This window comes from Williamsia sp. Y844, assembly GCF_056786475.1.
On the sequence record NZ_JBXCJB010000001.1, the window covers coordinates 1,783,815 to 1,897,346 of the forward strand.

The 113,532-nt window shown below is 63.6% G+C and carries 112 protein-coding genes and 2 pseudogenes (2 of these 114 running past the window's edge); 53 read left to right on the top strand and 61 right to left on the bottom strand.

Annotated features, from left to right (window positions below; translation table 11 throughout):
• The 4 genes in view from AC1TQG_RS07950 to AC1TQG_RS07965 are tightly spaced (at most 55 nt apart) and all read right to left on the bottom strand, a layout consistent with a single transcriptional unit that may run on beyond the window.
• Positions 1–375: the 5' portion of a DUF485 domain-containing protein gene (locus AC1TQG_RS07950; protein WP_482136388.1), read on the bottom strand. Its footprint begins 3 nt before the window's first position; only the first 375 of its 378 coding nucleotides appear in the window; its start codon is at positions 373–375; its stop codon lies beyond the left edge, outside the window.
• Entirely contained in the window at positions 372–1,196 is an 825-nt protein-coding gene (locus AC1TQG_RS07955) for a LytR/AlgR family response regulator transcription factor (protein WP_482136389.1), read from the bottom strand. The genes AC1TQG_RS07950 and AC1TQG_RS07955 overlap by 4 nt, the downstream gene beginning before the upstream one ends.
• Before the next feature lie 55 nt (positions 1,197–1,251).
• A complete protein-coding gene (locus AC1TQG_RS07960) occupies positions 1,252–2,073 on the bottom strand; it encodes a mycofactocin-coupled SDR family oxidoreductase (protein WP_482136390.1) in 822 nt (273 codons plus the stop codon).
• A gap of 7 nt (positions 2,074–2,080) precedes the next feature.
• Complete coding sequence (locus AC1TQG_RS07965; RefSeq protein ID WP_482136391.1) at positions 2,081–2,539, bottom strand: nuclear transport factor 2 family protein; 459 nt, start codon at positions 2,537–2,539, stop codon at positions 2,081–2,083.
• A gap of 181 nt (positions 2,540–2,720) precedes the next feature.
• Here AC1TQG_RS07965 and AC1TQG_RS07970 point away from each other — a divergent pair, with 181 nt between their 5' ends.
• Entirely contained in the window at positions 2,721–4,286 is a 1,566-nt protein-coding gene (locus AC1TQG_RS07970; RefSeq protein ID WP_482136392.1) for an AMP-binding protein, read from the top strand.
• A gap of 17 nt (positions 4,287–4,303) precedes the next feature.
• Here the strand turns inward: AC1TQG_RS07970 and AC1TQG_RS07975 are convergent, their stop codons facing one another.
• The 6 genes from AC1TQG_RS07975 to AC1TQG_RS08000 are packed head-to-tail and all read right to left on the bottom strand — an operon-like array spanning position 4,304 to position 8,276.
• The gene (locus tag AC1TQG_RS07975) at positions 4,304–4,708 is read right to left on the bottom strand and encodes a carboxymuconolactone decarboxylase family protein (RefSeq protein WP_482136393.1); all 405 of its coding nucleotides are present in this window, start codon (positions 4,706–4,708) and stop codon (positions 4,304–4,306) included.
• Complete coding sequence (locus tag AC1TQG_RS07980; RefSeq protein ID WP_482136394.1) at positions 4,701–5,144, bottom strand: MerR family transcriptional regulator; 444 nt, start codon at positions 5,142–5,144, stop codon at positions 4,701–4,703. The genes AC1TQG_RS07975 and AC1TQG_RS07980 overlap by 8 nt, the downstream gene beginning before the upstream one ends.
• Positions 5,145–5,202: 58 nt before the next feature.
• Complete coding sequence (locus tag AC1TQG_RS07985) at positions 5,203–6,408, bottom strand: sensor histidine kinase (RefSeq protein WP_482136395.1); 1,206 nt, start codon at positions 6,406–6,408, stop codon at positions 5,203–5,205.
• A 31-nt stretch (positions 6,409–6,439) separates the two neighbouring features.
• Positions 6,440–6,736 (bottom strand): hypothetical protein, encoded by a 297-nt coding sequence (locus AC1TQG_RS07990; protein WP_482136396.1) that lies wholly within the window; start codon positions 6,734–6,736, stop codon positions 6,440–6,442.
• Between the two features lie 48 nt (positions 6,737–6,784).
• The gene (locus tag AC1TQG_RS07995; protein ID WP_482136397.1) at positions 6,785–7,372 is read right to left on the bottom strand and encodes a TIGR03086 family metal-binding protein; all 588 of its coding nucleotides are present in this window, start codon (positions 7,370–7,372) and stop codon (positions 6,785–6,787) included.
• A 58-nt stretch (positions 7,373–7,430) separates the two neighbouring features.
• Positions 7,431–8,276, bottom strand: a complete 846-nt coding sequence (locus tag AC1TQG_RS08000) for a helix-turn-helix transcriptional regulator (RefSeq protein WP_482137286.1) — start codon at positions 8,274–8,276, stop codon at positions 7,431–7,433.
• A gap of 113 nt (positions 8,277–8,389) precedes the next feature.
• Here AC1TQG_RS08000 and AC1TQG_RS08005 point away from each other — a divergent pair, with 113 nt between their 5' ends.
• The gene (locus AC1TQG_RS08005) at positions 8,390–9,391 is read left to right on the top strand and encodes an aldo/keto reductase (RefSeq protein ID WP_482136398.1); all 1,002 of its coding nucleotides are present in this window, start codon (positions 8,390–8,392) and stop codon (positions 9,389–9,391) included.
• Positions 9,392–9,452: 61 nt separating this feature from the next.
• Here AC1TQG_RS08005 and AC1TQG_RS08010 read toward each other — a convergent pair whose 3' ends face one another.
• The gene (locus AC1TQG_RS08010) at positions 9,453–9,677 is read right to left on the bottom strand and encodes a hypothetical protein (protein WP_482136399.1); all 225 of its coding nucleotides are present in this window, start codon (positions 9,675–9,677) and stop codon (positions 9,453–9,455) included.
• Between the two features lie 147 nt (positions 9,678–9,824).
• On the opposite strand from AC1TQG_RS08010, the gene AC1TQG_RS08015 reads away from it, so the two are divergent.
• Positions 9,825–11,318 carry a phospholipase D-like domain-containing protein gene (locus tag AC1TQG_RS08015; protein ID WP_482136400.1) on the top strand — a complete coding sequence of 498 codons (1,494 nt, stop codon included), beginning with the start codon at positions 9,825–9,827 and terminating at the stop codon, positions 11,316–11,318.
• Between the two features lie 3 nt (positions 11,319–11,321).
• Here the strand turns inward: AC1TQG_RS08015 and AC1TQG_RS08020 are convergent, their stop codons facing one another.
• Both AC1TQG_RS08020 and AC1TQG_RS08025 read right to left on the bottom strand, forming a co-directional pair.
• Positions 11,322–12,512: an acyl-CoA dehydrogenase family protein gene (locus AC1TQG_RS08020; protein WP_482136401.1), complete on the bottom strand. Its 1,191-nt coding sequence runs from the start codon at positions 12,510–12,512 to the stop codon at positions 11,322–11,324.
• Positions 12,513–13,751, bottom strand: coding sequence for a CoA transferase (locus tag AC1TQG_RS08025; protein ID WP_482136402.1), 1,239 nt, complete (start codon positions 13,749–13,751; stop codon positions 12,513–12,515).
• Positions 13,752–13,825: 74 nt separating this feature from the next.
• Here AC1TQG_RS08025 and AC1TQG_RS08030 point away from each other — a divergent pair, with 74 nt between their 5' ends.
• The gene (locus AC1TQG_RS08030; RefSeq protein WP_482136403.1) at positions 13,826–15,034 is read left to right on the top strand and encodes an acetyl-CoA C-acetyltransferase; all 1,209 of its coding nucleotides are present in this window, start codon (positions 13,826–13,828) and stop codon (positions 15,032–15,034) included.
• Positions 15,035–15,041: 7 nt separating this feature from the next.
• Here AC1TQG_RS08030 and AC1TQG_RS08035 read toward each other — a convergent pair whose 3' ends face one another.
• On the bottom strand, positions 15,042–15,770 hold the full coding sequence (locus tag AC1TQG_RS08035) for a hypothetical protein (protein WP_482136404.1): 729 nt from the start codon (positions 15,768–15,770) through the stop codon (positions 15,042–15,044).
• Between the two features lie 128 nt (positions 15,771–15,898).
• On the opposite strand from AC1TQG_RS08035, the gene AC1TQG_RS08040 reads away from it, so the two are divergent.
• Positions 15,899–16,543, top strand: a complete 645-nt coding sequence (locus tag AC1TQG_RS08040) for a DUF3558 domain-containing protein (protein ID WP_482136405.1) — start codon at positions 15,899–15,901, stop codon at positions 16,541–16,543.
• 21 nt (positions 16,544–16,564) lie between these two features.
• On the opposite strand, the gene AC1TQG_RS08045 is transcribed toward AC1TQG_RS08040, so the two are convergent.
• Positions 16,565–17,413: an SDR family oxidoreductase gene (locus tag AC1TQG_RS08045; protein WP_482136406.1), complete on the bottom strand. Its 849-nt coding sequence runs from the start codon at positions 17,411–17,413 to the stop codon at positions 16,565–16,567.
• 196 nt (positions 17,414–17,609) lie between these two features.
• Between AC1TQG_RS08045 and AC1TQG_RS08050 the strand changes: the two genes are divergently transcribed.
• Together AC1TQG_RS08050 and gdhA are read left to right on the top strand one after the other, a co-directional pair.
• Positions 17,610–18,257: a LysM peptidoglycan-binding domain-containing protein gene (locus tag AC1TQG_RS08050; RefSeq protein WP_482136407.1), complete on the top strand. Its 648-nt coding sequence runs from the start codon at positions 17,610–17,612 to the stop codon at positions 18,255–18,257.
• Between the two features lie 227 nt (positions 18,258–18,484).
• On the top strand, positions 18,485–19,828 hold the full coding sequence (gene gdhA / locus AC1TQG_RS08055; RefSeq protein WP_482136408.1) for an NADP-specific glutamate dehydrogenase: 1,344 nt from the start codon (positions 18,485–18,487) through the stop codon (positions 19,826–19,828).
• A 16-nt stretch (positions 19,829–19,844) separates the two neighbouring features.
• On the opposite strand, the gene AC1TQG_RS08060 is transcribed toward gdhA, so the two are convergent.
• The 3 genes from AC1TQG_RS08060 to AC1TQG_RS08070 all read right to left on the bottom strand — a co-directional run bounded on the left by AC1TQG_RS08060 (position 19,845) and on the right by AC1TQG_RS08070 (position 22,421).
• The gene (locus AC1TQG_RS08060) at positions 19,845–20,318 is read right to left on the bottom strand and encodes a TspO/MBR family protein (RefSeq protein ID WP_482136409.1); all 474 of its coding nucleotides are present in this window, start codon (positions 20,316–20,318) and stop codon (positions 19,845–19,847) included.
• A 229-nt stretch (positions 20,319–20,547) separates the two neighbouring features.
• On the bottom strand, positions 20,548–21,627 hold the full coding sequence (locus AC1TQG_RS08065; protein WP_482136410.1) for an NAD(P)H-dependent amine dehydrogenase family protein: 1,080 nt from the start codon (positions 21,625–21,627) through the stop codon (positions 20,548–20,550).
• 101 nt (positions 21,628–21,728) lie between these two features.
• The gene (locus AC1TQG_RS08070; RefSeq protein ID WP_482136411.1) at positions 21,729–22,421 is read right to left on the bottom strand and encodes a TetR/AcrR family transcriptional regulator C-terminal domain-containing protein; all 693 of its coding nucleotides are present in this window, start codon (positions 22,419–22,421) and stop codon (positions 21,729–21,731) included.
• A 111-nt stretch (positions 22,422–22,532) separates the two neighbouring features.
• Here AC1TQG_RS08070 and AC1TQG_RS08075 point away from each other — a divergent pair, with 111 nt between their 5' ends.
• Positions 22,533–23,198, top strand: coding sequence for an O-methyltransferase (locus AC1TQG_RS08075; protein WP_482136412.1), 666 nt, complete (start codon positions 22,533–22,535; stop codon positions 23,196–23,198).
• Here the strand turns inward: AC1TQG_RS08075 and AC1TQG_RS08080 are convergent.
• The 3 genes from AC1TQG_RS08080 to AC1TQG_RS08090 form a co-directional block, all read right to left on the bottom strand.
• Complete coding sequence (locus AC1TQG_RS08080; protein ID WP_482136413.1) at positions 23,133–26,876, bottom strand: DUF3376 domain-containing protein; 3,744 nt, start codon at positions 26,874–26,876, stop codon at positions 23,133–23,135. The genes AC1TQG_RS08075 and AC1TQG_RS08080 overlap by 66 nt on opposite strands.
• Positions 26,877–27,020: 144 nt before the next feature.
• Entirely contained in the window at positions 27,021–27,881 is an 861-nt protein-coding gene (locus AC1TQG_RS08085) for an alpha/beta fold hydrolase (RefSeq protein WP_482136414.1), read from the bottom strand.
• Between the two features lie 133 nt (positions 27,882–28,014).
• Positions 28,015–28,503, bottom strand: coding sequence for a nuclear transport factor 2 family protein (locus tag AC1TQG_RS08090; protein WP_482136415.1), 489 nt, complete (start codon positions 28,501–28,503; stop codon positions 28,015–28,017).
• A gap of 243 nt (positions 28,504–28,746) precedes the next feature.
• On the opposite strand from AC1TQG_RS08090, the gene AC1TQG_RS08095 reads away from it, so the two are divergent.
• From AC1TQG_RS08095 to AC1TQG_RS08110, 4 genes are all read left to right on the top strand, one after another.
• On the top strand, positions 28,747–29,919 hold the full coding sequence (locus AC1TQG_RS08095; RefSeq protein WP_482136416.1) for an acyl-CoA dehydrogenase family protein: 1,173 nt from the start codon (positions 28,747–28,749) through the stop codon (positions 29,917–29,919).
• Between the two features lie 28 nt (positions 29,920–29,947).
• Positions 29,948–30,859, top strand: a complete 912-nt coding sequence (bphC, locus tag AC1TQG_RS08100) for a biphenyl-2,3-diol 1,2-dioxygenase (RefSeq protein ID WP_482136417.1) — start codon at positions 29,948–29,950, stop codon at positions 30,857–30,859.
• A 184-nt stretch (positions 30,860–31,043) separates the two neighbouring features.
• Complete coding sequence (locus AC1TQG_RS08105; RefSeq protein WP_482136418.1) at positions 31,044–31,700, top strand: IclR family transcriptional regulator; 657 nt, start codon at positions 31,044–31,046, stop codon at positions 31,698–31,700.
• Between the two features lie 180 nt (positions 31,701–31,880).
• On the top strand, positions 31,881–32,633 hold the full coding sequence (locus AC1TQG_RS08110) for an IclR family transcriptional regulator (protein WP_482136419.1): 753 nt from the start codon (positions 31,881–31,883) through the stop codon (positions 32,631–32,633).
• Positions 32,634–32,652: 19 nt separating this feature from the next.
• Here AC1TQG_RS08110 and AC1TQG_RS08115 read toward each other — a convergent pair whose 3' ends face one another.
• Entirely contained in the window at positions 32,653–33,441 is a 789-nt protein-coding gene (locus tag AC1TQG_RS08115) for an SDR family NAD(P)-dependent oxidoreductase (protein WP_482136420.1), read from the bottom strand.
• Positions 33,442–33,553: 112 nt separating this feature from the next.
• Between AC1TQG_RS08115 and AC1TQG_RS08120 the strand changes: the two genes are divergently transcribed.
• The gene (locus AC1TQG_RS08120; protein WP_482136421.1) at positions 33,554–34,141 is read left to right on the top strand and encodes a TetR/AcrR family transcriptional regulator; all 588 of its coding nucleotides are present in this window, start codon (positions 33,554–33,556) and stop codon (positions 34,139–34,141) included.
• Between the two features lie 46 nt (positions 34,142–34,187).
• On the opposite strand, the gene AC1TQG_RS08125 is transcribed toward AC1TQG_RS08120, so the two are convergent.
• The 3 genes from AC1TQG_RS08125 to AC1TQG_RS08135 all read right to left on the bottom strand — a co-directional run bounded on the left by AC1TQG_RS08125 (position 34,188) and on the right by AC1TQG_RS08135 (position 36,437).
• Positions 34,188–35,324, bottom strand: a complete 1,137-nt coding sequence (locus AC1TQG_RS08125; RefSeq protein WP_482136422.1) for a 3-ketosteroid-9-alpha-monooxygenase, oxygenase component — start codon at positions 35,322–35,324, stop codon at positions 34,188–34,190.
• Between the two features lie 55 nt (positions 35,325–35,379).
• Positions 35,380–35,658 (bottom strand): hypothetical protein, encoded by a 279-nt coding sequence (locus AC1TQG_RS08130; protein WP_482136423.1) that lies wholly within the window; start codon positions 35,656–35,658, stop codon positions 35,380–35,382.
• 131 nt (positions 35,659–35,789) lie between these two features.
• Positions 35,790–36,437: a DedA family protein gene (locus tag AC1TQG_RS08135; RefSeq protein ID WP_482136424.1), complete on the bottom strand. Its 648-nt coding sequence runs from the start codon at positions 36,435–36,437 to the stop codon at positions 35,790–35,792.
• Positions 36,438–36,828: 391 nt separating this feature from the next.
• Between AC1TQG_RS08135 and AC1TQG_RS08140 the strand changes: the two genes are divergently transcribed.
• The gene (locus tag AC1TQG_RS08140) at positions 36,829–37,566 is read left to right on the top strand and encodes an SDR family NAD(P)-dependent oxidoreductase (RefSeq protein WP_482136425.1); all 738 of its coding nucleotides are present in this window, start codon (positions 36,829–36,831) and stop codon (positions 37,564–37,566) included.
• A 97-nt stretch (positions 37,567–37,663) separates the two neighbouring features.
• Here the strand turns inward: AC1TQG_RS08140 and AC1TQG_RS08145 are convergent, their stop codons facing one another.
• Together AC1TQG_RS08145 and AC1TQG_RS08150 are read right to left on the bottom strand one after the other, a co-directional pair.
• Positions 37,664–38,065: a hypothetical protein gene (locus tag AC1TQG_RS08145; RefSeq protein WP_482136426.1), complete on the bottom strand. Its 402-nt coding sequence runs from the start codon at positions 38,063–38,065 to the stop codon at positions 37,664–37,666.
• Positions 38,066–38,326: 261 nt separating this feature from the next.
• Positions 38,327–38,854 (bottom strand): ester cyclase, encoded by a 528-nt coding sequence (locus AC1TQG_RS08150; protein WP_482136427.1) that lies wholly within the window; start codon positions 38,852–38,854, stop codon positions 38,327–38,329.
• A 208-nt stretch (positions 38,855–39,062) separates the two neighbouring features.
• On the opposite strand from AC1TQG_RS08150, the gene AC1TQG_RS08155 reads away from it, so the two are divergent.
• Together AC1TQG_RS08155 and AC1TQG_RS08160 are read left to right on the top strand one after the other, a co-directional pair.
• Positions 39,063–40,382: a hypothetical protein gene (locus AC1TQG_RS08155; protein ID WP_482136428.1), complete on the top strand. Its 1,320-nt coding sequence runs from the start codon at positions 39,063–39,065 to the stop codon at positions 40,380–40,382.
• A gap of 2 nt (positions 40,383–40,384) precedes the next feature.
• A complete protein-coding gene (locus AC1TQG_RS08160; protein WP_482136429.1) occupies positions 40,385–41,773 on the top strand; it encodes an outer membrane protein assembly factor BamB family protein in 1,389 nt (462 codons plus the stop codon).
• A gap of 9 nt (positions 41,774–41,782) precedes the next feature.
• Here AC1TQG_RS08160 and AC1TQG_RS08165 read toward each other — a convergent pair whose 3' ends face one another.
• Genes AC1TQG_RS08165 through AC1TQG_RS08175 form a run of 3 tightly spaced genes read right to left on the bottom strand, consistent with a single transcriptional unit; the run spans position 41,783 to position 43,420 of the window.
• Positions 41,783–42,658: an alpha/beta hydrolase-fold protein gene (locus AC1TQG_RS08165; RefSeq protein ID WP_482136430.1), complete on the bottom strand. Its 876-nt coding sequence runs from the start codon at positions 42,656–42,658 to the stop codon at positions 41,783–41,785.
• Complete coding sequence (locus AC1TQG_RS08170; RefSeq protein WP_482136431.1) at positions 42,624–42,851, bottom strand: hypothetical protein; 228 nt, start codon at positions 42,849–42,851, stop codon at positions 42,624–42,626. The genes AC1TQG_RS08165 and AC1TQG_RS08170 overlap by 35 nt, the downstream gene beginning before the upstream one ends.
• Before the next feature lie 23 nt (positions 42,852–42,874).
• Complete coding sequence (locus AC1TQG_RS08175) at positions 42,875–43,420, bottom strand: TetR/AcrR family transcriptional regulator (RefSeq protein WP_482136432.1); 546 nt, start codon at positions 43,418–43,420, stop codon at positions 42,875–42,877.
• A gap of 68 nt (positions 43,421–43,488) precedes the next feature.
• On the opposite strand from AC1TQG_RS08175, the gene AC1TQG_RS08180 reads away from it, so the two are divergent.
• Positions 43,489–44,535 (top strand): aldo/keto reductase, encoded by a 1,047-nt coding sequence (locus AC1TQG_RS08180; RefSeq protein WP_482136433.1) that lies wholly within the window; start codon positions 43,489–43,491, stop codon positions 44,533–44,535.
• A gap of 32 nt (positions 44,536–44,567) precedes the next feature.
• The gene (locus AC1TQG_RS08185) at positions 44,568–44,957 is read left to right on the top strand and encodes a VOC family protein (RefSeq protein WP_482136434.1); all 390 of its coding nucleotides are present in this window, start codon (positions 44,568–44,570) and stop codon (positions 44,955–44,957) included.
• A gap of 80 nt (positions 44,958–45,037) precedes the next feature.
• Here the strand turns inward: AC1TQG_RS08185 and dnaB are convergent, their stop codons facing one another.
• Positions 45,038–46,423: a replicative DNA helicase gene (dnaB, locus tag AC1TQG_RS08190; protein ID WP_482136435.1), complete on the bottom strand. Its 1,386-nt coding sequence runs from the start codon at positions 46,421–46,423 to the stop codon at positions 45,038–45,040.
• 545 nt (positions 46,424–46,968) lie between these two features.
• Here dnaB and AC1TQG_RS08195 point away from each other — a divergent pair.
• Positions 46,969–47,490: a hypothetical protein gene (locus AC1TQG_RS08195; protein ID WP_482136436.1), complete on the top strand. Its 522-nt coding sequence runs from the start codon at positions 46,969–46,971 to the stop codon at positions 47,488–47,490.
• Between the two features lie 31 nt (positions 47,491–47,521).
• Here the strand turns inward: AC1TQG_RS08195 and AC1TQG_RS08200 are convergent, their stop codons facing one another.
• Positions 47,522–47,965: a MarR family winged helix-turn-helix transcriptional regulator gene (locus AC1TQG_RS08200; RefSeq protein WP_482136437.1), complete on the bottom strand. Its 444-nt coding sequence runs from the start codon at positions 47,963–47,965 to the stop codon at positions 47,522–47,524.
• 132 nt (positions 47,966–48,097) lie between these two features.
• Here AC1TQG_RS08200 and AC1TQG_RS08205 point away from each other — a divergent pair, with 132 nt between their 5' ends.
• Both AC1TQG_RS08205 and AC1TQG_RS08210 read left to right on the top strand, forming a co-directional pair.
• On the top strand, positions 48,098–50,233 hold the full coding sequence (locus tag AC1TQG_RS08205) for an MMPL family transporter (protein ID WP_482136438.1): 2,136 nt from the start codon (positions 48,098–48,100) through the stop codon (positions 50,231–50,233).
• Positions 50,234–50,245: 12 nt separating this feature from the next.
• Complete coding sequence (locus tag AC1TQG_RS08210; protein ID WP_482136439.1) at positions 50,246–50,863, top strand: lipocalin family protein; 618 nt, start codon at positions 50,246–50,248, stop codon at positions 50,861–50,863.
• Between the two features lie 77 nt (positions 50,864–50,940).
• Here the strand turns inward: AC1TQG_RS08210 and rplI are convergent, their stop codons facing one another.
• From rplI to rpsF, 4 genes and pseudogenes are all read right to left on the bottom strand, one after another.
• The gene (rplI, locus tag AC1TQG_RS08215) at positions 50,941–51,396 is read right to left on the bottom strand and encodes a 50S ribosomal protein L9 (RefSeq protein ID WP_482136440.1); all 456 of its coding nucleotides are present in this window, start codon (positions 51,394–51,396) and stop codon (positions 50,941–50,943) included.
• An 18-nt stretch (positions 51,397–51,414) separates the two neighbouring features.
• A complete protein-coding gene (gene rpsR / locus AC1TQG_RS08220; protein ID WP_020106984.1) occupies positions 51,415–51,678 on the bottom strand; it encodes a 30S ribosomal protein S18 in 264 nt (87 codons plus the stop codon).
• A gap of 67 nt (positions 51,679–51,745) precedes the next feature.
• Positions 51,746–52,288 carry a single-stranded DNA-binding protein gene (locus AC1TQG_RS08225; RefSeq protein ID WP_482136441.1) on the bottom strand — a complete coding sequence of 181 codons (543 nt, stop codon included), beginning with the start codon at positions 52,286–52,288 and terminating at the stop codon, positions 51,746–51,748.
• 241 nt (positions 52,289–52,529) lie between these two features.
• A pseudogene (gene rpsF, locus AC1TQG_RS08230) lies at positions 52,530–52,805 on the bottom strand (30S ribosomal protein S6); the annotation flags it as partial.
• A 172-nt stretch (positions 52,806–52,977) separates the two neighbouring features.
• On the opposite strand from rpsF, the gene AC1TQG_RS08235 reads away from it, so the two are divergent.
• The gene (locus AC1TQG_RS08235) at positions 52,978–54,435 is read left to right on the top strand and encodes a hypothetical protein (RefSeq protein WP_482136442.1); all 1,458 of its coding nucleotides are present in this window, start codon (positions 52,978–52,980) and stop codon (positions 54,433–54,435) included.
• Positions 54,432–55,043: a GNAT family N-acetyltransferase gene (locus AC1TQG_RS08240; RefSeq protein WP_482136443.1), complete on the top strand. Its 612-nt coding sequence runs from the start codon at positions 54,432–54,434 to the stop codon at positions 55,041–55,043. Before AC1TQG_RS08235 ends, AC1TQG_RS08240 begins: the two co-directional genes overlap by 4 nt.
• A 12-nt stretch (positions 55,044–55,055) precedes the next feature.
• On the opposite strand, the gene AC1TQG_RS08245 is transcribed toward AC1TQG_RS08240, so the two are convergent.
• The 3 genes and pseudogenes from AC1TQG_RS08245 to AC1TQG_RS08255 form a co-directional block, all read right to left on the bottom strand.
• Positions 55,056–56,651, bottom strand: a complete 1,596-nt coding sequence (locus AC1TQG_RS08245) for a glycosyltransferase family 87 protein (RefSeq protein ID WP_482137287.1) — start codon at positions 56,649–56,651, stop codon at positions 55,056–55,058.
• 123 nt (positions 56,652–56,774) lie between these two features.
• The gene (locus tag AC1TQG_RS08250) at positions 56,775–58,925 is read right to left on the bottom strand and encodes a transglycosylase domain-containing protein (RefSeq protein WP_482137288.1); all 2,151 of its coding nucleotides are present in this window, start codon (positions 58,923–58,925) and stop codon (positions 56,775–56,777) included.
• A gap of 191 nt (positions 58,926–59,116) precedes the next feature.
• Positions 59,117–59,506 (bottom strand): annotated as a pseudogene (locus tag AC1TQG_RS08255) (DUF5318 family protein); the annotation flags it as partial.
• 310 nt (positions 59,507–59,816) lie between these two features.
• Between AC1TQG_RS08255 and AC1TQG_RS08260 the strand changes: the two are divergent.
• The 3 genes from AC1TQG_RS08260 (at position 59,817) to AC1TQG_RS08270 (ending at position 62,848) form a co-directional block, all read left to right on the top strand.
• A complete protein-coding gene (locus AC1TQG_RS08260; RefSeq protein ID WP_482136444.1) occupies positions 59,817–60,458 on the top strand; it encodes a PadR family transcriptional regulator in 642 nt (213 codons plus the stop codon).
• Positions 60,451–61,548 (top strand): inositol-3-phosphate synthase, encoded by a 1,098-nt coding sequence (locus AC1TQG_RS08265; RefSeq protein ID WP_482136445.1) that lies wholly within the window; start codon positions 60,451–60,453, stop codon positions 61,546–61,548. The genes AC1TQG_RS08260 and AC1TQG_RS08265 overlap by 8 nt, the downstream gene beginning before the upstream one ends.
• Positions 61,549–61,816: 268 nt before the next feature.
• The gene (locus tag AC1TQG_RS08270) at positions 61,817–62,848 is read left to right on the top strand and encodes an alcohol dehydrogenase catalytic domain-containing protein (protein WP_482136446.1); all 1,032 of its coding nucleotides are present in this window, start codon (positions 61,817–61,819) and stop codon (positions 62,846–62,848) included.
• Positions 62,849–62,870: 22 nt separating this feature from the next.
• Here AC1TQG_RS08270 and AC1TQG_RS08275 read toward each other — a convergent pair whose 3' ends face one another.
• On the bottom strand, positions 62,871–64,172 hold the full coding sequence (locus tag AC1TQG_RS08275; protein ID WP_482136447.1) for a TrpB-like pyridoxal phosphate-dependent enzyme: 1,302 nt from the start codon (positions 64,170–64,172) through the stop codon (positions 62,871–62,873).
• A 93-nt stretch (positions 64,173–64,265) separates the two neighbouring features.
• On the opposite strand from AC1TQG_RS08275, the gene AC1TQG_RS08280 reads away from it, so the two are divergent.
• The 3 genes from AC1TQG_RS08280 to AC1TQG_RS08290 all read left to right on the top strand — a co-directional run bounded on the left by AC1TQG_RS08280 (position 64,266) and on the right by AC1TQG_RS08290 (position 67,192).
• A complete protein-coding gene (locus AC1TQG_RS08280) occupies positions 64,266–65,186 on the top strand; it encodes an alpha/beta hydrolase (RefSeq protein ID WP_482137289.1) in 921 nt (306 codons plus the stop codon).
• 195 nt (positions 65,187–65,381) lie between these two features.
• Positions 65,382–66,515: an ABC transporter permease gene (locus AC1TQG_RS08285; RefSeq protein ID WP_482136448.1), complete on the top strand. Its 1,134-nt coding sequence runs from the start codon at positions 65,382–65,384 to the stop codon at positions 66,513–66,515.
• The gene (locus AC1TQG_RS08290; RefSeq protein ID WP_482136449.1) at positions 66,512–67,192 is read left to right on the top strand and encodes an ABC transporter ATP-binding protein; all 681 of its coding nucleotides are present in this window, start codon (positions 66,512–66,514) and stop codon (positions 67,190–67,192) included. Before AC1TQG_RS08285 ends, AC1TQG_RS08290 begins: the two co-directional genes overlap by 4 nt.
• 17 nt (positions 67,193–67,209) lie before the next feature.
• Here AC1TQG_RS08290 and AC1TQG_RS08295 read toward each other — a convergent pair whose 3' ends face one another.
• The 3 genes from AC1TQG_RS08295 to AC1TQG_RS08305 form a co-directional block, all read right to left on the bottom strand.
• The gene (locus AC1TQG_RS08295; protein ID WP_482136450.1) at positions 67,210–68,754 is read right to left on the bottom strand and encodes a hypothetical protein; all 1,545 of its coding nucleotides are present in this window, start codon (positions 68,752–68,754) and stop codon (positions 67,210–67,212) included.
• 148 nt (positions 68,755–68,902) lie between these two features.
• On the bottom strand, positions 68,903–69,697 hold the full coding sequence (locus tag AC1TQG_RS08300) for an LLM class F420-dependent oxidoreductase (protein WP_482136451.1): 795 nt from the start codon (positions 69,695–69,697) through the stop codon (positions 68,903–68,905).
• A complete protein-coding gene (locus AC1TQG_RS08305) occupies positions 69,694–71,148 on the bottom strand; it encodes a phytoene desaturase family protein (RefSeq protein WP_482136452.1) in 1,455 nt (484 codons plus the stop codon). Before AC1TQG_RS08305 ends, AC1TQG_RS08300 begins: the two co-directional genes overlap by 4 nt.
• A gap of 128 nt (positions 71,149–71,276) precedes the next feature.
• On the opposite strand from AC1TQG_RS08305, the gene AC1TQG_RS08310 reads away from it, so the two are divergent.
• Positions 71,277–73,361: a PhoX family protein gene (locus tag AC1TQG_RS08310; protein ID WP_482136453.1), complete on the top strand. Its 2,085-nt coding sequence runs from the start codon at positions 71,277–71,279 to the stop codon at positions 73,359–73,361.
• Positions 73,362–73,584: 223 nt separating this feature from the next.
• On the top strand, positions 73,585–73,749 hold the full coding sequence (locus AC1TQG_RS08315; protein ID WP_482136454.1) for a hypothetical protein: 165 nt from the start codon (positions 73,585–73,587) through the stop codon (positions 73,747–73,749).
• Here AC1TQG_RS08315 and AC1TQG_RS08320 read toward each other — a convergent pair.
• The 3 genes from AC1TQG_RS08320 to ggh all read right to left on the bottom strand — a co-directional run bounded on the left by AC1TQG_RS08320 (position 73,746) and on the right by ggh (position 76,781).
• Positions 73,746–74,366: a TetR/AcrR family transcriptional regulator gene (locus tag AC1TQG_RS08320; protein WP_482136455.1), complete on the bottom strand. Its 621-nt coding sequence runs from the start codon at positions 74,364–74,366 to the stop codon at positions 73,746–73,748. The genes AC1TQG_RS08315 and AC1TQG_RS08320 overlap by 4 nt on opposite strands.
• Before the next feature lie 76 nt (positions 74,367–74,442).
• A complete protein-coding gene (locus AC1TQG_RS08325) occupies positions 74,443–75,387 on the bottom strand; it encodes an alpha/beta fold hydrolase (RefSeq protein WP_482136456.1) in 945 nt (314 codons plus the stop codon).
• A gap of 53 nt (positions 75,388–75,440) precedes the next feature.
• Positions 75,441–76,781 carry a glucosylglycerate hydrolase gene (gene ggh, locus AC1TQG_RS08330; protein WP_482137290.1) on the bottom strand — a complete coding sequence of 447 codons (1,341 nt, stop codon included), beginning with the start codon at positions 76,779–76,781 and terminating at the stop codon, positions 75,441–75,443.
• Positions 76,782–76,872: 91 nt separating this feature from the next.
• On the opposite strand from ggh, the gene AC1TQG_RS08335 reads away from it, so the two are divergent.
• Positions 76,873–77,553: an SDR family oxidoreductase gene (locus AC1TQG_RS08335; protein ID WP_482136457.1), complete on the top strand. Its 681-nt coding sequence runs from the start codon at positions 76,873–76,875 to the stop codon at positions 77,551–77,553.
• A gap of 24 nt (positions 77,554–77,577) precedes the next feature.
• Here AC1TQG_RS08335 and AC1TQG_RS08340 read toward each other — a convergent pair whose 3' ends face one another.
• Both AC1TQG_RS08340 and AC1TQG_RS08345 read right to left on the bottom strand, forming a co-directional pair.
• Positions 77,578–79,383, bottom strand: a complete 1,806-nt coding sequence (locus tag AC1TQG_RS08340) for a penicillin-binding transpeptidase domain-containing protein (protein WP_482136458.1) — start codon at positions 79,381–79,383, stop codon at positions 77,578–77,580.
• Between the two features lie 138 nt (positions 79,384–79,521).
• A complete protein-coding gene (locus AC1TQG_RS08345) occupies positions 79,522–79,935 on the bottom strand; it encodes a MerR family transcriptional regulator (protein ID WP_482136459.1) in 414 nt (137 codons plus the stop codon).
• Positions 79,936–80,071: 136 nt separating this feature from the next.
• Between AC1TQG_RS08345 and AC1TQG_RS08350 the strand changes: the two genes are divergently transcribed.
• Positions 80,072–80,797, top strand: a complete 726-nt coding sequence (locus AC1TQG_RS08350; RefSeq protein WP_482136460.1) for an SDR family oxidoreductase — start codon at positions 80,072–80,074, stop codon at positions 80,795–80,797.
• Positions 80,798–80,831: 34 nt separating this feature from the next.
• On the opposite strand, the gene AC1TQG_RS08355 is transcribed toward AC1TQG_RS08350, so the two are convergent.
• From AC1TQG_RS08355 to dps, 5 genes are all read right to left on the bottom strand, one after another.
• Positions 80,832–81,743 (bottom strand): serine hydrolase, encoded by a 912-nt coding sequence (locus AC1TQG_RS08355; RefSeq protein WP_482136461.1) that lies wholly within the window; start codon positions 81,741–81,743, stop codon positions 80,832–80,834.
• A gap of 7 nt (positions 81,744–81,750) precedes the next feature.
• On the bottom strand, positions 81,751–82,629 hold the full coding sequence (locus AC1TQG_RS08360) for a LysR family transcriptional regulator (RefSeq protein ID WP_482136462.1): 879 nt from the start codon (positions 82,627–82,629) through the stop codon (positions 81,751–81,753).
• Positions 82,630–82,711: 82 nt separating this feature from the next.
• Positions 82,712–83,683 carry an alpha/beta fold hydrolase gene (locus tag AC1TQG_RS08365; protein WP_482136463.1) on the bottom strand — a complete coding sequence of 324 codons (972 nt, stop codon included), beginning with the start codon at positions 83,681–83,683 and terminating at the stop codon, positions 82,712–82,714.
• 4 nt (positions 83,684–83,687) lie between these two features.
• A complete protein-coding gene (locus AC1TQG_RS08370) occupies positions 83,688–84,062 on the bottom strand; it encodes a nuclear transport factor 2 family protein (protein WP_482136464.1) in 375 nt (124 codons plus the stop codon).
• A gap of 113 nt (positions 84,063–84,175) precedes the next feature.
• Positions 84,176–84,736: a DNA starvation/stationary phase protection protein Dps gene (gene dps / locus AC1TQG_RS08375; protein WP_482136465.1), complete on the bottom strand. Its 561-nt coding sequence runs from the start codon at positions 84,734–84,736 to the stop codon at positions 84,176–84,178.
• Positions 84,737–84,886: 150 nt separating this feature from the next.
• Here dps and AC1TQG_RS08380 point away from each other — a divergent pair, with 150 nt between their 5' ends.
• Positions 84,887–85,885 carry a DUF2189 domain-containing protein gene (locus AC1TQG_RS08380; RefSeq protein WP_482136466.1) on the top strand — a complete coding sequence of 333 codons (999 nt, stop codon included), beginning with the start codon at positions 84,887–84,889 and terminating at the stop codon, positions 85,883–85,885.
• 111 nt (positions 85,886–85,996) lie between these two features.
• A complete protein-coding gene (locus tag AC1TQG_RS08385; protein ID WP_482136467.1) occupies positions 85,997–86,911 on the top strand; it encodes an ATP-grasp domain-containing protein in 915 nt (304 codons plus the stop codon).
• Here AC1TQG_RS08385 and AC1TQG_RS08390 read toward each other — a convergent pair.
• Entirely contained in the window at positions 86,819–88,162 is a 1,344-nt protein-coding gene (locus AC1TQG_RS08390) for an MFS transporter (RefSeq protein WP_482136468.1), read from the bottom strand. The genes AC1TQG_RS08385 and AC1TQG_RS08390 overlap by 93 nt on opposite strands.
• Positions 88,163–88,259: 97 nt before the next feature.
• Between AC1TQG_RS08390 and AC1TQG_RS08395 the strand changes: the two genes are divergently transcribed.
• The 6 genes from AC1TQG_RS08395 (at position 88,260) to AC1TQG_RS08420 (ending at position 92,589) form a co-directional block, all read left to right on the top strand.
• Positions 88,260–88,649, top strand: coding sequence for a YidH family protein (locus AC1TQG_RS08395; RefSeq protein WP_482136469.1), 390 nt, complete (start codon positions 88,260–88,262; stop codon positions 88,647–88,649).
• A gap of 123 nt (positions 88,650–88,772) precedes the next feature.
• Entirely contained in the window at positions 88,773–89,231 is a 459-nt protein-coding gene (msrB, locus tag AC1TQG_RS08400; RefSeq protein WP_482136470.1) for a peptide-methionine (R)-S-oxide reductase MsrB, read from the top strand.
• The gene (msrA, locus tag AC1TQG_RS08405; protein ID WP_482136471.1) at positions 89,232–89,741 is read left to right on the top strand and encodes a peptide-methionine (S)-S-oxide reductase MsrA; all 510 of its coding nucleotides are present in this window, start codon (positions 89,232–89,234) and stop codon (positions 89,739–89,741) included. It begins immediately after the preceding gene.
• Between the two features lie 107 nt (positions 89,742–89,848).
• Positions 89,849–90,313 carry a hypothetical protein gene (locus AC1TQG_RS08410; protein ID WP_482136472.1) on the top strand — a complete coding sequence of 155 codons (465 nt, stop codon included), beginning with the start codon at positions 89,849–89,851 and terminating at the stop codon, positions 90,311–90,313.
• Positions 90,310–90,615 carry a transcriptional regulator gene (locus tag AC1TQG_RS08415; RefSeq protein ID WP_482136473.1) on the top strand — a complete coding sequence of 102 codons (306 nt, stop codon included), beginning with the start codon at positions 90,310–90,312 and terminating at the stop codon, positions 90,613–90,615. The genes AC1TQG_RS08410 and AC1TQG_RS08415 overlap by 4 nt, the downstream gene beginning before the upstream one ends.
• A 45-nt stretch (positions 90,616–90,660) precedes the next feature.
• The gene (locus tag AC1TQG_RS08420) at positions 90,661–92,589 is read left to right on the top strand and encodes an APC family permease (protein ID WP_482136474.1); all 1,929 of its coding nucleotides are present in this window, start codon (positions 90,661–90,663) and stop codon (positions 92,587–92,589) included.
• On the opposite strand, the gene AC1TQG_RS08425 is transcribed toward AC1TQG_RS08420, so the two are convergent.
• Positions 92,586–92,867: a hypothetical protein gene (locus tag AC1TQG_RS08425; RefSeq protein ID WP_482136475.1), complete on the bottom strand. Its 282-nt coding sequence runs from the start codon at positions 92,865–92,867 to the stop codon at positions 92,586–92,588. The genes AC1TQG_RS08420 and AC1TQG_RS08425 overlap by 4 nt on opposite strands.
• Positions 92,868–92,999: 132 nt before the next feature.
• On the opposite strand from AC1TQG_RS08425, the gene AC1TQG_RS08430 reads away from it, so the two are divergent.
• Complete coding sequence (locus AC1TQG_RS08430; protein WP_482136476.1) at positions 93,000–93,599, top strand: hypothetical protein; 600 nt, start codon at positions 93,000–93,002, stop codon at positions 93,597–93,599.
• Positions 93,600–93,616: 17 nt separating this feature from the next.
• Here the strand turns inward: AC1TQG_RS08430 and AC1TQG_RS08435 are convergent, their stop codons facing one another.
• Positions 93,617–94,465 carry a DUF5995 family protein gene (locus AC1TQG_RS08435; RefSeq protein WP_482136477.1) on the bottom strand — a complete coding sequence of 283 codons (849 nt, stop codon included), beginning with the start codon at positions 94,463–94,465 and terminating at the stop codon, positions 93,617–93,619.
• A 106-nt stretch (positions 94,466–94,571) separates the two neighbouring features.
• On the opposite strand from AC1TQG_RS08435, the gene AC1TQG_RS08440 reads away from it, so the two are divergent.
• The 9 genes from AC1TQG_RS08440 to AC1TQG_RS08480 all read left to right on the top strand — a co-directional run bounded on the left by AC1TQG_RS08440 (position 94,572) and on the right by AC1TQG_RS08480 (position 106,109).
• Entirely contained in the window at positions 94,572–95,435 is an 864-nt protein-coding gene (locus AC1TQG_RS08440; RefSeq protein ID WP_482136478.1) for an LLM class flavin-dependent oxidoreductase, read from the top strand.
• Positions 95,436–95,658: 223 nt separating this feature from the next.
• Positions 95,659–97,914, top strand: coding sequence for a toxin glutamine deamidase domain-containing protein (locus tag AC1TQG_RS08445; protein ID WP_482136479.1), 2,256 nt, complete (start codon positions 95,659–95,661; stop codon positions 97,912–97,914).
• Positions 97,915–98,088: 174 nt separating this feature from the next.
• A complete protein-coding gene (gene lon, locus AC1TQG_RS08450) occupies positions 98,089–100,449 on the top strand; it encodes an endopeptidase La (RefSeq protein WP_482136480.1) in 2,361 nt (786 codons plus the stop codon).
• Between the two features lie 390 nt (positions 100,450–100,839).
• Positions 100,840–102,120: an urea ABC transporter substrate-binding protein gene (urtA, locus tag AC1TQG_RS08455; RefSeq protein WP_482136481.1), complete on the top strand. Its 1,281-nt coding sequence runs from the start codon at positions 100,840–100,842 to the stop codon at positions 102,118–102,120.
• A gap of 58 nt (positions 102,121–102,178) precedes the next feature.
• Positions 102,179–103,066: an urea ABC transporter permease subunit UrtB gene (urtB, locus tag AC1TQG_RS08460; protein ID WP_482136482.1), complete on the top strand. Its 888-nt coding sequence runs from the start codon at positions 102,179–102,181 to the stop codon at positions 103,064–103,066.
• Entirely contained in the window at positions 103,063–104,181 is a 1,119-nt protein-coding gene (urtC, locus tag AC1TQG_RS08465; RefSeq protein WP_482136483.1) for an urea ABC transporter permease subunit UrtC, read from the top strand. The genes urtB and urtC overlap by 4 nt, the downstream gene beginning before the upstream one ends.
• Positions 104,178–105,023: an urea ABC transporter ATP-binding protein UrtD gene (urtD, locus tag AC1TQG_RS08470; protein WP_482136484.1), complete on the top strand. Its 846-nt coding sequence runs from the start codon at positions 104,178–104,180 to the stop codon at positions 105,021–105,023. The genes urtC and urtD overlap by 4 nt, the downstream gene beginning before the upstream one ends.
• Positions 105,023–105,715, top strand: a complete 693-nt coding sequence (urtE, locus tag AC1TQG_RS08475) for an urea ABC transporter ATP-binding subunit UrtE (protein WP_482136485.1) — start codon at positions 105,023–105,025, stop codon at positions 105,713–105,715. The genes urtD and urtE overlap by 1 nt, the downstream gene beginning before the upstream one ends.
• Positions 105,716–105,779: 64 nt before the next feature.
• Entirely contained in the window at positions 105,780–106,109 is a 330-nt protein-coding gene (locus AC1TQG_RS08480; RefSeq protein ID WP_482136486.1) for a TfoX/Sxy family protein, read from the top strand.
• A gap of 27 nt (positions 106,110–106,136) precedes the next feature.
• On the opposite strand, the gene AC1TQG_RS08485 is transcribed toward AC1TQG_RS08480, so the two are convergent.
• Positions 106,137–108,095, bottom strand: coding sequence for an AfsR/SARP family transcriptional regulator (locus tag AC1TQG_RS08485; RefSeq protein WP_482136487.1), 1,959 nt, complete (start codon positions 108,093–108,095; stop codon positions 106,137–106,139).
• 72 nt (positions 108,096–108,167) lie between these two features.
• Here AC1TQG_RS08485 and AC1TQG_RS08490 point away from each other — a divergent pair, with 72 nt between their 5' ends.
• Both AC1TQG_RS08490 and AC1TQG_RS08495 read left to right on the top strand, forming a co-directional pair.
• The gene (locus AC1TQG_RS08490; RefSeq protein ID WP_482136488.1) at positions 108,168–109,049 is read left to right on the top strand and encodes an alpha/beta fold hydrolase; all 882 of its coding nucleotides are present in this window, start codon (positions 108,168–108,170) and stop codon (positions 109,047–109,049) included.
• Positions 109,050–109,125: 76 nt separating this feature from the next.
• Positions 109,126–109,395: a DUF4235 domain-containing protein gene (locus AC1TQG_RS08495; protein WP_482136489.1), complete on the top strand. Its 270-nt coding sequence runs from the start codon at positions 109,126–109,128 to the stop codon at positions 109,393–109,395.
• A 73-nt stretch (positions 109,396–109,468) separates the two neighbouring features.
• On the opposite strand, the gene AC1TQG_RS08500 is transcribed toward AC1TQG_RS08495, so the two are convergent.
• From AC1TQG_RS08500 to AC1TQG_RS08515, 4 genes are all read right to left on the bottom strand, one after another.
• The gene (locus AC1TQG_RS08500; protein WP_482136490.1) at positions 109,469–110,314 is read right to left on the bottom strand and encodes a DUF4436 family protein; all 846 of its coding nucleotides are present in this window, start codon (positions 110,312–110,314) and stop codon (positions 109,469–109,471) included.
• 93 nt (positions 110,315–110,407) lie between these two features.
• Positions 110,408–112,159 carry an ATP-binding cassette domain-containing protein gene (locus AC1TQG_RS08505; protein WP_482136491.1) on the bottom strand — a complete coding sequence of 584 codons (1,752 nt, stop codon included), beginning with the start codon at positions 112,157–112,159 and terminating at the stop codon, positions 110,408–110,410.
• 36 nt (positions 112,160–112,195) lie between these two features.
• Positions 112,196–113,386 (bottom strand): type III polyketide synthase, encoded by a 1,191-nt coding sequence (locus AC1TQG_RS08510; protein ID WP_482136492.1) that lies wholly within the window; start codon positions 113,384–113,386, stop codon positions 112,196–112,198.
• A gap of 71 nt (positions 113,387–113,457) precedes the next feature.
• On the bottom strand, positions 113,458–113,532 hold the final stretch of the coding sequence (locus tag AC1TQG_RS08515) for a cytochrome b5 domain-containing protein (protein WP_482136493.1). Its footprint extends 1,425 nt past the window's final position; the window shows 75 of its 1,500 coding nt (coding positions 1,426–1,500); its start codon lies beyond the right edge, outside the window; its stop codon occupies positions 113,458–113,460.

Consider the following 113,532-nt stretch of genomic DNA (forward strand, 5'->3'; position numbering starts at 1 on the left):
GTCGTCGACCAGGTCGCCGAACTCTTCTTCATTTCGGTCGGCGAGACGGTTGTAGATCCAGCAGACGCCGAGCAGCAGCGGATACACGGCAAATCCAAGGATCCACCAGGGCAACAGGATCCCGAAGATCGACACCTCGGTCAGTCCCGGAAAAATCTTCATCAACACCGGAATCGAACACAGCAGTAGCAGGGTGGGCGCGGCCAGTCGCAACGCCAGCCCCAGCTGTGCGCGCATCAGCCCACGGATGAGTGCGTCGCCGACCTCGGTCTGCTCTTGGACCTCCACCCGGGTACGGACGGTGCGCGCCCCTCGCCGCGTTGCGAGAACGACCCGCTCCCGCGCCCGCGGCGGGCCTTCTCCGGCGGTTGTCATCGGGTGAGCCGATCCTGTCTGGGGCTACGGACAAGGCGGTCTTTGAGTTCCCGGGTGTGCCGCCGGCTCACCGGCAACTCCACCACCGCCGCATTCGGGCCCGGCCGGAGGAGGACAACCATGCCGGATCCAACCGTGCGGATACCGGTGACCAGCGACGACGACACCAGGTATGAACGATGAACACGCAGGAATCCGGCGCGTGCCCAACGGCTTTCGAGCGCCGAGATGGGGATACGAACCAGATGGGATCCGGTTACGGTGTGCAGCCGGGTGTAGTCACCCTCGGCTTCCACCCAGGCCACGTCCGAGCGATTGACCAGTGTGGTCGAACCACCCATCTCGACCGGGATCACCTCGTCCGGATCTTCGATGACACCGGGTTGCGAGCCTGGGTCCGAATCGGATGTCTCCCGTTGCTCGACCACCCGCCGGACCGCCTCTGCAAGACGCTGCGCTCGTAGCGGTTTGAGGAGATAGTCGAGCGCCCCGAGGTCGAACGCGGCCACCGCCCGATCGTCGTGCGCGGTCACGAACACCACGGCAGGCGGGTTGGCAAAAGCTGCCAGCACCCCGGCCAGTTCGAGTCCGTCGAGGCCCGGCATGTTGATGTCGAGGAACACCGCGTCGATACTGTCGGGACGATCCTTGATCAACCGCAATGCGGTGGTCGCGTCACCGGCCGTCAGCACCTCGGCCACCGCGTCTTCGGCCCGCAGCAGATACGCGAGCTCGTCGAGCGCCGGCCATTCGTCGTCGACGGCCAGCACTGTCAGTGCCGGCCGTTTCGTGGGCGCGGAATCCTTGTTCGTCTGTGACACAACAGGGTCTATCGTGCCACGTACGCTCCTCCTCGAGCCCACCAACGCGGCGGAACTACATGGCCGAGCATCCGGCATCCACCGGCAACGCGACGCCGGTGACGTATCGGGCCTTCTGACTCACCAGCCACATCACAGCGTTGGTGATGTCTTCGGCTTCGACCATCGGTACCGGCAGCATGTTCCCGCCCATGGACGACGGACTGCCCTGCTCCGCGTGCATCTTTGCCATGTACTCGTTCATGACCATCGGTGTCGCAACCCCGGTCGGATGGACCGTGTTGACGCGGATGTTGTGCGCTGCGTACGCGTTTGCCGCCGAATGCATCAAGCCAACGATCCCGTGTTTGGACGCGGCGTATCCGAACACGGCCGCACTCCCGTCACCGCCGCGTCCGATCAGACCCTGGACCGAACTGGTCAGGACGATCGATCCGCCCCGGCCTTTACGGATGATCGACGGCACGGTCGCCGCGATCGTGTTCCAGGCCCCGAACAGATTTGTCTCGACGATGTCGCGGTAGAGCTGCTCGTTTTTCGGATCGGCGATCCCAAGCGCGACCACACCGGCATTGGCGACGACGATGTCGATCTCGCCGAGTTGCGCGACACCGCCCGCGACAGCAGCTTCGAGGTCGGCCAGCTGTCGCACGTCAGCGGTATACGTCGAAATCCGGCGACCCTTTTCGGCGACCAGGCGGGCGGTCTCGTCGAGATCCTCTTTCGTGGCCAACGGATACGGAATGGAGTCGATGTCGGCGCAGATGTCGATTGCGATGATGTCGGCGCCTTCTTCGGCCAACGCCACACAGTGGCTACGGCCCTGCCCTCGTGCCGCACCCGTGACCAGGGCGACCGTGTTGTCGAGTTCACCCATCGCTATCTCAGCCCTTCGCCGACGCAGCGCGATGCGCTTCGGCCCCCGCCCTCATCGTGGCACTGAACCAGACATCCTCTTCCTGGAAGTCGTACGTGCGCCATCCTTCTGACGTCCGCACAAGCTTGTGGCGATACCAGCCGCCGCAGTCACTCTTTTCGGTTTGACCAGGCAGGAGCATCGGGTTGTAGAACATCGCCCGCACCTCGGCGGTATCACCGGTGATCGTGTAGTCGATGTTGGTGATGAAATGCTGCTTCATCGGCAGCATTTTCATCGAGGCTTCCAGCCATGCGGAGATCTCCGCCGGATTTCCCGTCGGGCCACTGACAGCGGAGTAGTCGACGCGCGCATCCTCGGTATAGAGCGAGCGCCACAAATCCCAATCCTCGGAGTCGACCGCCTTCGCGTAATTCGTCAAATGCTGCTCGATTTCCAGCCTGTCGACAACCTCTTGGATATCCACCTGACAACTCCTCGCTACGAAAAATACTGATCCCAGAACAGCATTCGCACCATCAGCACAGCACGGAAACGCTATTCTCTAATTTGAAAACCTAGCTTGCTTCGTATGATCTACGTCATAATCGCCCGCTGTCAAGATGCGGGTCGCACTTGAGTATCGACACGTCAGGAAGTAGCACTCGATGAGACATATCCCCGACGAGCTGGCAAAACGGTACCGAGACGACGGTTGGTGGACCGACGAAACCATCGGCGAGCTGGTCGGTCGCGGATTGGCCGACCGCGGCCACCTCGCATTCGAAGTGCACTCCGCGACCCACCCGTACGTGGGGACCTTTGCCGATGTCGAGCTGATCGCCCGCCGGCTGGCCGCCGGACTCCGTGATCGCGGCGTCGGCGAGGGCGACGTGGTCGTCGCGCAGCTGCCGAACTGGATGGAGGCCGGCGCCACCTTCTGGGCGACGTCGTTCCTCGGAGCGGTCATCGTGCCCGTGGTCCATTTCTACGGCCCCAAGGAGATGGCGCACATCATCGCCACCACCAAGCCCAAGGTGGTGATCACCGCCGAGGGCTTCGGGAAGATGACCTACGAGCCGGACCTCTATCGTGATGTCCCGGTCGTCGGTGTTGTCGGAGCGGACTTCGACGAACTCCTCGCGGATGAGCCGATGGCCGGGATCGTCAAGGCCGACCCGGCCGCGCCTGCGCTGATCGCGTTCACGTCCGGAACCACCAGTAAGGCCAAGGGTGTGATCCACAGTCACCAGACCCTGGTCTGTGAAACCCGGCAGCTGGCCGCTCGCTGGCCACGCGACGGGCAACCGCAGATCACCGGCGCACCCATCGGTCACTTCATCGGAATGGTCAGTGCGTTTCTGATCCCGATTCTGGAGGGATATCCGATTCACCTGATCGACGTCTGGGATCCGGCCGTGGTGCTCCGGCTGATGACCGAGCGGAAGCTGAAAGTCGGTGGTGGTGCACCATATTTCGTGACCAGTGTGCTCGATCATCCCGACTTCACCCCCGCGCATCTGGAGTTCATGCCCTACGCCGGCCTGGGTGGCGCCACCGTCCCGTTGACCTTCACCCGCCGACTGACCGAACTCGGCGTCACCGCCTACCGCTCCTATGGCAGCACCGAACACCCCTCCATCACCGGGTCGAAGACGACCGACTCGGTCGCCAAACGTACGGAGACCGACGGCAGCGCGCTCGAAGGCGTGGAGCTGAAGATCGCACCCGACGGCGAGATCCTCTCCCGCGGCCCCGATCTCTGCATCGGTTACACCGACGACGTGTTGACGGCCAACGCTTTTGACTCCGACGGCTGGTATCACACCGGCGATATCGGGATCCTCGACGAGAACGGCAGTCTGACGATCACCGACCGTAAGAACGACGTCATCATCCGCGGTGGCGAGAACATCAGCGCGCAAGAGGTCGAAGAGGAGCTTCTCGGATTACCCGGTGTCGCCGAAGCAGCGGCGGTCTCCGCGCCCGACGCCCGACTCGGTGAACACACCGCCGCGGTACTGCGACTCAAGCCGGGCGCAGCGATGCCCACGCTGGACGAGCTACGGGCGCATTTCACCACATCCGGTCTGGCAAAACAGAAGTGGCCCGAGGAGCTTCACCAACTCGACGAATTCCCCCGCACACCCAGCGGCAAGGTCCAGAAGGCTGCGATCAGGAAGATCGTGGCCGAGCGCAACCAAACGAGGGAAACATCCAGTGTCCAAAGCTGACATCGGATCCGACACGATCAGGAGATCGGCAGTAGCCCACGTTCGGCAAAGACCTTCTTCGCGGTGAGGGTGGCGTTCAGCGCGCGCGGAAATCCGCAGTAGACAGCCGAATGCAGCAGCGCCTCGATGATCTGGTGCGGCGACAGACCGACGTTGAGTGATGCATTGATGTGGACGTCGAGTTGCGGCTCGCATCCGCCGAGCGCTGTGAGCATCCCGAGGGTGACGAGCTGGCGGTCGCGCGGTTCGAGACCGGGTCGCGAGTAGATGTCGCCGAACCCCCATGCCACGACCTGGTGTGCGAGTTCTGGCGCAACATCTTTCAGCGAATCGATCACGTTCACGCCGGCTTCTCCGTCGATCGCGTCGAGCACCGATCGTCCATGGTCGTACCGTTGTTCGCGCGTGGTGGCGTCATTCATGGGTGTCTCCTGCATCATTGTCGTTGCGGTCGCCGGACGCGGCGGCCAGGTCGTTGCGGTAGATCGCGATTTTTGATTCGAGTGCCTTCTCGTGCTGCCGCAGGGTCGCAATCTGTTCTCGCAGCCCCGCTTGGTGGACTTCGAGTAGCTCGAGCCGGGCGGCGACAGTCCCATCGCCTTGCGCACGGAGTTCGGCGTACAGACGCATCCGCGAGATCGTCATCCCGGTTTCGCGGAGTCGGAGCAGGAACTTCACCCACTCCACATCCGCCTCCGAATACCGGCGCTGATTCCCAGGATTTCGGCTGACGGATTCGATCAGCCCGGCACGTTCGTAATAACGAAGGGTATGCGCCGATACGCCGGTCACCAGCGCCATCTGCGCGACCGTCAGACCATGGGGATCGACTTCAGTCGGCGCATCGTCTTTCTTCATAGAATGCAGCGTAAGAGTTAGAGCGCACTCGAAGTCAACCCCAAGGTGGCGGCGCGATTCAGACCGAGATACCCGGCCGGAACTTCGGTACCCGCATGCTCACCTTGGTTCCGGCGCCGGGCGCCGTTTCGACCACCAGTCCGTAGTCGTTACCGAACGCCGCGCGCAACCGGTCGTCGACGTTGGCCAGACCCACGTGGGCGCTCTCCGTGGCGCTGGGCCCGCCGGTTCCGGTGACGATCGCGTCGAGATCACCGGACCGCAGGATTTCCGGATCCATCCCGATGCCGTCGTCCTCGACGCTGATCACGCAATCCGTACCCTCGTCGGCCGCGATGATGGTGACCGTCCCACCCTCTGGCTTACTCGAAATACCGTGCCGTACCGCGTTTTCCACCAGCGGTTGCAACGCCAAGAAAGGCAATACCACGTTGAGGACCTCGGGAGAGACCTGCAGTTTGACCGACAGTGACCCCCCGAACCTGGCCCGTTCCAGCGTCAGATAGCGGTCGATGTTGCGTAGTTCGTCGGCGAGCAACGTGTACTCGCCTGCCGCGCGAAACGAGTACCGGGTGAAGTCGGCGAACTCCAGGATGAGCTCGCGGGCCTGATCGGGGTCGGTCCGCACAAACGACGCCACGGTGCCCAACGCGTTGTAGATGAAATGCGGACTGATCTGAGCCCGCAGTGCGCGGACCTCGGCCCGGTCCAGGCGGGCACGAGAGGCATCGAGGTCAGCCAACTCGATCTGGTTGCCCGCGTAGTGGGCCACCTCGGTGATCGCCGACAGCATGCCCGGTCCCGGCTGGTTTCGGGTGACCACACCGATCACGCCCACCGATCCGGCGCCGTCGGCAGGCATCGGTTGCACGATCAGCGCCCGGACACCGGGTTCATCGAGTTCGGAGGCCTTGATGAGGATCCGGCGCCCTTCGGCGGCGGCTCGAACCGAGGCGTTCGCGAACTCGGTTGCGAGCCGCTCGTGAGATCCGGTCCAGGCCAGGACCACACCGTCGGCGTCGGCGATGCCCAGTGCGTCGGCAGCGGTCAGACTCTGCAGATGCGGTGCGGCCTGCGCGGCCGAGTCGGCATTCAAACCACGCCGCAAGGGCCTGGCTGCCAGTGACGCGGTGTGCAGGGTCGCGTGTACCGCCCGCTCGGCGGGTGTCGTCAGGGTCGGGCGTGTCCGAACCCGCAGCGCCACAACGGCAATCGCCACCACCAGTACCGCGATGACAACAACGGTGATCGTGATGCCCGACATCAGCGGCTCATCACGTTGTCGGTGGGTCTGCTCAGCGATCGGCGACAGCGTAGGCCGCGCCTGCGGCCGCTGTGGTCACGGCGAACACCGACGGCCAGGCACCGATCTTCTTGGCCAGCGGATGCGACGCACCAAAGGCGACCAGGTAGCCGGCCAGCAGCGATCCGGCCACGACCGGGCCTTTCTCCTGGTACCACCGGGTGGCGCACCAGCCACCTGCCGCGGCAAGCACGACGCCGCCGAGTTCACGACGCCCGCTGTATCGAGCGGTGGCGTATCCGCCGACGAGTCCGGCGGCAACAACAGGGGCAGTCAATGGGGTACTCACCCCAACGACTCTACCGCCGCCCGGTCAGCAGCCCGGGTGTCCACACGCTTAGCGCGGTGGCTGCCAGGAGGGGTCGCGGCCGGAGAGTCCCAGTAGTCGCTCGAGGTCCGAAGCACCTTCGGCCGTCGGGACCCGCGGGCCGAAAGTCTTACCGGGACCCTGATAGTCCGGGGTGAGCATGTTGGGCGCAAACGCCGCCGACACTGCCGCAGCCTCGGGTGCGGGGTCCCATACCTGGCCCGTTGCCACCGCGAGGTCCCAGCCATGAACCACGTACTCCCACAGGATCATCGACATCGCCATGTCCCCAGGCATCGGGTGCTCGCCGAGGTAGAGCGGGCGTTGGTCGGCGCCTGCTCGCACGGCTGCGTCGAGTTGCGCTGCCGCCGAACCGATCACCTCGGCGGCAGGCCCCGCCACCTGCGGTACCTGGGCCCCGCCAGCTTGTGCCCGGCCATCGGCATCGGCGAATCCGGATGCGAACGTGGTCAGCCAGCCCGCAACGTGGTTGCGCAACTGTGCGACATCGAGTTCGGTACACGGCGTGGGCGCGGTGTCGTGGCCGTCGGTGTTCGCGACGACGACCGCGAGGTCGGCCAGGACCGGCCGGAGTAGGTCAACAGTTGAGGTGGTCATGCCATCGAGTCTTCTCCACGATCACCGGCTGTGTCTTGAAGAAATGCGACAACCGGCGTCAGCGGCCTCCGGTCATGGCCTGGGTGCCGATCACCGACAACAGTTCGAGACGTTCACGGGCAGGCGTGCCCGGCTGCGGGAAATAGACAAGCAGATGTTGGTCCGCGTTCTGGGTGACCAGCGTTTCGCATTGCACGGCGATCTCACCGATCTCGGGGTGGATGAACCGTTTCACGGCACTGGTCCGGATTTCCACCCGATGTTCTGACCAAAATTCGACGAACTCTTCACTAGCGGCCTGCAGAGCTCCCACCAGTCCCGCCACCACCGCGTCGTCGCCTCGCTTGGCGGCGACGGCGCGCAGGTCACTGACGTGCTTGCGACCCATCATCTCCCAGTCCTCCGGGTTGAAAAGCCTGCGGGCCTGAGGATCTGTGAACCAACGCCAGGTGAAGAAGCGGTCCAGTCCGGTCACTGCCGATCGATCACCGCCAAGCAGCACGTTCATCCGGTTCTGTGCCAGCGTCTCGCCGAGTTCTGAGATCACGCAGGCCGGGATGTCGTCGAGCTTGTCGAGTAGGTACAACAGACCGGGACCGACATGGGAATCGCCACCGACGCGCGGCGGTGGCGCATGTCCGCACAGCAGATAGAGGTGATCGCGTTCGTCGTCGGTGAGCCGCAGAGCGCGCGCCATCGACGCGACGATCTGCGTCGACGGGTGCGGGCCTCGGGCCTGCTCCAACCGGGTGTAGTAGTCGGTCGACATGCCGGCCAGGACGGCCACCTCGTCACGACGAAGTCCCGGTGTGCGACGGCGAACGCCTTCGGGCAGTCCCACGTCACGGGGGACGAGCGCCGCGCGGCGGCGGCGCAGGAAGTCGGCCAGCTCGTCGCGGTCCATACGTGTGCTCACTAGGACAACTCTGCCCGTTCGCGGCCTCGCGAGCCAGGGACCGGCGGTCCCCCGATAACCGGTCTCTGCCACCGGCCGCGCAAACTGTCCAGGCTGGGTGCATGAACATTCAACAGGTAACCCTCGGCAAAACAGGACCATCGGTCTCCCGCATCGGCCTCGGTGCGATGGGTATGTCCAGTATGTACGGCCCCAGCGACGACGCGTCGTCCAGCGCCACCATTCACGCCGCGATCGATGCAGGCGTGAACCTCATCGACACCGGTGACTTCTACGGAAATGGCCACAACGAGATGTTGATCGGCCGAGCGCTGCGCGAACGTGATCGCGACGACGTGCAGCTCAGTGTGAAGTTCGGCGGACTCCGTTCTCCTGACGGCGAATTCATCGGGTTCGATACCCGACCGGCTGCGATGAAGAACTTCCTCACGTATTCGCTGACCCGACTCGGGGTCGATCACATCGACATCTACCGCCCGGCCCGCCTCGACCCGGCAGTCCCGATCGAAGAGACAATCGGCGCCATCGCCGAGATGGTCGACGCCGGCTATATCCGCCACATCGGCCTGTCCGAGATGGGCAGCGACACGATTCGACGCGCTGCAGCAGTGCATCCCATTGTCGACCTGCAGATCGAGTACTCGCTGATGTCCCGCGGCATCGAATCCGAAATACTGTCGACCACCCGTGAACTCGGTATCGGGATCACCGCCTACGGCGTGTTGTCGCGCGGCCTGCTGAGCAACTCGGTCGGGGCCGGAGCCACATTCGCCCCCAACGACTATCGAGCGCACACCCCACGTTTTCAGGGCGACAACCTGACCAAGAACCTCGAACTCGTCGATGCACTCGCGACGATCGCCGACCAACGCGGCGTCAGCGTCGCACAGCTCGCGATCGCCTGGGTACTCGCCCAGGGTGATGACATCGTCCCGATCATCGGCACCCAGAAGGTGACACGGTTGCACGATTCCCTTGCCGCCCTTGATTTCCACCTCACCAAGGCGGAACTCGACAACATCGAGGCCGCCGTCCCGGCTGACGCCGCTGCCGGCGGGCGCTACGACGAAGCCCATATGGCGATGCTCGACAGCGAGCGCTGAGCGCCGGCCTCATCGGCGCCCATACGCGACCACTGATCTCCAAACACATTCACCTGCACTACTATTCGATGGAATGGGGATCGTCGGTGCCAGGATCATGTGGGATATCAGATTCGTCGCCGGTCAGTTCCGCCAACTTTTCGGCCAACACCGCATCGGACACATCCGCCGATGAGCAATCGTTGATATCGGCAAGTATCAACTCCAACTCGAGGTACTTGTGCACCAACACCGGAATCGAAGAGGAATCAACCGGAATCTCATCAGAAGAACCGTCAGTCATCATGCCCCCCAGCACATCTGACCGAAATCTTGCCAGTGAGTCTATCCGCGATGCCGCCGCATGTCGAATGTTTGTTCGAACATTCAGCGCACACTGTTCAACGTGCTACTTTCTAGAACGCTAATCCGTCGAAGAAGCCGAGGGTCCCCCGTGAGCAGTGACAAGCCTGTGCTTGTGCCCGATGAGACCTGCTGGAAGATCGCCGAGGCTGATCGACTCGCTGTGATCATCGACGCGGCCGACTACTTCAGGCATGCAAAGGCCGCGATGTTGCAGGCACGCAGCCGAATCATTCTGATCGGGTGGGATTTTGACACCCGGATCCAGTTCGAGCCCGAAGGCCAGACCCTCGATGGACCCAATACTCTCGGCGATTTTCTGAAGTGGTTGCCGCAGAACCGACCCGGGCTCAATATCAACCTCCTCAAGTGGAGCTTGGGGTTGGGTGCGATCAACAGGGGGATGGCGCCGGTTTTCATTCAGAACTGGCTCACCGACCCCGCTCTGCAGTTCGAGAACGATCTGGTGCACCCGGTTGGCGCGGCACATCATCAAAAGATCCTGGTGATCGACGATCAGATCGCGTTCTGTGGCGGCATCGACATGACCGTCGACCGGTGGGACACCTCCGACCACCTCGATCAGAACGATCGCCGCACCAAGCCCAACGGCAAGACCTATGGGCCCTGGCACGACGCGACCACCGCCGTTGACGGAGATGCGGCCCGGGTGGTCGGCGAGATGGCACGGGCCCGATGGCTGGCAGCAACCGGGCGCACCCTCGAGCAGGTGACCGACGTCGGGGACACCTATTGGCCCGACACACTGGTCCCGACCATGGAATCGGTCGACGTGGCCGTGGCGCGGACACTGCCGGAGATCCCGGGCCGGGACGAGGTGCGCGAGATCGAATCTCTCTATCTCGCAGCCATAGCCGCCGCCCGGGACTACCTCTACATCGAGAGTCAGTACCTCGCGTCGCGGACCATCGCCGAGGCCCTGGAGAAGCGCCTGCGCGAAAGCGGAGGACCCGAGATCGTGATAGTCCTGCCCCGACATGCCGACAGCTGGCTCGAACAGCAGGCGATGGACGGTGCCCGCCACCGCCTCCTCCAGTTCCTGTGGCAGGCCGACACCGAAAAGCGTTTCCGCGCATACCATCCGGTCACCGCGGACGGGGAGCCGATCTACGTGCACGCCAAGGTCCTGGTGATGGATGACCGTCTGCTGCGCGTGGGGTCATCCAATCTCAACAATCGGTCGATGGGCTTCGACAGTGAATGTGACCTCGCCGTCGAGATCGATCCCGACCTTCCCGAATCGAATGAGAACCGCATTGCGATCCGCGGAGTCCGGAATCGGCTGCTGAGTGAACATCTCGACGTCGACGTCGACGCACTTCAAGCTGCCATCAACAACCACTTCGGACTCGTCGCCGCCATCGACGCAATGCGCGGTGACGGCAGGACCCTTGTCGAGTTCGATCACGACATCGTCGACGGCGAGGACAGCCCCTTCGCCGAGAACGAACTGATGGACCCCGAGCAGACCCGATCATCGTTGTTGGAGAAGACGTATCGGCTGGTTGTGGGCCGACGACGGCTCCGGGCGGCAGCACACCGAGAGCTCGCTGACGCGCACTGACCCCTATAACGAGTAGCTGCGCATCACGCCCTTGCTGATGATCGTCTTCTGGATCTCGCTGGTGCCTTCGCCGATCAGCAGGAACGGAGCCTCTCTCATGAGGCGTTCGATCTCGTACTCTTTCGAGTATCCGTAGCCGCCATGGATACGGAAGCTGGCCTGCGTCACCTCGGAGCAGTACTCGCTCGTCAGGTATTTCGCCATCCCCGCGGCCACGTCGTTACGTTCACCGGAGTCTTTCAGCCGGGCCGCGTTGACCATCATCAGATGTGCCGCTTCGACTTTGGTCGCCATCTCCGCCAGAGAGAACGAGATCGCCTGGTGCTGGACGATGGGCTTGCCGAAGGTGCTGCGCTGCTGGGCATACTTCGCAGCAAGCTCGAACGCCCTGATCGCCACGCCGCAGGCGCGGGCCGAGACATTGACGCGACCGACCTCGACACCGTCCATCATCTGATAAAAGCCCCCGCCCGGCTTGTCCCCGAGGACCATGTCGGAGGAGATCCGATAGTTGTCGAACAACAACTCCGTGGTGTCTATCCCCTTGTACCCCATCTTGTCGATCTTGCCGGGGATCGTGAGACCTGGTGCCACCTCACCGAATCCGGCGGGTTTCTCGATGAGGAAAGTGGTGAGGTTGTCGTGCGGTTTGGCCGCGCCCTCGTCGGTGCGGACCAGGGCGGCAACCAGGGTGGAACTGCCACCATTGGTGAGCCACATCTTCTGGCCGTTGATGACGTAGCCGTCCCCGGAGCGCTGGGCCCGCGTACGGATCGCGGCGACATCTGACCCAAGTTCGGGTTCGGACATCGAAAAGGCTCCGCGCACTTCACCTGTCGCCATCCGAGGAAGGAAATGCGCCTTCTGCTCTGGCGTCCCGTGTTGGCGGATCATGTAGGCCACGATGAAGTGTGTGTTGATCACACCGGACACACTCATCCAGCCGCGCGCCAACTCCTCGACGCACAACGCATAGGTCAGCAGCGACTCCCCCAGTCCGCCATACTCTTCCGGGATCATGAGCCCGAAGAGACCCATCTCGCGCATCGTGTCGACAATCGCCTGCGGATAGGTGTCGGACTGTTCGAGCGCCTGCGCATTGGGGATGATGTCGCGCTCCACGAAATCGCGGACGGTGGACAAGATGTCGGCCTGCACCTCGGTGAGGTCGTGGGTCTGCGCCAGGCGCGTCATCTACGTTTCCTTCGTGGCGATGGGGGTCGACACCCGGATGGCCCCGCGCGCCTCGAGGTCGGCAATTGTGTTCTCGCTCAGACCCAGGCACTCGATGAGCACGGAAGCCGTGTCATCGCCGTTGGCAGGCGCAGGCCGGGCCGCCGGGTACTGTCCGTCGATCGACATCGGGGTGGTCGGCGCGAGATAAGAGCCGATGCGCGGCTGATCGACCTGCTGGAACATCGGATTGTCGGTGACGCGGGGATCGGCCGCGATCTGCGCGAAGGTCAGGTAGCGCTCGTAGAGCACAGCGGTTGTGCTCAGCTCCTTCTCCACCTGATCGATGGTCCGATCCAGGAACCAGATCGAGAACAGACCACTCAAGACGTCGCGGTGGCGGAATCGATCACTGTCTTTGCGAAAGTCCACGCCCAGTGCCGTTTCCAATGCGGCTACGGCGTCGGCGGTGCCGGTGACCTCGGCGAGGTCGCGGAAGTGTCGCGGGGTGACCGCGACAACCATGATCGTTTCGCCGTCGGCGGTGCGGAAATCACTGCCGTAGGTGCCGTACACAGAATTGCCGACCCGGGGCCGGTCCGGTCCACCGAGTTGCACCTCGGCCAGGTAGCCGAGGTGTCCGATCGTCGCCAGCGCAACGTCCTCGAGGGGCAACACAATTTGTGCCCCTTCCCCGGTGCTCGCACGGCGATGCACCGCAGCTGTCACCGACAGGGCCGCATACAAACCGCAGGCCACATCCCATGCCGGCAGCACATGGTTGACCGGTGTGCCGAGGGCAGTCGGGCCGGTGACGAGCGGAAAGCCCATCGCCGCGTTGACCGTGTAGTCGACTGCCCCGCGCCCGTCCGCGCGACCGAGCACCTGTACGTGGATCAGGTCGGGCCGGGCCTGCGCCAACTCGTCGTAGTCGAGCCAGTCCCGGCCCGCCGCGTTGGTGACCACAATTCCCGCTTCGAGAATGAGATCTCGGATCAGTGCGGTCGCCTCGGGATCACGAAAGTTCGCGGCCAGCGACCGTTTTCCCTGATTCAGGTTCGCCCAGTAGATCGACTCGCCGTCCTCGGTGACGGGCCAGCGCCGATAGTCCGCGGCACCGCCGATCGGGTCGACGCGGATCACCTCGGCGCCAAGCGATCCCAAGGTCATTCCGGCAAGAGGTGCTGCGACGAAGCTGGATACCTCTATGATTCGTAAACCCGCCAACGGTAACGCCTGGGGTTTGCTCTCCGGGCTCATCGGGCGGTAGGCACAGTGCAGAAGGTCATGGGTCCACCTTGCATTATGGGTCTGAAAAGGGGAAGGGAAGGCACATGCGCGAGGTTGTTGTCTGCGAGCCGATTCGCACCCCGATCGGCCGTTACGGCGGAATGTTCAAGTCGCTCACCGCTGTCGATCTCGGTGTCGCCGCGATGAAGGGTCTGCTGGAGCGGACCGGAATCGCACCGGGCGAGATCAATGACGTCATTCTCGGTCACTGCAACGGCAACAGTGAGGCGCCGGCGATCGGTCGGGTGGTGGCCCTGGATGCGGGCCTACCGGTGACCGTTCCCGGCATGCACATCGACCGCCGTTGCGGATCGGGCCTGCAGGCGGTCATCCAGGCCGCGTTCCAGGTCGGAAACGGCGACAACGAACTCGTCGTGGCCGGCGGCACCGAATCGATGAGCAACGCCTCGTTCTACTCCGTCGACATGCGTTGGGGCGGCGCACGGTCCGGCATTTCGATGCACGACAGCCTGGTCCGGGCCCGGTCGACCGCCGGTGGCCGCTTCTACCCGGTGCCAGGCGGCATGATCGAGACCGCCGAGAACCTGCGGCGCGAATATGGCATCAGCCGACTCGAACAGGACGAACTCGCGGTCGCTTCCCACACCCGAGCCGTCGCCGCACAGCAGGCAGGCATCTTGGCCGAAGAGATCGTGCCGGTGTCGGTGCCGTCCCGATCCGGCGACCAGCTGATCGACACCGACGAGCATCCGCGCGCCGACACCACTGTTGAGTCGCTGTCCAAACTGCGCCCCATCATGGGCAAACAGGATCCCGATGCCACCGTCACCGCGGGTAATGCCAGCGGTCAGAACGACGCCGCATCACTGAGCATCGTGACCACCGCCGAGAAGGCCGCAGAACTGGGTCTGACCCCCTTGGTCAAGCTGGTGTCGTGGGGCGTGGCCGGCGTAGAACCGAAGCTGATGGGCATCGGGCCGGTCCCGGCAACCGAGAAAGCGCTCGCCAAAGCGGGACTCACGCTGTCCGACATCGACCTCATCGAACTGAACGAGGCATTCGCCGCACAGGCTCTCGCTGTGATGCGGGAATGGAAGTTCAGCGCAGACGATCACCAACGCACCAATGTGCACGGTTCGGGTATCTCGCTCGGCCATCCCGTCGGCGCAACCGGCGGCCGGATGCTGGCAACACTGGCCCGCGAGATGCAGCGTCGCGACGCCCGGTACGGCCTGGAGACCATGTGCATCGGCGGTGGCCAGGGTCTGGCAGCGATCTTCGAAAGGGTCTGACCGAGACCTATTGGCTCGACGTCTCGGTGGGCTTGCCTGCGACCAGATCTTCCAGACCCAAACCCCAATGACCGAAACGACGATCGAACCTCTCGGCCCGCTGCCGAGCGCGTTCGATTTTCTCCGGTCCATAGTGCTTACGCGCCCAGCGTGATTCCGGGCGCCCGATACGCAGCGCCGCAAACCAGGCGAGCGGCGGAATGAAAGCCCCGACGGCTGCGGTGGAGTACTTGCCCTTTTCGACACACATCAGCAGCGCGACAATGTGGACCGCTGCCATCACCAGCAGGACCACATGGCCTGCCCCGAAACCACTGTCTTCGGTGAGCGGATTGAGCCCGAGCAGAAACAGGCCGAGGACCGCGCAGGTCATCGTCACCACCTGAACCGAAAGCTGGCCCTGCTTGGACCAATAGACGTCTTGCAGGCGAAGGATCATCGCGAACTCGTCGAGTACCAGAGAGGCTCCGACCCCGATCATCACCGCGCTGATCTCTGCTCCCGGCGACGCTCCGTCGACGCCAACCGACGTGAACGCGCCGGCGATGGTCAGGACGATGCCGGGCACTGCGTGATGGATGTGAACGCCACCGGACACGTTGTCGCGGAACGGTCCCCGGCCCGCGCGGATCATCCTCGTGATGATTCGGGTGATGATGAACGTCATCAGAAATCCGACAAACGCCAACGTCAGCGGCAGCTTTCCCGCGGACACCAGGCTATCGAGCAGCGACATAGGGCAAAGTTACCCGCACGTCGTGCGTATGCCGGACATCGTGCGATTTACGTTCCCACTGCCGCCCGCGCTCGCTTAGTGTCGCAACGCATAAGGCCGATGAAGGAACCGGACGTGAGGAGCGCAACATGCGACGAAGTCTGGCAGCGATATTCGCGGCCGGGGTCACGGTATCCCTGCTGGCCGGTTGTTCCGACGACTCCGATGAATCAGCTGACCGAAGTACGACCGCATCATCAACCCAGTCGGCGACGACCGAATCGGCGTCGCCGATTCCGGATTCCGCCGACGCGACCGCGGCACCCGTCGGCGAGGGCAACCTTCGCGCCGACTGCGCGGGTCTGACCTCCGACGATCTGACGCAGATCTTCGGCACCGAGTTCGACACGCCGATACCGTCGAGCGGCGCCAACAGCACCATCGACGACATCAACTACCAAACCGTCGGGTGCAGCTTCGAATCCGTCGAATCAGAAACCGATGCCAATACGATCGAAGTCGATCTGGACCTGTCCTTTGCAGAACAGTTCAGCGACAACGCAGTGCAATGTATCGAGCCGTCCGACCACGTCCACCCGGTGACTCCCGTCGCCGGCCTCGGCAATCAAGCGTGGTGGCAGCCCGGCGATTTCGGGAACTCGACCGATGCCGAAGGTGAGCTCACCGTGTGTGTGGACGATGCCCTGATCGCTGTCGAGATCGAAGGCCCGCAAGAACTCCGGGAGACCCTGCAGGAGCAGGCAATCGAGATCGCCCGGATTGTTGTTGGCTGAGCCGGCTCAGACGTCCGCCATTCAGGCGTCGATGTAGAAGTCCAGATCGAGGGGTTCGGTGCCGCCGTACGTCGAGAGGTCGGTGACCCCCGCGCCCTTGAGGACATCCGCATCGATCAGGACTTCACCGGTGACCGAGGACGGCCGCGCCAAGATCAGCGTGGCGGCATCGGCCATGACCTCCGGCTCACGCGCATGCAGCGCGGCCTCGGGATCGGCCTGAAGGTTCTTCACCGCGGCGGTGGCGATGGTCGTCTCGGGCCACAAGCAGTTGCTGGCGATCTTCTGATCTGCGAACTCGGCCGCGAAGCCGAGAGCCAACACTGTCATGCCGTACTTCGAGAGTGTGTACGCGGGGAACTTGCCCAGCCAGTGCGGCGACATGTTGAGCGGGGGCGCGATGGACAGAATCTGCGCATTCGGCGACTTGGCCAGATGCGGCAGGGCCGCCTGCGTCAGCGAGAACATTCCGCGGACATTGACGCCCTGCATCAGGTCGTAGCGCTTGAGCGGCAGGTCAGCGGTCCCGGCCTCGTTGATGACGCTGGCGTTGTGGATGAGGATGTCGATGCCACCGAAGGTCTCGACGGCAGTTGCGACTGCGCGCTGCACGTCGTCGTCGACGCGCACATCACCGACCACTCCGACAGCTTTTCCGCCCGCGGCCGTGATCTCGTCGACTGCGGTATGAATCGTGCCCGGCAGCTTGGGATGTGGCACATCGGTCTTGGCCAGCAGCACGATGTTGGCGCCCCGCGCGGCCAGCGCGAGCAGGATCGACAAACCGATACCGCGGCTGCCACCGGACATGAGCACGGTGCGGTTCTCGAAGGCATTGGAAGCCAACGACTCCAGCTGATTGTCCGACATGGTTCGCAAAGCCCTTCGACGTAGTGATGCGCAACTTGCTGCAGGTTATCAGAACGTCATTCTCGTTTGCGAGAGGAACCCTCTACCAGGCGCGACCGAATCGGAAAGTCGAGTACGCATGACACACCGAGCCCCTGGGACGAGAGTTGTCACCAGGCCCATCCGGACCCACAACACGCCGACGAGCGAGGAAACGATGAAGACCTACAACGTCCAACCCGGCGATACCCTCTTCGCCATTACGCAGCGCGAGTACGGCGACGGGACCCTCTACCCGGTGATCGCCCGCCAGAATCATCTGGCCGACCCGAATGTCATCAGCATCGGGCAACAACTAGAGGTTCCCTACGTGACGTTTCGCCACAGGTTCTCGACCCCCGACAGCTCCGCGGCCCGGCAGGCGATCACGCAGAATTACTACGGCACCACCGACACCGCGACGCAATTGATCTGGGAGATGATCAACGGGGTCGCGCAACGGCCGATTCAACCGGGGTCATGGTTACTCATTCCCGACCTCGCCAATCCCGGCCACCACACCGTCGTCACCGGCGACAATCTGCACGAGCTTGCCTTCCGCTGGTACGGCGACGACCACTTGCGGATCATGCTCGCACACGCAAATCAACTGCCGCACAACGCGATACTCGCTCTCGGGCAGGTCCTGATCAGACCCGGCCTGAATCGGCGCGCCCATGTTGCCGGCGACACGCTTCACACGCTGTGCGAGACCGAATACGGCAGCGCGAATCTGGATACCTGGATCGGGGTTGTCGCCGCCGCGAACCACATCACCGCACCCGATTCCTTGTTCGCCAACCAGGTCGTCTACTTCCCGCGATAGCCACGAATACCGTGACCGGCCGGCCACCTTTACCGCCCCGGTCAGCCCTCACTTCCCGGCGTCGGAGGGTTCGTCGCACCCTGACCTCGGGATCCGGGCGGTAACCCCGAAACAACACGTACCTGTCGATCGATAGGCTGTCTCCCGGCGCTACCGCACGACTACAGCCCGCCGCACCGCGGGAAACCGTCTCGCGATGCTCCGCGCATGAAGGAGCACGATTTCTGATGATCGACACGAAACTGCAGGATCTCTACGACGAAGTGATCGCCCGCAACCCGGGCGAGGACGAGTTCCACCAAGCCGTCAAAGAGGTGCTCGACAGTCTCGGCCCCGTGGTCGCCAGGCACCCGCAGTACACCGACTCCGCCATCATCAAGCGGCTCTGCGAGCCTGAACGCCAGATCATCTTTCGCGTGCCCTGGACCGACGATGCCGGGCAGGTCCAGATCAACCGCGGCTTCCGGGTCGAGTTCAACTCCGCACTCGGACCGTACAAGGGTGGTCTGCGGTTTCATCCCAGTGTCTACCTGGGCATCGTCAAGTTCCTCGGGTTCGAACAGATCTTCAAGAACGCCCTCACAGGTCTACCGATCGGTGGCGGTAAGGGCGGCTCCGACTTCGATCCGAAGGGCCGTTCGGACGCCGAGGTCATGCGGTTCTGCCAGTCGTTCATGACCGAGCTCTATCGGCACATCGGCGAACACACCGACGTCCCCGCCGGTGACATCGGCGTGGGCGGCCGCGAGATCGGATACCTCTTCGGTCAGTACAAGCGCATCACCAACCGATACGAATCCGGTGTGCTGACCGGCAAGGGCTTGTCGTGGGGCGGTTCGCAGGTACGAACCGAGGCCACCGGGTATGGCACGGTGTTCTTCGTCGGCGAGATGCTGAAGGCGGCGGGTGAGTCGTTCGACGGTAAGCGTGTTGCAGTATCCGGGTCGGGCAACGTTGCCATCTACGCCATCGAAAAGATCCATCAGCTCGGCGGCACCGTCATCGCGTGCTCGGATTCGAGCGGATACGTCGTCGACGACAAGGGCATCGACCTCGACCTACTCAAAGACATCAAGCAGACCCGGCGCGGTCGTATCGCCGAGTACGCCGAAATCCGCGGCGGTGGAAGCACATTCAGCACCAACGGCACCATCTGGAATGTTCCGGTCGACATTGCGCTGCCCTGCGCGACCCAGAATGAGCTCCAGGCCGACGATGCGAAGGCCCTCATCGCAGGCGGTTGCACCATCGTCGCAGAGGGCGCAAACATGCCAACCACACCCGAGGCGACCCGCCTGTTTGCCGACTCCGGCGTACGGTTCGCCCCGGGCAAGGCCGCCAATGCCGGCGGTGTGTCGACCAGTGCGCTCGAGATGCAACAGAATGCGTCACGGGACTCGTGGTCGTTCGCGCACACCGAGGCGCGTCTCGCCGAGATCATGCGCAACATTCACGACACCTGCCTGCACACCGCCGACGACTACGGTGTCCCCGGCAACTACGCAACCGGGGCCAACATCGCCGGATTCACCCATGTTGCCGACGCGATGATCGCGCAAGGCCTCATCTGAGATCCGACCCGGAGATTCAGCGGTTACGGCGCCAGATCGCGGCGGACAGCACCGTCGCAAAGCCACACCAACCGGCATAAGGCACCAGTGCCGCCGCCGCGCTCGACGATGCCGGCGCGGCACGGCGGACCAGATCGACGCTGCTGGCGGCGAGCGCCGCGGCCGTCAAGGTCGCAGCGCCGGTACGGTGCGCTTTGAAGAACACCCAGGTCCAGGCGCCGTTCAGGATCAGATTCGCGATCAACGCACGTTCGAAGGCAGCCGCGTCGATGTGGCGCATGTCGTCGTTCAATGCGTCGATCGTTGCCGCCGAACTGATTGCGACATCGGTATACAGAGCCGTCCACGCGATCGGGAACACTATTGCCGGTGGCTGAAATGGGGGCTTCGACAATCGGCGATACCAACTCGAATTGGTGTCTTTCGATGCAATCGAGCCGACCACGGCCGTGATGGTGACCGCGCTGGCGGTTCTGACAATCGAACGCATTACCGGCACTCCCGTCGACATCGAACAGTCCTACCCGCCAACGTACCCCCGGCGACCGGACCGTCCGACGTCATCGGAGGATGAACCTCTCTGCCCTACACCAGCAGGCGTCCGAATCGGCACCGCAGATGCGCATTCCAGAGAGGTAGACGAAAGCCCAACTGGGACACCCACAATGACCCCTGTCGACGTCCATTTCGCTGCCGTCCACGGAACCCGGCGAATCAGTTCACGCCGTGACGTTGCTCGGTACAACACCGCGGGCAAGAGTCAGCGGGAGATCGTTGTAGGTGGCGATCCCCGGGGCAGCGGCGACAACGGCGGAGATTGCGTGGATGGGCGGCAACGCGGTCATGATGTTCCCGAGCTTGAGGAAGTCGGCCATGGTTTCGGCTTCGTAGTACGGCGGCGGAAGGAAACCGATACTCATGTTGACCGTCGGACGGCCGTCGATGGTGATCTTCCAGCTCTCGGCGCCCATTTGCCAGTCAGGTTCGAGGGTCTGGCCCTTGCGCCATCGCACGTTCACGTCGATCAGCGTCGTATCACCCACGCGCCCTTGCCAACTCACATACACGCCGGCAACACACCCCGCCGGGATCGTCCACGAACCCAGATCCACGTCGGCCGTGGTGTGCGCATACTCTGCCTCACAGACGATTTCGTCGAGTTCGACGCCGAGCGAATCGGCGACCAGGCGGACCGCCTCGGCAAAGATCGCGGTTCCGTTGGCGGCCATCGGAGCCAGATCCGGATCGTCGATGGGAGTGCCGAATCCCACCGGCCGCTCCGTGTCGGGTGAGTCGTAGAAAGTCGTGTCCGCGGCTTCGGCAATGGTGACCTTGTCGACCCGGTCGCAGGCATTCGTCGCCACAATTGCGAGGAGTTCGGCGAAGCCCGGACTCACACCGGAGCCGAAGATCGTCGATCCGCCAACGTCGCAAGCCTCCAGGATCCGGTCCCGGCCCTCCCCGAGATTGTGGCCGGTGATGAACGACGCCGAGGTGACGACGTTGGCGCCGGACGACAGGATCGTGACCAGTTCGTCGACGTTGATCCACATGGGGTTGTAGACCACCACGTCAGGTTTCAGCGCCAACAGTGCGTCGACGTCGCTTGTTGCCGTGACACCCAGCGGCGCCATCCCGCAGAGTTCGCCGACATCGCGTCCCACTTTGTCCGGAGACCAGGCGAAACAGCCGATGAGTTCGAGTGTGGGGTTTGCGGCGATCGCCTTTGCGGCTTCGATTCCGATGTTGCCGGTGGTCCACTGGACCACGCGGTGAGGTGTGAGGTTCTTCGGTGGCATAGCTGCCTCGATTCAAGTCCGGCGTTTCCACCATGACTACACGGGACGACGCACACCGCGGCGCATTTTCGGAATCTTTTTCCCGATCGGGGAAAACTAGGTCAGGCAGAGGAACCGATCACCGCCAGGCGGTGCTCCAGACCGGCGATGATCACGGCCAGATCGAACTCGAGTTGGCCGTCGCCGGACCCTGCACTCTGTCTGGCCGCCACCAGCCTGCGAAGCACGGGAAAATCCGTGTCCGGGGCGCTCGTCAAAGTGCGGGCCACATCGGGTACGTCAGGGTGGATCTTGCTGTCGTTGGCCTGCAACGTGTCCCGCCCGGTCGAGTAGGCCACCTCGGTCAGCAACGCGAGGATCCGGCCCGCCTCATCGACGCCGAAACCGGCATCGACCAGGGTTTGCAACACCCGCTCGATCGGAGCCAGCGTGCGCACACCGCCTGCGCCCGGTAGGCGGATGTACATCGCCAGCGCACCCACCGTGACAACCGCATCGCGCATGGCACTGGCATACCGCCGGATCACCTCGCGCCAGTCGGCGCCGGTCGGTAATTCCACCCGGCTCAACTCGGACTCGAACACATCGAAGGCGACCAGCTCACGTAAGCCGTTGAGATCATTCACGTGGTAGCTGAGAGCTTTACGGTCGACGCCCAACACATCGGCAACCGCCTGCATCGTCATGGTGTCCTGCGGCAGGGTGCGTGCGGCCCGGATGATGCCCTCACGACTGATGCGTGGGGGGCGCCCCCGGCGCGCAGCAGCGGGATTCTCATTCGCCGAGTCCGGCAATGCGCACCTCCCTCGGGCTTGTGGCCAACCCTAGTTCAGTGATCGGTAGACCTACGCGCAGTCTGGCCAGAAGTATGGGCAAACCCTTTCTTGAAGCGGCACACTGAAAACATGACCGAGAACTGGGCCCTCGCCGACCTGTACCTGAGTAACGTCCTGATCGGAGATGATCCGGCCCTCGACGCCGTCATCGAAGCCAATGCCGAGGCGCAGCTACCGGCGATTGATGTCGCACCCGTCCAGGGCAAGTTCCTGCACCTGCTCGCACGAGCGATCGGTGCCCGGCGGATCCTCGAGATCGGAACACTCGGCGGATACAGCACCGTCTGGCTGGCGCGGGCAGTTGGCGGCAGCGGACGTGTCATCACACTCGAATACGAGCCACACCACGCCGAAGTGGCCCGGGCAAACGTCGACCGCGCCCTGGTCGGCGAACGCGTCGAGATCAAGGTCGGCGCGGCATTGGACATCTTGCCCACCCTCCCCGCGGACGCCCCGTTCGATCTCGTGTTCATCGACGCCGACAAGCCGAACAACAGCAACTACGTGCGCGCCGCGCTGCGGGTGTCGCGGCCGGGCACCGTCATCGTCGTCGACAACGTCGTCCGTGCCGGCGCCATCGCCGACCCGACCGAGGACGACGAACGGGTGGTCGCCAGTCGTGAGGTACTGGATCTCTTTGCCGCCGACCCTCGGCTCGATGCCACCGCACTACAAACGGTGGGCGTCAAGGGCTGGGACGGATTCGCAATTGCGCTTGTTCAGGACGTCGCCTAGATCTGACCCCGGCGCTGCAGCGGTTTGCGGTGCCGATTCCTCTGGAACCGAGTGCGGCGAAGGCGTTTCCCCGAAGTTCGTCCCACGGGCGGGCAGGCATCCGACGATGAGACCGAGGAACACAATCCACACCGCGGCAGGCAAGAGATCCCAGACCGCCCACTCATCTACCAACTTCCACCTGTTGTCCAGCAGGTGTTGGGCGCCCAGTGAGAGAAGGCCGCAGATTGCGATGACCAACGTCGCCCACCGGCCGGCCACCCATCCCCACACCGACAGAGCCGCGAGTATTGCACCAGCGGCCGCCGCGACAAAGAGGTTGTTGTCGACTCCGTCAAATCCCCAACTATCCGGAAAGTGCTCATCACCGTCGGCCAGATAATGAGCTGCGACAGCAACTCCGATCGCAGCCACGATCGCCAGGTAGCTCGCGCGACGGCGATACCCGAACTTGCCAAACCGTCGAGTGCGCGATGGTGGCCGCAGTCGGTATGCCCGCTGATTCAGCCAATGCTGCCCGGCTCCGATCGCGACCAGCGCGACAATGAATGTCTCAAGACTGGTCCGGATTCCGAAGTCGCGTATCCAGCTCACATACGAGCCGACCAGCAAATAGGTGGCGATACAAGCAAGTACGATCCCGATCCCCATCGACCATCGCCGGTACGACGGCTGGTCGGCCGCTTCTGCCAACTTGATCCAGTCGCCGGATTCGGGTTTGCCGACATGGGGTTCGTCTATCCCGCCAAGGCGCGACCGGAGACTTTTCCACCTACTGCTCGCCAATCCGGCACGGATACACATGAATACGCCGGCAACGATGATGATCCCGTAGAAGACCGTCTGGACTCCCCGCGACGTGGTACCTGCCCCCATGAGGGTGGCGGCGGCGAGAATCGTGACGATCGCCCACACCAGGCGTAGCGGGTCTGCCACCAGTACAGCCACGATGCCCACGAGCTTGGCGATGATCAATGCAATCCGGGTGGCGATTCCGCCGAACGACCACCGCGATTCCGTTCCGGGAAGGCAGGCGCGTATCGCGAGCGGCAATACCCTGGACGCCAGTGCAAACCGGTAGCGGTGACTGATCGCAGCAAGCGTGTCACTCCCCACTGTTTGCACGAGGGGTTCTTCGCCGGTTGGCGGTGGCGCATCGAGCTTCGAGTCAACCAAGATCGACGATTGCAGGTGGGAGATCCTGTCGGAGAGAGGGTCATCCGCAACCCCTTCCGGCCCGTCATCAGTCAATCGGTCACTTCTGGCGTTCTCCAGAATCTTGACGATGCCGGAGGCGGCGTCCAAACGTCCCCACTGCCAATCATTTTCACGCCACGTCCATTTGAAGAATCCGCCGAACCGCGAAAGGGCGTTGCCTGCCAATTTGGTGTCGGCGTTCATGAGGCCGGCCTTGTCGCCGATGATGCTCTTCATCACCGATTCGTCCGGGAGTTTTCTCAGCCACTGGCCGAGATGCTTCGCGCGCGCGGCGGCGTACAGCGTGGGTACGTCAATCGTTGGTGTCTCGTCGCTCGTGATCTCGTCGTATTCGATTATCGACACCGTCGACGGAATACCCGTCACCGCGAAGATCTTTCCGACTTCGACAATGTTGGTGTCGAGTGGGCAGTCCGCGTAGAGGTACGGGAACACCGACTCCTTCCAAGCCGTCCGCGCTCGTCCGCTCACCGTTGGACTGTGAAGGATCGCGTCGATGGGTCCTTCTGTCTCGCTTTGGATCGCCACTCGTGCACTTTCGAGCCAGTGCCAGCCCTGGTCCAGGAATGGAATCTGTGGGCCGGACGATTGTCCGGTGGATTCACCCATCCTCGGCCAGGAACCGAGACCCACATAGAAGTCGTCGGAAGTACCCGAGCCGACCCTCTCCAGAAGGGACTTCGGCACAGTGAGTTCCTTCTGCTTCTGCCAACTACTCTCCAGCCGTCCACTCAGGCAATAGGCCTCAGAGTTTTGAGTAGGCTCCCATCCGACCTCGGGAGTGCTCGCACCAGACCTCAGCGTCACAGCCACCTCTTCATCGACCGTTCGCAGTCGCGCCTCGAAAGCCAACGCGATACAGCGGTATAGGCCCTTCTTCCGCTGGGAGAGACCCGGCAACAGCGCATGTGTCGCCGGCGCGCTTGAATCAGTCGCCGCCAATGCTTCAATCCCATGTACCCATGCCAAAAGGACGCGGGCCGCATCGAGGATCGCATAGACGTCTCGCTCCAAATCGGCTGCAACCGCCCTTGTTTTGTACTCCCTGGCCAACTTGGACTTCAGCTGCAGCAGGTCTGAGGACGTGAGGACTCCATAGTCCGCGGATACTCGCGGCGGCCGGCAGAGCTCAGACCATGGATCCGACAGCACCCGCGCAAACCTGCCGGCATCCACTCCGATTCGACATTGCCGGTAGCGGTCGGAACTCACGGAAGGGCAGGCGCCCTCAGCCGTGCCCAACAGCGCCGCGAAAGCGGCAAGTCGACTTCGCAGCTCCAGTACCGAATCATTGTGGGCACGAAGCAATGCCAGCTCATCACCGGCGCGCTCGGAGCGTTGTTTGAGCGCCATCGACTTACGGATGACAGGTATCCACGACGCGGCGGATCCACGGTCCGTTCTCGCGGTCGACGGGGCGAGGTGTGCCTGCCTATTCGACGGCGGCTCAGGGTCGAGATAGACGAGCCGGCGTTCGGTGGGTTGCGATGCCGGCGCGCGCTGTATCGCGCGGATTGCACGGTCGATCGGAATGTTGTCGAAAATGCCACCGTCCACCACATCGAACGGCAGATACTTCGTGTCGCCATCCAGATCTTTCGCGGCGTCAGGGCTGTCCGGGACGGGACGGGCAAACGGAAAGCACCGCGCCATATCTGGTTTCGGACTCTGTTGTTCATCCTCGCATGAATAGACCGTTGCCGGTTCGAACGCACCAGGGAAGGATGAGGTGGACCGGGCAGCCAGGGCCATTCGACTGAGCGCAATGTCTACATCCGCGCCCGTGTCCCCGAGACTCGGAATCGTCGAGTATGACGTCCCCAATCCGCCGGGACGACGAGTGAACGAGAATCCGGTCGCATTGCTGCGGTGCGGTTGGGATCGATCCTCGAGCATTGTCGCCGCCAATTCCACTGACAAGTGCTGAGCAACAACAGGATTGGTACCAGCTGTCGTGTCATCGTGGTTATTCGAGGCTTGGGCACCGGACCGGCCGATCTTCGCGAGCGCCTCCTCGATAACGGCGAGCAGGCGTTCGTCTCCTCGGAGAATCGACTGGACGCCCCCTCGACCTCGCCCGCGAAGAAGTTCCCAGATCCCACCTTTCTCGATCCAGGTGTCGTGAACCACGCGGTCCATGACCACACCGCGACTTTGGGCCAGCCCCAGAAGAATTGCGTTGAGTCCACCGGCACTTGCACCCGCGAGAATGTCGATCTCGACATTCTCGAATTGCGTCCTGCGCAACAGATCTGCGTAGATCTTCGCCCGTTCGCGCTGCCCTTCGCTTTCCGTCGCGCAGTTGGGGTAACCATCCTCCTGCAACGCGCCGTTGCACGCGCGGCGGAACAGATCAAGTTCTGCGACCGCGCCCCCGATCCAGACGGCCAGACTCACACCGCCGCGCATCGCCAACGCCAGCCGGAGCGTCTTGTACTGGCCTGGGGTTGATTCAGCCATCGTTACCCCTCGATCACAGGCCACAGACAACCCTGGACGTCGCGACCAATTGCTTTGCAATTGAACAGCACCAGAGGCAATTTCGATAGCGAATTTGGCACGAAATCACAAAGTCTGCCCTTTCAGGCAATCTCGGACAAATGCCTACGCCCGTGTCAGGAAGGCCAGCACCGCAGAGAGCCAGGCCTCGCGGGCCTCGATCATCGTCCAGTGCCCGCAGTTCGGGAACACGTGGAGTTCGGCGTTCGGGATGTCACGCATCGGTAGGACGGCCATGTCCACCGGGCTGACCCGGTCGTCGCGGCCCCAGGTCAGCAGAGTCGGCGCTTTCACCTTCTGCAGCTGCGCCCAATACGGCACCGCGTCTGCGGAGTTGTTCGCCGCAATTGTCGCGGCAAATGCCTTGCTGCTGTACATGCGTCGTGCGATCTCCAGCGTGGTGGGCTCGGTCGCAAGCTCCCAGCGCTCGTCGATCAGTTCCGGCGTCACCAGTCCACGATCATGGACCATCGACAGGAGCCAGCGGATCATGCCTTCCCGCGTGGGGTTGTCGGTGAACTCCATCAACAGTTTGATGCCCTCGCTGGGCCCCGACGAGAAGATGTTCTTGCCCATGCCGCCGATGGTGATGAGCTTGCCGACCCGCTCGGGTTCGGAGATCGCGACCTTCGTCGCGACGATGCCACCCATCGAGTTGCCGATGATGTCGACGGCACCGAGACCGAGTCCGTCGAGGAAGACGCCGACGGCGGACTCGGCCATCACCATCGGATGTCCGTCGACGGGGTCACTCACACCGAAGCCGGGGAATTCGAGTACCAGGCAACGAAAATGCTCCGCCAGTTCGGCGAGCACTCCGCGGTAGTTGCGCCATCCGGTAACCCCGGGGCCCGATCCGTGGAGCAACAACAGCGGCGGTCCGTCACCGGCCTCGTGGTAGCGAAGCACTCCGAGGCTCGTCTCGAGTTCCCGTCGGCTCTGTTCATAGCTCACGTCTCCAGTCATGGACGACGACGTTGCCAGGGCACTACCAACGTCCACAGTAGCGATTCCGCTGAACGAGATGCCAGATCAGCAACAATCGCTGTGTACCAACAGCTTCCGCTGTGTGGAGGTCGGATGGCCTTCTTCCGCGAGCTCAGCCCCGCGAAGCGCGGGCAAGCAACTCGCGGGCCCCGGCACTGCCGTCGAGCAATCGCGCAGTGCGGCGGCGGATCAGCCACCGACCATCGATTCGCCCGAGGTCGAAGCGGTTCGCGGTGACGCGCCAGACCCGAAACGAATCCTCGCCAACATTGCGACGCAGGAGCAGCGAGTGGCACGTCGCCACCGCAGTGTCGCCGTCGACACGGATATGGACGGGGTCGAGCAGATGCCCGCAGCCCTCGTTGATGTAGTCCTGATGGGGCCTGGTGCGCACCATCTCGGTGATCGCGTCGCGTCCTTCCATCACCCGGATGTCGATGTCGTAGACGGCATCGTCCGCCCACAGGCGACCGACCGCATCGGCGTCACCGGCGTCGACGGCCGGACCGTAGGCGGTGAGCACCTCGTGGATGGCCGCCTTGTCTTCGAGGGTCTGCACGCGCTCGAGCAGGGAAGCCACCAGGTCTGCGGTGTCGGTCATGTCAGTCCTTCCGAAGTTGCAGGCATCCACAGGTGATGCCGGTACATCTCGTTCTACCGCTATCGACCCGACCGCACCCCAGACGTCCCGCTCAACGGAAACGTAGGTGCACCATCACTGTCTCGCTGGGAATGTTGGTCACACCACACCTGCACAGTGCGTGCAGGTCTTGTCAGTTCCGTGGAGAAGTCCCCACGCAGTCCCCGGCTCGTCATGGGCCGAATTTCCAGGAAGAGTCACGCCATGGGCCAGGTATTGGACAGAATCATGCAGCACGCGGACGAGATCCGCGCGGGCGCCGCCGAAGGCGAGTCGCTGATGCGGCTCACCGACACGACCGCGAAGCACCTGCGTGATTCCGGCATCATCCGCATGTTCCAGCCGAAGGAATACGGCGGATTTGAGGGGCACCCCCGTGAAGCCGCCGAAACCACCATGGCACTCGGTGCTCTCGACGGTGCGACGGGCTGGGTCGCCGGCATCGTTGGCGTCCATCCGTGGGAACTCGCATTCTTCGATCCCAAAGCCCAGGAAGAGATCTGGGGCGAGGACAACGACATGTGGATGGCGTCGCCGTACGCGCCCATGGGTGTCGCGGTCCCGGTTGACGGTGGGTACATCCTCAACGGCCGCTGGTCGTTCTCGTCGGGCACCGACCACTGCGGCTGGGTGATGATCGGTGCTGCCGTCGGCGACAAGGACGGCAACCGCACCGACAAAGTTCTGCACGTCGTGCTGCCCCGTTCGGACTACGAGATCGACCAGGACAGCTGGAACGTCATCGGTCTGCGGGGCACCGGCTCAAAGGATCTGATCGTCAAGGATGCATTCCTACCGGAGTACCGAACGCTCGACGCCGACATCGTGCTCAGCGGCAACGGGTGGCGCCACGCGGGACGCGACGAGACCCTGTACCGCTTCCCGTTCTCCTGCATCTTCCCCCTGGGCATCACGTCATCGCTGATCGGCATGACCGAGGGCGCGCTGGCCTGCTACATCGCAGCGCAGAAGGAACGTGTCCAGGTCACCGGCGTGCCCATCAAAGAGGACCCGTACGTCCTGTTCGCGATCAGCGAGGCGGCGTCCGAGATCTCCGCTGCCCGACTGTCGCTGCTCGAGACGGTCGACCGTTTCTGGGACAAGACGGATCGCGGCGAAGAAATCGGTTTCGAGGAACGTGCAATCGGCCGACGTACCCAGATCGCGGCCGCATGGCGGGCGGTGCGTGCGATGGACGAGGTGTTCGCACGTGCCGGTGGCGCTGCGGTGCATACGAAGACCCCCATGCAGCGGTTCTGGCGTGATGCCCATGTCGGTCTGACCCATGCCATCCACGTGCCCGGCATGACCTACCACGCTGCCGCACTCGCTCAGCTCGGCGGCGACCCGCAGGGCGCATACCGCGCAATGATCTGACCCTCTTCATATTTCAAGGACGGAAGCCATGACAGAACTTCGGGGTCTCGGTTACCTCAGAATCCAGACGCAGGACGTGGCGCGCTGGCGCGAACTGCTCATCGACGGCCTCGGCATGGCCGTCGGCAGCGGCCCCGAGCCGGACGCGCTGTATGCCCGAGTCGACGAACGGCGTTCGCGCATCTCGGTGCTCCCCGGCGATTCCGACAAGGCACTCGCCGTCGGCTGGGAGGTGCGCGACGAGTTCGCCCTGCAGCGAGTGCGGGAAGCCGTCGAGAAGGCGGGTGTCGAGGTGGAGGTCCTGTCCCGGAAGCAGGCAAGCTACCTCGACGCCGAAGAGGTCATCGCGTTCGACGACCCGGCCGGAACCCGCCTCGAGGTGTTCTACGGTCCCGTTCTCGACCACAGCCCGGTTGTGACGCCGTTTGCCGGCCGCTGGGTGACGGGCGGACACGGCCTCGGCCACGTGGTGCTGCCTACCGCGAAGTTCGCCGAGTCATACGAGTTCTACACGCAGGTACTCGGATTCCTGCCCCGCGGCTCGATCCGGCTCGACGAGGAGGGATTGGCCCGGGTGCGGTTCCTCGGCATCAACCAGCGCCACCACAGCCTCGCGCTGTGCCCGGCCCCGCCGACCGAAGAGCCCGGCCTGGTACACCTGATGACCGAGGTCGACACCCTTGACGCGGTCGGTCAGGCGCTCGATCGGGTCAACCAGCAAAAGTTCTCGATCTCGTCGACACTGGGTCGCCACACCAACGACAAGATGATCTCGTTCTACGTCCGGGCTCCGGGCGGCTGGGATCTCGAGTTCGGAACCGAAGGCATGCTCGTCGACGAACGGTTCTACACGTCCGAGGAGATCACCGCCGACGCCTACTGGGGCCATGATCAGTCGGGCTCCGAGCCGCTGAAAGCTTTCATCCCGACAGCCGGCTGACCCCCTCTCACCGCCGGTCAGAACACATTCAACAGAGAAGCACCGTGACCCTCGTCGCGGTGCTTCTCTGCGTTCACCCGCCACCCGAGAGCGAAGAACCCCTTCGCCACTCAGACAGCGTTGCAGTACCATCCGATCATTGATTGTCCGATCAATCAATGATTCCTTTTGCTTCGGAGTTCCCTTGCCCCCCACAGACCACGAACGACCCCAGACCGTGATGGGACGAGTACTTCTGTTGCTCGAGCCGTTTCGAGAATCCGGCAGTCTGACGCTCACCGAACTGGCCGAACGCACCGGGTTTCCACGATCGTCGACCCATCGAATGCTCTTGCAACTCGTAGAGGTCGGCTGGATAAGTCGCCATGGAACCAGCTACCAGCTGGGCCCGAAGCTGACCGAACTCGGATCCCTGGCGCAGAGCCATGACCGGATCCACCAGGCCGCCCGCGCGAGTATGTACCAACTGCACAAGCACACCCGAATGGCGGTTCACCTGGCAGTTCTCGAGGGCGACGATCTGCTCTACCTCGAAAAGATCGGCGGCAGATGGGCGGCGAGCGCCCTTCCCACCCATGTCGGGCAACGCCGGCCCGCACACGAAACCGCCGAGGGCGTCGCTCTTTTGGCCCACCGCGACGGCCATGAGCCCGCCGCCGAAGAACGCATTTTCGACGGCGACAGAGGCGAGCAAGTGCACTGTGTCGCCATCGCTTTCGATGCGCACCACGGCGAGATCGCCGCGCTGTCGCTGACCGGGCCGGCCGGACGAACACCGGAAGGTGCCGACCGCGACCTGGCCCGGGCCGCCGACCTGGTGGCCTCGACGCTCTCCATCTGAGCCCGGCGCGTCACAAATCCGCACCCGAAAGCGCATGGCCGGAGACGCACATCACCAATTCACTTTGACCCACGTCACAGTCCTGCTATCGTCATATCCACATTGATTGAGCGCTTGATCAATAGAATTGCCACGCGCTTGTAGGCCACAGTCCCTGCCTGCTGACCGATGGAGGTTTACGTGAGAAACGGCGACGACTTTTCCCCGGCTGTCATCGACCGCGTGGCAGGTCTGCTCGATGAGTTCCGTGACGGTAACGAGCTCACCTTGTCCCAGTTGTCCTGCCGCACAGGCCTACCACGTTCGTCGGCTCACAGGCTGCTGTCCCAATTGGTCGAATTCGGCTGGGTGAGCAGGCATGGGCAGTCATACGGTCTGAGCCGCACGATGTTCGAGTGGGGCGCGCTCGCCCAACAGCAAGACAGCCTGCACCGGGCCGCGCACCCGGTTCTGCATGAACTTCACGCCACCACCGGACTCGTCGTTCACCTCGCGGTCCTCGACGGCAATGACGTCCGCTACCTCGACAAAGTCGGTTGTGGCCCGGTTGCACTCCCGTCCCGGATCGGTGGGCGGCAACCCGCCCTGCGCACCGCACTGGGCAAAGCGCTCATCGCACACTCCGGCGTTGATCCGATGCGCAATCGATCGGCAGTGGCGTCCTTGAAGGCGGGGGGCACCAGTGTCGGACTACGCCACGAGATCGCCCACATTCGGCAGCGCAACGTGGCACACGAACGCGAAGATTCGGTGCCCGGCGTTGCGTGCGTGGCCGCCCCGATCGGCAACACCCGGTCCTGCGTGGGCGCCCTGTCGGTCACCGGGCCCGTCAACAGAGTCGACACCGTCACCCTGGCCACCCCCGTTCGGGCAGCAGCGCGGGCAATCTGGCAGGCCTTGGGCGAGAACGGATCTGTACGTCAAGCCGGATGAGCGGCCCGGCCTCACGACGTCAGCGGACGAGTGCTTGCCCGCCGTCGACGGCCAGGGTATGACCGGTGATGTATCGGGCGGCGGCGCTGCACAGGAATACCGCTGCGGGACCGATGTCGGCCTCTGGATCCCCCAGCCGCCCGAGCGGGACCGTGCGGAGATATTCCGCGGCAGCTTCGGGTTCGTGCTGCGCCCACTGTTCCATCGACCGGGAATTGGCCAGCGGCAGAAGCGCATTGACACGAATTCCGTCGGACGCCCATTCGCACGCCGCGGTCCGGGTCAACACTCGTACCGCCTCTTTCGCCGCCGCGTAGGCGCCGGTACCAGAAGGATTCCACCGAATGCCGGCCGCTGATCCAAGGTTGACGATCGAACCGCCACCCTTCAGATATCGATGGCAGGCCCGCATCATGAGCCACGTCGCGGTCGGACCAGATTCCATGCCCTCTCGATACGTCGCCTCGTCGATGTCCAGCAGCAATCCCGGTGCCGGACTCTGAGCGTTGTTGACCAGCAACGTGATTCCACCGAACTCACCGGCGACCGCAGGCACCAGTGCTTCGATTGCGCCACCGTCGGTCACATCGCAGACAAACGCCGCCGCTCGACCGCCGCGGGTGATGATCTCCTCCGCCACGGCACCGAGGGTGGCTTCCGTGCGGCCGACCACCGCCACCTGCGCTCCGGCCGCTGCCAACGCAAGGGCGATGCCACGCCCGATCCCCTGCCCGGCGCCGGTGACGATGGCGGTGTGGCCGTCCAATACGGCCGGTTGAACAGGACGACCATCAGACGAAGTAGTCATGCATACTCCTTCAGAACATTTGAACAACCGGAGCCATTGATCGATTGATCAATGGCTATGGCACAATCAGCGCCATGGGCACCCGACGCCCGAATCCGACAGGGGTACCACCGTGGATCCGCAAGAACGCAGGAAGCTGATACTTGACCGCTCGGCCAAGATCTTCGCTCGAAAAGGTGTGTCCGCGACCACCATTCGCGAGATCGCCGAAGCGGTAGGTGTCTATTCGGGCGCGCTGTACCACTACTTCCCCTCCAAGGAAGCAATCGTCACCGAGCTCATCCGCGAGTACATCGAAGATCTGTCGGCACGATGCAATGACCTACTGGCGCGCGAGCTACCGCCTGTCGAGCGCCTGGTGGCGCTCGGCGTGATCGCGCTTGAGACCAGCGAGCAATACCACGGCGCCACGTCGATCTGGCGACGTGAAGGCGAGTACATGCGTGAACGTGTGGTCGAGGCCGATATGGCGGCGACCGCCGACACCATGGAGGTTGCCTGGCGCGATGCCATCACCGAAGGCGTTGCCGCCGGTGACCTGCGCACCGACATCGACCCCAAAGTCTTTCAAGAACTTCTCTACGACTCGTTCTGGCACGCCTCACGCTGGTTTCAGCCAAGCGCTGAGCAGACCTTGGCCGATCTCGCCCGCACCGTGATCACCGTGTTCGTCGACGGGATGCGCCACCGCGACACCTGACCTTTCGGCCCTGCCACCATCCGCAGCAGAGCCGAAAGGCATGGCATCACTCCTGGGGAGCTGCGAGGTTTTCCTCGACTTCTTTGTGCCAGTTCTCCAGGGCACGGGTCGTGTCGACCTCGAACTCGAAGCGCTCGGTCATATCTGGGGTCACATCTTCGATGTCGACGTAGAACTGGCTGTACCACCTACGGAGCTGGTACACGGGACCGTCCTCCTCGGTGAGGAGCGGGTTCTCGATACGCGTCTTGTGCTTCCAGATCTCGATGTCCTGCCCGAACTGCTCTTCGAGACCGTCGGTGAACAGCGTTGCCATGTCGGCCATCTGCTGGTCGGTCATCCCGTCGATCTTCTTGACGATGGTGCCGAACTGAAGGACAAACGAGTTCGAGGTGACCGGGTAATGGCAGTTGATCAGCTTGGACTCGATGGTGGAGCCATCGGCGACGGTGTAGATCGTGTCGAGCATGAATGATGGGCCGTAGTAGAAGGCGTCCGAGATTGTCTGCGCCTCAGGAAGATCCATCTGCACACCGGTCTTGATGTCGTCACGGCCATATGAGCGCATGTGCTGCCCGGCCACGTGTCCGTCGAAGACGTTCTTGAAGTATTCCGGCATCTGGTAGTGCACGTAAAAGAAGTGGGCCATGTCGACGACGTTGTCGACGATCTCACGACAGTGTGATCCCTCGACGTGGATCGTCGTCCACGTCCAGTCGCTCCACTGTCCGTCCTCGTAACCCTCGATCTCCGGAATCGCAAGCTCTGCAGGCGGTTCGGAACCCTGCGGGCAGTTCCAGACCATCAAAACGCCGTTGCGTTCCATCGTGGTCCAGGTCTTCGTCCGAGCAACCTTGGGGGTGCGACGAGCGTAAGGAACCGACTCGCAACGGCCCTTGCCGTTCCAGCGCCAGTCGTGGAACGGGCAGGCGATCGCGTCACCCTTGATCTCACCCCGGGCGAGGTTGCCACCCATGTGTCGGCAGAAGGCATCGAGCACGTTGATCGTGCCGGTGGAGTCGGCGAATACGACCAGATCGGTACCGAAGACCTTGACCTGGTGTGGCTTTCCGTCACGAAAGTCTTTCGCCAATCCGATGCAATGCCAGCCACGCGCGAAACGTGTCGGATTGGTGCCGGTGTCGATGTTTCGGATCTCGATACGTTCTTGCTCGACGGTCATGGGTTCTCCAAATGGGGTGTGTAGGAAGGTCAAACAGGCTGAACGGGAACGGTGGTCACCGGAGGGGGGTGAAGACTTCTTCTGCGGCAAGGGGCAAGACCGGCGGCTCAGATCGCGTGGTCATCGGAATCTTGCCGTCCTTCACCGCTTCATCGACCGTGCGGTCGAGGGCTTCGCAGCGCAGCAGATAGCCACCGGAATCGACAGCAGCGGCTGCGGCCATCTCCCGGCACGCCTGGGAGGCCTCGGTGGTCCATTGAAGGCTCGTGTGAGCGGGGCTGTACTTCGCGATGAACACGCGAGCGTCACAGGTGTGGCAGGTGAGAGACTGCAATTTTCCGGATCCCTTCCTCGGATAGACCGAGACTACGAACCAGGATGTGGTGGGGACCACAGGAATTCAGTCCAGCGGAACACCGCGTTCGCGCAAGTCAACGCCGGAACCGGCGATCGCTCGCATTCGGCTCAGGTGGTGTCCTTTTGGGGATTGCCAAAATCGGGATCAGCGGGAACAACTTTCCGCGATTTCCTGAACTTCTTGACCACGCGATCGACGAGGAAACCCAATACCAACGCGAGACAGATCGACACGACCGAACCGAGCAGCGGCTGTTTGTCAAAAAGGTCACCGACGAACCGCCCGATCAGACCCGAATACAACGCCCACGTGGTACCCGCGATGATGCTCAGGGGCACAAACTTCTTCCGGGGGTAGTGCGTCGCACCTGCGGTCATGTTGGCAGCAACGCGACCAACCGGAACATATCGGGCCGTCAGTATGATCACCGCGCCGCGCTTGTCGAGCCCGTGACGCGCCCTGCCGAGGGCCTCACGCACCTTGGGTTTGCGCATCCACGAGAAGCGTTCCACGCCGACCCGTCGGCCGATCGTGTAGGCGATGTTGTCGCCGATGATCGCGCCCAAGGCAGCAAGGAGGATGATCAGCCATAGATATGGTCGGCCCGTCGATCCGGACAACGACGCCAGGGTCGTCAGGACCGATTCGCTCGGTAGCGGCGGAAAGAACCCGTCGATGACGCACAACGCGAACAGCACCGGATACACCCATAGCGCGCTGGCCTGAGCGCTGATGAATTCGTTGATCACGTCCATATGCGCAGCCGTGCTTCCTGTCTCTGCCGGTTCCGGGTGTGCACCGGAACAGGCGTCGGACATACTTCGCAAACCGGGTGGCCGGAGCACGGCCGGTTTGCCACACCACCGATCCTGACACGGCGCCGACAGTAAAACCGCCCGATCAACGGGAAAGATCAGCGAACACCCGCAGTGCTTCACCCTTACCGCCGACCCCAAAATCGGACTTTTCGCACCACCCGTGCCGGCATGGTCGGGGGTCGTGGAGAACCGATCACCAATCCCTCCTCGACTCTGTCGTCCAATGCCAGGTCTGATTCCCGCCAGTCTTCAGTGTTCATTGCAGTGAAGATCAAGTGGCACAGACCAGATCGCCAAAATCGTTGGCGGGTAACACATGGAGCAGACGATGTCGAGAATTGCGTTGATCACCGGATCCAACCGTGGGCTGGGTTTCGCCGTTGCGGAAGCGCTTGGACGGGCCGGCTACACGGTGATAGTCAGTGGCAGGACACACGAGAAGGTGACGTCGGCCGTCAAAGAGCTACAGGCACAAGGGTTTGACGCGCAGGGCCAGATCCTCGACGTCAGTTCATTCGAGAGTGCACGTTGTGCCGCGGACGATCTGCGCGACCGGCACGGACATCTGGATCTGTTGGTGAACAATGCCGGAATTCTGCCGGAGGCCACTCAACCCGGTGACGTCAATTTCGTCCATCCCGCAAGTGCGTCGCAAACCTTCACCGTCAATACCGTGGGCGTCCTCAACGTCATCGAGGCGATGTTGCCACTGATTCGGCGGAGCGATGCCGGACGGATTGTGAACGTCTCCAGCACAGTTGGCTCGTTGGCAGAGCAGGACGATCCACAGTCGCAGTACTTTTCGATGATCGTGCCGGCCTATCAGGCCTCGAAAGCTGCACTGAACTCGATCACCATCGGCTTGTCGAAGCTGCTTGTCGACACCCCGATCAAGGTGACGTCGGTGTGTCCGGGGTATGTCCAGACCGACCTCTCCCCCGATAGCAGGGCGCAGGCGCCGCTCACCGCGGACGAAGCGGCCGAGGTGGTTGTCCGCGCCGCCATGCTCCCCGACGACGCCATGTCGGGAACATTTGTGGACGCAGCTGGTTCCGTGCGCTGGTGACCAGGGATGAAGGACGTCGCGGCGGCGGCGGACCACATTGTCCGCAGCCGCCGTCCGCCGCCTTCTGCTCTGCGGGACCTGTCGTATGGAATCGAATTCAGTAGCAACTGGCGTAGCTGTAGTAGCTCGAATCGTCGTTGGACTTCGACACGACGCGTCCGTTGACCCAGATGGTGCACGACACGGGGCCGCCGTCCTCATCAACGATGCTGACGCTGGCGTAACCTCCGTACTCGTCGGTCACGGTGTAGTCGTAGAAGCCACACGGGGCGCCGTTCTTCTGTTTGGGCAAGCGGATCCGATTCTCGGCCGAGTGATTGCCGTACGCGTTGGTGTAGTCGATGTCGACCACACCGGGCGAGCACAGCATGTAACGCACCCGGTCGTACTGATCGGTACCGAGTGCGTGTGCCGGGGTCGCCGCAAGGCCAAGTGCCCCGGCCAACGCCGAGCCGGCAACAACAGCAACCACTGCGCGACGCATGATTCTTGACATCATTCTTTGCCTCTGTTCTCCAGGAAATCTGTTGGAGAACGAATATCAGACGGCTCAGACAAAACAGGGGGTGACAACAACGGGCCGAATGGGTTTCGCCGCTTGTCCCATAGACGACCCCAATCCATTCCTGGATCAGTTCTACTGCAGCACAGACACATTCGCCGACCCGGCGATTATCTTCGGCTCAAGATGTTCAATCGATCGGACTACAGAGGGACTAACGTTGCGCCACAGACACTCTGGACGATGATTCCGCTCGCGCTAGCGACGGCGAACCATCCCTGCCACACGAGTTTTGGCGTTGAAGGCGGCTTTCATCGCGCGATCCGCAATCGATCCGTCGGGCGGCAGCATCTTGATCTGGCGAGCAAACTCCATCTGGTCGTAGCGAACAGTGTTTGTGACGACCTTCCCATCTGCGATGACAAAGTGGTCGAAACCCTCGAAGTCGATTGACCGCCCGGTTCCGGCCACTCCGACGAAAGTTCCGGCGTGACGACCGGTCAAATGCCAATGGACGAGGACGTCTTTGCCGGCCTCGGCGATCGACAGGACCTCCATGTCGAAGTCGTGCACGGCCGCGAAGACCTGCTCGAAGTAGGCGGCGACCACGTCGGCTCCACGACACGTGCCGGTTGGGAAGTCCACGAGGGTTTCGGCGGTCCAGAAACCACGCAGGCTGTCGATGTCCTTGGCATTGAGGCGGCCCAATGACCACCGGACGAGTTCAGCGTTGGAGACGTCCCTCGGCGGGGCGGTGGTGGTCGAGGTGTGGCTGGGATCGGGCATCTGTCCTCCATGCACTTCTATTTGCGGCAAGTTCACTGGCGCCGCCTGGCGGGCTTCCATCCCAGACTGACATCGCACGCCGCCCAAAGCGCGTGTAGTCGACTACTCGACTGACGCCCCTTCAACCCCGCCGATCTGGAGTTCGCGTAACGAACTTGCTGGTCTGGACGACATGGCTTCTGTAGCGGCCACGATCGGGGGGAGACCGATGGACGACGAGAGTTCTTCGCGTAAGAAGGAAGCGTGGACCTTCGCGCTGGTCATCGTGTCCGTCCTTGCGCTCGGGATCGTGCTGGCAGGATTTCTGCAACCTGAGCGGGAACCGGAATTGACGACGGCTCCGCCCACGTCGACCACAGAGGCCGAACCCACTGCGCCCGTCGAATACGAAAGGGTGGAAGAACCTGTCGACCTGACGGCTGACATCCCTGGTTGCGATGTCGTCGAACAGCCCGACGAGTCCGGGGCCTACAGCGCGATCTCGGTCTTCACAGGCGATGAGCAGACCTACGACAACCCCAAATTTCCCTGGTTCAGCGGGCCGAAGGCGACCGCGATGTCGAATGCAGTTGCCGAGATATTGCCGGACAGCGCAGAGATCGAGTTCGCGAGCCCAGAGCGGTCGCTCGTCTTTCAACCAATGATGGACTTCGGTGACTCCGACTCGGCGCCGGACGGGTATACGTCGGCGTCGGGTTCAGTGGTCAACGGGGACGCGAAGGGAAGCGTGTACGTCGGAGTACAGCAGAGGACTGCGCCGATTCCCCCATGTGTGGCAGGCTATCTCGACGAACGTCGCACCTTGCCTGACGGCGTTGTGGTCGATGTCCACGACACCTGGCGGGAAGTGGATGGCGTTCGGACCCTCAGTCGGTCGGCACAGGCATACGTGGCCGACGGATCATGGATCAACGCAAGTGCCACCGACAGCTTCGGGGGCGCACAGCAGGAGAACAGCGGCGAAATCCCTTTGACCACAGATGATCTGGTGCGCATCGTCAGCGATCCGCGGCTCCGCATCAGCACTGTCGTCCCGCCGGGCACACCCGCGCCGTCGGAAGAATGTTATGGCTACTCCGAGACCAACGGCCCGGCCGTTACTCGTGAGCAGGCACGCAAACTCGACGCCATCCTCGCGACAATCGATCTCGGCGGGCCGAAGCTGAGACCCTTGCAACCCGGCGGGAACGACACCCTGTGCACTGCGGATCCCGATGCGGGACTCGAGATTTCAATCGCCGGAGGTCAGCCTCTTCCCGTCGAAGAGCGCCCGCTTCCGGGTTCCGATACCCAGAAGACACTGCGAACCCTCGCTGACGGGACCGTTGTACAGACCGAGCGGTCCTTCCAGTCGTCCTCCCCGATGAACAAGCCAGAGGAATCCACGATGCAGATGTCGAGTTCGGTCATCGTGACGCGACCTGCCGGGACGAGGATCTCAGTCAGTTCCAGTGCGGCAACATCCGATCAGGTGCTCTCGTTCAATGAGCTCGAATCCATCGCACTCACACCAGGATTGGAACTGTAGACGTGCCCGACAAGAGCACCTGGCAACTCGTTGCGGCCGCGGCAGCTGCCGTCGTCACCCTCACCGCAGCGGGGTTTGTGCTGGTGGACCACCACACGCAGGCATCGGTCAAGAAGATCACCGGGACGACCGCGCAAACGCCCGGACTCGCCTGGTCCCTTGATGCCGCCGAGTACCTCGGCCGGCCGTTTGCCGACTTCTCCGACCCGCGCGGGGGATCCTCGTACAACTCCGGTCTCCCTGGATTCATCCTTGCGGGAGGCACCCTGGTGACCATTGCCGGCATCCCCAACGACGGATACACCCTCGACGAAGCCGTCATGATCGGCGTCGACCCCAACGATGGGACCGTCCGCTGGGAGGCTCCCGCCGCCGATCTCCAGCAATGCAGCGAGGAACCGCTCGGCGGCAAGATCTATTGCTATGCAATGGATGACGAGTACGAGCTCGTCACCTATGACATCGAATCCGGCGAGACGGCCAGGCGGTCGATTGAGGAATCGATTTTTGGTCTCACCACCACCTCGGACACCCTTTTCATCGTCGAAGGCAGTCCCGAGGAGAACGATGTGCGGGTCCATTCAGGTACGTTCGATGACGTTTCCGCCAGCTGGTCGCAAAGCTTCGACATCGGAGGCGGATGGGAGGACGTGTTCGGTCCCGACACGCTGATTGTGACGGACGGCGTCGGCCTCGTGCGGATCAGCAACACGATGGCGCAATTCGATGCCGAGTCGGGTAGCGAGCTGTGGAGCAGCGGCGACAACTGCGTGTACGCCGCGAGTCTCGAATCCGGTGGTGTTGTGGCGCAGGCGAACACCGATTGCGAGTCCTACGACACCATTTCCGAGCAGCTACTCAGAGGCCCCGACGGAGAGGTACTCGCCACCGCGACGACCTCCGCCCTGCAGAGCCCAATCCTCGAACACACGTCAGGCTCCGATGCCCCGATCCTGCTGGGCGATTCCGCGTACGACCGTTCCACCGGCGATCGACTCTGGACCAACGTTGATCTCGTAGCCAACGGCCAGGGCGCGTACGGAACCGTGAAAGCCGTCGTCGGCGACATCGCCTACCTCCGTGACACGTCAGGCGAAGTCGAGACGGAAACGGGTATCGACCTGGGAACAGGAAAACAATTGTGGCACAACGATACCGCCGAGACATTCATGCCGACCGCGGCCAGTGACAGCTACATCGTCGGTACCGATGGGGTCGCGTTGACGGCTTTCGACGTCAGCACCGGCAAGGTGGTGTGGACCGCGCCGTTCACAGCCATCGACCCCGATCCCGAAACATTCCTCTCGGGTAGTGCGACCGAACGGTACGACGACGGGTGGATCTTCTCGTCGGACCGCCGGATGATCGGTCTCACACCGCTGCCGCGGTGACCGGTGCGGTCATGGGCACAGACGGTCGATCGCGTCGATGATTGCGTGGCGATACCACGCGTAATCGTTTCCGCCGGAGTAGGTTTCGAAGTGCACATCACCTCCGGCGTCCTTCGCCGCGTCCGCGAACCACCGTGACTGATCGACCATCGCGCCCTCGATGTTTCCGACCTGCACCACAACGCGATTGGTGAAAGTGCGGGTACCGGCCATCCGTTTGAGCGACCGAGTGAGCGTCCCGGGTCGCTCGTAGTCGCGTGTTTCGCTCTCTTCGTCGAACCAGAAAGACCCCGACTGTACGATCGCAGCGTCGACGAGGTCGGGGAGGTCGATGAGAAGACCAGCCGCAGCCAGGCCACCGTAGCTTTGGCCGGCGACGATGATCCCTTTCCATCTGATTCCGGCTCGTTCGAGTGCCGGAAGTACTTCCCGCGTCAACAATTGCGTCATCAACGCACGCTTGTCGAGAATGCGCCGGTCGGGTGTGCTGACGAGGATGGCGGTCGGCGATGGTCCGGTTGCATCCCTGTTGCGCTGGGTCATTGCGCTGCGATAGCCGAATTCGGAGTCGGCCCACAGGTCTCCGTCGAACATCACCAAGAGTGGTCCATCCACGTCACCGGGAAGAATCGTCAGCGTGCGACCCGATTCCACTACGGAATAGGCCGATTCACCCTCTGATCTCGCATCCTGGTCAGGGTCCGGCCACGCCGGGTGTGTCCGCGCGCCCGGCAATTCCAGCACCGACGACGAGCCGCGCATACCGAACGGACGGCGAATCACATCAGGATTGGCTGGGTCGGAGACGAGATTGTCGAGGACCTGGTAGATCGAGAATTTTTGTTGCGCTTCAACGGATTCGAAGACCAAGAAGCCGTAACTCACGCATGCGTCGTCCGGAAGTCGGACCGTCGTCGCATATATGCCCCGGCTCGGTGAGCGTCAGCCCGATACCGCCGTGGATGGTCGTACCGGGATAGCCGGTCAGATGAAGCGAGACGACCACGGGAACATCGCTGTACCAACGAAATGTGACATCGGTGTACCCGGCGACCGGGTTGGGTTCAGTGACCGCCATCAGTTCGACTGCCTCCTCCCGGTTCAAGACGTACCGTGCTCGAGAATCGCCATCAATGCGGCACTGAAAGGCTCAGAGCCGACATCGCCTCGGACAGCTAGTTGTTCGCTGTAACCGACGAGAACTGCGACAAAGGCTTCGGCGATCTGAGCCGGGTCACCCGGGTGATTGTCAGGGATGAGTTCAGCGATCGCCGTCCGCAGCTCTTCGAGTTGGGCACGAACTACCTCCGCCAATGCCGGCGACAGCGCGGCTTCGGCGTAAATCTGGGCGACCAGTCGGGCATGGCCGGTCTCTTGCGACATGGTCCGCATGTGCTCGAGTAGATCCCGAACCGCCTCGGCGTTGAGTGCGTCAGGAAGTGCGCCACTCGCCTGTTCACAGACTGCAATGACGATCTCGTCTTTGCTTCGGAAGTAACGATAGATCGCCCCGTTGGACAGGCCGGTCTCAGCGACGATGTCCGCCATCGACGTTCGCGCGAACCCATGGCTGGCGAACCGAACGCGGGCGGCGTCCACTATCTGTTGACGTCGCGCGTCGAGGTGCGCTTGGGTGACCTTCGGCATAAAAGAGTGACCCCTCGTTTTATTTGGTACGTTGAGCAGATCGTACCGAACACCATCTGGAGCCCACCATGCGCTACAAGACCTTTTCTCGCCACAGCGGCCTTCGGGTGTCTGAATATGCCCTCGGCACCTCGACCTTCGGTGCAGTCGAGACCCTTGACCGACCCGATGCCTCCCGCACGATCTTCGACGCCTTCGTCGCTGCGGGCGGCACCACGTTCGACTCCTCCGACGTCTACCAGGGCGGGCGGGCCGAATCCGTCCTCGGCGAACTGCTTGGTACCGATAGAGACGATTTCGTGGTGATCACCAAATACACAGGTCTCCGACAAGACCATTCCGGCCCCGGCACAACTGGAAACAGCCGGAAAACCATGATCCGCTCCCTGGAGGCCAGTCTTCGCCGACTCCAGACGGACTACGTGGACGTGTTCATGCCGCACTTCCCGGACGGTGTCACGCCGGTCGCCGAGATCCTCGATACCTTTGACGACTTGATCCGATCCGGAAAGATCCTGCACGGTGGGCTTTCCAACTTCCCTGCCTGGCGGATAGCCGGGGCCGCAATACGATCCGAGCTGGCGGGCCATGCACCTTTGATCGGCATCGAGACCGAATACAGCCTCGCCGAACGTTCCGCCGAGCGGGAACTACTGCCGATGACCCAGGCCCACGGCCTTGGCGCGCTGCTCTATTCACCGTTGGCGGGTGGACTACTCACCGGCAAATACCGCCGCGGCGAGACAGGTCGGCTCAATGCTCACGGCGGCGGAGTCGAGGACGAAGGGCACAATGCGGCCGTACTCGACGCCGTGCTGGCCATCGCCGACGCGATTGGCAGCACCGCCCTTCAGGTGTCCATGTCGTGGCTACGCCGTCGGTCCACACTGGCGAACACCGCACTGATTCCGATCATCGGCCCACGCTCCCTCTCACAGCTGCAGGCATACCTCGATTCGCTCGAGTTGGAGTTGAGCGAAGAGCACTATCAGCGCCTCGACGACGTCAGCGCTGTCCGGCTCGGGACACCACACGAAGATGTGACGGCCGCACTCGCGGGCGGCTACGACGGTGACCGCACCTCGCTCGACACACCCCTGATCCCAGCGCTCTGACCGACAGAACTCGCGATAGGAAGCCAACTATTATGTCCAGCAACGTACTCGGTGTCAGCTTCGACGCCCACGACGCCTACGCTATCGCCACCTTCTGGGGCGAAGTCCTGCAATGTGCCGTCGCCGATGGAGCCAGCGCAGACCACGCCTCACTCGCGACCGAGCCAGACGCGTATCGCCCGCGGATGAGCTTCCACCGGGTCCCCGAAGGCAAATCCGTGAAGAACCGGATGCACCTCGACCTCACCACCACCGACTTCGACACCGAGATCACCCGACTCATCTCCCTCGGCGCAACGAAACTCAACGATGTCGACCTGGGTATCCGGTGGGCGACGCTCGCCGATCCTGAAGGCAACGAATTCGACGTCATCGACGGATCACACACCGGAGGCCGGGCGGCTGCCGCCGACAGTGGGTAACCGGGCCGAACAAGTTGCCGCGCAGGCAATTTACGACCGAAGCCGCACTGCAGCTCGACATTTCCCGATGGCGGCAGAAATCAGCCGCGCGCCATATCCACGAACTTGCTCAAATGTAGTTGGTGCGCAACGGTAATCGTTGCCGTCGGACCGTTACGGTGTTTGCCCACAATGATGTCCGCTTCGCCGGCGCGTGGATCGTCGCGTTCGAAGGCGTCGGGCCGGTGCAGCAGGATGACCATGTCGGCGTCCTGCTCCAGCGAACCCGATTCACGAAGGTCGGAAACCTGGGGACGCTTGTCGGTACGTTGCTCGGGTCCACGGTTCAGCTGGCTGATCGCGACCACGGGAACTTCGATCTCCTTCGCCAAAAGCTTGATGCTTCGCGAGAATTCGGAGACTTCCTGCTGGCGGGATTCGACTTTCTTACCCGATGACATCAGCTGCATGTAGTCGATGACCACAAGCTTGAGGTCATGCTTCTGCTTCATACGCCTTGCCTTGGCACGGATTTCCATCATCGTGAGGTTTGGCGAGTCGTCGATGAACAGTGGCGCCTCGGAGATTTCACCCATCCGCCGGGCCAACCGTGTCCAGTCGTCATCACTCATCCGGCCGGCGCGCATATCGCCGAGCTTGATCTTGGCCTCGGCGGAGAGCAACCGCATCACGATCTCGGTTTTGCTCATTTCCAGGGAGAACATGGCACTGGCCATGCCGTGCTTGATCGAGCAGTTTCGCAAAAAGTCCATGGCGAGCGTTGATTTACCGACACCTGGTCGCGCGGCGACGATGATCATCTGGCCGGGATGAAGCCCATTGGTCAGCTCGTCGAGATCGTGGAACCCGGTCGGCACGCCCTTGGACATTCCGCCGGCCGACGCGATGGAGTCGATCTCGTCCATCGTCGGCTGCAGCAACTCTTCCAACGGAACATAGTCTTCGGTGGTGCGACGCTCGGTCACCTCGTAGATCTCGGCCTGCGCACGGTCGACCACTTCGGCCACATCCTGGCCATCGGCGCCGGCGTAGCCGAACTGCACGATGCGCGTGCCCGCCTCGACGAGTCGGCGCAGGATCGACTTCTCGGCGACGATCTCGGCGTAATAGCCGGCATTGGCGGCCGTCGGAACCGTGGAGATCAACGTGTGCAGGTACGGCGCACCGCCTACTCGACGAAGTTCGCCCATGCGGTCCAGCTGGCCTGCCACGGTCACCGCGTCGGCCGGCTCACCCTTGCCGTACAGGTCGAGGATCGCGTCGTACACAGCCTGATGAGCGGGCTTGTAGAAGTCACCCGGGCGCAGCTTCTCGAGGACATCGGCAATGGCGTCCTTCGAGAGCATCATGCCGCCCAGAACGGACTGTTCCGCAGCCATGTCCTGAGGGGGTTGACGACCAAAATCTTCGCTCGGTGGCGCCTGATCCTGGGGTTGAGCATATCCGCGGTCATCAACGACGGCCAAGATGCCACCCCTTCGCTAGTTTGTTCGGTTCAAGTCTCGCAGGCCGCTCCGACATCTCGGAACCGCCATGCCGAAGCCGACTCGATTCGACACACTCCGGCAGACACTAAGGGCTGGTGCGGATCCGGCCAAATGCACCTGTGGATCAGCCTGTTAGCCAGCTGTGCACCATCCGCCACATCTTGTTAGCGCCCTGTGTGGAACTTGTGGATAACTCAAGTCACATTTGTGATCATCCCAGCTCAGGGGCTGTTCAAGACTTTTAGTTACTGTGGATAGCGTTCTCGCGGCGTGTCCCCGGATGTCCGGTTTCGGGCGTGTTCGGTTTAGCTCACGATGAATCACGGGTGACGCGCAGACCACTGAGGTGCAAACATCCGACTGGTTTTGCGACCTATCAAAAGTGATCTTCGCGATCGTTTTTGCTTGACGCCGAACCTGACCACGTGATCGGCCCAATAGTGGTGGAATGAAGTGTCGGGGACCATTCGGGGGAGGCGTTCGTGCGAAAAATACTCGGAGCAGTCATTGCAGGTGCCGCGACAGTGGCACTTCTGACAACGGGCTCGATGGCATCGGCCGCACCATCGCCCGACTATCACCAAGTGCCGGACCTATCCGGCTATGCAGCGATTGATCCATCGCCCTACCGCTCCCCCGATTACGCCGACAACGGGCGCACATTCTTTGTCACCCCGAGCGGTCGCGCCTGTGCGCTGGGCCCCGGCTACGCATTCAACGGCTGCAGCGGACATCCGCGAACCGCACCCCCAGGGAAAGTCGGAGTGGCCATCTCCGGCGGACAAGAAGGCCCCTACTGGGTCCCGGCCAACACCAGCTACCGAACCACGCCGACAGGCGGGTTCCCCGCGCCACTCCTCGACGTCGGCCAGTCGATCACCGTCGAGGGATCAACCTGCGCCGTGAGCCCCGTCGGTGTCACCTGCGTCGCAGGTCCCCGCGCGTTCACGGTCACGCAGACCTGGTTCAAGTTCGTCTACCCGGCAGGTGACACTCGCCATGACAAGAACTCTGATCCGCGCTTCCTGCCGGCAGACCAACGCTGACAACATTTTCTCAGATAACGAGCGCACCAGCCTATTTCGGATCTTCGAGGGCCTCTTGGTAGGCCTCCATGGCAGCAACCATCGCCGCGAAGACCCGATGTGCAGCCTCGAGATCGGAGTCGGGCAACTCCGCGAACGCGTCCCGCATGTGTCGGCCGAGTGGCGCAAAGAACTCCCGTGCGACGGACATGCCGTGATCGTCGTAGTGCAGCATCACTTTCCGTCGATCGCGTTCATGTGGTGCCCGCCGGATGTGTTGGGTCGCGATCATTCTCTCGACGAGGTGCGTCACCGCGCCCCCGGACACCTGCATCCGCTTGCCAAGCGCCCCGGCGGTCAGCGGCTCACCATCGGCGTCGGCGACCATCACGTGCAGCAATGCCCGGAAGTCGTTGGCGCTGAGATCGTTCTGCCCGGCGAAAACCCTGGTGATCCGATCCGATTCGGCGTTGAGCAGCCGCAGGTCAGAGGACATCTGAGTTTCCAGCGCAGCACGCGGATCCTCAGATGGCGGTTGCTCGGACACAAGTTCCTTCTTCCGGTCAAAGCATCTCGACACCGAGATACTTTAGTTGCTCAATAGTTGAACATATGAGACGGTTTTGCAATGGCGATTATCGACAAGTCCATCCATTCTGGCACCCGCTGGGACCGCTTCGCTGCCCTCGTGACCGGTCGCCGGTCGTGGTTGGTCGCGCTGGTCGTGTTGATTCTCGCCGGTGGCGCGATGGGTTTGATCGGCGGTAACGATTCGGCCGAAGAGGCACCCACCTCGCTGCCGACCTCAGCCGATTCGGCGCAGGTCAAAGATCTCCTGGAAGAGTTCCCCGATTCCAACGTGGCGCCAGCGGTCCTGGTGACCGTGCGCACGGACGGCGGCGTGCTCACCGCCGCCGATCAGCAAGCTGTGGCGGCCGCACACCAGCGCATGCTCGCGATCGACCGTTCCGTACCTGCCGATACCCCGGCCGGACCGCCCGTGATCACCTCACCGGACGGGATGGCCGCGATCTCGATCGTCCCGGTCAACACCGACTTGAGCGGCTTCAAACTCACCGACCTCGTCGATGAGCTCCGCAGCGCCGCCGACAATGGTCTGCCTGCCGACCTCAAGACCTATGTCACCGGTGGCCCGGCCTTCGGCGCTGACACCGCCAACGCCTTCTCCGGCGCCAACATCACCCTGCTGGCAGTGACCGCGCTGGTTGTCGCAATCTTGCTCATCGCCACCTATCGCTCACCGATCCTGTGGCTGATTCCGCTGATCGTCGTCGCCTTCGCCGACCGCGTGGCCAACTCGATCGGCACCGGACTGGCCGAACTCACCGGCCTGTCGTTCGACGGATCCACCGCCGGGATCACCAGCGTGCTCGTCTTCGGCGCCGGTACCAACTACGCCCTGCTGTTGATTTCGCGGTACCGCGAAGAACTCCGCACCGAACCCGATCACCGGGTGGCCCTGCACTACGCCGTGCGCCACGCCGGCCCGGCGATCCTGGCATCCAACGCCACCGTTGTGTTGGCGTTGTTGACCCTGCTGCTCGCCACCCTGCCGAGCACCCGCAGCCTCGGCGCCCTGGCCGCCGCCGGCCTGGTGGTCGCTGTCCTCTTCGCGCTCCTGGTACTCCCACCGCTGTTGGCGCTCTGCGGAACTCGGCTGTTCTGGCCATTCATCCCCAAGGTCGGTGACCCGATTCCGACCGAGGGTGGTCTGTGGTTCCGGATCGCCGGCGGCGTCTCCCGCCATCCGATCAAGGTGTTGGCGGTCGCCCTGACCGTGCTCATCGCATGTTCACTCGGTCTGGCCGGCGCCCAGATCGGCCTGTCGCAGACCGAGCAGTTCCGGGTGAGTGCCGACTCTGTCGAAGGATTCGACGCACTCGCGCAACACTTTCCGGCCGGCGAGGCCGACCCGACGACTGTCGTCGCGAAAACCGATACCGCACAACAGATCCAGGGTGTTCTCGATGCCACCGACGGTGTGGTGTCGGCAACCGAGGACGGACGGTCCGAGACCGGATGGACCAAGTGGTCGGTGGTGATCGATGCCGCACCGGCATCACAGCAGGCCTTCGACGTCATCGACGATCTACGTTCGGCCACCGCCGATGTCCCGGACTCCGATGCGCTGGTCGGCGGTTCGGACGCTCAAGCACTCGACACCCGCAATGCCGCGGAAAGCGACCGCTTCCTGATCATTCCGCTCATCCTGGCCGTGGTGTTCGTCATCCTCATCGTGTTCCTGCGAGCCCTGGTGGCGCCGGTGGTCCTGGTGGCCACCACGGTCTTGAGCACCGTCGCCGCAATCGGTCTGGGCAGCCTCATCAGTGAGCACGTCTTCGGTTTTCCCGCCCTCGACGACAACGTGCCGCTCTACTCGTTCCTCTTCCTGGTCGCGCTCGGCATCGACTACACGATGTTCCTGGTGATCCGAGCCCGGGAGGAAACCCCGGGGCACGGGACCCGCGATGCCATCATCCGCGCGGTGGCCTCCACCGGTGCCGTGATCACCAGTGCCGGAATCGTTTTGGCAGCCGTGTTCTGCGTGCTGGGCATCTTGCCGCTGATCACACTCACCCAGCTCGGCATCATCGTCGGCATCGGCATCCTGCTCGATACCTTCCTCGTGCGCACGGTGGTCATCCCGGCGCTCTTCAGTCTGATCGGGCCACGAATCTGGTGGCCCGGCAATGTGGATACACAAGCGCGTCCACAACCTGTATCAGAACCGCAACCGAAGTAGGAGACGACAACCATGACGTTCTCGACTCGTCGCATCACCCAACTCGTGGCAGGCGCCCTGGCAATGGGATTCGCCCTCGCCTTCGCCGCGCCGGCCTCCGCAGACATCAGCTCTGCCCCGCCGCCGTTGAGGCCGGTGGCCAAACTCGACACCCAGCGCTACCTCGGTGAGTGGAACCAGATCGCCGCACTCCCACAGCCGTTCAACCTGATCTGTGCCCGCGACACCAAGGCCAACTACCAACTGATCGACGCATCGAACATCCGGGTCGAGAACACCTGCATCACCTGGACAGGCGGAGACAACCGGATCGTCGGTAACGCCCGCGTCAACGACACCGTCACCGGCGCGCAGCTGCATGTCAGCTTCCCCGGTGTGCCGACGCAGGAGTCCAAGAGCGGACCCACCAATTACGTTGTCTCCCATATCGCCGACGACTACTCGTGGGCGTTTGTCGGCAACCCGTCGCGCACGTCGGCCTTCATCCTGTCCCGCGAACCGGCGGTCAGTGCCGAGGGATGGAAGGAAATCCGTAAGGTCGCCGAGGACAGCGGCTACAACGCCTGCCTGATCCTGACCTCACCGACCACCGGTGGCTCGAACGAGATCCGGCCGCTCTGCACCGTCTGATCCCGTCGTCGCAATACCCGGAGATACAACAAACCCCCGACCCAAAGGGCCGGGGGTTTGTCGTAGACAGAAGCTGACTACTCGGCAGCAGCCACGGTCAGGTCGAACTTCGCAACGATGTCGTTGTGAAGGCTGACCACAACCGGGTACTTGCCGGTGGCCTTGATGTGCCCCTTGGGCAGTGCGATGCTCCGCTTGTCGAGCGACGGTCCACCGGCGGTCTTGATGGCACCGACAACATCGTTGGCGGTCACCGAACCGAACAGCTTGCCGGAGTCGTGGGTTTTGACACCCAGCTTGACCTCGGAGAGCCCTTCGATGGCCTGCTTGATCTCGTTGGCGTGCTCGACGCCACGAACTTCGCGGGCAGCCCGTGAACGACGGATGCCTTCGACCTGCTTCTCTGCACCCTTGGTGGCAGCGATCGCCAGTCCACGTGGGAGCAGGAAGTTACGGCCGTAGCCATCCTTGACCTCGACGGTGTCGCCGGGGACGCCCAGGTTCTCAACCTCTGCGGTGAGGATCAGTTTCATATTCTTGGTCCTTTCCGCTTATCGAGAGGTCGAAGTGAAGGGCAGCAAGGCAACTTCACGCGAGTTCTTCACCGCGATGGCCACGTCACGCTGATGCTGGACGCAGTTACCGGTGACCCGACGCGAGCGGATCTTGCCACGGTCCGACAGGAAACGACGCAGCAGCGCGGTGTCCTTGTAGTCGATCAGTAGGTTCTTCTCTTTGCAGAAGGTGCAGGCCTTGGCCTTGACAACCTTTTCTGCGCCACGGACCTTCCGTCCGCCTTTAGCTTTTCCAGCCATGTGTACTTACTCCAAAAAATGTTCAGACGGCTCGGGTTTCATCCCGATGGGTGTCTGGAAATGTTCGTCAGAACGGTGGTTCGTCGTCCCCGCCACCAAACGATCCGCTCGCGGGAGCACTGCCCCACGGATCGTCGTTCGATGCAGCTGCACTCGAGTTACCTCCGCCGCCACCGCCACGGTTTCCACCGCTGCCGCTGCCGCCGGACCCGAAGTTGCCGCCACCTCCGCCTGTTCCGCCGCCGCGCGAGGCCCGATTGACCTTTGCGGTGGCGTAGCGAAGTGAGGGACCGATCTCGTCGACCTCTAGTTCCACTATCGTTCGCTTCTCACCCTCACGGGTTTCGTACGACCGCTGCTTGAGCCGGCCGGACACGATCACCCGCGAACCCTTGGTAAGAGACTCGGCAACATTTTCCGCGGCATCGCGCCAAATGTTGCACCGCATGAACAGCGCTTCGCCGTCTTTCCAGTCATTGGTCTGCCGGTCAAACGTCCGCGGCGTGGAAGCCACGGTGAAGTTCGCGACAGCGGCACCGGACGGTGTGAACCGTAGTTCCGGATCGGCTGTCAGGTTTCCAACGACGGTGATGACGGTATCGCCAGCCATGTGTATCTCCCGAGATCAGTTGCGGTTGCGCAGTGGTTTGGGGTCGATGTGCACCGAGCGAGCCCCCTGTTGAGAGGAAGCCTAGAACTCGGCACCGACACGCACTAGGACGTTCGCGGAGAACTTTTGGTTCTCTTGGAACACCGGGTAGCTACTTGGCTACCTTCGGCGGCTTGGCCGCAGCCTTGGCAGCGAACTTGGCAGCAATCTTCGCCCGTCGCACCTTGGCCTTCTCGTCCACGCGCATCACCTTGGTGCGGAGCACCGATTCGTTCAGCTTGAGCTGGCGATCGAGCTCGGTAACCGTGGCCGGTTCCGCGTTCAGATCGACGACTGCGTAGATACCCTCGGTGTGCTTGAGGATTTCGTAAGCAAGACGGCGCTTGCCCCAGACATCGACGCCTGCAACATTTCCGCCATCCTGGCGAATCACGTTGAGGAAAGTATCCAACGAAGGAGCAACAGTTCGCTCATCCAGGTTGGGGTCAAGGATGACCATCAATTCGTAATGACGCATAAGACCTCATCACCTCCTATGGACTAGGTAGGCCACGGACGTTCCGTGGCAGGAGGGTCGCCTGCGTCGGCAACCGAGCCAGGGTACCCCAGATGACCCTGACCAGCGAAATCCTCCCTACCCCCATGGGTGGCAACGCCCACGCGACAACCCATCTCCTACCCTGTAGCCCATGCCTTCGCCGCCGGTCCCTTCGACATGGGAGCTGACGACCCCCGACAAACCATCCTGGCGAATGCGCCTGAGTTCGGGTCGCGGCGAACTGGTTTTGATCCTGCTCATCTCGCTGGTGATCAGCTCGCTGTTCATGTGGCTCGGCTATCTGGGTAAGGCCACCTGCGGCGGAGCACCGTTCGACGCGTCCGGTCGCAGCGCCCACTGGCCCGTGGGAACCGGCGAAATCGTCATGCCGTGTTACTCCGACCTGCAGTTCCTCTGGGTCGGCCGCGACATCAACAACCACATCTTCCCGTTCATCCACGGCGGCATCACCGATAACGGCGTGCTGTACGGCGGCGTTGTCGAATACCCGGTTCTGTCGGGACTGCTGATGTACATCGGTGCCAGCGGCGCGCACACCGATACCGACTTCCTCTTCCAGTCGGCTCTGGTCATCGCGCCGTTCGGTGTCCTGATCGTCATCCTCCTCGCGCTACTGGCGCGCTGGTGGGTGCTGCTGTGGGCTGCAACACCGGCACTGATTCTCTATGCGTTCCACAACTGGGAGCTGCCGGTCGTCGCCACCACCGTGGTCGCGGTCGCGATCATGATCTTCGGCGCGCGGATCAATCCCCGCACCGGACTGCCGTGGCTGTCGCTGCGGACCAGCGCCTTGTGGACGTCGTTTGTCCTGTCGATCGGGTTCTGTCTCAAGATCTATCCGGGGCTATTCGTCTTACCGCTGGCCATCTTTGTGCTGACCCGGGCGATCGGTGCCAAACAGTCATCCAAGTCCGATCTCGATTGGAAGGGCGCAGGCGGCGTGGTCGGGGTGGCGATCGCGACGGTCGTCGCCGTCCAGTTGCCGTTCATGGTCGCGGGCTTCGAAGGCTGGAAGGCTTCTCTGTCGTTCCAGGGCAAGCGCAAGGCCGACGTGGACACCAACTCCATTTGGTACTGGGGCCTTCGACATCTGACCGGCGACGGACCAAACGATCCGGGCAGTCTCTACAACTCGCTCGTCGGCGTGGCCTCACCACTGATGATCATCGTCGGGATGGCCGCAGCCGTCTGGTTCGGTGTCCGGCACTGGCAGCGGGGCAACGTCTTCCCGTGGATAGGGACCAGCGCGGCGATGTTGGCCGCGTTCATGCTCTTCCACAAGGTGCACTCGCCGCAGTACACACTGTGGATACTGCCCTTCTTCGTGTTGCTCGCCGTCGACTGGCGGATCATCGTGCTCTATCTGATCGGCGATGTGGCACTCGATCTCACCATCTTCCGGATGTTCGGCATCCTCACCCGCGGCGACGACATGACCTGGTGGGTGATGGGTGGCGTGCAGCTCGGTGTTTGGTCTCATGCGCTGTGTCTGCTGATCCTGATCTACCACTTCGTCGGTGCGCCCCTGCGGGTGCCGCCGAAAATCGCTTCACCTGAGAAGGTCCCGGAGACTACCGTTCCGGCATGAGCTGGTTCACCGCGCCTGTCCTGACCGGAGTTCGAGTCACCCTGCGCCCGTTGACATTGTCCGACGCTTCCGCGCTGTATGCGGCGGTCGATCACCAGGACGCCTACAAATGGACGACGGTCCCGACCGATGCCGACAGCGCCACCCGATACATCCAGACCGCCCTCGACACTCCCGATCGGGTGGCGTTCGCCGTGCTCGACCAAGACTCTGGCCGGATCGTCGGGTCCACCAGTTTCTACGCCATCGAACCCGCAAATTGGACGCTCGCCATCGGTCACACCTGGTATTCGACGACAGCCCAGGGCACCACGGTCAACCCGGAGGCCAAACTCCTGCTGCTGCAACGGGCTTTCGAGGAACTCGGTGCGGTCCGGGTGGTCTGGCACACCGACGAACGCAATGCCCAGTCCCGGGCCGGGATCGCGAAACTGGGTACCACCTTTGAGGGGCTCCTACGCAAACACCGGCCACTGCCCGGACCCGCCGAGGAGACCCGCTCGAACGGACCGCGGCCGTCGTTGTGGCGCACCACGGCCCAATACGCGATGACCGACGAGGACTGGCCCGCGGCCAAGAAGGTTCTGGAGCAACGCTTGCGCCGATGAGGTCGCGGCGGGTCAGGCCCGCGAACCGACCTCGAACGCTTCGGTGGGCGGTTCGCTGTCGACCGAGGTTCGGGTTGCCTTGCGCGGCCACGGCATACGATCCGGCGCGTTGTCCAGAACGCCGCCGCCGGGATCGTCGACCACGATGCTGCGCCAGCCACGGCCACGGCGAACCAGGTCTGCGGTGGGGTGATAGATCTGCCAGATCACCATCGCGCAGAGGCCGATCACGGCAACGTCGCGGATCACCACCGCCGACAGGAACCACTGTTCGGGCAGCCCGTCGTCGGTTTCCTTGTACAGATACCACATCATTCGGGGCACCCACACCAGAGCGTCGATCAGCATCCAGCCCAACAGGATTCGGGTGTGCGGTAGAGCCAGCACCGCCAGCGGGACGAGCCACAGCGAGTACTGCGGACTCCACACCTTGTTCACCAGCAAGAACCCGGCCACGGTCAGGAAAATCAACTGCGCCAGGCGCGGACGCATCGGGGCCTGGAATCCGATGAACACCACCACGAGACAGACCAGGATGAACAGGCCCATGCTGATGGCATTGAGCAACGTCGGCGACTGACCGGGCTGATTGCCCCACTGGTAACCGGTGATCGCGGAGATGACATTGAACAGGGTGTCGGGGTCGGTACCGCGGTCTGAGTTGTACCGGAAGAACTCGGTCCAGCCGCGAAAGTGGGTGACCATGATCGGCAGATTGATCAGCAGCCACGTCGCCGCGGTCAACGCCGCGGTCACCAAGAAGTCGCGCACCTTGCCCACGCGCAGACACAGCACGAGCAACGGGATCAGCAACAACGCCGGATACAGTTTCGCCGACATGCCGATACCCAGGAAAATGCCTGTGAGCCACGGGTTTCGCCGCGACCACGCCAGCATCGCGACCGAGAGCGCCGCGATGGCGACGGCGTCGAAATTGGTGAAGATGTGCACGATCACCAGCGGCGACGCCGCGGCCAGCGCCGCAGCCCACACCCGCCGCTGCGCAGTCAGTGCCGTCGCCCAGATGGTCACCAACCAGCACAGGGCCAAGCCCAACGCCACCAGGTTGAAGAACAGGACAACGTCCAGAGCCCCCGGAACGCCCCAGTTGTCGTGCGCCCAATCCCAACCGTGTGCGGTCTGCGCCGCCGCGTACATGAACATGCCGGTGAGGACCGGGTACTCCATGAATCGCTGCTGCTGACCGCCGGCCCCGTCGTCCTCATACCAAGATGTCTTGTAGGGGAACGCGCCCTGGTCGAGCCGCTCGGCGCTGTACAGCGGAATGGTGTCGGCATAACACATTGCGGTGTATTGCCGGTGGTTGTCCCAGTCCAGGCCCATGACCCCGGTCTCGGAGTCCGGGGCCTGCTGCAGACAGCCGGCTTTGGCGTACCAACCGAGCGCCAGGAACACCAGTGCGATCAACATCAACACCCGAACCGGGGTCCAGGTTCGGCTCCGGCCGACAACCGCGTGCAGGCCGATCGGGCCACCGATCACCATGCTGCCCGGCGCGACGATGGGATCGGTGCGGCTGGGCAGCTCGCGGGTGGTCACCTCACGGCGATCCGTCGCCGACTCCGCAGGCGCATCGAACAGGTTCAACGCATTGGTGGTGTTCGCGTCGGTGGTATTCGCGTCTCGGGCATGTGTGTCCCGCTCCGGCCCTTGATGTTCCGTCGGCACCGCAGAGCCCCCCGGATCTCCGTCGGTGGCCACGGACCCCGCCTACGGATTCCTGGTGGGCGGCCCGGCCTCTTCAGACGGCAACTCAGGTTCCGCCTCGGGTTCGGGTTCGGTCTCGGTTTCCTCACTGGCCTCACCACCGCCGGGCAGCGGGATCACGATGCCCGGCGCCAACGTCACACCCGGTCGAGAGGTCGTCGTCTCCGGCTCCGTGGTCGTCGGAGCCGTACTGCGGGTGGAAGTGGTCGAGGACGTCGGCGGGGCCTCATATGGAATGCCCGAAACACCGCCAACCGCAGCCGGCTTCGGGAAGTCCTCGATCGGCTGGCCTTCGAGCGCGGCGTTCATCGCCGTGCGCCAGATCTGCGCGGGCAGCCCCGAACCGTAGATCGTGGAGCCGTTGTAGTTCACCAACTCGGTGCCGTTGTCGGTGCCGACCCAGACCGCGGTGGACAGCTGCGGCGTGTAGCCAACCATCCAGGCGTCTTTGTTCATGCCGGTGTCGCCGAGCTGTGTGGTGCCGGTCTTGGCGGCCGATGGTCGCGAACCACCATCGAGCGCATTGCCGTTGGAGTACGCGGCGACAGGTTGGAGTGCGGCCGTGGTGTTGTCGGCGACCTCGGCCGGAAGTCGGCGTTCACCCTGGTCGTCGTTGCGCTCGAAAAGCACGTCGCCCTGCGAGTTCTCGACCTTCTGCACGAAGTGGGGTGTGTGGTACATCCCCGATGCCGCCAGGGTCGCATACGCCGATGCCATGTCGATGACACGTGAGTCGTACTGTCCCAGCACCACACCGCCTTCGACGCCGGTACCGTCCTGGTTCTCCAAAGTCGGGGTGCCGTCGGGCCGGGTCTCCGGGATGCCGGCGCGGTGCGCGGCATCGGCGACGGCACTGGGTCCGCCGTTGAGGTCCATCATCAGCCGGTAGAACACCGTGTTCAGCGACATCTTCATCGCGGTGGCCAGGTTGCAGGTACCGCACGACGTGCCATCGGAGTTGTTGATGGTGACGCCGCCGGACTCGAACGGCGCCGAACTGTATGTCTTGGACAGTGGAATGCCCTGCTCGAGAGCGGCCACCATCGCGAAGACCTTGAACGACGAACCGGTTTGCAGATCAGCCTGCGCGTAGTCGAATCCGTTGCCGTCGTTGCCACCGAAGTAGCCCCGCACAGCGCCGGTTTGAGGATCGACCGACACCACCGCGGTCCGCAAATCCTTCGGTTCACCGTCCAGCGAACCATTGGCCGCGTCGACGTTTGCGGCCTGCACCTGCGGGTCGATGGTCGTGCTGATCTTCAGTCCGCCGGTACGGATCTCGTCTTCGGAGATGTCGAGGCCACCCAGTTCGGCGAGTACCTGCCTTTTGATGAGCCCGTTGGGTCCATCGCTGGCCGGATCACCGGTCTGCGCCTGCTGATCGACCACGTTCGGGTACTGCTGGGCGGCAGCCTCGTCCTTGGTGATCGCCTTGGTGGTGACCATGCCGTCGAGCACGTACTGCCAACGAATCTGCGCTGCTTCGAGATTGGTGGCCGGATCGTAGTAAGAAGGGGACCGGATCGAGCTGGCCAGCACTGCCGACTCGGACAATGTGATGTCGCGGATGTCCTTGTTGAAGTATGCCTTTGACGCCGCCGCGACACCGTAGGCGCCACGACCGAAGTAGATGGTGTTGAGGTAGGCGGCCATGATCTCGGGCTTGGACCACTCGTTGGCCATCTTGGTGGAGATCGCCAACTCGCGGAACTTGCGCTGGTAGCTGGCTTCGTCACCGGTGAGCACGTTCTTCACGTACTGCTGGGTGATCGTCGACCCACCGCCGGCACTTTCGTTGCCGGTGATCTTGCCGAGCGCGGCACGGCCGTATCCACTGATCGAGAAGCCCGCGTTCTCTTCGAACTCGCGATCCTCGGCGGCGATGACGGCCTGCTGGAGCACCAGCGGGATGTCCTCGATGGGGACGTCGGTGCGGTTGCCCTCCGCTGGGACGATCCTGGCGATCTCGCCCCCGTTGGTGTCGACCACCGTCGCGACCTGGCTCTGCTTGATGTCACCCGGGGCGGGCACTGCCACATCGGCGTAGGTGAAAAGGAACACAGCTGCCATCACCACCACGAATCCGGGTACCAGCGCACCACCGAGTCCGAGGACCCACGCGGCAGCCTTTTGCCAGGCCCGCTTCTTTTGCACCGGTGTCCGACCGGGGGACGCAGATTGCCTGGCGTCACCGTTGCCGGTGGTCCAACCAGATCGATTCGGTCCGTCAGGGCCGTTGCTCACAGATACTTCTCCATACCTTCAGTGCCCATTCCTGCTGGGCCTTTATCGGCGTCCGCCTTCGCGGATCCACCGGTAGTCGTGTCGTTCGATGCCCGTGCGCCGGCAACCCGGCGGGTCCGCCTTACCGGCGGTCGCGGAGGCAATCCCGACACGTACGACTGGACCAGATGGTTCCAGCTGCACGTGCGGCACACCTCCACCACATGTACCGAAAATTCTTCCTGGCTCGCTGCCAGGCGCTGAATCTCTTCATTTGTACGGGCCGAACCCGAAACCTGTCCAAGTTTCTCGCCGAACACCCAGGAAACGATCGTGACCTGCTCTTTTCGGCAGATCGGGCATCGTTCCGAGCTGGTCAGGCCGTGAAACTTGGCCGCCCGCAGCAGATAGGGGCTGGCATCGCAGACCTCGGCCACACCGGTACGCCCGGCGTAGACCTCGGCCAGCCGGGACTTCCGCTGTAACGCGTAGTCCACCACCTGTCGCTGCATCGGCACTCGTCAAGAGTACGTGGCTCCGACCAGCACGCGGTTGCGGTTGTCCGGCGATGTCACTTTCAGTGCAGTCCATTCTTACTCCATCGAGCGGACCGAATTGGCCGTCGACCGTGCCGAGCTTGTCCGTTTCTGCGATGGTCTCGGCCCACACGACGGTGGTCTCAGCCCGCTCGGCGGCTGGGTTTACAGGTGATCGATGCAGGTCAGCGCGCTTTGAGGTACCGGTTATATCGGCGCGATACATACGTGTGTAACATCAGGCATACAGGTTTCTGAAACACGTCGGATGGAGGTGTGACCGAATATGCTCGAACTCGCAGTACTCGGCTTGCTCCTCGAGTCTCCGATGCACGGCTACGAGCTGCGCAAGCGGCTCACCGGCCTGCTCGGCGCATTCCGCGCGTTTTCGTATGGATCGCTGTACCCGTCGCTGCGCCGAATGCAGGCAGACGGTTTGATCGCTGAGGATTCGGGCGCACCGGGGACTCTGAAGCGACGCGCTCGTCGCGTCTACGCATTGACCCCGAAGGGACGGGAGCGGTTCGCCGAACTGCTCGCAGACACCGGCCCGCAGAACTACACCGACGATGGCTTCGGAGTGCACCTCGCATTCTTCAGCCGGACTCCCGCCGAGGCTCGCATGCGCATCCTCGAGGGTCGGCGCCGGCAAGTGGAAGAACGCCGCGAAGGTCTCCGAGAGGCTGTCGGTCGTTCGAACCGCACAGTCGATCGCTACACCAAGCAGCTCCATCAGTTGAGTCTCGAGTCGAGCGAACGAGAAGTCCGCTGGCTCAACGAGCTCATCGCCGCCGAGGGCTCGGAACGGACCGAGGATTCGACAAATACGTCGAGGAATCCCGGACCGTTGCCCTCGGAAACGGTCTTTGCAGAACCCGAAACAACCTCAGTAACACCACACAAAGAAGGGGAACCCGACCATGGGTGACAACAATTCAATTCGCGTGGCGATTGTTGGCGTGGGAAACTGCGCCTCATCCCTGGTCCAGGGCGTGCAGTACTACAAGGATGCCGACGAGAACGCCAACGTTCCCGGCCTCATGCACGTGAAGTTCGGCAAGTACCACGTCCGCGACGTCAACTTTGTCGCCGCGTTCGACGTGGACGCCAAGAAGGTCGGCTTCGACCTCTCGGACGCCATCTTCTCCAGCGAGAACAACACCATCAAGATCGCTGACGTGCCGCCGACCGGCGTCAACGTCCTGCGCGGGCACACCCTGGACGGACTCGGCAAGTACTACCGCGAGACCATCACCGAGGCCGACGGCGACGGCGTCGACGTGGTCCAGGTCCTCAAGGACAACAAGGTCGACGTACTCGTCTCGTACCTGCCCGTCGGATCCGAACAGGCCGACAAGTTCTACGCACAGTGCTGCATCGACGCCAACGTCGCGTTCGTCAACGCCCTGCCTGTCTTCATCGCCAGCGACCCGGTCTGGGCCAAGAAGTTCACCGACGCCGGTGTTCCGATCGTCGGCGACGACATCAAGAGCCAGGTCGGTGCCACCATCACCCACCGCGTCATGGCGAAGCTGTTCGAAGATCGTGGCGTCACGCTCGATCGCACGTACCAGCTCAATGTCGGCGGCAACATGGACTTCAAGAACATGCTCGAGCGTGAGCGCCTGGAGTCCAAGAAGGTCTCGAAGACGCAGGCTGTGACCTCCAACCTGACCGGCGCCCTGGCCAACAAGATCGAGGACAAGAACGTCCACATCGGACCTTCGGACCACGTCGCGTGGCTCGATGACCGCAAGTGGGCCTACGTCCGCCTCGAAGGCCGCGCCTTCGGTGACGTGCCGCTGAGCCTCGAGTACAAGCTCGAGGTCTGGGACTCCCCCAACTCGGCAGGCATCATCATCGACGCCGTGCGCGCCGCCAAGATCGCCAAGGACCGTGGCATCGGTGGACCCATCCTGCCGGCTTCGGCCTACCTGATGAAGAGCCCGCCGGAGCAGCTCGCCGACGACGTCGCGCGCCAGCAGCTCGAAGCGTTCATCATTGGTGCAGACGCCTGATCCAGGTCACCAGACCCGGTCAGTAACTGACACAAACCAAGAGCCGCACACCTTCTCCGGTGTGCGGCTCTTGGCGTATGCCCGATGTCAGAAGGCAATCGAATGGTGCGGCGAAGACGCCTACAATATGGCGAAGGTGCATCAAGGCCCTGAAGTCGCGCAGTCCGAGCAACTTCCGTTGGCCCGGTACCAGGAAGTCAATTCCGGCATTTCCAACACTTGCTCGTCAAGTGGATCGGCGAGGGAGTCGACTGAGAGGTCTACGACCATGCAAGCCTTGCAATACCGTAAAATCGGAGCCCGGCCCGAAGTGGTCGAGATCGACAAGCCCTTACCGGGCGCAGGCGAGGTGCTCCTGCGAATGACCGCCGCCGGAGCCTGTCACTCCGATGAGTTCATAATGTCGACTCCTGCGGATCAGTATGCGTTCCAACCACTTCCACTGACTCTCGGACATGAGGGCGCCGGAATCGTCGAAGCACTCGGTCCGGGGGCCACCGGGTTCGAAGTGGGGCAATCCGTACTCGTATACGGACCCTGGGGCTGCGGACTGTGCTATCCGTGTGCGCAGGGCAGCGAGAACAACTGCATTCACGGCATCAAGGCACCCGGCATCTACCGGCCCGGCGCAATGGCCGAATACATGATCGTCGACGACAGCCGTCATCTGGTGCCGCTGGGCGACCTCGATCCCATCACCAGCGTCTCGCTCACCGATGCCGGATTGACGCCGTATCACGCTGTGAAACCGACGATCCCGAAGCTGGTACCCGGTACTACAGCGCTCGTCATCGGTGTCGGTGGACTCGGCCACGTGGGTGTACAACTCCTCAAAGCGCTCACACAGGCGAGCATCATCGCGGTCGATATCGCCCCCGAGAGCATCGAGCACGCACTGCAACTCGGCGCCGACCACGCCTTCGCATCGGACGCGGCGGCCGCCGACCGCATCCGCGACATCACCGGCGGACGTGGGGTCGACGCCGCCTTCGATTTCGTCGGCGCGCAGGTCACCGCCGACCTCGCGCAGTCATCGATCGCCGTTGACGGAGAAATCTCGATGGTCGGCGTGAGCACCGGCGCAGTGCCGGTCGGCTACCTCACCGTCCCCTTCGATGTCTCGGTGCGCGTGGTCAATTGGGGCACGAGGCCCGAGCTGATCGAGGTCGTCGAACTGGCCCGTCGGGGCGCGATCGAGATCGCAGTGGAAGAGTTCGCCATGGCCGACGCACCCGTCGCGTACGAACGACTCCACGCAGGCAAGATCCGCGGGCGGGCGGTGGTCGTTCCGACCCGGTAGCCCGCCCGCGGTTCACCGATTGCTACATCGTCCCGTTCAGGAACGCCGAGTAGGCGGGCAGGTCGAGCTGGCCGTGTCCGCTCAGGCCGATGACGATGACCTCTTCTTTGTCCGAATCACGGACGTGGTCAACAGCTGCGGCGATCGCATGGGTTGATTCCGGCGCCGGGACGATGCCCTGCGTCCTGGCGAACAGAACGCCGGCGGCGAACGCGTCCTGCTGCTCGATCGCAATGCCATCGACGAATCCGAGCTCAACGGTGTGGCTCAGAGCCGGCGACATCCCGTGATAACGCAGGCCACCGGCATGGATGGGATCGGGCACGAAGTCCATACCCAGCGTGTGCATCTTCAGCAGCGGTGTCAGACCCGCGACATCACCGTGGTCGTAACGGTATTCACCCTTGGTGATCGACGGGCAGGCGGACGGCTCCGCGGCGATGATCTTCGGATTCGACCGGCCGTGGATCTGCTCACGAATGAACGGGAACGCCAGACCGGCCAGGTTGGAACCGCCGCCTGCACAACCGAAGACGTAGTCGGCGCCGCCGGACTCCACCAGGGCGAGCTGATCAACGGCTTCGATCCCGATCACACTCTGATGCAGCACAACATGATTGAGGACGCTGCCGAGCGCATACCGCGCACCGGGATCCTTCACCGCCGCCTCGACGGCCTCACTGACCGCCATCCCGAGACTGCCGGTGGTATCGGGCGTCGCCTTCAGGATTGCGCGGCCGGCCTCGGTCAGCTCCGACGGGCTCGAATGCAGTGTCCCGCCATACGTCTCGATGAGGTAGCCACGGTAAGGCTTCGATTCATAGGAGGCCCGGACCTGCCACACCTCGACATCTATGCCGAACAGCGCGCCCGCGAAGGCCAACGCGCTGCCCCACTGACCGGCACCGGTCTCCGTGGTCAGGCGGGTGACGCCGTCCACCGAGTTGTAATAGGCCTGTGCCACTGCGGAGTTGGTCTTGTGACTACCGACCGGGCTCACGCCCTCGTACTTCACGTAGATCCGCGCCTTGGTGTTCAGCGCCTCCTCGAAACGCCGGGCCCGGATCAGCGGGGAGGGCCGCCACATCTTGTAGATCTCGCGGACCGGTTCCGGGATCTCGATGTAGGTCTCCGTCGACACCTCCTGCGCGATGAGCCCCGACGGGAACAACGGCGCGAGATCGTCGGGGCCTACCGGCTCCTTCGTGCCGGGATGCAGATGCGGCGGAATCGGCTCGGGCAACTCCGCTGCCAGGTTGTACCAGTGTGTCGGGACATCCACGCTGATCAGGTCGCGATTGGCTTCGGGGGTCTCAATGGTCATGCACACGACTTTAGGCGTAGCCGCGTCGACGGTCACGGGGGTTACGGCGAAACCGAGACGATCGGAGGCCGAGCCCGGATAGCATCCGACATGATGATCAACCGGATCCGAAATCGCGAGGCATTCGACCCTGACCTGCGCCTGCACTCGTTGCTGGTACCGCAGCACCTGGTCGGGCCCCGCACGGTTCCGGCGATCCGATGGTTGTCCAAACTGATCCGCGGCAGTTCCGCCGCCACCGTCCACGAGATCGCACCCGGTGTGAGCGTGCGGTTGTTCCGGCCGACCAAACCGGCCGCGGTCCCGGGACCGGGGATCCTGTGGATCCACGGCGGCGGCATGGTGATCGGCACCGCGGCGCAAGACGATGCCACCTGCAGACATTTCGCCGACGCCGTTGGTGCGACGGTGGCATCTGTCGAGTACCGGCTCGCCCCGGAGCACCCCTATCCCGTCCCCGCGGAGGACTGTTACGCCGCGCTCCGGTGGCTTGCCGAACGACCCGAGGTCGACCCGGACCGAATCGTGGTCGCCGGTGCCAGCGCCGGTGGCGGATTGGCCACCACCGTCGCGGCCTTCGCCCACGACCGCGGCGAGATCACCCCGATGCTGCAGTTGCTGGTCTATCCGATGCTCGACAACCGCTCGGTCACGCCCGATGAGAACCACCGGCTCTGGGACGCGAAGAGCAACCGATACGGCTGGGACAGTTATCTCGGCGACGCCTCACCCGAGATTGCGGTCCCCGCCCGCCGCACTGACCTGACCGGCCTGGCCCCGGCGTGGATCGGCGTCGGATCACTCGATCTCTTCCTCGAGGAAGACCAAACCTATGCCGAGCGGCTGCGAGATGCCGGTGTGCCGTGCACGTTCATCGTGATCCCGGGCGCATTCCACGGCTTCGACATGGTCGCCACCCGCGCACGCATCGTCCGAGACTTCTTGGCCGCCCAGACCGACGCCATCCGCGAGGCGCTACGTACCCACGACCGGTCGAGACTGTCCGACGAGTGACCCGGTAGAACCGGCCCGGACGAGTACTACGGCCCGTAGTAAGGTGGCTCGACGGAACAATTCGGACGCCGCGTTCTCGGATCGACAGTGCGGGAAGGGCCCCGGACGGACTGCTCCGACTGCCCCACGTCACCCGACTGGTCGACGGCAATATGAGCCGTCGTTTGTCGGTGCTCACCCGCAAGGAGTTTTCCGATGTTCCTCGCAATTCGCGAACTGATCTACGCCCGGACCCGGTTCTTGTTGATGGGAGCGGTCGTTGCGTTGATCTCGGTCCTCATGGTGATTCTCTCCGGATTGTCCACGGGCCTGGTCGACGATGGTGTCTCCGGCCTTCAGCGCAGTCCGGTACAGGCATTTGCATTCGCCGAGGGCACGAAAGCCGACTCGGCGTTCTCCCGGTCGGTTGTCACCCGGACGCAGGCCGAGACGTGGGCGCAGCAGCCCGACGTCGAGCACGCCGAACTGATGGGCAACTCGATTGTCAATGCGCACAACAGTGATGGCACGCCCGTCGACCTGACACTGTTCGGCGTGACTCCCGGTTCATTTCTCGAACCCGACGCCGCCGAAGGCACGGCCATCGCCGGACCGAACGACATCATCGTCAGCTCAACTGCCCGCGACGAGGGTGTCGAGATCGGCGACCGCATCGCGATCGATCGCATCGGCACCGAGCTCAATGTTGTCGGATTCACCTCGGACAAGCGCACATTCGGCCACGTCGACATCGCCTATGTCCCCCTGACCACCTGGCAGGAGATCAACAGCGGCGGCGCCGACACCGACGGCTCTTTCGACCCTCGAATCTACGACGAGGCCAGTGTGGTCGCGATCGAAGGAACCTCGAACCAGCTGCCCGACTTGACTTCCGGTGATACCGCGGCCGGCACGTCGTCAAAGGACCTCGAGGACTCGTTCGATTCTTCACCCGGATACGCGGCGGAGACGATGACCATGTCGATGATCACCGTGTTCCTGTACGCGATCTCCGCGCTGGTGGTCGGCGCCTTCTTCACGATCTGGACCGTGCAACGTACGCGAGAACTTGCGCTCCTACGCGCACTCGGAGCCTCGACGCCGTACCTGCTCAGAGACAGCATCCTGCAGGCAACATTTGTCCTTCTCGGCTCCGTCGCCGTGGGCGTCGGTATCGGGGTCGGGTTCGGATCCGGACTCAGCGGAACCGGGATGCCCTTCTCCATGCAAGCCGGGCCCATTCTCCAGGGCGCTGTCCTGCTGATCGTCCTGGGACTACTCGGCGCGGCCGTCGCGGTGATCCGAGTCGCCCGCATCAATCCACTCACCGCCCTGGGGGAAAACCGATGACCACCACTCGCACCACAGGCCTCGAACTCCGCGACGTCACACTGACATTCGGCGACGGCGACAGTTCCATCACCGCCCTGAACAACGTGAACCTACAGGTCACACCCGGCGAGCTGGTCGCCATTGTCGGGCCTTCCGGGTCCGGCAAGTCGACCCTGCTCGCGGTTGCCGGCGGGCTGACGGTACCCACCACGGGTTCGGTTCACCTGGCCGGCACCGACCTGAGCACGGTTCCGGCGAAGAAGCTGACGAAGATCCGCCGCGACCACATCGGGTTCGTATTCCAGACCGCCAACCTGGTGCCGTCGCTGACCACGCTCGATCAACTGCGACTGATGCCCACGATCACCGGGCGCCGGGGGCGCGATCCCCTCCCGCTGCTGGAGGCCGTCGGTATGAGTCACCGCCTCGACAAGCGGCCCGGTCAGTTGTCCGGTGGAGAACGACAGCGGGTGGGTATCGCCCGGGCACTCGTCACCGAGCCGTCGTTGCTACTCGTCGACGAACCGACCGCCGCGCTCGACCGTAAGCGCAGCCACGAGGTGGTGCAGGTGCTCGCCGAAGAGACGCACCGCGCAAACGTTGCCACCATCATGGTGACCCACGATCACGACGTCCTCTCCCACTGCGATCGGGTGGTCGAGATGATCGACGGGCGCCTCACACCAGTGGGTTGACGTCCGGGGGTGCGCGCCTAATAGATCGCGACGCGGTCCGGGTCGAAATAGTGCCCGACCCGACGGGCATTGAGTTGCCGGAAGATCTCACCCGCCGCCGACGGCCAGGCCGACGTGGTCACCGATTCGCTGGCGCGCAGGACCGTCACCGTGATCAGTGCAACGCGTCCGAGCGGGGTGTCGAAACCGCTTGGTGCACCCCAGCCCTTGTTGCCAAGGAGGACGCCTGCGGTGCCGTTCACCAGCCATTCCCGTGGACCGGTGATGCCTGCCAGTTCGACGTACACGGCCTCGGGCGCGGCCGTGATCGAGCCGACAAAATCGGAACCATCGGTGGCCGCCCGTTCGGCAACCGCCGACAGCACCCCGAAAAGCCAATGCTCACGGGCACTCTCGTCGGCCCGCAGCCCCGGTTCGATCGACTCCAGGAAGAACTCCGCTCCCACACCGAGCATCGAGCCACCCGCCACCGGACCATATGCGGTGCTGGTTCCGCCGCCGGTCAGACTCGGTGCCGACAGTCCGTCGGTGGCGAGCAGCGTGGTTCGATCGCGCCGCACCGCCCGAAAGGCCCGGGTCCCGCCCGGCCAGAGCACGCCGCCGGCGTCAAGTGGCGCGAGCAGCGGTTCGTACATGTCTCCGACGCTGCGCCACAGGTTGTCCCTAGCTGTTTGGGCCTCGCGTGCACCCGGTACATCCGCGGTGGACTCGGGTTCGCCTCGATTCGCGACCGCAATACCGCCGTACTGCACCGGGGTCGGGGCGGAGGGCACCTGGTTGGCCTGATGTGCGCGCTGGAAAGCGCGTTGGGTGAAGGCCAACTCGTTCGCGTCGGGAGTCATTGCCGGCGTGGGTATCTCGACAACACCGTCGTCGGCAACGAGGAAGATCAACCGCATCTGGCCACCGGCCCGAGCCGGGTCGGAGGGAGCCCGGGTGAAGACCCGCCAGCCGGCCTGAATACGTTGCGCGGTCAGGGAATACAGATTGTGCCCGACAAAGTTCACCCGCCGCACGCGAATGAAGTCGAGTGCGATGGCCACCGCCGAAGCCGGGTCGGTCGCATGCGTGGGCACCGAACCCGGGCCCGGGAACGGGAAGTACGTCCCTGACAGCAACTGCGCCAACGGTATTCCACCGACGTAGTCGATCAGCCATTGCGGCGCGGTCCTCGGGTATCGGAGCAGGTCATCCCGATAGGAGTCCGGGTCGAAGATCAGGCCCGCATCGATCGGTCCCATCTCCCCGTGATCGTAGTGAACCACCGGTGGTGCGGCGCTCAGCGTGATCTCCACGGTGAGCGCGGCGTCGTGCCCGGCCTGGTAGCGGCCCACCCGCAGATCTCGGGCCAGTTCCAGCGCAACCGGCGGCGCCGGAACCGGGGTGGGCGGCACCTGGCCGAAGTAGGTGAGCGTGTACCGCGTCGCGGTTCCGGCGAAGCTGAAACAGATCTTCGCGCCGACGGCGCCGGGAGGCGCCGAAGCCTGGACGGACTGCCCGATGGCGGCGATGAACTCGGCTTCGGGCAACAGGCGTGCGTGCGATGTCGACCAGTAGGTCACCGCATCTCACCTCGCTACCTGACTCGCCGGATCCGTCTCCAGATGCCGCGGCGACACGCTCATCTGACGTCTGGCGACCATTATCGCCGAAGAATGCCCACCCGCGGTATGACCGGGGTGGGCGTTCGACCTTGCGCGGTTGCCGACGCTACGCGCCGTTGCGCCGATCTCGCCACGCACACATCTCGGTGACCAGCGACAGATCGTAATCCGGGCCGTTCACTCCGACGGTGAACAGTGTGACGCCCTCATCGGCGAGGCTCTCGGCCAGCGCGATGGCGGCCTCGGGGTTTTCGGCCGCGGACAACTCGCTCGACCGGACGATCTCGTTCGGATCGCGTCCGATCGCGGCGCAGTGCCCGGCCAGGACCTGCGCCTTGTGGCGGTAGATCTCCACATCGACGAACGAATGCCAGATGTGGGCGTGCTCGGCCACGTACTTGAGCGTCTTCTTCTCGCCGCCCCCGCCGATCAGGATCGGGATCTCGCGGGTCGGTGCGGGGTTGAGTTTGCCGAACCGGTCCTTGATCCGCGGCAGGGCCTCGCCGAGCGCATCGAGCCGGCCACCCGCGGTGCCGAACTCGTATCCGTACTCGGTGTAGTCGCGCTCGAACCAGCCCGATCCGATTCCCAGGATCAGTCGTCCACCCGAGATGTGGTCGACCGTTCGGGCCATATCCGCGAGCAGCTCCGGATTCCGGTAACTGTTACAGGTGACCAGCGCACCGATCTGGATGTTCGAGGTCTGCTCCGCCCACGCGCCGAGCATCGTCCAGCACTCGAAGTGCTCACCGTCGCGCTCACCGTAGAGCGGGAAGAAGTGATCCCAGTTGAATGCCATGTCGACCCCGGCATCCTCCGCCCGAAGAACTGCGTCGCGGATGTCTGAGTACTGGGCATGTTGTGGTTGCAGCTGAACAGCGATCTGGATAGGTGCGGTCATGAATTCAGTCTGCCTGAGTTTCGGCCCGAATTCTCCTGGGTGATCGCGGCTTCGGCGGCGTACTTCCCACACATTCCGTGCACACCGCCGCCTGGAGGGGTGGATGACGAACACAGGAACACGCCCTTCACCGGCGTTGCGTAGGGCACCCGAGCAGCGACCGGCCTGGTGAACTGCTGCCGAAGATCCGAAATGCCCGAATTCATGTCGCCACCTACATAATTCGGGTTGTAGACGGAATACTGTTTGGCGGTCATGGTGTGCCGGGCCAGTACGACGTCTCGAAAACCCGGTGCGCACCGCTCGATCTCCGCCTCAACGGCCGCCGTCATGTCGACGTCGCTGCCGTGCGGCACGTGGCAATACGCCCAGGCCACGTGCTTGCCTGCGGGGGCCCTCGTCGGATCCAGCACGGTCGGCGTGCCACCGATCAGGTTCGGACGCTTCGGGATCCGGCCGGCCTGCACGTCTTTCTCGTTGTCGCGGATCTGCTGTTCGTTTTCGGCGATGTGGAAGGTGACCGTGGACCCGGTGTGGGGGTCGGTCCACGGGATCGGCTCTGACAGGGCGTAGTCGATCTTGAAAGTGCCCGGCCCGAACCGGAACTTCGCGAGCCGACGACGATAGCGGGTCGGCAACCGGTCACCCATGATGCCGGCGAACTGCCGAGGATCGATGTCGAAGAGCTTCAGCGGTGCATCCGGCAGGTCGTCGAACTTGTGGACGGGATGGTCGGTCTCGATATGCCCGCCGTGCTCGCGGAGTGCACCGGCAAGCGCATCGGCGATCGACTGACTACCACCCCGGGCCAACGGCCAACCGCCGGAATGCACCAGCATCCCGAGCAGCAATCCCACCGCCGCTGTCGCGACCTCACCAGGCGGTCTGACCACATGCGTGGCGATCGCCGAGAATGCCGTGCGCGTCCGGGGATCCCGAAACATGATCCGGTTGAACACATCTGCGCTGAGCAGCGCCAGCGGACCAAAATGTGCGGCAGCCAGAAGGTGCCGGGGTATCCGGAACGGGCCGAAGAAATCGGAGATCAGATCCTCCGAGTGGGCGGCAGCGTATCCCAGGGTCGCCGACCAGGCACGAGCGTCGCGGCCCAGGAACTCCCTACTCCGGGCGAGGTCGGTGTACAGCGGCAGAGCGGTCCCGTCACCGAACACATGCGACAGGCCGATTTCGGGCACCAGCCACTGCAGGCCGTGCCGCGACAGATCCATCGAATTGAACGCCGGAGAAGCCATCCCGGTCGGATGCACCACCGAACACACGTCGTGGTGAAAGCCGGGCTCGGTCAGTTCGGCCGTCCGCGTCCCGCCACCGATCGTGGGGTGCGACTCGAGTACCAGCACTTTGCGGCCGGTCTTGGCCAGGGTCAGCGCCGCGGACAAACCGTTCGGACCCGATCCGACAACCACCGCGTCGTACCCATCTGCTCCCATGTCCATCAACGGTAGACCTCAGATGCCAAGACTTAACCACTGATTCATCCCGGGTTCGGACACCGGTTGTTTACGCCGCCTAACGTTCGACCGGTTGCTCGACGTCTGTCTATCTGGGGGAGCCCGCAGTGCGTATTCCGCTCACAATCACCACCAAGCACGAAGGGGCGTCTGCGCGTTCCCTGGTGACCTGCCACTACAAGTGTGGTGACGCCTGCTGGCATGAACCCCCGAACACCAGCAACAACACGTACTTCCGTGACATCGCCCGCGGAGCCCTCTCGCGGCGTTCGATCCTGCGTGGCTCAGCGGCCGCAGTGGTGGCGGTCGGCGCCACCTCGGCACTGGCAGCCTGCGGCGACGATGGTAAGTCGACGGCAACGAGCAGCAGCACTGCCGCCGGAACCGGTGTCGGTAACGCGGCGGAAACCGGCAGCACCGGAATGAACTTCGCATCGGTCGCACCGAATGTCGAAGACGCCCTGGTGATCCCGGAGGGCTATGAACAGGCGGTGGTGATCCGGTGGGGTGACCCGGTGCTGCCCGGCGCCCCTGAGTTCGACTTCGACAACCAGAGCGCCGAAGCCCAGGAGAAGCAGTTCGGATTCAACAACGACTTTGCCGGGCTGATCCCCATCGACGGCCAAGCCGGTCACTTCTACCTGGTGGTCAACCAGGAGTACACGACCGAACAGTTCATGTTCAAGGGCTACAAGCCGAAAGAACCCACCGACCAGCAGGCCCGCATCTCGATGGCAGCCCACGGGATCACGGTTGTCGAGGTCCAGAGTGAAAGCGGTTCGGGCAAACTCACACCCGTGGTCGGCGACCGCAACCGACGGCTTACGGCGATGAGCCCGTTCACCCTCACCGGTCCGGCGGCAGGCAGCGAGTTCGTGAAGACTGCCGCAGATCCCACCGGGACAACGATTCTCGGCACCATCGGCAACTGCTCCGGCGGCCTGACCCCATGGGGCACGATGGTCTCCGGCGAAGAGAATTTCAACAACTACTTCACCGGTGCGGCATCGGTCACCGAACCGGTCGCCAAAGAGCGTCTGGACCGCTACGGATTCGACGACGAGGACGACTATCACCAGTGGGGCCGGTACGAAACCCGATTCGACCTGGCCCAAGAACCCAACGAGGGCAACCGATTCGGTTACATCGTGGAGGTCAACCCGCACGATCCGGAGTCCACCCCGGTCAAGCATTCCTCGATGGGACGGCTCAAGCACGAAGGTGCCAACATCTTTGTCACCGACGACGGCACCGTGGTGGCCTACACCGGTGACGATCAGAAGTTCGAGTACATCTACAAGTTCGTCTCCGACAAGAAGGTTCAGCCCGGACTCGGTGCCGCGGCAATGCGCCACAACATGAGCATCCTGTCGACCGGCACCCTGTACGTCGCCCAGTTGAGCGGCAACGAACCCAAGTCGATCGACGGTAGCGGCGCACTACCGTCGTCCGGTTCTTTCGCCGGAACGGGCAAATGGTTCCCGCTGCTGACGGTGACCGACGACGGCGCCCAGTCGCGCGTCGACGGCATGACCGCCGAAGAGGTCGCGGTGTTCACACGAGCGGCCGCCGACAAGGTCAACCCGACCAAGATGGATCGCCCCGAGGACATCGAGGCACATCCGGTCACCGGCAAGGTGTACTGCGCGCTGACCAACAACAGCGATCGCGGAACCGATGGCAAGGCCGCAGCGGATACACCAAACCCCCGCAACAAGAACAAGAACGGCCAGATAATCGAGATCACCGACGACCACGGGGGTACCGACTTCACCTGGGACCTGCTGCTGGTTTGCGGCGATCCGGCAGCCGCCGACACCTACTACGGTGGCTTCGACAAAACCAAGGTCAGCCCGATCTCCTGCCCCGACAACGTCGCCTTCGATCCGCACGGCAACCTGTGGGTGTCCACCGACGGCAATGCCCTCGGCAACAACGACGGCCTGTTCGCCGTCGCCCTCTCCGGTGAGAACCGGGGTGAGACAAAGCAATTCCTCACGGTCCCGCGCAGCTCCGAGACCTGTGGCCCGATCATCGGAACCGACCGGGTCATCGTGTGCGTCCAGCATCCGGGAGAAGAGGACGACTACTCGGCCGACAAACCGTATTCGCATTGGCCCGACGGTGGCGACAGCCAGCCCCGTCCGGCAGTGGTGTCGGTCTGGAAGACCGGCGGTCAGATCGGCATCTGACGCCGTACACCAGGCCCGCGCTCGGGGACCCATTTCAGAAGAACTGGACGCGAAAGCCTATCCACGGCGCCGTGAATGGGTTACCTTTCCATGGATCCGACGGGGAGGGATCTACGGGGTGGGGGCGTGTACCTGGTGTGTCGACCGGGGCAGGGTTCGACGCGTGAATCATCACCCTGCACCGGATCACGCCATTGCCGAACTATCCACGGAGCGAATCAACGTGTCAGAACAACCGCAAGAACCCACCCGCATTCAGAAGATCCTCGGGGCGATCTTCATCAAGGCCTACCAGCTGAAGCAGAAGATCAAGCCCGCACCCGCGGCGCCCCCTGCCACACCTGCGCCCACACCCCAGCCCGACACCGAACCCACGACAAACCCCTAGGTGAAGAGTTTCTCCATCACGTCGCTCACCTGGGCGGCCAGGTAGTCCCCGGCGGTGTCGTCACCGCCCAGCCACCGAATCAGAGCCTGCTGAAACAGTCCGTCGATCAGCGCGTAGGCCTGCGGTGACTGCAACGCCGGGATTGCCTGATCGAGCTCGCAGTAGCGGGTGACAACCCGCCACGTCATGTCTTCCAGACCCTGCTCGATCTCGCCGACCGCCGGCCGGAACCTCTCGTCGAAGAGGCTCTGTGCCCGCATGTCGTACCAAAGCCGATGCATCGACGCATCTTCGACGACAGAGTCTTTCATCGCCGCGGCAAACCGGATACACAGATCGGGGGCGCTGGTGGCTCCCTCGGTGGCTGCGTCATATCGGGTCACGCATTCAACCTTGTATTCATGGACAACAAAGATCATGAGCTCGTTTTTGTCCGCGAAATAGTAGTGCAGGACGCCGTGGGTGAAATCCGAATCATTTGCAATGTCACGCAAACTCGTGTTGGCATAACCGCGTTGGGCAAGTGTCAGTAAGGCCGACTTCGCCAGTTGTCGGCGGCGATCGCCGAACTTGTCCGGACGCCGATCACCGCGCGGATTTTTCGTAGGCGTACTCATCACAAGGGATTCTATGGCCGCGCGACCTCGGCAATCAATTGTCTGCCCACCTGTCAAACAATTCCTCACAAATCTTTCAAGAGATCCTGCGGAGATGGTCGACAATCAACTCGCCCACAACTTCGGGCTTTTCGAGATGCAGAAAGTGACCGGCATCCGGCACGATGCGGGCTTCACTGCCCGGTGGCAGGATCTTTTCGACGCGCTCGGCAAACCCGGCCTGCATGCAACCGTCGTCGGCGCCGTGTAGATACAGCAGCGGTGTCAGCGGCTCACCGAAGGCGGCCGCCTGCATGCGGTGATATCGACCAGCGCTGCGACCCGGTCGTAACGTCGCCCGGTAGTAGCCGAGCACTGCGCTGCGGTGCTGCCGATTCGGTAAGGCGGCAAAGACCGCCGGAAGATCCTTGCCTGCGTCATGGCCTGGTGACCAGCGACGCCACAGCAGCGGGATCAGCCGGTCCAGGCTGCGCTCCGACAGACGCGGCAGCTGGACGAACATCATGTACCAGCTCATGAACAGCTGGCGGCCGAGCAGTTTCATCAGCTGTGTCGTGTTGTCCGACAGGGACGTGAAGGCCCCGACCAGTGGCACCGACATCGACACCACCGCGGCAAATGGGGAATCCCCGTATGCGGCAAGCCCGCTGGAGGTCAGGGCACCCCAGTCGTGACCGATGACCACCGCCCGGTTGTCGGCCTCGAGAAGCCGATGGATTTCGACCGCGTCGTACATCAGCGCACCCAGGTGATAGTCGCCGTCCGCCGCGACCGTCGACGGCGCATAGCCCCTGGTGAACGGTGCGACGACCCGGTATCCCTCCGCCGCCAACCGTGGACCCAGATGCCGCCAGCTGTGGGCGGTGTCCGGAAAACCATGCAGACACAGCGCAAGTGGGCCGTCGGACGGCCCCCACGCGAAGGCGTTGAGCGTGACCGTCGGCAATTCCAGGATGATCACCTCGGCGCCGGCGGGTGCGGCTACCGGTGACGCCGGAGGCGGGTCGACTTCAGAGGTCATCTGAACCACTCAATCGGACAGCGGCCGTGGTGTCCAGACCCCAGAGGGATGTTTCAGTCGAGCCAGTCCAGGACCGCTGCCGCGGTCCATGATTGCTGCATGCTGCCCAGCGGCGCACCGGTGAACGGTTCGTAGTACTCGGCAAAGGACCCGTCTTGCGTCTGCCGCAGACCTTCTTCTCGAAGACGTGCCGACCGCTCGGGCCAGCCGCGCTGGGCAAAAGCCCACGAGAACAGCCACGTGATCACCGGCCAGACCGGCCCGCGCCAGTACTCCCGCGGTTTGAAGTCCGCGGAAATGGGTGACGTGGAAGGCGGCACCGCATATTTCAGATCGGGGTGTCCGCAGAAGCGTGGGCCCTCGAACAGGCGCAACAGAGCGCGTTCGCGATCGCGGGGCAGACCACCGCAGAGCAGCGGCGCAAACATCGCGATGGTCTCGGTGTTGATCCAGCGATCTGCGCGAAGATCGAAATCCCTTGCCGCCCCGTTACGTTCCGACGTCGAGGCCGCAACCCCGGCGCGAAAGCGTTCGGACCAGGCCCGCAGGTCGCGGACATCGGCGAGCGGTTTGGAATACTCCTCGCCGATCGTGGCCAGGACGTCACAGGCGACCGCGAAGATCGCGCTGACGAACACGTCTTCGATCGCGAAACTCATCACGTCGGGAAGAATCGCGTCGTCGTAATTGGCGCGCTTCATCTGCTCGACCAGCCACAGATATCGGTCGTATTCGATGTCGGTGGGACGCATCGACGCATCGGCGCCGTGCGACAGATCCGCTCGGGTGTACGGCGGGAGATCGAGACCCGGGATCACGTTGTTGTAGGCCGCATCCCAGCGCGGGGAATTGTCCATCCCCGACTCCCAGCCGTGGTAGAGCGTGATCCGGCCGCGCCCCTTCGGATCCCGCGCATGCGCCAGCCACCGGTGCCAGCGCACCAGATCACCCCAGCGCCGATCGAGGAACCCCTCGGCCATCGACCGGGTGGTACGACCTTGCCGCCGGGAATGATCGAGGATCCGCTGCACCGCGATCGCGTGCACGGGCGGCTGCGTGATGCCCGAGGTGTGTGGTGCCCGCGGCGCATTGAACGCGAGTTCGGCGCATTCCCAGCGGGCCGGGCCGGGGAAGTAGCCGTCGCGACCATTGGCGAACACGATGTGCGGGATCATCCCGTTGCCCCACTGCGCCGAGAGCAAGGTGTCCATCTCGACCACGGCCCGCTCAACACTCAGCGGTGCCAGACCCACCGTGACAAAGGCGGCATCCCAGCTCCACATATGCGGATAAAGACGCGGCGCCGCGCTGGTCATCGTCCCCAGATCGTTGCCGCGCAGAAGATACGCAGCGCGGGCGGACAGCTGTGTGTTCGTGAAGCCGGAGTATCCCACGCTCCACATTCTGACCCCCGACTTCCATTCGCGCCCGGCCTGGTCGCCCGACCCGCCCGGCGTCTGGTCCATCGGCACTAAGGTTGAGGTCATGCCAACCGCGTTGATCACCGGCGCCAGCCGCGGGCTGGGAGCGGCCATCGCCCGCCAACTCGCCCCCACCCACGACCTGCTGCTCGGCGGCAGGCCCTCCACCGACCTGGACAACATGGCGTTGTCTCTGGACGGTGCGAGCACATGGCCGGTCGAACTGACCGATCCCGACGAGATCGAGGCCGCCACCGAAGCGATCAGCTCACTCGACGTGCTGGTGCACAGCGCCGGGGTGATCAGCTGGGGCACCGTCGAGGACTCCCCCGCCGACGAGTGGCGCCGGGTCCTCGAGGTCAATCTCATCGCCGCCGCCGAACTCACCCGGCAGCTGCTGCCTGCCCTGCGCAACGCCGGTGGCCATGTGGTGTTCATCAATTCCGGTGCCGGCCAACGGGTCAACGCCGGTTGGGGGGTCTACGCGGCCAGTAAGTTCGGACTGCGGGCACTGGCCGACGCGGTCCGTCTCGAGGAACCCGCCCTGCGGGTCACGTCGATCTTCCCGGGCCGGATCGACACCGAGATGCAGGAAGAACTCAATGCCATGGAAAGCGGGGGCGACTACGACGGGACCCGCTACCTGCGGCCCGAGACCGTGGCCGCGGCCGTCGTCGCCGCCATCAACACCCCGGTCGACGCCCATCCGCAAGAGATCGTCCTCAAGCCCACCGGTCGTCACTGACAGGGCTGACAGGGCTGACAGGGCTCAGCCCTCGGCGGCCGGCCGCAGGAAGTCGCCTGCCACCGCCACCGCAGGCCCCGAACTGTCACCGCCCACCACCAGCGACGCGAAGGCGATGTCGCCGCTGATCCCCGCGAACCAGCCGTGCGCGTGGGTGTTGTCGCCGTACTCCGCGGTGCCGGTCTTACCGCCGAGACCGTCGATGTCGGCCAGCGACGCGGCGGTTCCCGACGTCACCGTCTGACGCATCATCGTCCGCAAGGCCGCCACCACATCGGGATCCAGCGGCGATGGCGTCTTGTCGGCGGTGGTGCTCTCCCCGATCACCAGGCCCGGCAGCACCATCGAGCCGTTGCCCAGGCTTGCCTCCGCCACCGCCAGACCGAACGGCGACACGGTGACACTTCCCTGGCCGATCCCGTTCTCCACCCGCAACGCGGGAGTATCCGCGGAGCCGACCTGACCGGTGACCGTGGTGATGCCGGGAACAACGAAGTCCACACCGATTCCGAACTGTTCGGCAGCGGCAGGCAACGCATCGGCTCCCAATCGGTCCGACAGTGTCGCCATCGTCGTGTTGCACGAGCGTGAGAATGCGGTGGTCAGCGGTACCGAGCCCAGATCGAAGTCGTCTTCGTTCGGGATGGTCCGGCCCTCGATGGTCGTGCGGCCCGGGCAGGGCAGCTGCGACTGCGGCGTCACCGTTCCCGACGACAACGCCGCCGCGGTTGTCACGGTCTTGAACGTCGATCCGGGCGGGTACAGCCCGGTAAGCGCTATCGGACCCTCCTTGTTCGCGGCCTCGTTCTGCGCGACCGCGAGTATCCCGCCGGTCGACGGCGAGATGGCAACCAGCACTGCCGGTTTGGTCTGCGCCGACACGGCCCGCTGCGCCAACATCTGTAAACGTAGGTCCAGCGTCAGTCCGATCGGCTCCACCTGTTGCGGGCGAACGGTCTTGAGCTGATCGACGTTGTTGCCGCCTTCATCGACGATCCGCACCGACCACCCGGCCCCGGCCGAGATCCGTTTATTCCATAGGTCTTCCATACCGGCCAGCACCGGCGACTTCAACCCACGCTCGGCGGTGAGCAGTTTCCCCTGCTCAGCGACCTCGACCCCGTCGACCGAAACAAGCTGTTCCCGAACTCTTTCCAGATCATCGGCGCGCAGTGTTGCGACGTTGACGGTGGGACCGCCCTGGTCTTCGGCCGCGGCCCGGATCGACGCGTCGGTGATCGAGGGGTCGATCCCGGCGAGTATCCGGGCCAGCGCAGCCGAGCCCTCACCGATTGCCGCCTGATCCAGCGTGATCACACCGACCGTCTGCCATGTCATCAGTTCGGCGCCGGATCGGTCGACAACCGGGGTGAGAAGTTCCTTGTCGTCGGAGTACTGAAAGTGCGTGGCCGGACGTAAGTTGCTGTGCAACAGGGTTGGTGACCACTCCAGTCGCCAGCCGTCGTCGGTGTCCACGGATCGGCCGGTCGTCTCGTACGTCAGGTCTTTGCCCGGCCCGAATGTCCACGCCATGGTCAATCGGCCATCACCACCGGCGGCTTCCACGTCGCCGACCGCAACATCGACCTCGGCCTCTTCCCCGAGTTGATCGAACATGTCCGCTATCGCCGCCCCGGCCACAGCTGGATCGGTGGTCTGATCAGCCGCCTTGGCCACGTCTTTGTCGTGCAGCGCCGACGCGAAAGCCTCGAAGTTGCTTTCCGGATCGTCCCCCGACGAGCTGCAGGCCGCCGCAACCAGCGCCACGACCACCAGCACCGCTGCGGTCACACGTCGAAGGCCGGGCCGGGTGCGCTCATCAATACTCATTGCTCGCGAACTCAACCACCCCGGCCCCACCGCCCACAAGGTCGCAACACTCCGCCGGGCGATAGCGTTCTGCTATCACCGCAGTTCGGCCCCACCCCCGGCGTCGCCAAGGACCACTGGCCGCGCCCGATCCGGGAGCTAGACAACGGTGGTGGCGCCGGCGGCGTATGGCAACCAAGGGGTCTCGCGGAGGGCGGGGCAATGTTCAGGGGTTGGGTTGTGCGCGATGTCGATCATCCGGTCGAGGGCATCGCGTGCGGCAGCCAGATCTGCCATCGCGGCGCTGATGCGGTCGCGTTCTGCGGCGAGGAGCTCGAAGCCCTCGGGGGAGGCCAGGCCGGTGTCGACACAGGGCAGCAGCTGCAGGATCGTTCGACTCGACAGACCGGCGGTAAAGAACTGCTGGATCAACTTCACCCGCTCGACGGCTGACTCCGGATATGTGCGCTGGCCACTGGAAGTACGTTCAGAAGCAAGAAGACCCTGCTCCTCGTAGTAACGGAGAGCTCTCGTGCTGACTCCTGCGCGGTGTGCGACATCGCCTATCCGCATCCTGTTCGCCTCTCTGAAAGGGTGATCCCCGTTCGCCGACTTGCCCTTGACGTCAACGTGAGGTTTTAGAGTAGCCGAAGTCGGGCCGGATACGACCCGACGACCACACAGAACTCTTTCAGAAAGCAAGGCCCCCATGGACATCACTGATCAGATCGCCCTCGTTACCGGAGCCAACCGTGGCATCGGCCGTCAATTCGTGCTCGAGCTGCTCGAGCGTGGGGCAAGCAAGGTGTACGCGACGGCCCGCCGCATCGAGACCCTCGATTTCGACGACAACCGGGTGGTGCCGTTGCGGCTCGACCTGACCGACCATCAGTCCGTCGTCACGGCGGCGACCGCCGCACCGGATGTAACCCTCCTGGTCAACAACGCCGGCATCTCGACCGGCGCGCCGCTGGTCACGGGCGACCTGTCCGAGATTCGCCGGGAGATGGACACACATTTTTGGGGAACACTGGGCGTGATCCGGGAATTCGCCCCGGTCCTCGCCGCACACGGTGGTGGTGCAATCGTGAACGTACTGTCTGCCCTGTCCTGGTTCGCCGCCCCCGGCTCCGGTTCGTATTCCGCTGCCAAAGCAGCTGAATGGAACATGACTAACGGCGTGCGCCTCGAGCTCGCCGCTCAGGGCACCCTCGTACAGGGTGTCCTCCTCGGTGCTGCCGACACGGACATCTCGGCCGGCTACGACGGGCCCAAGATCGATCCCCGCGACGTGCCCCGTCGCTCACTCGAAGGCCTGGTCGACGGCTCGATCGAGGTGATCGTCGACGACTGGACCGCGATGGTGAAGGCGTCACTGGCCACAGACCCTGCCGCATTCTACGAGCAGATGGCCGAACTCCTCGCCGTGAGCTGACCAGCGCAGCAGGCACTTTGCCTCGCAGCGACAGTCAGACAAGTGGGCTCCGGACCTCCGTCACCGCAATTCTGGCGGCGCGTCCGATCGCGGCCTCCACCGTCGGGAGTGACATCTCCGATCGGGCGGCATGGGTGAACACGGCGACCGCGATCGGATGCTCGCCGGGGTATTCGACCACCGCAACCTCATTGCGGATGGCGCCGAGTGTTCCGGTCTTGCCCGCAATGGTTGCCACCCCCAGCGGGAAACCCGACGAGATACGTTGCTGCCACGCCTGTTTACGCATGGTCTTGCGGATCAGGTCGCACATCACCGGTGAGGCCACCCTGTCGTCCCAGATCAGTTCGAGTAATCGGGTGGCCTCGCGAGGTGTGGTGGCGCTGGCCAATGCCGGGTCGTACGCGCTGATGGTGTCGTCGCGGTCGATGTTCGCCAACGCCGAAAACGCCTCGGAGACCGAGTCCGCCCCGGTCTCGGCCACCAGTTGTTGCTGCAGTTGCGCCATTCCACCGACCACTCGCGTCCCGTCCAGACCCGCCGTCTCGAGTAACTCCCGAACCGCGGGCAGACCGACCTCGGCGAGAATCACATCGGCAGCGGCGTTGTCGGAGATCACCATCATCTGTACCGCCAGATCACGCCAACTCAACGTGATCGGATCATGCAGTGCGGCAATGCCCGTCGGCCCGGCCGCACATGTACGCGGATCGACGGTGACCGTCCCGCCCAGATCCAGCTCCTCGCGATCCGACTTCCGGCACAGCGCCACCATGAGTGGGAGCTTGTAGACCGATGCCATCACCACCGGATCGTCTGCCTGCCAAGCGAACTCGCGCGCCGGTGCCCGGCCGATGGTGCGGGCGTGGACCCACCCCGCGCAACCGGCATCGGCGAAGGTCTCCCCGATCCGGGATCGGGCGCTCGCGGCATCCCGGGAGATCACCGGGAGATCACCGGGAGAGCTTCCACAACGCGGATTCGACCGCGTCGATCGCCTCGTGATCGGCTCCCGCACGCCGCACCACCAGCAGTCGTAGCGGCACGTCCTCGCGGATCATCGGAACCGGCGCGATGCCGGCGATGTGCCCGAGGTGATCAACACCCACCGCCAACGCAAATGCCTGACCGCCTGCCACCGCGGCGATCAGCTCACTCGAGGTCCGGACTGCCATGACCTCGACGTCCAGCCCGCGTACGTGGAGTGTGTCCAGGAGCAGGTCGACGGCAGACGGGTTCGCGGTCCGCGGCACATGCGCCAGCGCCAACCCGTCGAGCATCCGCACAGATGGCCGCGCCGCCGACGCCACCGGATGGCCCTGCGGAACCACGAACGTCCGCTCGATGCGAACGGCCTGTCCCGCTTCCAGATCGTCTCGGACACAGGGGTGCTCGACCACGGCGAAATCGATCAGTCCCTTCCGGACATCCGCTATCAACTCGACTACCGTGCCCGTGACCATCCGATGCCCACGATCAGTGCCCAGCGCGGCGAGTGCCGTCGAACACCGGGCAGCAATCGCCGGATCAAGATCCGACGGCAACCCCCATCGCAGGACATCCCGGTGTTCCCGCAATCGCCGGGCCTCCCCGGCGAACCGCTCCGCGTCGTCGACCAACACCCGGGCACGGGGCAGGAGTTCGCGCCCCGCACCGGTCAGTACCGCTCCCTGCGGTCCACGGCGGATCAGTTCGACACCGAGTTCCTTTTCCAGTCGTCGCAGCCCCTGGGATACCGGGGGTTGTGTCATCTCCAGACGCGCGGCGGCGTGACCAAAATGTCCCTCTTCGGCCACCGCGACAAAAAACCTCAGGTGTCGGACAAGATCCATGACCCCCACTGTGGCATCTTCACCGATCCTCGTCGTAGCCGAGTTGGACCCGACCCCACGATCTGATCGGTGGCCTGGCTTTTCAGAAGTCGAGAGTCGTCGCGAAGTGCACCAATGCCGCGCCGACCTCCCCGGCACGTTCCATCTGGATGAAATGACCGGCACCCTCGTATGTTTCGACCGTCCGCAGCCGAGGCATCATCTGACGCATCCGGGTGATGGCTCCCGTTCCCGCCATCGTCAGAACCGGGTCGTTGCCGCCGCAGAGAAACATCGCGGGTACATCGAGCATCCGGGGAGCGATGTCCTGCTGTTCCCAGTTGAGGTCGGCGGCGCGGTACCAGTTCAGTCCGCCGGTGAAACCTGCTTGGCGATAAGCACATTCATAGACGTCCATCTCGGCCGCCGTCAGCCACGACCACGGGAGGGGCGGAGCCTGCGGCAGGACGTCGAGGTATCCGAGCCTGGTGTCGTCGTGATGAGCCGGGTGCTGCCAGATGTCGAGGTAGCGGTACGACCCCGAGAGCGCGTGATGGATGCGGTGCAGAAACTCCCGGGGCGCGCCGTCGAGTTCGGCATCCGCGAGTCCGGGCTGCAGGAAGTATTCGAAGTGGAAGAAGTGTTTCTGCGCCATGGCGGTGAACGCATCGGACGGCCTGATCGGAATCCGGTCCGGCGTGTACGGCATCGCCATCAGAACCAGTCCCGCAACACGAGTCGGGTGCTCGAGCGCCAAAGTCCATGTCGTGGGTGCACCGAAGTCGTGGCCGACCACCAGCACGCGTTCGGCGTCCAGGGCGTCGAGCAAGTCGATCAGACGGGTACCGACGGACGTGTATGTGTACTCGCCGATGGCTGCCGGGGCGGTGGTGCCGCCGTATCCCGGCATATCCGGGGCGATCACCCGGAACCCGGCGGACACCAGCGGCTCGACCTGATGACGCCAGCTGTACGCAAGGCCAGGGAAGCCGTGGCAGAGCAGTATCGCCGGCCCGGAACCCTCGTCGATGAGGTTCCAGTCGAATCCGGCGACAGACATCTGCCGATAACGCATGAAACTACAGTTGCTGCAGGTCCTCGGGCCGCCAGACCGCGCGCATCGTCTTGATCTTGCCGTTGTCGTCGAACACCATGATGTCGACCGGGGTGATCTTGAACGACATCCCGGCGGTTTCGGTGATCAACGTGAACTCGAACACCGCGGTGTCACCGGCGATCTTGGTCCAATGGATTTCTGCGGTGGCCTTGTCCATCGCAGCGATCACGCCGTAGAACTCGATCAGCGACTCGCGGGTGTTCCGGATGTCGGCCCCGATGGGGTCTTCGACGGTCGCCCCGTCGGCGTAGAGGTCGGCGACCTGTTCGGGCGTTCCGTTCGCAACCAGGTCGACATACGACTCGACAACCTTCTGCAATTCCTCAACACTCGCCATTCTGGCGTCTCCCCTCGAGTATGTAGAACGTGTTCTAGTTCGAGGCAGGACAATACCCCGCCGGCACACTGTGCCGACGGGGATTTGAGGAGTTCGGAGTCCGGGCTACGCGGTCAGCGACTCTTCTTCGCTGCCCCGGCGGCGGTCTTCGCGCCTGCGTTGGACAACTCGCCTGACGCGTTCTCCAGATGCGCCCGGACGAACCACTGGAACTTCTCGAGTTCGGCGGTCTGGCCGATGAAGATGTCCTCGGTGACCGGATCGATCTCACCGGCGATGGAGATCGCCTCGCGCTGCGAGGTGATGAAACCGACGTACACCAGATCAAGCGCACCGAGGTGGGCTTGGACGGTGTCGCGGCCGACCGAGTAGTCCTTCCACGAGCGATCCTCCTCGATCGCCTTGGCGGTGCCGTTGGGCGATCCACCCAGCGTCGCAATTCTCTCGGCGAGAGTGTCTGCGTATCCGCGAGCCAACTCGACCTGCGGATCGATCATCTCGTGGACACCGATGAAGTTTGGACCGACAACATTCCAATGAATGTGCTTGAGGGTCAGATGCAAATCGTTGAACGCACTGAGTCGTTCCTGCATTACTGCGATCAGTTTCTTTGTAGCGTCATCAGAGAGGCCAGGTGCGGTGAATGTCATGCGAGCAGGGTTCCCATCGACCACCGGCGCCAAACGTCCCCAATCGTCGCCGTGTGACGTTCAGACACACGTTGGACAAACGGGCCCCGATGTCCTTGACACCCCATACCCGGTGGGATTGGGTCAGTTGAACACTAGTGCCGAAGTCTCAACGGATTGTCGAAGGATTGCGAAATGACGCAGAACCCACCCCCACCCGGGAACGAACCAGACGTTCCCCTCGGAAAGGATCCGGGGCAGGCCGAACCTCCGCAGGGTGGCCAATACCCGCCACCGGGCGGATACCAGCCCCCACAAGGTGGGCAGTACCCACCACCCGGTAGTTACCAACCCCCACAGGGCGGCCAGTATCCGCCGCAAGGTGGCTACCAGCCCCCACAGGGCGGTCAATACCCTCCCCAGGGTGGCTACCAGCCCCCACAAGGTGGGCAGTACCCACAGCAGGGTGGCTATCAGCCCCCGCAAGGTGGCTTCCCGCCACCACCTCCGCCCGGGCAGTACGCCCCGCAGGGTGGCGGCTACCCCGTCGGCGGCTTCGGACCTCCGCAACTGTCGGTCGGCGCAGCGATCAGCTACGGCTGGGAAAAGTACAAGGCGAATGTCGGTCCCTGGATCGCGATCTGCCTGCTGGCGTTCGTCGTGAGCCTGTTCGTGTCGTTCGCATTCTCGGGTTTCAGCTTCAACGACGAATCAGTGGTGATGAGCCTGCTCGGCAGCTTGGCGTCGTTCATCGTCAGCACACTTTTCAAGGCCGCCCTCACCAATGGCGCCCTGGCTGAACTCGACGGTCGGCGTCCGAACGTCGCCGCGTTCTTCAACTTCAGGAACCTCGGCGCGGTGTTCCTCGTCGCCATCGTCGTTGGTATTGCCACCTCGATCGGCTTCATCCTGCTGGTCATCCCGGGCCTGATCATCATGTTCCTGACCTGGTTTGCGCTCACATTCGCAATCGATCGCGATCAGGACGCGGTGACCGCGATCAAGGCGAGCTTCGAGCTGACATCCAAGAACGTCGGCCCACTGTTCCTGCTGGCGCTCGCCAACACCGGACTGATCGTCCTGGGAGTCATCACCTGTGGCCTCGGATTGCTGGTGGCCGCACCGATTGTTGTCATCTCCAGCACCTACGCCTACCGCGTCCTCACCGGCGGTACGGTCTCACCGACCGCCTAGGTCAGTAGCGACCTGCGGGTCCGGCTTCACCAGAGCCCGATACCAGCGCCGATCATGGCGCCGGTATCGGGTTTTTGTCGTCCCTGGCAGGGGCGCGGCTAGCCTGAACCGGTGAGCGGACACCATCAGTCGGGCGACCTGCGGCTCAGCGTGGTTCTCGCTTCCTGCCAACAACTTCCGAACAGCGACGGTGACGACGACGGGCTCGCCGAAGCGTTCGGGCGGGCCGGTGTCCATGCGAGGTGGCTGCCGTGGGACGACGCGGGAATCCACGACGACGACGCCGTGATCCTGCGGGCCACGTGGGACTACCCCGAGAGGTTGGACGAATTCCTCGACTGGACCAAAAGCGTTCGCAGACTGATGAATCCGGCAGATGTGGTCAGATGGAACTGCGACAAGGCCTACCTGCTCGACCTCGAGCGCGCCGGGATCCCGATCGTTCCCACCGAGGTGTTCGCACCGGGCGCCCCGGTGACAATCCCCGACGGCGAGGTGGTCGTCAAACCGGCGGTGGCCGGTGGTAGTCGCGGCGCCGCCAGGTTCACCGAATCTGCCGGCGCGCTGGCTCATTCCGCGGCACTGCACCGCGACGGCCATCGGGTGCTGGTGCAACCTTTCGATCCACTGATCACCGCGGGAGAGACCGCACTCGTGTACCTGGCTGCGCAGCGTTCGCATGCGTTCACCAAGGGCCCGATGCTCCCGGAGCCCGGCGAAACCGGGGAGCTCGACGAATCCGGGCTCTACCTCGTCGAGAAGCTCACCCCGGCCACGCCACCAGAAACGTTCTGGGCCTTGGGTGATGCCGTCATGGAAGCCGCGGCGCAGACCGTCGGAATCGCGCCGTCGGAGCTGCTCTACGCGCGGGTCGATCTGGTGGGTACCGCCGAGTCGGGTCCGAAACTGCTGGAGTTCGAGGCCATCGAACCGTCACTCGGGTGGCGGCAGATCGATGGCGTCGACCGCGCCGCGGCCATGGACCGCTTTGCCGTCGCCACCGCCGCTGCCCTCGCCCGGGGATGACACCGTCGCGGGCACCGGCACTTCGGTGAGCCGCACGCCCGCTTCCCGGCGCGCCCGGCCGCGATAGACCAGGACACCGGTGATGGCGCAGATCCAGACGACGAACTGCACGGTCCACGCGACCCGGAACGAGTCGAAGGAGTAGCCGCCCATCGCGCCGATGATGCTGCCCATCATCTGCATCACCACCATGGACACCAGGAACCCACCCATGTTGACCAGGCCCTGCGCGGTCCCCAGGACCGCACCCGGGTTCGAGGTCCGGGCAAAGTCGAATCCGATCACCGATCCGGGGCCCCCGACCGAGATGACCACCACCAGCAGCATCAACAACCACATCGGCGCCGCAGTGGGAAGCAGCAACACAATCGCCCAGATCACCGCGTTGCTGCCCATGATCACGAGCACCAGATCCGACCGTCGCTTCGGGTGGCGTCCGGTGAACATACCGATCAGGATCCCGGCGATGACGATCACACCGACCGACACCGTCAGGATTCCACCTGCCGTCTCCTTGGAAAGTCCCTGTGCGGCAGTCAGATACGGGATGCCCCACATCAGCGAGAACACTGTGATCGAGAACTGGGTGCCCATGTGGGTGAAGAAACCCAATTTGGTCCCGGACCGCGACCACACCGTCTTGACGCCCGCCAACGTCACCCGCAGCGAGGTCCGTGGCACGGCCGTTTCGGTTCCGGGCGGAGCGTTGCGCACCACCGCCACTGTCAAAACCACCGACAGCAATCCGAGGGCGGCGGCCGACATGTACGCCGGGGTCCAACCGTGGACATCGAGCACCTTGAGGAACGGCACCGCCGACAGCACCTGACCGAACTGTCCACAGATCCCGGTCAACTGCGTGACCAGGGGCACCCGTCGCGGCGCAAACCATCGGGGAACCAACCGCAGTACCGAGATGAAAGTGAATGCGTCGCCGATCCCGACCAGGATCCGTGCCGCGATCGCGACCGCCAGGTCGTCGGTCAGCGCCATCGTCATCTGTCCGGTGACCAGGATCAACCCGCCGATCACGAGCATCGACCGCGACCCGAACCGGTCGAGTAGCAGTCCCGCAGGAACCTGCGAGAGCGCGTAAACGGTGAGTTGCAGGACCACGAACGTCGAGAGCACACCGGGCGAAGCGGAGAATCGGTCAGCGGCATCGAGCCCGGATACACCGAGTGTGGTTCGGGCGAGAATCGCCACCACGTAAGCGAATACACCTGTCGCCCAGATCACCCACGAGCGCACAGACATCCCTTTCACGCGTTCGGCCCCAGCTTTCAAGCATGGTCCCCATCGATTCGACCCCGACATCCGGCCCAAGGGGCAGTGCGCACGATGGGTCATGAGCGATGATGGAGCCGTGCCGAATCCCGATGAGCCACCGGCGGATCAACAGCTTCCTATCGGTGCGGTCGACGCCCGGTTCACCCTCGCCGCCGAGCGGACGGTGCTGTCATGGTTCCGGACCGCGCTCGGGCTCGTCGCGGCCGGGTTGGCTGTGATGCACGTGCTGCCCGACTACTCCACCCAGATGTCTCGTGACATCCTCGGCATCGGCATGGTGGCGTTCGGCGCGTTCACCGCGATCGCAGGCGGCATGCGCTGGAAACAGACCAGTGCCGCGCTGCGGGACGGTGGCGAACTGCCCGGCCCTTTTCCCATCTGGATGCTGATCGCGCTGCTCATCGGATTCTCGGTGTTCGCGGTTGTCCTCGGATTGCAAACACGCTGAGCCGTCCCCGTGGCGCCTGGAACACCAGGACGTCACCCGTCGTTGTAGTGACAGAACTCCACGACTCCCGCCGAATGCCCGACACCGGTAGTCGGCGGTGACCAATATCAAAGGAGAGTCCCCGTGTCGCATGAGTACCGCAAAGATCCAGAGACCGTCGCCAACCTGAAGCCGGCGCAGTTTGCCGTCACGCAGGAATCCGCGACCGAACCGGCCTTCCGGAACGAATTCTGGGACAACCACGAAGCCGGTCTCTACGTCGACATCGTGTCCGGCGAACCGCTGTTCACCTCGACCCAGAAGTTCGACAGCGGCTGTGGCTGGCCCAGTTTCACCACTCCGATCGAACCGGCGAACGTTGTCGAAACGAGTGACACCACACATGGGATGGTCCGCACCGAGGTGCGTTCGGCCCACGCCGACAGCCACCTCGGCCACGTCTTCAACGACGGCCCCATCGCCGAGGGCGGCCTGCGTTACTGCATCAACTCGGCAGCACTTCGCTTCATCCAGGTCGCGGACCTGGAGAAGGAAGGTTACGGCGAGTATCTCAAACTGTTCACCACCGAGGAGGCGAAGTAGATGAGCGAGAAGGCGATATTGGCAGGCGGGTGCTTCTGGGGCGTGCAGGACCTGGTCCGCAAACTCCCCGGCGTTCTCTCGACCCGGGTCGGATACACCGGCGGCGATGTCCCCAATGCCACGTACCGAAACCACGGCACGCATGCCGAGGCGCTAGAGATCGAGTTCGATCCGAACCAGATCACCTACCGCGACCTGCTGGAGTTCTTCTTCCAGATCCATGACCCGTCGACCAAGAACCGGCAGGGCAACGACGTCGGTGCCAGCTACCGTTCGGCGATCTTCTACACCGACGACGAGCAGAAGCAGGTGGCACTGGACACGATCGCCGATGTCGACGCGTCGGGACTGTGGCCGGGCAAGGTTGTCACCGAGGTGACCCCTGCCGGCGACTTCTGGGAGGCCGAGCCCGAGCATCAGGACTACCTCGAGCGCATCCCGAACGGGTACACGTGCCACTACGTCCGGCCGGGCTGGAAATTGCCACACCGGGCGCAGACCACCAGCTAGACCCGCATTTCTCAGAACCCCCCGCTCGACTCCGGTCGCGGGGGGTTTTGACTTTCCTGCCAGGAAAGTAGATACTACTTTCCCAATAGGAAAGTGAGTTCCTCATCATGGCTGATATTGATCCGGAAGAAGCCCGCAGCGCCCTCGAGTCCGCCGAACGCGCCCGTCGCCAGGTGAGCGACGAAGTGGGTTTGCCCAACCGGTACTGGTGGGGCATGGCTGCAGGCTGGCTGGTGTTGGGAGTTCTTTCCACATTCACTCCGTGGTGGATAGCGCTGGCGGCAACAATCCTGTTCGGAGTGGGGCATTCCGTTCTCGCATCGCAACTGTTGAGCGGCCGTCGACGCACCTCCCGCCTCCAGGTCAGCCGAGAGGTGACCGGTGCGAAGAACGCGATCATGGTCGTCGGGATCCTGCTGATCCTGGTGGCGCTGACCATCTCGTTCGCACTGATTCTCGACGCCCAGGACGTCGGGATGCCCGCACTGTGGTCAGCATTGATCGTCGCCGTGATCACCGGGGTCGGCGGACCGGAGATCCTGAAGACGGTGCGCAGATGGGCGCGCGCGTGAGCGCAACCGATGGTTTCGACGAACTCATCCACCCGAGTACACGGCTGTCGTTGGTTGCGACCTTGGCGGCCGCCGACTGGGCCGAGTTCGCATTCCTGAAAGAACGACTCAACCTTTCCGATTCAGCGCTGTCCAAGCAATTGTCGACGCTCGAAGGTGCCGGCTACCTGATCACCGAACGGGCATCCACCGGTCGCAGACGAACGGTGCGGGTCAGACTCACCGACGTCGGACGGCATGCCTTCAACGGCCATACTGCTGCGTTGCGGGCCATCGTCGGCATGAACGACCCGCGAACGTAAACCACGTATCCAACCGTGGCGGTCGCACAGGCATAGATTGACTCGATGCGCCGCCGATTGAGTGCTTGGCTACTGAGCGACATCACCGAGGAACCCGCCGGGCACCTCGGACCCCTTCGCAAACCAACACAGGCCGAACACAAGCACAGCTGGTGGAAGGTCATGTGCCTGACCGGTGTCGACTATTTCTCGACCCTCGGCTATCAACCGGCCATCGCTGCGCTGGCCGCGGGCCTGCTCGCCCCCCTCGCGACGCTCGTCCTGGTCTTGCTGACGCTCTTCGGTGCCCTGCCGGTGTACCGGAGAGTCGCCCGCGAGAGTCCCCGTGGCGAAGGCTCGATCGCGATGCTCGAACATCTACTGCCCAAGTGGGGCGGCAAGATCTTTGTCCTGGTGTTGCTCGGGTTCGCCGCCACCGACTTCCTCATCACCATCACATTGTCGGCCGCCGACGCATCGGCGCATGCGATCGCCAATCCCCTTGCGCCATCGTTTCTCTCAGGCGAACAGGTGCTGGTCACCCTGGTCTTGCTGGCACTGCTGACCGCGGTGTTCCTCAGGGGTTTCACCGATGCCATCGGCATCGCGGTCGGTCTGGTGACCGTGTTCCTGATCCTGAACTTCGTGGTCATCGCGGACAGTTTCTGGCAGATCGCCAAGGACCCGCACCTGATCACGGCGTGGCGATCGGCGTTGACCCTCGAACACAGCAACCCGTGGATGATGCTGGCGATCGCACTGGTCGTGTTCCCGAAACTGGCGCTCGGCCTGTCCGGATTCGAAACCGGGGTTGCGGTGATGCCACAGATCCGCGGCGCTGCCACGGACACCGCGCAGGATCCACGCGGCCGAATCCGCGGCGCCCGTCGGCTCTTGACCACCGCGGCGCTGGTCATGAGCGGATTCTTGATCACCTCGTCACTGGTGACCACGATCCTCATCCCGCAGGATGAGTTCAAGGCCGGTGGTGAGGCCAACGGCCGCGCACTCGCCTACCTGGCCCACGAGAACATGGGCAGCGTGTTCGGAACGATCTACGATCTGAGCACCATCGCCATTCTCTGGTTTGCCGGTGCATCCGCACTGGCCGGACTCCTCAACCTGGTTCCCCGTTACCTCCCCCGGTACGGGATGGCGCCGGAATGGGCACGTGCTGTTCGCCCACTGGTTCTGGTGTTCGGGTTGATCGCCGCGTTTGTGACGATCTATTTCAAAGCGAGTGTCGATGCTCAGGGTTCGGCCTACGCAACCGGGGTGCTGGTCCTGATCACCTCTGCCACCGTTGCGGTCTCGCTGTCGGCCCGCAGGCGCGGCCAACGCATGCTGACGTGGATGTTTGCCTTGGTGGCAGTGATATTCGCCTACACCACCATCGCCAACGTCTTCGAACGACCGGACGGGGTGAAGGTGGCCGCGTTCTTCATCGCCGCGATCTTGTTCGTGTCGCTGTTGTCCCGCGTGAACCGGGCATTCGAGCTCCGTGCCACGTCGATCGAATACGACGAGATGGCAACCGAGTTCATCAGCGAGGCAGCAGCTGCCGGGACCGTGGAGATCGTCGCCCACGACCCCGACCGCTTCGACATCGAGGTGTACGACACCAAAGCCACCCAGCAGAGGACCGACAGCCACCTGGGTCAGGCCATCCCCATCCTGTTCCTCGAGGTCAATGTCACCGACTCCTCCGACTTCGCCACCGATCTGCTGGTGCACGGACGACAACGCGGTCCGCATCGGGTGCTGTGGGTGAACAGTCCGGCCGTCCCCAATTCGATCGCCGCGATCCTTTTGGACATCCGCGACCGGACCAGAGTCAATCCGAACGTCTATTTCGACTGGTCCGAAGGAAACCCGATGGTGAACCTGCTGCGGTTTCTGTTCATCGGCCAGGGCGAGGTCGCACCGGTCACCCGAGAGGTCCTACGACGGGCCGAACCGAGCACCGCCCGTCGCCCACGAGTGCACATCGGCTAAAAACCCAGTCCCATCCAGTCGGTGGCGGTGAACTCCTTCTCCAGGTGCGCGGCCTCGACCTTGACCTCATCTGGATCGGGGTCGAGACCGTCGCCGGCGAAGGCACGCAATGCGGCGATGACACCGGCCTCGTAGGTTTCGAATCCACCGATGACCACACTGTCCGCCCGCCACCACACCAATAGGTGCGATCCGCTCGGCGACGGACAGAAACCGATCACCCGGCCATCGCGGGCCAACGTCGGGCAATCGTCGGGGAAGCCGTCGGTTTCGCTCATGGGAGCACTGTATTCGCAACTCCCGACGCACCCGTTGACCAGCAATAACACCGATCACGCCGCGGCGGTTGTGTTTGCCGCCGAGGCGCACAGGGTAGTCCGTGAGCACCATCGACATGTCTGGAGCTGATCGTGAACACCGTTGTCTGGATCGTCATAGCCGTTGTAGTTGTACTCGTCCTACTTGCACTTGCCGTCGTCCTGGTGCGCAAACGCCGCGCCCACCGCCGGGTCGAAGCCGGACAGATCCGGGAAGCCGCCTCCCATCGAGTGAACGAGGTCCAGCGGAACGAGGCCATCGCCGAAGAATCTGCAGCGAAGGCGCGCCGCGCGCAAGCTGACGCCGAAGCAAAGGCCGCCGAGGCCAAGCGCCTGTCGCACGAAGCCCAGACCCATCATGGTGTCGCCGCGTCCTCACGTGAGGAACTGCAGGCCGAGTTCGAACATGCCGACAAAATCGATCCCGATGTGCCGCACGCGGGCCGGCATGAGCGCCACGGCGACGGCGACAATACCGTCGGTGTCGATACTCCGGTTCGCGACGGCAATCCGGTCCGCCCCGATACTGCGGTCCGAGAGGGCAATCCGGTCCGCGAGGGCAACGTGGCCCCCGGCAGCAACGTGGCCCCCGGCGGCAACGTGGCTCCCGGCAGCAACGTGGCTCCCGGCGGAGATCCGGCCAGGCGCATCGATGATGCTCCGGCACCCGGCCAACGCCACACTCCCCAGTAGCGGGGGGTTCGGCGAAGTCAGATGAGGCCGGTCACCTCTAGTCCGTCCAGAGCAAGGTTGGCCGTGCCCAGAAGCAGGTTCATCTCGGCGAGCGTCGCATCGTGAGTCGCAGGATTCTGCAAACCGAAGCTGTTGGCCAACGCGATGGTCCGCACCGACTGGAACATCAGCGTGGTGGCCAGTTCATCGCCGAAGATGTCGCCGGCGAACCAGCCCGTGAACAGCCCCTCGAGATCGGTGCCGTAGGTCTCCTCGAAGTCCGTGACGATCGCTGGTGTCGCGTCCACCAGGGCACCACCGAATGTATAGAAATCCTTGGTGTTGTCCGCGGTGGTGCCGATGTTGACCAGTGCTTTGGGGAAATCGATGATCAGGTGCGCAAAGATGGCGCCCGTGACAACCCGTCCGGGACTACGGTCGCAATCCTCGGTCAGCGCCAGCGCAGCGGCCCAGTGTGGCGACGGTGTCCCACCGGTGACGAACTTGTGCAGGTCGGTCAGGTACAGCCGGACCACCTCCACTGCAAGGTCGCCGGCCCACTCCGGATCGTCGTACACCCCCGAATCGATACTCGGACCGACGAGATTCAGGATCTCGTCGAACGCCAACGGGAATGTGCCCCGGTAGTCGTCGGAGTGGGTCAGCTCACCGCGTAAGGCGGCGATGCGATCTCGCGCCTGCGCGAAGGTGTCGATACCGGCGGGGTCCGTCAGGTCGGCGAGTGTGCTGTCGAACTCAGGTGTCGACGGGGGCACACACGCCGACGCGGCAGGTGCCGCGGTGCCGGCGGGAGCGCTCAACGTCGCGGCTCCGAGAACCAACGCAGCCGTCACGACTGCGGCTCGGACTGTCTTGTTCAGGATCACGGCCGGAACACTAACGTGTGCTGTGACCGATTGCATGTTCGGGTGTCGGCGTCATCTCGCACACGCCGCTCAGAACTGCGCGCCGTTTCCGGTTTAGGCTCGGCAGATGCGGTATGGGATCTCAATACTTCCGGACCAGCCATGGCATCAAGCACGGCCGAAGTGGGAACGTGTCGAAGGCATGGGTTTCGACCACGGGTGGTTCTTCGACCACCTGGTGTGGGGTGGTCTGCCCGACTCCCGGTGGTTTTCCTGCATTCCCACGATGACCGCGGCCGCCGCGGTGACACCGATCAAGCTCGGGACATTCGTGGCCACACCCAATTTCCGGCATCCCGTCTCGTTCTCCCGCGAGATCGAAACCCTCCTCGACATCGCCGGCGACCGGATCCTGCTGGGACTGGGCGCCGGTGGCACCCCCGACGACGGTCTCGAAGGCCGAGCTCCGCTGTCCGCCAAACAGAAGGTGGACCGGTTCCAGGAGTTCACGCTGCTGCTCGAACGGCTTTTCCACGAAGACCACGTCACCGCGGACGGCGAGTACTACCAGGCCCGGAACATGCGGCTCGTCGGCGGATCGGTACTCGACAGAATCCCGTTCGTGCTGGCAGGCAACGGCCCCCGATCAATCCGCTTTGCCGCAAAGTACGGCGATGCCTGGATGACCACCGGCGCGAAGGTCGAGACGCTCGACGAGTGGTTCACCGGGATCGCCGCGAGTTGCGGGTTACTCGACGAGGCACTGATCGCCAATGGTCGGGATCCTGAGGGCTTCGATCGTTATCTGAACCTGGATGCCTCACCCCAATTCTCACTGGAGAGCATCGGGGTCTTCGACGAGATGGTCGGCCAGGCAGCAGAACTCGGATTCACCGACGTGATCACCCATTGGCCGCGGGACACCGATCCCTTTCGTGGATCTGTGTCTGTTTTGGAGTCGTTGACAGAGCGCGGATTCAATAATCCGTAGCCAAGAGCCCGTTCGGGAACGAAGCGGTGCCCGTTCGCGCCAGGTTTGACCACACCCCTTACCGGGCGGCCTCGGCGCGGTTATCGTCGAGCGGATCATGTACTCAGACCGCACAACGGACACACGATTCGAGTCGACGCCGCCTCGATCCCGATCCTCCTCTGCCCCAACGCAACCGGGTCCCGCACTTCTGAGTTTGCAACGCGATGCCGGCAATGCGGCGGTGACGAACGCGATCACCGGAACCGGCGGCCCCCAGGCATCCGATCCCGCCAATGCCCAGTCCGGGGAGGCCGGCGCGGCCCCGATGTTCCCGGTCTATGACCGCATCGCGCGGACGAAGAAGATGGTGGACGCCACCGCATTCGAAGCCGAACGCGCTGCACTCGGTCGTCGGTTGCGCTATCAGATGAAGGCGATCCCGGAGGACGCCAAGACGATACTGAAGGAATACCCGTTCGAAGAAGTCAAGGAGATGTACGCCGAGTCGATGGAGCTGCTCGGGCGGGCAGCCAACCACTACTCCCGTGGCAACCTGCTCCTCGCCGGGATGTGGGCGCGCGAGGCGGGGAAGTACACGGACATCGAGATCAAGGCGCACCGGATCTTCATGGGACAGTCGGTGTGGTCGTACGTCGGCAAGCGGGTCGGACTGGCCGTCATCGGGATCTTCGAGGGCGCGGCCGACTCCTTGCTCGGTCTGGTCGACATGGGCGCAGGCCTGGTCGGCGTCCATCCCGGGCTCGTCGAGTGGAACACCCAGCGCTACAACACGATCAAGGGCGGCTTCACCTCGGCCACCGGTATCGACCACACACTCGTCAGCGATGACGAACTCGGCCGCTTTGGCGGAAAGGTCGCCGGCGGAATGGCTTTCGGTGGCGGGATCGCCAAGGCAGCGCAAGGTGGAAGTGTGGCAGCACAATTCCTGATGCTGACCCAGGTCGGCGGCGGTATCCGGATGACAGTTGACGGCATCGGCGTGATGCGCGGCCAAGGGAAGTCCTGGGGAGAGATCTTCAGCGATCCAGCCGTGATCGCCCAGATAGCCGGGGGTATCGCAGGTGTGGCGGGAATCGGATCGGCGACCGTGCCCGCGGTGCGCGACTTCCTCAACCAGGTAGGGCTCGTCGCGACCGCCGCCCAACTGTCCGGGATGACGGCGACATTGGTGAAGATCCAGAACGACACCACCCTCACCGACGAACAGCGACAGCAACAATTCCTCGATGCGACCGCCAATCTCATCGTGGCAGTGGGTCTGACCGCCGACCAGCAATACGGTGCCAGGCAACCTGCCGCGGCACCGGAGACCATCAGCCAACCCAATACTGTTCCAGCAACCACCGCGGCACCGGAAGGCGTGCCGATACCGGCTCCGGCATCCAAACCGGCTGCACCCAAGCCGAGCGTGCACGAGCGGTTCGACCTGTCCGACACCCCGGACGGAACCCAGCCTGCGCCCGTTCCGGCATCAGCAGGAGGACGCGGCAGTGGGGCAGGCGGCAGCCGAGACAACGACGGCCCGACCTCTCCAGGCGACAACAAGACCGTGACCCGCCCCGCACCCCACGACGCCGATGCCGTCACCGACCTGGGCGACGTCATCGAACCCCCGCAGCCCACCAAGGCACCCGAACGCGACGTGCACGGTCGGTTCGATCTATCCGACACCCCGGCACCGGTCGAATACTCCGCGAGAAGCGCACAGGCCCAGGCGACGACCGCCCGCCAGTCCCTCGACCAGATCAAGGCTGCCGCAGGTGAGGTGAGTGCGGTGATCGACCGGGCAGGCGCCAAATCCACCCCCGCGTCAGAGGTTGTCGCCTCCGCGGGACGAATGATCAACCGCCTGACCAAGGAAAGCGCGGATCACGCCCGACGCGCGGCGGAGGCGGCGGAGAACGCCGCGGCCGCACGGCAGGCGGGCGACCACAAAACCGAGCGACTCGAGGCCCGGGTCGCCGAGTACAACGCCAACCAGGCCCGCAAGGCCGCCACCGATGCCACTCGGCTGGCCCTCGCGGCCCAGATCGACGGGGTCAATCCCACGAAGTCGACGAACAACTGCGGACACGTCATCGAGGCCATCGAAGCCCGGCTGAACGGGACGAACCCCGGTGCCCAGGCCCGCGCAAGCGGCAATCTGCATCTGGGCTCCACACCTCGCTCGGACGGCATCCGCTACAAGGAGAGCATCGGTGAACAGTACGACGGATCGTTCGACCCCAGTACCGAGCCCAAGGTCGCCGCGAACCTCGCGGCCCGCGGTGAGGGGGCTCAGGGAGTTGTCTTTGTCCATTGGCTGGGCGCCGATGGCAAGGCACTCGACATCGGGCACTTCTTCAATGCTCTTTACAAGAACGGGACCGTCTACTATCTCGACGGCCACAGCGGCAACGTCGCAACCACAATCGCGGCGCTGTACCCCAATTCGCGAATCGGTGCGATTGATTTCATGGCGATCGAACGGCACTGAGCCCGGCCCGGGGTCGAGGTTTCGCCGGGAGACAGCACTTCACGGTGGATGAGGAGGCTGTTCCCCGGAAGTTCTCGGCGACGTCGGATTCCGCTGTCGATGAACACCGGCACCTGCGGGAACAACGCTCCTGAATTCGAAGTTGAGCCGTATGAACTTAACTTTGGAGGAAGCATGACCGAACTCAATCGCTTGCCGGTGTTGTTCCTGACCGAGCCCGTTCTCCTGCCCGGAATGGTGGTGCCGGTCGAGCTGGACGACGCCGCTCGGGCTGCGGTCGACGCTGCGAAAGCCAGTGATCCGGAGACGAAGACGAAGCCGGAGCTCGACCAGTACGCAGGCAAACTGCTGGTCGCTCCACGCCTGGACGACCGCTATCCCGCCTACGGTGTCGTGGCCTCGATCGTGCAGCTCGGCCGGATGGCCGACGGCCAATCAGGCGCCGTGCTGAGGGGCGAATCCCGCGCGCACATCGGCTCGGGCACCACCGGCCCCGGCGCTGCGCTCTGGGTCGAGGTGGAGCCTGTTGACGAACCCGACGTCACCGACGACGTCCGTGAACTGGCCACGGAATACAAACAACTGGTGCTCGCGATGCTGCAGCGCCGCGAGGCCTGGCAGGTCATCGACTCCGTCAACAAACTGACCGATCCGTCGGCACTCGCCGACACCGCGGGCTACGCGTCGTATCTGACCGACGTCCAGAAGCGTGAACTGCTGGAGACCCCCGACGTGGGGACCCGCCTGCGCACCCTGATCACCTGGACCCGCGACCATCTGGCCGAGGTAGAGGTCAACGACAAGATCGCCGGCGACGTCCGCGACGGCATGGAGAAGACGCAGAAGGAATTCCTGCTGCGTCAGCAACTGGCCGCCATCCGCAAGGAACTCGGCGAGGACGAGCCGGACGGCAGCGACGATTACCGGACCCGCGTCGAATCCGCAGAACTGCCCGACAACGTCCGCGAAGCCGCGATGCGCGAAGTCGGCAAACTCGAACGAGCCAGCGACCAGAGTCCCGAATCAGGTTGGATCCGAACGTGGTTGGATACCGTCCTCGAATTACCCTGGAACGTCACCACCACTGATTCCACCGACATCAAAGGCGCTCGGGCGGTCCTCGACGCCGATCACCACGGTCTGGACGACGTGAAAGACCGCATCGTCGAGTACCTCGCGGTACGGGCCCGCCGGGCCGAACGTGGCCTGCAGGTCGTCGGCGGCCGTGGCTCCGGAGCCGTGATGGTGTTGGCCGGACCTCCCGGGGTCGGCAAGACGTCGCTCGGCGAGAGTGTTGCACGGGCGCTGGGCCGCAAGTTCGTTCGTGTCGCCCTCGGTGGCGTCCGCGATGAGGCCGAGATCCGCGGCCACCGGCGCACCTACGTCGGCGCGCTGCCGGGCCGTATCGTCCGGGCCATCGGTGAGGCGGGATCGATGAATCCCGTTGTACTGCTGGATGAAATCGACAAGGTCGGCGCCGACTACCGTGGCGACCCCAGCGCGGCCCTGCTCGAGGTGCTCGATCCGGCGCAGAACCACACGTTCCGTGACCACTACCTCGACCTGGACCTCGACCTGTCCGACGTGGTGTTCCTGGCCACAGCCAACGTCATCGAACAGATCCCGTCGGCGCTGCTCGACCGGATGGAGCTCGTGACCATCGACGGCTACACCGAGGACGACAAGGTGGTCATCGCGCGTGACTACCTGCTGCCCCGGCAGCAGGACCGCGCCGCCATCACCGACGACGAGGTGGAGGTCACCGACGCCGCGCTCCGCAAGATCGCGGCCGACTACACCCGGGAACCGGGAGTCCGGCAGTTCGAGCGCCTCCTCGCCAAGCTGCTGCGCAAGGTGACGACGGAACTCACCGCCGCAGGCAACACCGACAAGGTGCTGGTGGACGAGCCCGATTTGGTCGGGTACCTCGGACGACCCCGGTTCACCCCGGACGCCGAGGAACGCACCGCGGTGCCCGGTGTGGCGACCGGACTCGCGGTCACGGGCCTCGGCGGTGACGTCCTCTACATAGAGGCCGGATCCACCGACGGTGAAGGTCTGGTCCTCACCGGACAACTGGGCGACGTGATGAAGGAGTCCGCGCAGATCGCGCTGAGCTACGTCCGTTCGCACGCAGCCGAATTCGGTATCGATCCGAAGGCATTGGAACGGAGCATCCATGTACACGTGCCGGCAGGTGCCACTCCCAAGGACGGACCGTCCGCGGGTGTGACGATGGTGACGGCGCTGGTGTCGATGGCAACGGGCCGCAATGTTCGTGCAGACGTCGCGATGACCGGCGAGGTCACACTCAACGGCCGGGTCCTGCCGATCGGCGGGGTGAAGCAAAAGCTTCTCGCTGCGGCCCGCTCGGGAATGAGCACCGTATTCATCCCGCAACGCAACGAGCCCGATCTCGACGACGTGCCGACCGAAGTTCTCGAAGCCCTGACGGTGCTCCCGATGACCGATGTGGCACAGATAGTTGCCCAGGCACTCGAGCCGCTCTCCGAAGGCGCGACCGCCGCCGCCTGATCACCCCCGACCTGAAGCCCACCCGCAACCTTGTTGCGGGTGGGCTTCTTTGTGTCCGACGCATCTCGAATTACTTAGCTTAGCTACAGAGATTTCCCGAAAACAATTGCTGCCTAGCTGCTTTCGCAAAGCATCTACAGCACAGCGCATTCCACACGCCAAATGCGTAGTGACTCAAATCACACCAACGGCTCCCAGCACCGATAACGCGCAAATTTCGTAAATCGGAAATCGGTTTGTCACGTCAAGACACCTCGATGAAACAAAACCTCCCTATTTTTATGCAGGTACACGGAACCGTATACGCGCGGTTCTGGGTCGGAGCGCTGCTTGCCGACCTCCCCTTTTGGTGCAAATTCTCGTGCAACGCAACACAAGTGAAAGGCCGCTATGCCGCAATCCGATGCTGTTCCCCAGAGGTCCCGGTTCCGCCGGTCCGCCCTCGTCGCCCCTGCCGCACTCGCAGCGGTTGCCCTGGCACTCAGTGCCTGTGGCAGCTCGGCCAGTGATGAGACCACCAGCTCGGCCACTTCGTGTGTCGACACCTCTGGTAGCACAATCAAGGTCGGCTCTCTCAACTCGCTGTCCGGCACCATGGCGATTTCCGAAGTCACCGTTCGTGATTCGATCGCACTGGCGGTCGAAGAGATCAACGCCTCCGGCGGTGTCCTTGGCAAACAGATCCAGCTCGTCGGTGAAGACGGCGCCTCCGAGCCGACAATCTTCGCCGAGAAGGCCGAGAAACTGATCAGTAGTGACTGTGTTGCAACAGTTTTCGGTGGCTGGACCTCATCGAGCCGCAAGGCGATGCTCCCGGTCTTCGAAGACAACAACGCGCTGCTCTACTACCCGGTGCAGTATGAGGGCCTCGAGTCCTCGCCAAACATCTTCTACACCGGTGCCACCACCAACCAGCAGATCGTCCCGGCGCTGGACTACCTGAAGGAAAAGGGCGTCAAGTCCCTCTACCTCGTCGGCAGCGACTACGTCTTCCCGCAGACGGCCAACCGCATCATCAAGGCCTACGCAGAAGCCAACGGCATCGAGATCAAGGGCGAGGATTACACGCCTCTTGGCTCCACCGACTTCTCGACCATCGTCAACAAGGTTCGTTCCGCTGACGCCGACGCCGTCTTCAACACCCTCAACGGTGACTCCAACGTGGCGTTCTTCCGTGAGTACAACAACGTCGGCCTCACCGCTGCGGACATGCCGGTCGTCTCTGTCTCGATCGCCGAGGAAGAGGTCGGCGGAATCGGTGTACAGAACATCGACGGTCAGTTGACGGCCTGGAACTACTACCAGACCATCGACACCCCGGTGAACAACGCGTTCGTCGCCGCATACAAGGCGAAGTACGGCGCCAACAAGCCCACCTCTGATCCGATGGAAGCCGCGTACGTCTCGGTCTACCTGTGGAAGAACACCGTCGAGAAGGCGAATTCGTTTGAGGTGGCAGCGATTCAGGAAGCCGCAGGCGGCGTCACTTTCGACGCACCCGAGGGCCCGGTCACCATCGACGGTGACAACAACCACATCACCAAGACCGCACGTATCGGCGAGATCCGTTCCGACGGTCTGATCTACACGATCTGGGAGTCACCGGCACCCATCGAGCCCGATCCGTACCTCGAGGGGTACCCCTGGGCCGAGGGCCTGAGCGCCAAGTAGTTCAGCTCGACAGCGACGACGGAAGCCGGCAAATAGTGATCGGGAAGGAACACCCCTCGTGGATGTGCTGATAGGACAGACGTTTACCGGACTCAGTCTGGGGTCGATCCTGCTACTCGCAGCATTGGGACTCTCACTGACCTTTGGTCAGATGGGTGTCATCAACATGGCTCATGGTGCGTTCATCATGACCGGTTCGTACACCGCCTACGTGGTGCAGGAACACGTGGTGTCCAATACCAATGTCTCCCTGATCGTTTCGCTCTTTGTCGGCTTCCTCGTCGGTGGTCTGATGGGTGTACTCCTCGAAGTCACACTCATCCAGCGCATGTATCACCGGCCACTCGACACCCTGCTGGTCACGTTCGGTGTGGGCCTGGTCCTGCAACAGGCCGCCCGCGACATCTTCGGCGCACCCGCGGTCAACGTGGTCGGCCCCGAATGGCTCAGCGGTGGTGTCGACATCTTCGGCGCGGTGGTGCCGAAGAGCCGGATCTTCATCATGATCCTCGCAGTCGTCTGCGTGGTGGCGCTGGCGGCAACCATGAAGTACACACCCATGGGCCGGCGGATCCGGGCTGTGGTGCAACACCGTGAACTCGCCGAGACAAGCGGGATCTCAAGTCGCAAAACAGATATCACCACCTTCTTCATCGGTTCGGGCCTGGCGGGCATCGCCGGTGTGGCACTGACACTGATCGGTTCCACCAGCTCCAACACCGGAACCACCTACCTGATCGACGCCTTCCTGGTGGTTGTGATCGGTGGCCTCGGCCAGATCAAGGGCGCAGTCATCGCGGCCGTGTCGCTCGGACTGCTCAATTCATTCATCGAATACAACACCACCGCCTCGGTGGCCAAGGTGATCGTCTTCGTCCTCATCGTGGTCTTCCTGCAGATCCGGCCGCAGGGACTGTTCACCGTCAAGACGAGGAGCCTGGTATGAAACAGTTCTTATCCTCACGCTGGCAGGCATACTCCGGCTTCGCGATCGCCGCAGTCATCCTCTTTGCCATCGCCCCTGCCGTACTCAGCGATTTCCGGCTCAATCTGCTCGGCAAGTTCCTCTGCTTCGGCATCGTGGCCGTCGGTATCGGATTGGCTTGGGGCCGTGGCGGAATGCTGGTCCTGGGCCAAGGTGTGTTCTTCGGTCTCGGCGCCTACATCATGGCCATGCACCTCAAGATCTCTGATGCAGAACTCCGGGGCGACGACGTCCCCGACTTCATGCAGATCGCAGGCAAGACCGAACTGCCCGCGTACTGGCAGCCGTTCGCCTCACCGGTCGTCACGATCCTGGGCATCTTGTTCATCCCGGCCGGTGTGGCTCTGATCCTCGGCCTGGGAATCTTCAAACGTCGTGTCAAGGGTGCGTACTTCGCCATCCTGTCGCAGGCTCTCGCGGCCGCGTTCGCCATCCTGCTCATCGGCCAGCAGAGCACCGGCGGCAGCAACGGGCTCAACCGCTTCCGTAGCTTCTTCGGTCTGGCACTGAATGATCCGGCCAACAAGCGACTCCTGTTCTTCATCGCCGCAGCAACATTGCTGATCGTTGTCGCACTCACCCGCCAGCTGATGTACAGCCGCTACGGCGAACTGCTGGTTGCCGTCCGCGACCAGGAAGAGCGGGTCCGCTTCCTCGGCTACGACCCCGCCAACATCAAGCTCGTGGCGTACACCGTCGCCGCACTGTTCGCGAGTATCGCGGGCGCACTGTTCGTTCCGATCGTCGGCATCATCTCCCCCGCGGACGTCGGTATCGTGCCGTCGATCGCATTCCTGATCGGTGTCGCCATCGGCGGACGCACGACGCTGCTCGGCCCGGTCCTCGGCGCCATCGGTGTCGCGTGGGCTCAGACCAACCTGTCGGAGAACTTCCCGTCCGGCTGGGTCTATGCCCAGGGTCTGCTCTTCATCGTCGTGGTCGGCTTCTTCCCCGCCGGATTGGCCGGGCTCGGAGCCCTGGCCAAGTGGCGTCGCAAGAAGGCTGAACCCGACCCACCCGAATCTGAGCCCGATCCAGACAAGGCGGACGTGACACCAGTGGGAGCTTCCTCATGAGCGCAAATGAAACCTCGGTTGTGGTGAAAGAACCCGAACTCGGTGGCAACGCCGGTATGTCGAGCGACTACCTCCAAGTCCGCGGCCTCTCGGTCAGCTTCGATGGTTTCAAAGCCGTCAGCAACGTGGATCTGACTCTGCTGCAGGGTGATCTACGGTTCCTCATCGGCCCCAACGGCGCCGGTAAGACCACCGTCATCGACGCCATCACCGGCCTGGTCCCAGCGACCGGGTCCATCCAGAAGTCCGGTGTCGAGCTGGTCGGCAAGAAGGTGCACCGCATCGCTCGCCTGGGTGTGGGCCGAACCTTCCAGACCGCCAGCGTCTTCGAAGAACTCACCGTCCTGCAGAACCTCGACATCGCCGCCGGCGCCGGACGCGGTCCGCTGACGCTGCTGCGTCGCCGATCCGGCATTCTGCCCGAGATCGAAGAGGCACTCGAGACGATCGGCTTGCAGCACCTCAAGGACTCCCCCGCCGGGATCCTGGCACACGGCCAGAAGCAGTGGCTGGAGATCGGAATGTTGCTGGTACAGAACGCTTCCGTGCTCCTTCTCGATGAGCCGGTCGCCGGCATGAGTCACGAGGAACGCGAAGAGACCGGACAGCTGTTGCGCCGTATCGGCGGAGAGCGCACCGTGGTGGTGGTCGAACACGACATGGAATTCATGCGCTCGTTCGCCACCTCGGTGACCGTGCTCGCCCGCGGCAAGGTCATCGCCGAAGGCTCTGTCGCCGACGTTCAGGCCAACCCACAAGTGCAGGAGGTCTATCTCGGTACCGCAGCCGGCGGCTCCGAGATCGAAGAAGCCGCCGCCGCAGGATCCGAAGGGACCGTCTGATGCTCGAATTGATCGATGTCCGTACCGGTTACGGCCGCACCGAGGTCGTCCACGGCGCCAGTATCGAAGTACCCACCGACGGTGTGGCCGCGGTGATGGGACACAACGGGGCGGGCAAGACCACCCTGCTGCGCGCAGCCGTCGGCCTGTTGAAAGTCACCAAAGGAACCGTCAAGTTCAACGGCACCGACATCACCTCGATGCGCCCGAGCGCGCGGGTGGCCAGGGGTTTGGCCTATGTCCCGCAAGGCCAACAGAGCTTCGGCTATCTGACCACAGCCGAGAATCTTCAGGTTGTCGCCGACGGCCGCAAACGTGGCAAAGAGCTCGTCGCCGAGGCATTGGACTTGTTCCCGGCACTGACAGAACTCCTGACCCGTCGGGCCGGCCTGCTGTCGGGTGGTCAGCGCCAACAGCTGGCCATCGCGCGGGCCCTGATCACCGAACCGAAGATGCTGATCCTGGACGAACCCACCGAGGGCATCCAGCCGTCGGTGGTCGCCGAGATCGAGAACACCATCACCGCCCTCACTCAACGCGGTGACATGGGAGTTCTGTTGGTGGAACAGCAGATCGGCTTCGCGCTCGAAGCCGCCGATCGGTACTACATCCTCGAAGGCGGTCGAATCACCTCATCCGGCGCAGGCGGCGCCGACGCCGAAGCCGGTGTCCGCGAGGCGATGACCATCTAGCGCAGTGCCGCCGAGCGGGCCGAAAACACCGCCGAGCGGGCCCTTGTCGTCGCACACTGGGGTGATGGCATACGACGAACACCTCGCAGGCCGGATCCGGGAACTGGTCGGACCGCAGCCCGGTGTGTCCGAGAAGCGCATGTTCGGCGGTCTGGCCTTTCTCGTAAACGGACATATGGCCATCGCGGCGAGCGGAGAAGGTGGAATCCTGGTCCGGGTCGCCGCAGATGAACGCGCGATCCTGCTGAACGGCAAGTACGTCACGCCGATGGTGATGCGTAACCGGGAGACCCTTGGCTGGCTCCGAGTCGATGCCGGCGGCGTCACCACGAAACGCCAACTGCAGACCTGGATCGACCGGGGGGTCGAGCAGGCACGCCTTGCACCCTCCTGACACAGCTCGCGATCCGTCGGCGGCCGCTCAGGTCGAACGGGCGATGCCCGGGAGACGCTGTGGATCACCGAGGGTGAACATTCCGGTTTCGGATCCGATGGGATATGACAGTTGGCGGATCTGACCGTCCGCAGTTGACGCGGTTGTGTTGTCGCCCAAGTGATGTGCTGCGATCGACAGGAGCGCCCACCGTGTGGTCGCGAGGTGATCGGGCGGTGGTGCCGGTGCCTGCTGAAGCGATGTCAACGCGCGTCGGTGATCGCCTGCGGCACAAGCCGTGATGGGGGTCGTCCACGGCGTATTGGGGCCGAAGTCGACGTCGTCGAACGTGTGGAGACCCGAGCCGCCTCGTAGGGCATGGACCAGCGCGATCAACGGGCCGAGCCCACGGGTGATGCCCGGCATTCCGCAGGAGGGCAGCAGCGACAGCGCCGTGGCGTAGCGTTGACGGACCTCTGGCTCCGGGCCATTGGTGAGGTCCGCGCGGATCGCGCGGTACCAGGTGGTGAAGAATCCCGCGAGGCTGCGCTCATGGTATTCGCCGAGCCCGTCAACAGTGGCCGCGTGGTGGTCTGCTTGGTCGAAATCACCTGTACTGGTGCTTGTTTGGAGACAGATCAAGTGTCCGAGAATCTGGTAGGTCGGAAGATCGTGGTCGGTTCCGAGCGCGATGAGTTCTCCGCCGATCGCGTGGCGTTGCCCGGTGGCATCGAGCGTGTGGAACGACTGTAGAAACGCGGCGTTGAGTGCGACGCACAGCACGGTGGGATCGCCGAGGTCGCGCGCCATCGCGACCGCACGATCCGCGGCCTCAGCACCGGCAGGCCCACGGGTACCGCGTGATTCGATACCGATGAGGGCCAGTAGTCGGGCGCGTTGCGCGGGAGACAGTGCGCCGTCGAGGAGTTCGAGACACCGCCGGGAGGCAGCAACGATCCAGGCGGATCGTGCCGGATCGTCGGATATGGTCCAGATACCCGGGATCTCGAGGCGGGTGAGGAAATCTGCGGTCAGGCGAGGATCGGCGCTGGCTGCGAGTTCCGTTGCACCCGTAGAGCGTTCCGATTGTGCAGTCAACAATCCGTCCGCACCACTGACCGCAAGGTCGCGCAGCAGGACCGCCGAGCTGAGCACCCGGGATCGCCCACCCTTGGGCATGAGCGCTGTCACCGAGGACTGCCATGGTTGCCCGACCTGGTCGGGGAGACCGTCACCCCGGAGGAGATCTCGGTGCACCCGATCGAGTTCCGCCGCCGGGTCCAAACCGAACTCATCCGCCAAACGTGTGCGTGCGCGGGTCAGAACCGATAGTCCGTCTTCGGTGCGGCCGGCGTCGTGCAGGGCGGTCGCCAGAAGGATCCACGCATGTTGCCGACTCGGGTGTCGGTCGACATGCGACTGCAGCTCGGCGATGGCGAGATCACCTCGACCTGAATGGATCTGCGCCTGCGCGAGTGCTTCTACCGTCCGGGCGTGGAGTTCTTCGAGCCGCGCGGATTCTGCCCCGACCCCAGGTAGGTCGCGGTGATCGGCAAACGGCGTCCCACCCCACAGGTCGTTCAGAGCGTCGGGAAGTCTGACCAGCCGCTGCGCCCAGGGCATCGAATCGACCGAAGCGGCGAGCTCGGCGAACTCCCATGCGTCGACCCGCGCCGAGTGGTCGAGACGATAGAAGCGGCCCGCAGTCACCACGAATGCCGAAGGCACGCCCCTTGGCCGCTGCGGTTCGAGTCGGCGGCGGATGTCGGCAACGAAAGTGCGGATCGCTGCGACGGGGTCCCGCGGGATCTCCGCCGGCCACAACGCAGCGGCCAGATCGTCGACCGACACCCCCGTGCCCCGCGCGGCCACCAGCCGGGCCAAGAGCTGCGCCTGACGCCGACCTCCGAGCTCGATCCGTTCACCGGTCGGCGTGCGTCCACCGACAAACCCCAGGACGCACACCATCGCCGCGGCGGTCGCGGGTGGATCACTGCGAGGACTCATCGGTTACTCATCGGCTCCGCACAGACTCGATCCGAACGACATCACGCCTCAACTGTAGGAGACCCGATCACCATGACCACACCATCCATCGCCGGATTCGAATATCACCGCGTCCAGGTCGCACCCGAGGTCGCCTTGAACGCCGCTGTCGCAGGTCAGGGCTCGCCCGTAGTTCTACTGCACGGGTTCCCGCAGACCCATCTGTGCTGGCGTCACGTTGCCCCGGAGCTGGCCGACAACCACACCGTGATCGTTCCGGACCTGCGGGGGTACGGCGACAGCGACAAACCGGCAGAGACGAGTCCGGACGTCTACAGCAAGCGGACCATGGCGGACGACGTCGTCGCACTGGCCGCACATTTCGGCTTCGACAAGTTCGCGCTCGTCGGCCACGACCGCGGCGCACTCGTGGCCATCCGCGCCGGACTCGATCACCCCGACCGCATCACCCATCTGGGTAGCCTCGATGTCCTACCCACTCTGGACATGTGGGACGTCATGCACGGGGTGTCCGCCGCGGTCGGCTTCCACCTCTATCTCATGGCCCAGCCGGCCGGGTTACCCGAGGCGATGATCCGGGGGAGTGCCGACACCTTCTTCGGCCATTTCCTCGATGCCTGGGGCGCCGATGGACAGACGATTCCCGCCGACATCCGGGCGCGGTACCTGCAGGCGAGCGCCGACGCCATCGATTCGATCGTCGCCGACTACCGCGCGTCAGCAGGCATCGATCTCGCACACGACCAGCAGGACCGTGCCGCAGGTCTGAAGCTGACCATGCCCGTCACCGTCATCCAGCAGGATTGGGGCATGCAGCTGGGATTCGACGGCGAGCAGATCTGGAAGAGCTGGGCCGACGATCTCGATCACCGCCTCCAGGACTTCGGCCACTTCATGGCCGAACAGTCTCCTGCCGAGGTGCTTTGCGCCATCACCGACCTCCTGAAACGTTAGATCGCCGAAAGGTTTCAACCTTGCCGCAGGTCGGTACTCTCTGGTCGTCTGATCCGCGTTCGAACAAGGGAAGCAAATGAGCGTCAAATCCAAAGCCATGTACAAGCCACTGTCAATCGCTACCGGCGTGGTCGGTGGGTTGGCTGCCTCCGCTGCCTTCGGACAGGTGTGGAAACGTCTGGGACATGACGCCAAGGTCCCTGACCCCAAGGATCTGAGCAGGAGTAACACCGAAGTGCTTGTCGCTGCCGCCCTGCAGGGGCTGGTCTTCGGGCTGGTGCGCGCGGCCGTGGACCGTGCCGGTGCCCGCGGCTACAAGGCCATGACACACGAGGATCCCGCCTGAGCGGACCGGGGTGATGCTCGCGTGGGCCGGTGCCAACGCAGCCGGCCCATGTGCCCTCGCCGTACCCACGCTGTCAGGGAGCCTGGCGCCACCAGGCGAGCACGTACAACGCCATGGCCGAGATCAACCCGGCCACCACCCACAGCACCACGGTGTAGTCGACCCACGATCCGAAGGGCGGCGACCCGGGGAAAATGTTGCGTAGTGGGAGGACGGCGAACAACATGACGGCGAACCAGGTGACCATCGGCGGCTGAAACGCCTTGCGGCGGCGCACCGTCTGGATGGCGACGAACAAGGTGCAGCCGGGTAGCACGACGAGCATCGCGCACAGCGCCAGATCGAAGACGAGGGATCCGGCAGACCTCGACCCCTCGATGGTGAATGACTGTCCCGCACCGGGGTCGTCGTCACCGGCATCGATGTCCCAGCCGCTGAGCGAATCGGTGATCGCGACCTCGGTCTCGAGTGGTTCGCGCTTGTCGCCGATCTCGCTGACGCCGCGCACCACAACGGACTCCGAGGTGTACTCGTCGAAGGGCCAGGTGCGGATGTCGCCGTAGGCATAGAGCGAGACCGCCAGCATCCCCGGCCGTGTCCCACTGGCGAACTCGATCCGCTGGTTCGCAACCATCGGTGACACGTCGATCAGCAGAGTGTCCTTGAGGTTGCCGTCCTCGTCCACCAGATTGCCACCGGGATACACCGACACATGCCCGCCGAACGAATACTCCGCGCCGTTCACGGTGTCTATATCGAGATACACGAGCACGCTATCGGCAGCAGGCTCACGGGTGTCGGGCTGATTGCCGGAACCGCCCAGGGCATACAGGAGCAGAACCGACACGTACACCACCAACAAACCGGCGACGACCGCCAGACCACGCAACATCGCTGACCGCCGTGGGGCACGCGCCATCTGTTCGTCTCCAACCCGTCGTCCTGCCCTGGAGCCGAACTCGACTCCGATCGGACAAACCAGGTCCGGTCGGAGTCGAGTCTGTCAGCAGTTCTACGGGGCCACAAGTTGATTCGACATATTGCCGGCGAATCCACCGACCTGCGCGAGACGTCCGAAGTCGAGTTTGACCAGTTGATCGGCAAGATCGAAGTAGCGATCGTCGTGGGTGATCACCACGACCGTCTTGCCTGCCTCCTTGAGGTCGCGCAGGATGCGCCGGTAGAAGAACTCCCGGAACTGTGGTTCCTGATCGGCCGCCCATTCGTCGAAGACATAGATGGGACGATCCTCGAGCAGCGCCGTCACCAGGCTGAGCCGTTTGCGTTGTCCCTGTGACAGATTGATCGTTGACAGCTTGCCGCCGGACACGGTCACCTTGTGGGCGATCTGCAGCTGGTGCAGGTAACCACGTACCTCGTCGTCGATCCCGGGGCGGTCGAATCCGAGGTAGTCCTCGAACAGGTGGAAGTCGGTGAAGACAGCTGACGCGTTCTGCCGGTACCACTCCACATTGTTGTGGTCGATGGGTTCGCCGTTGAGCACCAGCTGTCCGCGGTGGGGTGCATACAGACCCGTGATCAGTTTGGCCAGAGTCGATTTGCCGCTTCCGTTGCCGCCCACGATGAAGGTGACCTGCCCGGGGTCGAGCGTCAGGTCGATGGGTCCGAGGTGGAAACCCGCACCGTCGTCGGGGCCACCCGGAGGCGGACCGGACGGCCGCTGACCCGGCTTACCCGGCTTCTGGGGTGGACCGGCCTGCGGAGGCGGGGGCGGACCGGTCAGCTGCTCGCCGTGATAGGCGTAGCCCAGTCCGCGCAGCTCGATCCGGGCGCAGGCGACAACCGGGCGATCGGTATACGGCAGGTTCGACTCGTCGTTGGCCGACACCATCGACAGGTCCATGTCCCCGATCTTCGCCAGCGCGACATCACCGCGGAGGATGTCGGGGATCAGGTGCATCATGTTCTGCATCGGCATCGCCAGGAACGTGGTGATCAGCACGTAGCCGATCATGTGCTCGTGCGGAATGTCCAGCAGCAGAGCCAAACCGAACAGAATGAATGCCATGGTCGCCAGCTGGCAGAGCTGACCGAAACCCTGGGCAATCGAGAACTTGGCTCCGGCGGAGACATTCTTGGCACGCAGGTCCTCGGCGGTGCCGAGCAGATGCCGGTCCATGAAGTCCTGGCGACGTCCACGATGCAGCTTGAGTTCCTTGATGCCGAAGGTGACCGACTGGAAGGAGCGCAGCAGGTCGTCCTCACGTTCCCGAGCGTGCTGATAGATGGCCCGCACCCGTCGCAACACCGTCTCCACACACATGATCGCCAGCAGCGTCGATCCCACGGTGATCGCAAAGATCGGGCCGGAGAGCATCGCCAGGAACACCAGGCATCCGACGATGGTGGCGGCGTCGATGCAGATGCTCGGAATCGCCGAGACCGCCATCGACAACGCCCGCACGTCCTCGGTCAGCGTTGCGATCAATCGATGCATACCCAGACGTTCGAGATGTTCGAGCGGTGCCGACACCACTCCTGCGCTGAGCTTGGCCCGCAATCGGTAGATCGCGTTCTGCGCCAAATGGATCAGCACGATCTGCGAGAGCAGTCCGGTGACCAGGACGACAATCGCAGTGATCGCAAATCGGATCACCATGTTGTCCGGGTGGGGTGGCGGTGAGACCACGGTGTTGATCTGGGTGACCAGATATGCGTTGGCCGCACCGCCGATCAAGCCGGCGATCACCGCAAACGCGATGCCCTTCCGGGACACGGAGATCAGAAATCTGATGAGCTGCATGATGGTTGACCTTCAGTTGGTGACTCGGCGGTCGCGTCAGCGACGGACGATGTCGAAGAGGAGTCCCTCCAGGGTGACTCCGGGGGCAAAAGAGAAGGCAACACCGGTGGTGGACTCCTCGTTGTTGTCGGCGCCACGCTGCGCCATCTGCTCGAGCACGAAGATCAACGAGACGCTCAGCATGTTCCCGTAGCGGGCCAGGATGTCCCAGCTGACGTCGGCGCGCTCCGGATCGATACCGAGCGAGTGCGCCGATTCGTTGATGATCTTCGGGCCACCGGGGTGGATCGCCCACAGCTCGACGTCGGACTTGCCGAGGCCGTGCGACCCCAGGACCCGGGTGATGACCGGGTCGACACCACGGTAGATGTACTGGGGGAGTTCCTCCGCGAGTTCGCAGGTGATCCCGTTGTCGTTGACTCCCAACACGATTCCGTCTTCGGCGTCGTCGAGGAGTTCACTGAAGGTCTCGCGGATCACGATCCGGCCTGCCGGGATCGGCGCATGGGCCTCACTGGCACCGACCACCACCGCACCACACCCGTCGCCGAAGAGGCTGTGGGTGATGACCTCGTTGATGTCGTCGGCGAACACGGCGTTGACCGAGGACACCTCCAGACTGATCACCAGCGCCTTCTTGTCGGGGTTGGCGCGGGCGAAGTCACCGGCGATGCGGATACCGTTCATCGCGGCCGCGCAGCCCATGAAGTTCACGACCACCCGATTGGTACTGCGGGACAGTCCGAGTTCCTTGATCACCGCGACATCCACACCTGGCGCGATGAAACCGGTGCTCGTGACGAACACCAGCAGTCCCACCTCGACCTCACCGCCTGCGCTGCTCAGGGCCCGGCGGGCGACGTCGACGGCCAGGGGAGCGGCATGCTCGAGGTAGAGGTTCATGCGTTCGCGAATGGTGCCACGCCTCTCGCTGAAGTCGCGGAACTCGGGATCGGTGGGGTCGATGGCCAAGTGGCGCTCGTTGATTCGGGTCTTCTCGTAGACCCGGCGGATGCGGGCCTGCTGGGTCGGATCGGTGAACAGTGCGGCCACCTCATCGGCGGCATCGGTCTGGGAGAAGACCTGCTGCGGTGCGCCGGTGGCGATGCCCTCGATCACGGCGACCGTGGTCGGTGGGGCCGGCGGCAGACTCGGGCGGATGTGTGGACGCCGGCCGACAAACGTGGGGTGCGATCCGGTGATGGGCTGATCAGAGATGACAGACATGGGGGAGTGGTCCTTTCGGGTAACGGGAAGGTGGTGCGGGGGGTGTGCGCTGGGACAGGGTCAGCAGGGGGTCAGACCGTCCCGATTCCGGTGAAGCCTTTGATGGTGTAGTCGGCACAGGTCTTGAGTGCGGCCGGTGAGAAGTG

Excerpts from the sequence above, each read along its gene's own strand:
- AC1TQG_RS07960 (WP_482136390.1), bottom strand. The coding sequence starts at position 2,073 with ATGGGTGAACTCGACAACACGGTCGCCCTGGTCACGGGTGCGGCACGA.
- AC1TQG_RS07970 (WP_482136392.1), top strand. The coding sequence starts at position 2,721 with ATGAGACATATCCCCGACGAGCTGGCAAAACGGTACCGAGACGACGGT.
- AC1TQG_RS07975 (WP_482136393.1), bottom strand. The coding sequence starts at position 4,708 with ATGAATGACGCCACCACGCGCGAACAACGGTACGACCATGGACGATCG.
- AC1TQG_RS07980 (WP_482136394.1), bottom strand. The coding sequence starts at position 5,144 with ATGAAGAAAGACGATGCGCCGACTGAAGTCGATCCCCATGGTCTGACG.
- AC1TQG_RS07985 (WP_482136395.1), bottom strand. The coding sequence starts at position 6,408 with ATGTCGGGCATCACGATCACCGTTGTTGTCATCGCGGTACTGGTGGTG.
- AC1TQG_RS07995 (WP_482136397.1), bottom strand. The coding sequence starts at position 7,372 with ATGACCACCTCAACTGTTGACCTACTCCGGCCGGTCCTGGCCGACCTC.
- AC1TQG_RS08000 (WP_482137286.1), bottom strand. The coding sequence starts at position 8,276 with ATGGACCGCGACGAGCTGGCCGACTTCCTGCGCCGCCGCCGCGCGGCG.
- AC1TQG_RS08005 (WP_482136398.1), top strand. The coding sequence starts at position 8,390 with ATGAACATTCAACAGGTAACCCTCGGCAAAACAGGACCATCGGTCTCC.
- AC1TQG_RS08010 (WP_482136399.1), bottom strand. The coding sequence starts at position 9,677 with ATGATGACTGACGGTTCTTCTGATGAGATTCCGGTTGATTCCTCTTCG.
- AC1TQG_RS08020 (WP_482136401.1), bottom strand. The coding sequence starts at position 12,512 with ATGACGCGCCTGGCGCAGACCCACGACCTCACCGAGGTGCAGGCCGAC.
- AC1TQG_RS08025 (WP_482136402.1), bottom strand. The coding sequence starts at position 13,751 with ATGAGCCCGGAGAGCAAACCCCAGGCGTTACCGTTGGCGGGTTTACGA.
- AC1TQG_RS08030 (WP_482136403.1), top strand. The coding sequence starts at position 13,826 with ATGCGCGAGGTTGTTGTCTGCGAGCCGATTCGCACCCCGATCGGCCGT.
- AC1TQG_RS08035 (WP_482136404.1), bottom strand. The coding sequence starts at position 15,770 with ATGTCGCTGCTCGATAGCCTGGTGTCCGCGGGAAAGCTGCCGCTGACG.
- AC1TQG_RS08040 (WP_482136405.1), top strand. The coding sequence starts at position 15,899 with ATGCGACGAAGTCTGGCAGCGATATTCGCGGCCGGGGTCACGGTATCC.
- AC1TQG_RS08045 (WP_482136406.1), bottom strand. The coding sequence starts at position 17,413 with ATGTCGGACAATCAGCTGGAGTCGTTGGCTTCCAATGCCTTCGAGAAC.
- AC1TQG_RS08050 (WP_482136407.1), top strand. The coding sequence starts at position 17,610 with ATGAAGACCTACAACGTCCAACCCGGCGATACCCTCTTCGCCATTACG.
- gdhA (WP_482136408.1), top strand. The coding sequence starts at position 18,485 with ATGATCGACACGAAACTGCAGGATCTCTACGACGAAGTGATCGCCCGC.
- AC1TQG_RS08060 (WP_482136409.1), bottom strand. The coding sequence starts at position 20,318 with ATGCGTTCGATTGTCAGAACCGCCAGCGCGGTCACCATCACGGCCGTG.
- AC1TQG_RS08065 (WP_482136410.1), bottom strand. The coding sequence starts at position 21,627 with ATGCCACCGAAGAACCTCACACCTCACCGCGTGGTCCAGTGGACCACC.
- AC1TQG_RS08075 (WP_482136412.1), top strand. The coding sequence starts at position 22,533 with ATGACCGAGAACTGGGCCCTCGCCGACCTGTACCTGAGTAACGTCCTG.
- AC1TQG_RS08080 (WP_482136413.1), bottom strand. The coding sequence starts at position 26,876 with ATGGCTGAATCAACCCCAGGCCAGTACAAGACGCTCCGGCTGGCGTTG.
- AC1TQG_RS08085 (WP_482136414.1), bottom strand. The coding sequence starts at position 27,881 with ATGACTGGAGACGTGAGCTATGAACAGAGCCGACGGGAACTCGAGACG.
- AC1TQG_RS08090 (WP_482136415.1), bottom strand. The coding sequence starts at position 28,503 with ATGACCGACACCGCAGACCTGGTGGCTTCCCTGCTCGAGCGCGTGCAG.
- AC1TQG_RS08095 (WP_482136416.1), top strand. The coding sequence starts at position 28,747 with ATGGGCCAGGTATTGGACAGAATCATGCAGCACGCGGACGAGATCCGC.
- bphC (WP_482136417.1), top strand. The coding sequence starts at position 29,948 with ATGACAGAACTTCGGGGTCTCGGTTACCTCAGAATCCAGACGCAGGAC.
- AC1TQG_RS08115 (WP_482136420.1), bottom strand. The coding sequence starts at position 33,441 with ATGACTACTTCGTCTGATGGTCGTCCTGTTCAACCGGCCGTATTGGAC.
- AC1TQG_RS08125 (WP_482136422.1), bottom strand. The coding sequence starts at position 35,324 with ATGACCGTCGAGCAAGAACGTATCGAGATCCGAAACATCGACACCGGC.
- AC1TQG_RS08135 (WP_482136424.1), bottom strand. The coding sequence starts at position 36,437 with ATGGACGTGATCAACGAATTCATCAGCGCTCAGGCCAGCGCGCTATGG.
- AC1TQG_RS08140 (WP_482136425.1), top strand. The coding sequence starts at position 36,829 with ATGTCGAGAATTGCGTTGATCACCGGATCCAACCGTGGGCTGGGTTTC.
- AC1TQG_RS08145 (WP_482136426.1), bottom strand. The coding sequence starts at position 38,065 with ATGATGTCAAGAATCATGCGTCGCGCAGTGGTTGCTGTTGTTGCCGGC.
- AC1TQG_RS08150 (WP_482136427.1), bottom strand. The coding sequence starts at position 38,854 with ATGCCCGATCCCAGCCACACCTCGACCACCACCGCCCCGCCGAGGGAC.
- AC1TQG_RS08155 (WP_482136428.1), top strand. The coding sequence starts at position 39,063 with ATGGACGACGAGAGTTCTTCGCGTAAGAAGGAAGCGTGGACCTTCGCG.
- AC1TQG_RS08170 (WP_482136431.1), bottom strand. The coding sequence starts at position 42,851 with ATGGCGGTCACTGAACCCAACCCGGTCGCCGGGTACACCGATGTCACA.
- AC1TQG_RS08175 (WP_482136432.1), bottom strand. The coding sequence starts at position 43,420 with ATGCCGAAGGTCACCCAAGCGCACCTCGACGCGCGACGTCAACAGATA.
- AC1TQG_RS08180 (WP_482136433.1), top strand. The coding sequence starts at position 43,489 with ATGCGCTACAAGACCTTTTCTCGCCACAGCGGCCTTCGGGTGTCTGAA.
- AC1TQG_RS08185 (WP_482136434.1), top strand. The coding sequence starts at position 44,568 with ATGTCCAGCAACGTACTCGGTGTCAGCTTCGACGCCCACGACGCCTAC.
- AC1TQG_RS08200 (WP_482136437.1), bottom strand. The coding sequence starts at position 47,965 with ATGTCCTCTGACCTGCGGCTGCTCAACGCCGAATCGGATCGGATCACC.
- AC1TQG_RS08205 (WP_482136438.1), top strand. The coding sequence starts at position 48,098 with ATGGCGATTATCGACAAGTCCATCCATTCTGGCACCCGCTGGGACCGC.
- AC1TQG_RS08210 (WP_482136439.1), top strand. The coding sequence starts at position 50,246 with ATGACGTTCTCGACTCGTCGCATCACCCAACTCGTGGCAGGCGCCCTG.
- rplI (WP_482136440.1), bottom strand. The coding sequence starts at position 51,396 with ATGAAACTGATCCTCACCGCAGAGGTTGAGAACCTGGGCGTCCCCGGC.
- rpsR (WP_020106984.1), bottom strand. The coding sequence starts at position 51,678 with ATGGCTGGAAAAGCTAAAGGCGGACGGAAGGTCCGTGGCGCAGAAAAG.
- AC1TQG_RS08225 (WP_482136441.1), bottom strand. The coding sequence starts at position 52,288 with ATGGCTGGCGATACCGTCATCACCGTCGTTGGAAACCTGACAGCCGAT.
- AC1TQG_RS08235 (WP_482136442.1), top strand. The coding sequence starts at position 52,978 with ATGCCTTCGCCGCCGGTCCCTTCGACATGGGAGCTGACGACCCCCGAC.
- AC1TQG_RS08240 (WP_482136443.1), top strand. The coding sequence starts at position 54,432 with ATGAGCTGGTTCACCGCGCCTGTCCTGACCGGAGTTCGAGTCACCCTG.
- AC1TQG_RS08260 (WP_482136444.1), top strand. The coding sequence starts at position 59,817 with ATGCTCGAACTCGCAGTACTCGGCTTGCTCCTCGAGTCTCCGATGCAC.
- AC1TQG_RS08265 (WP_482136445.1), top strand. The coding sequence starts at position 60,451 with ATGGGTGACAACAATTCAATTCGCGTGGCGATTGTTGGCGTGGGAAAC.
- AC1TQG_RS08270 (WP_482136446.1), top strand. The coding sequence starts at position 61,817 with ATGCAAGCCTTGCAATACCGTAAAATCGGAGCCCGGCCCGAAGTGGTC.
- AC1TQG_RS08275 (WP_482136447.1), bottom strand. The coding sequence starts at position 64,172 with ATGACCATTGAGACCCCCGAAGCCAATCGCGACCTGATCAGCGTGGAT.
- AC1TQG_RS08280 (WP_482137289.1), top strand. The coding sequence starts at position 64,266 with ATGATCAACCGGATCCGAAATCGCGAGGCATTCGACCCTGACCTGCGC.
- AC1TQG_RS08285 (WP_482136448.1), top strand. The coding sequence starts at position 65,382 with ATGTTCCTCGCAATTCGCGAACTGATCTACGCCCGGACCCGGTTCTTG.
- AC1TQG_RS08290 (WP_482136449.1), top strand. The coding sequence starts at position 66,512 with ATGACCACCACTCGCACCACAGGCCTCGAACTCCGCGACGTCACACTG.
- AC1TQG_RS08300 (WP_482136451.1), bottom strand. The coding sequence starts at position 69,697 with ATGACCGCACCTATCCAGATCGCTGTTCAGCTGCAACCACAACATGCC.
- AC1TQG_RS08305 (WP_482136452.1), bottom strand. The coding sequence starts at position 71,148 with ATGGGAGCAGATGGGTACGACGCGGTGGTTGTCGGATCGGGTCCGAAC.
- AC1TQG_RS08320 (WP_482136455.1), bottom strand. The coding sequence starts at position 74,366 with ATGAGTACGCCTACGAAAAATCCGCGCGGTGATCGGCGTCCGGACAAG.
- AC1TQG_RS08325 (WP_482136456.1), bottom strand. The coding sequence starts at position 75,387 with ATGACCTCTGAAGTCGACCCGCCTCCGGCGTCACCGGTAGCCGCACCC.
- AC1TQG_RS08335 (WP_482136457.1), top strand. The coding sequence starts at position 76,873 with ATGCCAACCGCGTTGATCACCGGCGCCAGCCGCGGGCTGGGAGCGGCC.
- AC1TQG_RS08340 (WP_482136458.1), bottom strand. The coding sequence starts at position 79,383 with ATGAGTATTGATGAGCGCACCCGGCCCGGCCTTCGACGTGTGACCGCA.
- AC1TQG_RS08345 (WP_482136459.1), bottom strand. The coding sequence starts at position 79,935 with ATGCGGATAGGCGATGTCGCACACCGCGCAGGAGTCAGCACGAGAGCT.
- AC1TQG_RS08350 (WP_482136460.1), top strand. The coding sequence starts at position 80,072 with ATGGACATCACTGATCAGATCGCCCTCGTTACCGGAGCCAACCGTGGC.
- AC1TQG_RS08360 (WP_482136462.1), bottom strand. The coding sequence starts at position 82,629 with ATGGATCTTGTCCGACACCTGAGGTTTTTTGTCGCGGTGGCCGAAGAG.
- AC1TQG_RS08365 (WP_482136463.1), bottom strand. The coding sequence starts at position 83,683 with ATGCGTTATCGGCAGATGTCTGTCGCCGGATTCGACTGGAACCTCATC.
- AC1TQG_RS08370 (WP_482136464.1), bottom strand. The coding sequence starts at position 84,062 with ATGGCGAGTGTTGAGGAATTGCAGAAGGTTGTCGAGTCGTATGTCGAC.
- AC1TQG_RS08380 (WP_482136466.1), top strand. The coding sequence starts at position 84,887 with ATGACGCAGAACCCACCCCCACCCGGGAACGAACCAGACGTTCCCCTC.
- AC1TQG_RS08395 (WP_482136469.1), top strand. The coding sequence starts at position 88,260 with ATGAGCGATGATGGAGCCGTGCCGAATCCCGATGAGCCACCGGCGGAT.
- msrA (WP_482136471.1), top strand. The coding sequence starts at position 89,232 with ATGAGCGAGAAGGCGATATTGGCAGGCGGGTGCTTCTGGGGCGTGCAG.
- AC1TQG_RS08410 (WP_482136472.1), top strand. The coding sequence starts at position 89,849 with ATGGCTGATATTGATCCGGAAGAAGCCCGCAGCGCCCTCGAGTCCGCC.
- AC1TQG_RS08420 (WP_482136474.1), top strand. The coding sequence starts at position 90,661 with ATGCGCCGCCGATTGAGTGCTTGGCTACTGAGCGACATCACCGAGGAA.
- AC1TQG_RS08425 (WP_482136475.1), bottom strand. The coding sequence starts at position 92,867 with ATGAGCGAAACCGACGGCTTCCCCGACGATTGCCCGACGTTGGCCCGC.
- AC1TQG_RS08440 (WP_482136478.1), top strand. The coding sequence starts at position 94,572 with ATGCGGTATGGGATCTCAATACTTCCGGACCAGCCATGGCATCAAGCA.
- lon (WP_482136480.1), top strand. The coding sequence starts at position 98,089 with ATGACCGAACTCAATCGCTTGCCGGTGTTGTTCCTGACCGAGCCCGTT.
- urtA (WP_482136481.1), top strand. The coding sequence starts at position 100,840 with ATGCCGCAATCCGATGCTGTTCCCCAGAGGTCCCGGTTCCGCCGGTCC.
- urtC (WP_482136483.1), top strand. The coding sequence starts at position 103,063 with ATGAAACAGTTCTTATCCTCACGCTGGCAGGCATACTCCGGCTTCGCG.
- urtD (WP_482136484.1), top strand. The coding sequence starts at position 104,178 with ATGAGCGCAAATGAAACCTCGGTTGTGGTGAAAGAACCCGAACTCGGT.
- urtE (WP_482136485.1), top strand. The coding sequence starts at position 105,023 with ATGCTCGAATTGATCGATGTCCGTACCGGTTACGGCCGCACCGAGGTC.
- AC1TQG_RS08480 (WP_482136486.1), top strand. The coding sequence starts at position 105,780 with ATGGCATACGACGAACACCTCGCAGGCCGGATCCGGGAACTGGTCGGA.
- AC1TQG_RS08485 (WP_482136487.1), bottom strand. The coding sequence starts at position 108,095 with ATGAGTCCTCGCAGTGATCCACCCGCGACCGCCGCGGCGATGGTGTGC.
- AC1TQG_RS08490 (WP_482136488.1), top strand. The coding sequence starts at position 108,168 with ATGACCACACCATCCATCGCCGGATTCGAATATCACCGCGTCCAGGTC.
- AC1TQG_RS08495 (WP_482136489.1), top strand. The coding sequence starts at position 109,126 with ATGAGCGTCAAATCCAAAGCCATGTACAAGCCACTGTCAATCGCTACC.
- AC1TQG_RS08500 (WP_482136490.1), bottom strand. The coding sequence starts at position 110,314 with ATGGCGCGTGCCCCACGGCGGTCAGCGATGTTGCGTGGTCTGGCGGTC.
- AC1TQG_RS08505 (WP_482136491.1), bottom strand. The coding sequence starts at position 112,159 with ATGCAGCTCATCAGATTTCTGATCTCCGTGTCCCGGAAGGGCATCGCG.
- AC1TQG_RS08510 (WP_482136492.1), bottom strand. The coding sequence starts at position 113,386 with ATGTCTGTCATCTCTGATCAGCCCATCACCGGATCGCACCCCACGTTT.